This is a genomic window from Streptomyces sp. UF-297, assembly GCF_058245575.1.
In genome coordinates this window covers 1-115,343 of record NZ_JBSIBZ010000002.1, presented here as the reverse complement: position 1 = coordinate 115,343, position 115,343 = coordinate 1, and the positions used below count along the sequence as shown (strand labels likewise).

Below are 115,343 nucleotides of genomic sequence, written 5' to 3'. Positions count from 1 at the left end.
GCCCGGCTTCGCGTCCCCGCCGAGCTCCGGGCGGCCTGCGATCTGCTCAAGGAACTGGTGTGGTGCTACGTCATCGACCGGCCCGCGCTGGCCACCCAGCAGCACGGCAAGCGGCGCATCGTCAGCGAGCTGCTGCGCTGGAGCCACGACGCCCCCGAGCTGCTGCCGGCCGACCGGGCCGAGGAGCTCCAGCTGCACGGCGACCGGCTGCGGGCCGCCGCCGACCATGTCGCCTCGCTCACCGAGGACCAGGCCCTGGCCCTGCACCGCAAGCTCTCGGGCACCGGCCTCGGCTCGGTCAACGACAACGTCTGGCTGTGACCGGCGAACGTCCGGCTGTGACCGGCGAACGCCTGGCTGTGACCGGCGAACGTCTGGCTGTGACCGGCGCCGGAGAGCCGGTGCCCGGCCCGGTGCGGCCCGCGATGCCGGCGCCGTAGCAGCATCAGTCCAGGATGCCGACGTCGTAGAAGAACTCGTAGCGGGTGGGGTCGTCCGGCAGGAACCAGTGGAAGCCCTGCTCCAGGAACACCGCGACGATGTTCACCGCGATGACGACGGCGGCGAAGCCGATCGCGAAGCGGCCCACGGCGCGGTAGGCGGTGGTGGTGGGGATGCGGCGCGCGGCGGTGGAGTGGGCGAAGGCCAGCACGATGCCGACGGCGACCACGGAGGCCTGGAAGAGGATCCACGCCCACACGTACAGGTGCAGTCCCAGGACCACACTGCCGTAGCCCTCGTCGCCGGGCAGGATGTGCAGCATCGTCTGCCGCCAGGAGGCGAAGGACCCGGCGATGCAGCCGATGAGGGCCAGGCCCCAGCCCATCATGTAGTCGCGGCGCAGTACGGCGCCGTCCAGGCCCTTGCGGATGATGTGCAGCGGGCCGAGGAAGGCCAGCATCATGAACATCCGCTGGACGATGCACAGCGGGCAGGGGTACTCCCACAGCACGAACTGGAAGAAGAGCCCGCCGCAGACGATGCCGGTCCAGCCGATGACGAAGAGGCAGGCGAACCAGTACTGCCCACGGGCCAAGAACCCCGGCAGCGCGGTCTCCCGGTCGGCGATGACCTGTGCGTTCATGCCCCCGCCTCAGTAGGTCAGGCCGAGGGAGAGGCTGCTGGTGATGTGGTGCGCCAGCAGCAGGATCGTGGCGATGAGCGCGGCCCACCACGCGCCGTGCACCACGGCCCTGCGCTTCTGCCCGACGATCACCAGCAAGGTGACGAACAGCCCGGAGAAGATGATCGTGTCCATGGCCGGAAGGTAGCCGCCGGGCGGCGACATCCCGCGAAGGCCGCGGGATGTCGGTCCGCCCGTGCTTCGGATGGCCGCACCGGGACCGGCCGGTGCCGCCCGCTCAGTCCTGGCGCTTCTTCTCCGGGCGCAGCGCGATCCGGCCCAGCACCGCCGCGACGATCAGCGCGGCCACCGCGATCAGGACGAAGTCGGGTACGGCGTTGCCGATGCCGGTGGCCCACTCCTCCAGGGAGACCTCGGTGTCCGCGTCCAGGATGCCCGGCAGCGCGCTGGTGCCGTTGAACAGCAGGAAGAGCACCCCGATGGCGATGAAGAAGAGCCCGGAGACCACCGAGGTGGTGTGCAGCCTGAGCTTGCCCAGGCTGAACTCGCGGCCGCGCAGCCAGCCCCGGCTGCCCAGCTTGAAGCGGTCCCACAGCAGCGCCAGTACGAACAGCGGGAGCGCCATGCCCAGCGCGTACACGGCCAGCATCGAGGCGCCGTACACCGGTGAGCCGCTCATCGCGGTGACGGTCAGCACCGCGCCGAGGATGGGTCCGGCGCAGAAGCCGGCCAGCCCGTAGACACAGCCGAGCAGGAAGGTGGAGACGGCCGAGCGCGGGGTGATGCGGGCGGCCGCGGCCTGGGCCCGCTTGGAGGCGAAGCCCAGCCCCAGGATCTGGGCGAGGCCCAGCACGATGACCACCGAGCCGCCGATGGTGATCAGCAGGTCGCGGTGGCCGTTGAAGATCCGGCTGGCGGCGGTGCTGGCCGCGCCGAGCGGGACGAGCGTGGTGGCCAGGCCCAGGTAGAACACTCCGGTACGGGCCAGCAGCCGGCCGCGGGTGGACAGGGAGTAGGCGAAGAAGGCCGGGAGCAGCAGCGCGCTGCACGGGCTGAGCAGGGCGAGGGCGCCGCCGAGGAAGGCGGCGAGGTAGCCGATGTCCGTCACTTCGCGGCGCCCTTACCGGCCTTCTCGGCCTGCTCGGCGGCTTCCTCGACGACCTGCTCGAAGGTCTCGGTGGGCTGGGCGCCCGCGATGGGGCGGCCGTTGATCAGGAAGGACGGGGTGGACTGGACGCCGAGCTGGTAGCCCTGCTCCTGGTCCTTCTTCAGGGCGGCCGCGGCGTCGGGGCCGTTGAGGTCGGCCTTGAACTTCTCCAGGTCCTGCACGCCTGCCGCGCGGGCCATGCCGACGAGCTTGTCCTCGGCCAGCGCGCTGCCCTTGTGGGTCTTGGCGTACAGCTCGTCGTGGATCTGCCAGAACTTGCCCTGGCGGCCGGCGGCCCACGAGGCGCGGGCGGCGCGCTCGGAGTCGGCGCCGAAGACGGGGAAGTTGCGGAACTCGATGCGCAGGGTGCCGTTGTCGACGAACTTCTTCACCAGCGCGGGCTGGGTCTCGCGGGTGAAGCGGCCGCAGAAGGAGCACTGGTAGTCGGCGTACTCGACCAGGACGACCGGGGCGTCCTTCTTGCCGAGCGCGAGCGGGTCGCCCTCGGTGCGGCGCGCGGTGAGCTTGGCGTACTGGTCGTAGGCCTTCTGGCGGTCGTCGGTGTCCTTGGGCGTGACGGAGGCGGCGGCCTCGGGGGACGCGCCCTTCTCGCCGTCCTTGCTCTCGACGGCCTTGCCGACCGCGATGCCGATGGCGACGAGCGCGACGACCAGCGCGAGGACAGCGCCGATGGCGGCGAGACGGCGGGTGGGCGAGGCGGATGTGGACATACGGGGGTACTCCAGACGTACGGGGGCTGCGGGCGGCGGATGGCGGGCCCGTCACGTCCCGGGCGCGCGCCGGGCGCGGCGGCGGGGACGGTGCGGGCGGCGCACGGCCACAGTGCGCGGCGGGGCAGCGCGGGGCCGGTGCGCGGGCGCGCGGCGGGCGGTGCGTCGGGGCCCAAAACACGCGCCTGTGGGGGCGTGTCGGGGCAGCACTCGGCGGCGGCGCGCGGGCCGGGCTCTATATCCGCAGTACGGGCAGGAGTGCGATGTGGTCGGCGGCGGAACCGGTGCCGGTGGGCGGACGGGCCAGTGCCAGGCCCGTCGGGGCGCCGGGGCCGACGGCGACGCCGGTGGTGGCGGAGCCCTGCGGCTCGCCGCGGTGGGAGCCGGGGACCGGGACGGACTCGCCCTCGTTCGGGGCGGGCTGCGAGGAGCACTTCTTCGGCGCGTAGGCGACGGGGGCCGCCGACTGGGCGGCGGGGGCCGTGTGCGCCTGCGGTGCCGACGGTGCGCGCGAGGCCGGCTGCGCCTCGGGGGCCTGCCGGGCCTGGAGTGCCGCCTCCGCTTCCGCCTGAGCGAAGATCCCGGTCCGCGCCACGGCCGTACGGCCCGGGTCGGCGCCCATCTTGCACAGCAGGGGCGCGAAGAGGACCGCGAGCAGGAGCAGCAGGACGCCGGCGTGCCGGCGGCGCGCTCGGGGCATCGTCTCCTCCTCACTGTTTCGGAGCGGCACTGATTCGGGGCGGCGGTGAGCGTCCCATCTTACGGACCGCCGCGCGCTGCGCGGTGGTCGCTTCGGTCAACCACTACCCATCGACCATCGCCCGCATAACCATCGCGGGAATCGATTACCTAACCGGCATTTGCAAGGCCGGTGGCATAGCTCACCTTTGATCTCCCACCAATAGATCAGGGGATGGCAGAAATCGTCCGTAATTGCACCTTTGGCAAGGTCGGACCCGGCCTGTCATAGTCGAGGGCAACGACCCCCATTGACCCGGGCCAGGTCGTACCAGTCATTGCGGACACACCCCTTTCGTCCGGCGGTGACCGACACTGGGGCCTTCACCCGCCGATCCGCGGGAGGGCCCCAGTCTCATGTGCGGGGTGCGCCATCCGGACCAGTACGGCCCGATTCGTACCAGACCCGCCCGCTCGGTCCCGCCCCACTGTGCCGCCGCGCGGCGCGGCAGCAGGCCTGCGCGCTGCTCCGTACGCCCTGGACGCGCCTCAGCGGTCGGTGACCCGTGCCTCGAACCAGGTGGTCTTGCCGCGCGGCAGCAGGTCCACGCCCCAACGGTCGGAGAGCTTGTCGACCAGGAACAGGCCCCGGCCGCTGGTGTCCATCTCATGGACCGGCATCAGGCAGGGCAGGCCGCGGGAGGGGTCGCGCACCTCGATGCGGATCCAGCCGCGGCGGCGCAGCATCCGCAGGCCGAAGGTGCGGGCGCCGGTGTGGCGTACGGCGTTGCCGACGAGCTCCGAGACCAGCAGCACGGCGTGCTCGGTGAGCTGGGGCGAGATCGTCCACTGTCTGTGCAGCACGGACTGGGTCAGGCGGCGGGCCATGCCGGCCGATTCGGGGCGCGAGGGCAGACACACCTCGTCCAGGGTGGGGTCGCCGATGAGGTCGAGCGGTTTGGTCCCGCGGCCGCCCTGCGGGACCGGCACGCTGTCCCTGTCCGCACCCTGGAGTCCCCAGCGCGCTGCGGCCGTGCCGCCCCGCGGTCGCGGCTGCTCCATACCTTCGAGGCCCGCCATGCCCCCATCATGGCCGTTTCCCGGGCGGTACGGGGGTGGAACGGGCGGAATCCGCTGCCCGGAATCCATCGTTCCGACCCCCCTCCGCGTCATATGCCAACGGCAGCGTTACCCGCGACGCACCCCATCTGACCTGCGCTGACTTCTCGCACCCGAGTGATCACAGGGCGTCCTCAACCCGCCCTGGACACGGCATAATTGAGTTTCCCTTAATTACCCCGCACGTGGCATCGACAACCGGCCAAACATCAGCCGCATCGTCAACAACGCCCGCATCAGCGGAACTTGGCCTTGCCCGGACCGTCCTCGACGAAGGAGCGCATACCCCGCTCCCGGTCCTCGGTCGCGAACAGGCCCGCGAACCATGTGCGTTCGATGGTCAGGCCGTTGTCGATACCGGTCTCCAGGCCCGAATCGACGGCTTCCTTGGCGGCGCGCAGCGCGATGGCCGGTCCCGCCGCCAGGCGCGCGGCCCAGGCGTGCGCCTGCTCGTAGACCTCGGCGGCCGGCACCACGCGGTCCACCAGGCCGATGGCGAGCGCCTCTTCGGCCTTGACCTGGCGGCCGGTGAAGATGAGGTCCTTGGCCTTGGAGGGGCCCACCAGCCGGGCCAGGCGCTGGGTGCCGCCGGCCCCCGGGATCAGGCCGAGCAGGATCTCCGGCTGGCCGAGTCTGGCGTTGTCGGCGGCGATCCTGAAGTCGGCGCACAGCGCCAACTCGCAGCCGCCGCCCAGGGCGTAGCCCGTGACGGCGGCGACGACGGGCTTGGGGATACGGGCCACGGCCGTGAAGGCGTCCTGCAGCGCCTTGGACCGCGCGACCATCGCCGCGTGGTCCATGGCCTGCATCTCCTTGATGTCCGCGCCCGCCGCGAACACCTTCTCGCCGCCCCAGACCACCACGGCGCGCACGTCCTCGCGCGCGGTGACCTGCGCGGCCAGCTCGCCCAGCCGGTCCTGGGTGGCGCTGTCCAGGGCGTTCATCGGCGGGCGGTCCAGGCGGATGGTGCCGACACCCTCGGCGACCTCAAGAGTCACAGTCATGGAGGGAAGGTTAGAGCCTGTCCGGCGCACGGGCGCCGGGGCCGCCGCTTTCGCCGGCTACCGGCCCGCCGTCCACTGCTTCCAGGACATGTTCCAGACGTTGAGCCCGTTGTCCGCCGTGATCGTCTCGTCGTGCGAGTTCTTGACGATCACCACATCGCCTATCTGGGAGTTGCGGAAGAACCACGCGGCCGGGGTGGAGTCGTCCCCGCCGCCGCGCTGGTCGAACAGGCCGACACAGCCGTGGCTGGCGTTGCGCGAGCCGAAGGTGGCCTTGCCCGACCAGTAGTTGCCGTGGATGAAGGTGCCCGAGGTGCTCAGCCGCATGGCGTGCGGCACGTCCTTGATGTCGTACTCCCCGCCGAAGCCGACGGTCTCCCCGTTCATGCGCGTGACCAGGTGCTTCTCGCTGATCACCATCTGGCCGTTGTACGTCTCGGTGCCCGGCCCGCCCGCGGTGACGGGAATCGTCTTGATCCGCTTGCCGTCGCGGACCACGGTCATCTCCTTGGTCTTGGCATCGACCGTGCTGACCTGGCTGCGGCCGACGGTGAAGGAGACCTCCTTGGTCTGGGTGCCGTAGACACCCGGCCTGCCCTGGACCCCGTCGAGGTTGAGCTTGAGAGTGACCTTGGTGCCGGGCGCCCAGTACTTCTCGGGGCGGAAGTCGAGGCGGTCGTTGCCGAACCAGTGGCCCGCTACGGGGACCGACGGTTCGGCCTTGACCTCGATGGCCCGCTCCACGGCCGCGGGGTCGGTGATGCCACGGGTGAAGCGGATGGAGACCGGCATCCCGACGCCGACCTTCTGGCCGTTCTCCGGGGTGTACTGGCCGATGAAGGTGTTCTTGGGCACGAGCGTGGTGAAGGTGGCGTGCTCGGCGGACTCGCGGCCCTCGCTGTCCTGCGCCACGGCGTCGACGGTGTACTTGGTGGAGGCGCCGAGGTGGCCGCTGGGCTCCCAGGCGGCGCCCGAGGCGGATATCTTCCCGTCGACCGTGTTGCCCTTGGGGTCCTTGACGGTGACGGACTTCAGCTTGCCCTTGGCCACGGTCACCTTCAGGGCGCCGCTGGTGGCGACGGAGTCGGCGCCGTCCTTGGGCGCTATCGTCAGCGCCGCCTGCGAGGCGGCCTTGTCGCCGCCCGCCTCCCCTGCGCCCGCCTTGTCGTCGTCGCCGCCCCCGCAGGCGGACACCGCCAGCAGTGTCCCGCCCAGCAGCAGCGCGAGCAGGCCACGGCCCGCCCCCGCCCGCCTGCGGGGCCCCCGACCCGGCTTCCTGGACTGTACGTTCGCGACGTTCAAGATCCAGCCCCCTTCCCCTGTCGTTCCCCTCGCGCGGCCCGCACACCCCGCTCCCGCGCGCGGGGACCGACTCCCGCGCGCGCGTGCCGATAGATAACCACACCGCACTGACAGTGGAGTCCCCGGAGATGTCACCGTTTAGTCCCAAGTGGTACCCGTGGTGCGGGACCGCACGGAAGAGGGTCTCTTTCGCCCCGAACTCGGCCGGATTCAGCCCCCGTTGGGCTCCCCGCGCACCGCGGACCCGGCCTTCCACTGCTGCCAGGACAGGTTCCATCCGCCCAGCCCGTTGTCCGGAGCGACCGTGCGGTCCCGGGAGTTGATCACCTCTACGGTGTCCCCCACCATGGACGTCCCGTAGAACCAGCCCGCCGGGGTGTCGGGCCCGCCGCCCTGGATGTCGCGCAGCCCGATGCAGCCGTGGCTGGTGTTGGCGCCGCCGAACGTGGTCCGGTTCGCCCAGTAGTTGCCGTGCAGAAAGGTGCCCGAAGGGGTCAGCCGCATCGCGTGCGGCACGTCCGGGATGTCGTACTCCCCGCCGAAGCCGACGGTGTCCCCGTCCATGCGCGTGACCGGGTGCCGCTCCAGGACCACCATCTTCCCGTTGTAGGTGGGGCTGGCCGCCTCCCCCGCGGTGACCGGCAGCGTCGCCACCAGCTTGCCGTCGCGCCGTACCGCCATGGTGTGCGCGGCCGCGTCAACGGTGCTGGTCTGGTCCCGGCCGATCCGGAAGCGCACCCTCTTGTGCTGGATCCCGTACGAACCGGGCGCCGCCTGTACGTCGCGCAGCCGCAGATCGATGGTGACCTCCGTGCCGGGCCGCCAGCGCTCGCGGGGCCTGAAGTCCAGGCGCCGCGAGCCGAACCAGTGGGGGGCGATCTCGACGGGGGGCCGGGCGGTGACGGAGATGGCGCGCTCGACGGCGGCGCGGCGGACGATGGGGCGGTTGAAGTCGAGCGAGACGATCATGCCGGTGCCGACGGTGGCGTTGTGCTCGGGTGTGAAGAAGCCGATGAAGCGGTGCTCGGGGACGTAGGTGGTGAAGGTGGTGTGGCGGGCGCTGCGGCGGCCGTGGGCGTCCAGCGCCACGGCCTCCACGGCGTACTTGGCGGCCAGTGCGAGGCGGGTGGGGCGGTCGGGGCGCCAGCTGAGCCCGTCGCGCGCGATGCTGCCCGCCACGGGCGTGCGGCCGGTGTCCTCGATGCGGTGCACCTCGACGCGCTCCAGCCTGCCGTCGGGCACTCGTACCCCGATGGGCTGGGTGGCCCGTACCTCCTTGGCGCCGTCGGCGGGCCAGATCCTGATCGCCTCGCGCGGGGCGCGCGGCTTGCCTCCGGTGAGCACATCGGGAAGCCCGCAGCCCGCCAGCGCCACCGCGGCCAGCAGCGCGGCGGCCGCGGCGCGGGCCGGTCCCCGCCGGCGCGCCGCCCGGTGCGGGTGTGTCCCGGCTCGGTTTGTCACAGCTCGATATGTCACGGACAGATCAACGAGCACCCCCGCCGCGGGGAAACGTGAGGCGGCGGCCGGTTGCGGGAAGAACCATCGGGAGGGCGGAACCGAACGCGCGGCCGGGACGCCGTGCCGACGGCAGCCGCCCGATGGAGCCATGAGCCGCGGGAGGCTGGCAGGTGTCGAGCGCACCCGAGCAGGAGGCAGTACCGGAGGGCCGGGAAACACGGGGGCACAGCCCGGCGCGCACGGCACCGGCCGTCAACGGCCACCAGGTGCGCGGGCCCGCGCCGCACCGTGCCGAGAGGACGGAGGCGGCGGTGCCCGCCGTGCGGCCCGGCAGCCCCCAGCCGCTGGGCGCCCGCTACCGCAGGGGCCCCGACGGGGTGGCGGGCACCAACTTCGCGCTGTGGGCGGGCGGCGCCGAGGCGGTCGAGGTGTGCCTGTTCGACGACGCGGGGCGCGAGACGCGCTGCGCGCTGACCGAGTTGACGCACGAGATCTGGCACGGCTTCCTGCCCGGCGTACGCCCGGGGCAGCGCTACGGCTACCGCGTGCACGGCCCCTGGGACCCGTGGACCGGCGCCCGCTGGAACCCCGCCAAGCTCCTGCTGGACCCCTACGCCCGCGCCGTGGACGGCGAGTTCGCGGGCCACGGCCCCGGCGAGCGGCCCCCCGCGCTGTACGGGCACGTACGGGACTGGCCGCAGCAGACGGTCGCCGACACCGTGCGCGACGACCGCGACTCGGCACCGTACGTCCCCAAGGGCGTGGTGGTGGGCGAGGAGTGGGCCGAGGGCGCCGAGGACGAGTGGCGCGAGGACCGGCGCCCCAAGACGCCCTGGCCCGACTCGGTCATCTACGAACTGCACGTCCGCGGCTTCACCATGCGCCACCCCGGCATCCCCGAGCGCCTGCGCGGCACGTACGCGGGCCTGGCCCACCCGGCCGCCGTCGACCACCTCACCCGCCTGGGCGTCACGGCCGTCGAGCTGCTGCCGGTGCACCAATTCGCCCACGAGGACCACCTGTTACGGCGCGGGCTGGTCAACTACTGGGGCTACAACTCCATCGGCTACTTCGCCCCGCACGCCGCCTACGCCGCCTCCGGGACCCGCGGGCAGCAGGTCGGGGAGTTCAAGCGGATGGTGCGGGCGCTGCACGACGCGGGCATCGAGGTCATCCTCGACGTCGTCTACAACCACACCGCCGAGGCCGACGAGCGCGGCCCCACGCTCTCCTTCCGCGGCATCGACAACCGCGGCTACTACCGCCTGCCCCAGGACGCCCGCCGCTACGCCGACTACACCGGCTGCGGCAACACCCTGCACGTCGTCCACCCCAACGTGCTGCGCCTGATCACCGATTCGCTGCGCTACTGGGTCACGGAGATGGGGGTGGACGGCTTCCGCTTCGACCTGGCGGCGGCCCTCGCCCGCTCGATGCACGACGTCGACATGCTCTCCCCCTTCCTCGCGGTGATCGCCCAGGACCCGGTGCTGCGCCGGGTCAAGCTGATCGCCGAGCCCTGGGACGTGGGATCCGGCGGCTATCAGGTCGGCGCGTTCCCTCCGCTGTGGACGGAGTGGAACGACCGCTACCGCAACGCCATGCGCGACTTCTGGCGCGGTGCGCTGCCGGACGTGCGCGAGATGGGATACCGCCTGTCCGGCTCCAGCGACCTGTACGCCTGGGGCGGCAGGCGCCCGTACGCCTCCGTCAACTTCATCACCGCGCACGACGGGTTCACCCTGCGCGACCTGGTCTCCTACGAGCACAAGCACAACGCGGCCAACGGCGAGGGCAACCGCGACGGCACGGACGACAACCGCGCCTTCAACTGCGGCGCCGAGGGCGAGACCGAGGACGCGGGCATCCTGGCCCTGCGCCGCCGCCAGCTGCGCAACCTGCTGACCACGCTCCTGCTGTCCACCGGCGTGCCGATGCTGGTGGCCGGCGACGAACTGGGCCGCACCCAGGGCGGCAACAACAACGCCTACTGCCAGGACAACCCCACCAGCTGGCTGGACTGGTCGCTGCTGGACGACCCGCGCTGGTCCTCGCTCACCGACCTCGTCGCCCGCCTGATAGCGCTGCGCCGCGCCCATCCCGTACTGCGCCGCCGCGCCTTCTTCTCCGGCCGTCCGCAGGGCCCCGACGGCCTGCGCGACCTGGCCTGGTTCACCGCGCACGGCACGGAGATGACCGAGGCCGACTGGTACGCCCCCAGCTCCACCCTGGCCATGTACCTCTCCGGGCGCGACATCCCCCAGCGCGACGAGGAGGGCCGCCCCATCCTCGACGACTCCTTCCTCGCCGTCCTGCACGCCTCCCCCGGCCCGGCCCCCTTCACCCTCCCCGGCCCGCCCTGGGCCACCGCGTACGAGTGCGTCCTGGACACCTCCCGCGAGGACCAGGCCGCCCCGCCGGGCACCCGCCACGAAGCGGGCGCGGTGATCGATCTCCCGGGCCGGTCGGTACTGATGCTGCGGGCGCTGCCGCGCTAGCCGGTACTGCGCCAGCCGATACTGCGGGCGCCGCTGCGCTAAGGGGTTGCTAATCTTTCCCCGCTTACGGAACACGGGGGAAAGGAAAGGGACTTGTCGGGCAAGATATCCGTCAAGCCGGAACATTTGCGTGCCGCGGCCCAGGCCGAGGACGCGATCGCCGACGAAATGAAGGAACCGAACCGGAAGGCGGTCTCCGAGTCGAAGGCCGCGGCCGGCTCGTTCAGCGGGTGGACGTTCTCCCAGGCCCTGCAGCAGGTGGCCGACAGCTGGAAGCCGTCACTGGACGGAATGGAAAAGCGGGCGAAAACAGGCGCCTCGAATCTGCGCGCCTGCGCCGACGGCCATGAATGGAACGACAAGGCGAGCGACCAGGAATTCGAGAAGGTCGGCGCTCAGGCTCGGTCCGCGCCGGCCGTGCGGCCCCCGGCCGCGTCCGGCAGCACGCCTTTCGGCTGAGCGCCGCCCGCGCATTCCACAGGTTCCATGACGGCGGTGCTCCGGCACCTTTTCACGGGGAACGACGAACATGAGCTCCGACTACACACGCCTGCTGAAGCAGGATTTCTCCGACTGCGAGGCGGCGGCGTCCGCCTGGCGCACCCTGGCCTCCCGTATGGACGGCTTCAACGACCGGCACCGCCAGAAGGTGACCGGCCCGCTGCACGCCGAGTGGGAGGGCGACGACGGCCGCGCCGCGCTCTTCTACCTGGAGGAGCTGGAGACCCGCTTCGGGATCGTACGCACCGAGGCGACGACCATCGCGGAGGTCATCAACCTCACCAAGCTGCGGATGGCCGAGGCCCAGAAGTCGCTGCGGGAGGCCGTCAAGGGGGCGGAGGCCGAGGGCTTCACGGTCCAGGACGACGGCAAGGTCGTCTCCCCCAAGGACCAGGGGGACCCGCCGGCCGACGAGAGCACGCAGGAGCTGGCCGACCGGCTCAGCCGCTCCAACCTGGTCGACGTCTACCAGCGGGAGATCGACATCGCCCTGGACACCGCCAGGGAGGCGAGCGACAAGGGCGTCAAGGGCCTCGCCGACCTCCAGGGCGACATCCTGGAGGGCAGCATCAGCATCAACGGCGCCGCGGCCAAGGTCCGCGACGACGTCGAAGCGGCGGCCAAGGGCGCGGACCAGGACCTGTGGACTCCGCACCCTCCGCAGGACCCCAAGGAGGCCGCCAAGTGGTGGGCCGACCTGCCGCAGACCCAGAAGGACTCCTACGCGGCGATGCACCCGGAGATCATCGGCAGGACCGACGGGCTGCCCACGACCGTGCGCGACGACGCCAACCGCCTCGCCCTGGAACGGGACCTGGCGGGGCTGGAGTTCGGCCCGGACGCCCAGGAACAGGGCCTGTCCAACGACGAGTACAACAAGAAGCTCAACAATCTGCAGCTGCTGCGGGACGAACTGGACAAGCGCGACGGCGCCACGGGCAACCGACAGCTCTACGTACTCGGCTTCGACGGCGGCGGCGACGGCAAGGCCATCCTCGCGATGGGCAATCCGGACACGGCCGACAACGTCGGTGTGCAGGTGCCGGGCACCGCGACCACCATGGAGTCCACGGGCGGGCAGCTGGAGCGGATCAGCAAGCTGCAGCGCTCGGCCGAGGCGGCCGACTCCCGGTCCACGACCTCCATGGTCTACTGGCTCGGGTACGACGCCCCCGAGATCCCGGTCACGGAAGCCGCCAGCCTCGGCGTCGCCGGAAAGGGGCGTGCCGAGGACGCCGCCCCCGATCTGCGGCATTTCACCCATGGCCTGCGGGCTTCGCACGACAGCGACCGGCCGCACAACCTCACCGTCCTGGGGCACAGTTACGGCACCACGGTCGTGGGGATCGCGGCGTCCGGCGACGGGGGGCTGGACGCGGACAACATCCTGTCGGTCGGAAGTCCCGGCATGGGCGTGGACAACGCCAAGGACCTCAATGTGGCGCCCGGGCATTTCTACACCGGAATCGCCGAGGACGATCCGATCCGGAATGTCACCGACCTGACCTTGGGCACGACGCCGAACAAGTCGGACTTCGGCGGCACCCGGTTCAAGGTGGACACCGAAGGCCACAGCGGCTATTGGGACGACAACAGCGAGAGCCTGCGCAATCAGGGCAGGATCATCGCGGGGATGCCCCCCAGCCGGCGGGTGGACAAGCCCCTGGTGCCGGTGGTCCCGGTGGCCCCGGGCGGTCCCGCCTTCGTCCAGTGAGGATGCGAGCCGTGCCGACCCGACGCCTGCGGACCCCCGCCCTGATCGTTTCGATCGCCCTTCTCACCGGAGCCTGTATGTCCCACGACGCCGACGACGTCAACAAGCCACTGCCCCGCAAGAGCCGCGAGGAGTCGCTGGCATGGGCCAAGCAGTACACCTCGGCCATGGCCCACTACGCCGGGGTGAAGGCCGCCGACGACCCCGCTCCCCGCGAGGACTTCGAGAACTGCGTGGGCAAGGGCGACGAGGTGGCCGACGACGGCCGGTACACCCTCACGTACACCGTCTATGCCAAGCTCCCCCAGGAGCAGCACATCCCGGCCGTCCGCAAGCTGCGCGAGGCGCTGGAGGGCAGTGGGGTCCGCGTCACCAGCTTCGACGAGATGCCGGCGAAGGATCCGGAGAAGAACGCCGTCATCATGTACGCGCGCAACGACAAGGAGCGGACCTTCCTCGTCGCCGACACCGTCAAGCCGGCCGGCACGCTGCGCCTGGAGGTCAGCACCCCCTGCTTCCTGCCGCCCGGCGCCGAGCAGCAGCAGTTCTGAGGGGCGGTACGGGGCCCGGGCGGGCTGGGCCCCGTACCGGCAGGAACGCGTCAAGAGGTTGGTAATCTTCCCCCGATTCAGTGGCACGGGGGAAAGGATGGCGCTCGGTGTCCGAAAAACTATCGGTGGAACCGGCCGCGCTGCGCACTGCGGCGGATGTGCAGGACGGCATAGCCGACGACATCAAGAAGCCGGACGACAAGGCGGTCGCGGACACCAAGGACGCGGCCGGGGCGGCGGAGGGCTGGTCGGTGGGGCCCGCGCTCCAGGAGGTCGCCGACAGCTGGAAGAAGGCCCTGGACGGTCTGCACGAGCGGCTGACGACCGGCGCGTGGCGGCTGCGGGAGACCGCCAAGAACCACGAGTGGGTCGACGACTGGGTCCAGCAGGACTTCGAGCACTTCGACCCGGACGCCCCGGTGATGGCGTCCGCGCCCGCGTCGGGCGGTCCCCGCCCGGCCGCCGTGGCCGCCGGTCCCGCCCGCTCCGACTCTCCCTTTGGATGACGGCCATGGCTTCGGACTACTCCCGCCTGCTCAAGCAGGACTTCTCGGACATGAAGGCCGCCGCCGCGTCCTGGCAGAAGGTCGCCGCGCAGATGGACACCGCCTACGACCGGCACCGGACCAAGGCCAGTGGTCCGCTGCACTCCTCCTGGGACGGCGACGACGGCAAGGCCGCGCTGCGCTTCATGGAGGACATCGAGTCGCGGCTCAACGTCGTGCGCACCGAGGCCATGTCCATCTCCTCGGTGATCGAGACGACCCGGTTCTGGATGGAGCAGGCGCAGACCGACCTGCGCAGTGCCGTCAAGGCCGCCGAGGCCGAGCAGTTCACGGTCGACGGCTCCGGCAAGGTGGTGCGTACGAGCCCGTGCGAGACGGACGCCGACCTCGAACAGGCCAACGTCGACCGGCACGAGCACTTCCAGGAGCGGGTCGACCAGGCGCTCAAGGACGCCCGCAAGGCCAGCGACGACGGCAAGAAGGCGCTGTCGGAGCTCAACGGCGACATCATGGACCGCAGGAACGCGACGTCCATGAGCGCGGAGGCCGGGTCGGACGCCCGCGAGGCCATGAAGGCCATCGGGGTGACCCAGGGGCCGCAGGTGCCCGAGGACCCCAAGGAGGCCGCCAAGTGGTGGCAGGCGCTGGACGAGAAGGAGCGCCTGGAGTACGCCACGCTCTACCCGGAGCAGATCGGCAAGGCCGACGGGCTGCCCACCGATGTGCGCGACAACGCCAACCGCCTGCTGCTGGAGCAGGAGCTGAGCTTCGCGGCGGGCAGCGACCAGTCCATCGACCAGATGGCACAGGAGAAGAAGAACCTCCAGTCGCTCAAGGACACCCTGGACAAGCGGGACGGCGCCACCGGCAACAAGCAGCTCTACCTGCTGGACTTCGACGGGTTCGAGGACGGCAAGGCCGTCATCGCGATGGGCAACCCGGACAAGGCCGACAACGTCGGGGTGCAGGTGCCGGGCACCGCCACCGACATGACCTCCACCGAGGGCCAGTTGGGGCGGATCGACAAGCTCCAGCGCTCCGCCGAGCGCGCCGATCCCTCCGCCAGCACCTCGATGGTCTACTGGCTGGGGTACGACGCGCCGGAGGTGCCGTCCACCGACGCGGCCAACCTGGCCGTGGCCGGCACCGGTCGGGCCGATGACGCGGCGCCGCACCTGCGGGACTTCACCCACGGGCTGCGCGCCTCGCACGAGGGCGACAAGCCCGCCAACCTCACCGTGATGGGCCACAGTTACGGCTCCACCGTGGTCGGCGCCGCGGCGGCCGGGGACGGCGGCCTGGCCGCGGACAACATCGCCGTCGTGGGCAGCCCCGGCCTGACCGTGAGCAACGCCGACAAGCTCAACATCGACCCCGACCACGTCTACGTCGGCCGCGCCGACGACGACCCCATCCACTGGGCGGCGGGGGCGACGCTGGGCGCCGACCCCACCAAGCAGCCTTTCGGCGGGCAGCAGTTCAAGGTGGACACCCACGGGCACAGCGGCTACTGGGACGAGTCGGACCAGCACGTCCCCAGCGAGAGCCTCGCCAACCAGGGCCGGATCATCGCGGGCCAGCGGCCGACCGAGGCGCCGCCCAAGCCGCCCGCGGGCGACCCGGACCGGCCCGACATCCCGATGGGCCCGCACCCGTAACCCGGCGCGCGGCCCCCTGGCCGGGGGCCGCGCCCGCTCAGCCGTATTCGTCCCCACCGCCCACCGGAGCCCCCGTGTCCCCGCAAGACCACCCCCGCCCGGACGACGAGATCAACAAGCCGCTGCCGCGCAAGAGCCGCGCGCACGCCCTGGCCTGGGCCAAGGAGTACACCTCGGCGATGGCCCACTTCGCCGGGGTGCGGCTGACCGAGCAGTACGGCCCGTACGAGGACTTCGAGACCTGTGTGGGCGCGGGCGGCGAGGTGGCCGACGACGAGCGCTACACCCTCACCTACACGGTGTACGCCGCGCACCCCCGCGATCAGCACATCGCCGCAACCCGCAGGCTGCGGGCGGCGCTTGAGAACAACGGCGTGCGCATCACCACGCTCACCGAGCGCCCCGAGACCCCCGAAGTCATCATGTACGCCTCCCACCCCACCGAAGGCTTCTTCCTGATCGCCGACACCTCCAAGCCCCCCAACACGCTGCGCCTGTCGGTCACCACGCCCTGCTTCCTGCCGCCCGGGGCACCTCAGCAGGAGTTCTGAGGGCGGCGCTTCGCGGGTGCGGCCGGGGAGGGTGAGGGCCCGAAAAAGGGCGTGAGGGTTGTCAGTGGTGACCCGTACTCTCGCTCGTGATGGCCGATATCGCGAGTACGACAGCCCCGTCCCCGTCCGCCCCCAGACACTCCGCCGTGCGCTCGCTGCTGCGCCTGTGGCCGTACGTACGGCCGGTGCGCGCACGGCTGTTGACCGCCGCGCTGGTCGCGGTGGTCGCGTCCTGCCTGGGGCTGGTCATCCCGCTCGTACTGAAGTGGATGGTGGACGGCCCGGTGGCCGGACGCGATCCGGCCGGGGTGTGGCTGGGCGGCGGTGTCCTGCTGCTGCTCGGGGTGGCCGAGGCGGTGCTGTTCGGGCTGCGGCGGTGGCTGGTGGCGCGGCCGCTGGCCGGGGTCGAGGCGTCGATGCGCGCCGCGCTGTACCGCCATGTGCAGCGCCTGCCGGTCTCCTTCCACGACCGCTGGGCCTCGGGGCAGTTGCTCTCCCGCGCCACGACCGACCTGCACTTCATCCGCCTCTTCCTGGCCTTTCCGCTCACCTTCCTGCTGGTCAACGGCACCACGATCGTGGTCGGTTTCGTGATCCTGCTGGGACAGCGGTGGTCGCTGGGGCTGGTGCTGCTCGCGCCGCTCGTACCGCTGATGGTGCTGTGCTCCGTCTTCGAGGCGAAGTACGCGCTGGCCGCGCGCCGGGCCCAGGACCAGGTGGGCGACCTGACCACGGTGGTGGAGGAGTCGGTCCTGGGCATCCGCATCATCAAGGGCTTCGGCCGGCACCGCGCCCAGGCCCGCGCCTTCAAGGCGCTGACCCACCGGGTCCGCGGCACCGAACTGCACAAGGCGCGGCTGCTCGCCATGATCTGGTGCGTGATCACCGTCCTGCCGGAGGCGGCCATCGGCGCCGCGCTGGTGCTGGGGACGATCCAGGTGGCCGACGGCGGCCTGTCGGCCGGCACGCTGGTGGCGTTCTTGTCCACCGCGCTGGCGCTGCGCTGGCCGGTGGAGTCCATCGGCTTCCTGCTGGCGATGAGCAACGAGTCGGCGACGGCCACCGACCGCTTCTTCGAGGTGATGGACGAGCCGGCCGCGGACGCGCGGGACACACCGCCCGCCGCCGCCGGCGCGCGCGTACCGTCACCCGCCACCGGTGACGCGCCGCGCGCCGCCCGCCCCAAGGACGGACTCGCCTTCGAGGGCGTCCACTTCCGCTATCCCGACGCGCCCGCCGGCGCCCCGCCCGCCCTGCGCGGCATCGACCTGCACATCCGGCCCGGCGAGACCATGGCCCTGGTGGGCGCCACCGGCAGCGGCAAGACCACCCTGACCGCGCTGGTGCCGCGCCTGTACGACCCCACCGGCGGCCGGATCACCCTGGACGGCCAAGACATCACCGCCCTGCCCCGCGACGAGCTGCGCACCCTGGTGGCCGTCGCCTTCGAGGACCCGACCCTCTTCTCCGCGACCGCCGCCGAGAACGTCCTGATGGGCGGCGAGGGGCTCGGCGAGCGGGATCTCATACGGGCGCTGGAGGTCGCCCAGGCCGACGGCTTCGTCGGCGCCCTGCCCCAGGGGCCCGGCACCCAGGTCGGCGAGCAGGGGCTGAGCCTGTCCGGCGGCCAGCGCCAGCGCCTGGCCCTGGCCCGCGCCGTGGTCGGCCGCCCCCGCTTCCTGATCCTGGACGACCCGCTCTCCGCCCTGGACGTGCACACCGAAGCCCTGGTCGAGGCCGCCCTGCGCCAGGTGCTGGCCACCACCACCGCCCTGGTCGTGGCCCACCGCCCGTCCACCGTCCTGCTGGCCGACCGGGTGGCGCTGCTGTCCGGCGGCCGCATCACCGCCGTGGGCACCCACCACGAACTCCTGCGTGAGAGCGCCGAGTACGCCGCCCTGATGTCCGCAGACCCGGCACAGCGGCCGGCCCGCGAGAAGGAGGCCCGATGACCACCACCGCCACCGAGGCCACGGGCCCGGCAGAGAAGCACAAGAAGCAGCCGCCCCAACAGCCCTCCCCCGCCGACCCGTTCGACCAGGACCTGCTGCCCACCCCCAAGGGCGCCTCCCGCTCCCTGCTGGCCTCGCTGCTGCGCCCGCGCGGCCGCCGCGCGGGGGTGGCCGCGGTCCTGCTCCTCCTCCAGCAGGCCGCCGTGCAGGCGGGCCCGCTGCTGGTCGCCTACGCCATCGACAGCGCCGTACCCGCCCTGCGCGCCCACGACTTCGGCCCGCTGATCGCCGTGGCGGCCGGCTATCTGCTGTGCTCGCTGGCCTCCGGCGGCCTCCAGTACGCCTTCATCCGCCTGAGCGCCCGCGTCAGCCAGGACGTCCTGCTGGACCTGCGGGGCCGCATCTTCCGCCACGGCCAGGACCTGAGCGTCGACTTCCACGAGCGCTACACCTCGGGCCGGCTCATCTCCCGCACCACCACCGACGTCGAGTCGCTGCGCGAACTGCTGGACGAAGGGCTGCAGGAGCTGCTGACCGTCATCCTCTCCACGGTCTACATCACCGCGATGCTGCTGTATCTGGACTGGAGCCTGGGCGCGCTGGCCGTCGTCTCCGCGGCCCCCCTGGCGCTGCTCGTACGCTCCTTCCAGCGCCGCTCCATGCGCGCCTACCGCCTGAAGTCCACGGCCACCGCCGCCGTCATCGTGAAGTTCGCCGAGACCGTCAACGGCATCCGCCCGGTGCAGGCCTTCCGCCGCGAGCGGCCCAACGAGAAGGCGTTCGCCGAGCTCAACCACCGCCATGAGCGGCTCAACGGCGACGCGATCCTGGAGATGGCCCGCTATGTCGTCTCCTCGCGCCTGGTCGCCAATGTCGCGGTGGCCGGCATCGTGCTGTGGGGCGCCTACCGGGTCGCCACCGGCGGACTGGCGCTGGGCGTGCTGGCCGCGGCCGTGCTGTACCTGCGCCGCCTGTACGACCCCATCGACCGGCTGGGGATGTTCCTCAACTCCTATCAGGCGGCGGCCGCTTCACTGGAGAAGATCGCCGGGCTGCTGGCGCAGCGCCCCACCGTGCCCGAGCCCGCCTCCCCCGTGCCGCTGCCCGCGCCGCGCGGCGAGCGGCCCGGCCGGGAGGTCACCTTCAGCGGCGTGCGCTTCGCCTACCGCACCGGCGGCGAGATCCTGCCGCGCTTCGACCTGACGCTGCCCGCCGGGCAGACCGTCGCCGTCGTGGGCTCCACCGGCGCCGGCAAGTCCACCCTGGCCAAGCTGCTGGCCCGCTTCTACGACCCCACCGAGGGCCGGGTCCTGCTGGACGGCGTGGATCTGCGCGAGCTGTCCACCGCCGACCTGCGCCGGGGCGTGGTCATGGTCACCCAGGAGGCGTTCCTCTTCTCGGGCACGGTCGCCGACAACATCGCCATCGGCCGCCCCGAGGCGAGCCGCGCGGAGATAGAGCAGGCCGCGAAGGCCATCGGCGCCCACGACTTCATCACCGCCCTGCCCGACGGCTATGACACCGACGTCCGCAAGCGCGGCGGCCGGATCTCCGCGGGCCAGCGCCAACTGGTGGCCTTCGCCCGCGCCCTGCTGGCCGACCCGGCCGTACTGATCCTGGACGAGGCCACCTCCTCCCTGGACATCCCCGGCGAACGCGCCGTCCAGCACGCCATGACCACCGTCCTGCAGGGCCGCACGGCCGTGGTCATCGCCCACCGCCTGTCCACGGTGGAGATCGCCGACCGCGTCCTGGTCATGGCCGACGGCCGCGTCATCGAGGACGGCCCGCCGGGCGAACTGATCACCGCGGACGGCCACTACGCCGGCCTGCACCGCACGTGGCGGGAGAGCGTGCGGTGAGCGCGGGGTGCGCGAGGCGGCGGACCGCCCCGCGCACCGTTTCCTGAGGCGCGCAAGGGGTTACGGCACGATCCTCAGCAGCTTGTTCGGGGAGCCGGGGCCCGGGTTGGGGATGGCGCCGACGGTGGCCCCGTCGCTCAGGGCCTTGGAGACCTGTGCGGGCGTGGCGGCCGGGTGCCCGGCGAGGTAGACCGCGGCGGCGCCCGCCACGTGCGCGGTGGCCGCCGAGGTGCCGGAGAGGACGCCGGCCGCGTCGTCGGCGGTGTTCCAGGCGCCCGTGATACCGACGCCCGGCGCGAACAGGTCCACCCGCGGGCCGTAGTTGGAGGAGTCGGCCCGGGCGTCGGAGCTGTTCGTGGCGCCGACCGTGATCGCCTCCGGCACCCTGCCGGGCGAGTAGCGCCCCGCGTCCGACCCCGACTGTCCGGCGGCCACCGAGTACGTCAGCCCGGCCGCGATCGAGTTGCGTACCGCGGTGTCCAGCAGCGGGTCGGGGCCGCCGCCCAGGGACAGGTTGGCCACCGAGGGGCCCTGGTGGTTGCGGGTGGCCCAGTCGATGCCCGCGATCACCTGCGAGGTGGTGCCGGAGCCGTTGTCGTCCAGCACCCGCACCGCGACCACCTTCGCCCGCTTGGCGACGCCGAAGGCGCTGCCCGCGGCCGTCGACGCCACATGCGTGCCGTGCCCGTTGCCGTCCTGGGCGGTGTGGTCGCCGTCCACCGCGTCGTAGCCGTAGGTGGCGCGCCCGCCGAAGTCGCGGTGGCCGACCCGTACGCCGGTGTCGATCACGTAGACGGTGGTCCCGTACCCCGCCGAGTCCGGATAGGAGTACTTCGCGTCCAGCGGCAGCCGCGCCTGGTCGATCCGGTCCAGGCCCCAGGAGGGCGGGTTGTACTGGGTGCCCAGCGCCCGCACCCTGCGGTCCTGGAACACCTTGTCCACGGCCGGGTCGGCGGCGAGCCGCCGGGCCTGCGCCGGGGAGATCTGTACGGCGTAGCCGTTGAGGGCGTCGGTGTAGGTCCGCCGTACGGTCCCGCCGTACTCCGAGATCACCCTTCTGCCGTGCCGGGAGGCCGACTTGAGGCCGGAGTCCGATGCGAGTGTGACGATGTAGCTGCCGTCGATCGCGTCCTTGGCGCCGGAGTTGACGACGGCTTCTTCGGGGGGTGCCGCATGGGCGGGTAGTGCCGCTACGGCACCCAGCGCCGCGGCCACGGCGATCGCCGCCGCCATCTTCTTGGTACGCATCACTGCCATCGCGAGGGGTCCTCCTCGATCGGTGGTGCACGTGGTGGTGCGCAGGGAGCGGGCAGCGGTTCACGCCGACCGCCGGGCCACAGCCTCTCGGGACGGCCTGCCCCGATCAAGGCTTCCGGGAAGTTGTCACATGCGTGCCATGTACCGGCAACACCCCTCGCACGCACCACACTTGACGAACTTTCGCCAGCCGTCCCCCAAACCCAACCACCCCCCAAACGTCCGTAATACGAACCACATCGCCCACTCAACGGACGTTTTCCAGCCAACTTGTTGACGGTTGCCTGACAACAACCCACCGCCGGTGGCACTCTTCCCCGCAGCCAACGCACGGCCCCCACAGATCAACGCCGTACGACAGGCACCACAACGCACGTGCACGTCTCCCCCCACACCCCCCTGTCGCGCAGCGGCTGGCCCTGGGAGATCGACTTTCCCGAGGGCTGGCCGGGAGCGCAGGGGGAGGCTCCAACAGTTCTGCCTCGCTCTGCCCGATCGGCCAGTGGGCCGACCGGTCCCCCTCGGTCGCGCTGCACCGCGTCGCGGCCACCGCAGAAGGAGTCAGTGTGAGACGCACCCCCCATGGAAGCCGCCGCAGACGCGCCATAGCGACCGGTGCGGCGGTAGCCGCCGCCGCGATGCTCTCGGTCGGTGTCCAGGCCGGCGCCAGCACCGCGGCCGTCCCCAAGGGCGACACGATCCTCGCCAAACCGGACCCGGGCGCACTGCCCGTGAAGCTGTCCCCGTCCCAGCGTGCGGAGCTGATCCGGGACGCCAGTGCCACCACCGCCGAGACGGCCAAGAAGCTCAACCTCGGCTCCCAGGAGAAGCTGCTGGTCCGGGACGTCACCAAGGACGCCGACGGCACCCTGCACACCCGCTACGAGCGCACCTACGCCGGACTCCCGGTCCTCGGCGGCGACTTGATCGTCCACGAGGCCGGGAGCGGCAAGGTCGAGGGCGTCACCAAAGCGGTGAAGTCCCAGATCAAGGTGCCCAGTACGACGCCGAAGATCGCCCCCGCGACCGCCGAGACCAAGGCCGTGAAGTCGGCGCAGGCGCAGGGTTCCAAGAAGGCCGACGCCGCCAAGGACCCGCGGAAGGTCATCTGGGTCGCCGAGGGCAAGCCGCTGCTGGCGTTCGAGACCGTGGTCGGCGGTCTGCAGCACGACGGCACGCCCAACGAGCTGCACGTGATCACGGACGCCACGACCGGCGAGAAGCTGTACGAGTACCAGGCCGTCGAGAACGGCACCGGCAACACCCAGTACAGCGGCCAGGTCACCCTGGGCACCGCCCCGTCGTACACGCTGACGGACACCACCCGCGGCAACCACAAGACCAACAACCTCAACCGCGGTACGTCCGGCACCGGCACCCTCTTCCAGGGCCCGGACGACATCTGGGGTGACGGCACCCCGCAGAACGCCGAGACCGCGGGCGCCGACGCCCACTACGGCGCGGCCCTGACCTGGGACTACTACAAGAACGTGCACGGCCGCAGCGGCATCCGCGGCGACGGCGTCGGCGCGTACAGCCGGGTCCACTACGGCAACAACTACGTCAACGCGTTCTGGACGGACTCCTGCTTCTGCATGACCTACGGCGACGGGCAGGGCAACGCCAAGCCGCTGACCTCCATCGACGTGGCGGCGCACGAGATGACGCACGGCGTCACCTCCGCCACCGCCAAGCTGGTGTACGCCAACGAGTCGGGCGGCCTGAACGAGGGCACCTCCGACATCTTCGCCGCGGCCGTGGAGTTCAACGCCAACAACCCCAAGGACCCGGGCGACTACCTGGTCGGCGAGAAGATCGACATCAACGGCAACGGCACCCCGCTGCGCTACATGGACAAGCCCAGCAAGGACGGCCGCTCGCAGGACTACTGGAACTCCAACACCAAGAACCTGGACCCGCACTACTCCTCGGGCGTGGCCAACCACTTCTTCTACCTGCTGGCCGAGGGCAGCGGGCAGAAGGAGATCAACGGCGTCAAGTACGACAGCCCCACCTACGACAACCTGCCGGTGCCGGGCATCGGGCGGGCCAACGCCGAGAAGATCTGGTTCAAGGCCCTGGTGCAGTACCTGAGCGCCAACAGCACCTACGCCGACGCGCGCACCGCCACGCTGAACGCCGCCCGTGACCTCTTCGGCCAGGGCAGCGCGACGTACAACACGGTCGCCAACACCTGGGCGGCGGTCAACGTCGGCGCCCGCGTGCCGGACACCGGGGTCTCCGTCACCAGCCCCGGCAACCAGACCAGCACCGTCAACCAGCCGGCCAGCCTGCAGATCAAGGCGACCAGCACCAACCCGGGTGCGCTCAAGTACGCCGCGAGCGGGCTGCCCGCCGGTCTGGCGATCAACGCCGACACCGGGCTGATCTCCGGTACCCCGACGGCCGCCGGCACCAGCAGTGTGACGGTCACGGTCACCGACTCGGCGAACAAGACCGGCACCACCAGCTTCACCTGGACCGTCAACCCGGCCGGTGGCGGCAATGTCTTCGAGAACACCGACGACGTGCCGGTCCCGGACGCGGGTGCCGCGGTCACCTCGCCGATCAACGTCAACCGCGCGGGCAACGCCCCCAGCGGTCTGAAGGTCGACGTCGACATCGTGCACACCTACCGCGGTGACCTGGTCGTCGACCTGGTGGCCCCGGACGGCACGGCGTACCGGCTGAAGAACTCCAGCGCGTTCGACTCGGACGCCAATGTGAAGGAGTCCTACACCGTCAACGCCTCCAGCGAGGCCGCGAACGGCACCTGGAAGCTGCGGGTGCAGGACGTCTACTCGCAGGACACCGGCTACATCAACAGCTGGAAGCTCACCTTCTGATCCGGCTGAAAACCGTCCTGCGCACCAACTGAAGAGCTGAACCCCGGCGTTGGGCGTCGCTTCCCGAAGCGGCGCCCCCCCCCCCCCCCCCCCCCCCCCCCCCCCCCCCCCCCCCCCCCCCCCCCCGCGTTGTGCTACCACCGTTCGGCTCCGCTATCCGGACATTGATCTTCTCTGTACGGACGATTTCCGGCCAACCTGCGGACACCATCCTGACATGCACGCGTTCGAAATGGCAGGCTTCCCCCCGCACGTCACACCCGCATCGCTTTGCACCCCCACCACGTGGCTGATGCGCCACTTGGCAAAGTTGAAGGAGCACGCGTGACCTTCCGCATTTCCCGTACGTCCAGAATTGCCGGAATATCCGTTGCCGCCGCGGCACTCCTCGCCGCCGGCATCACCGCCGGAACGGCCGGCGCGGCCCCCGTACAGGCCGAAAAGGGCTCCTCGCCCGTCAAGCTGACCGCCTCGCACCGCGCCGAGCTGCTGCGCGACGCGGACACGACGAAGGCCAACACCGCGCGGGCCATCGGCCTCGGCGCGCAGGAGAAGCTCGTCGTCCGCGATGTCATCAAGGACGCCGACGGGACCACCCACACCCGTTACGAGCGCACCTACCAGGGCCTGCCCGTCCTCGGCGGCGACCTGATCGTCCACCAGGCCGAGGACGGCGCCGTCAAGAGCACCACCAAGGCGACCAAGGCCGACGTCAAGGTGGCCTCCACCGAGGCCAAGATCGCCCCCGGGGCCGCCGCGAAGTCCGCCAAGGGCACCGCGGTGAAGTCCCTGGGCGCCAAGCAGGCCGACTCCCAGATGCCCCGCAAGGTCGTCTGGGCCGCCTCCGGCAAGCCCGTCCTCGCGTACGACACGATCGTCAACAGCGTGAAGAAGGACGGCACGCCCAGCAAGCTGCACGTCATCACCGACGCCAACACCGGCAAGAAGCTGTTCAGTTACGACACCATCCACACCGGTAAGGGCGAGAGCCAGTACAGCGGCCCCGTCGACCTGGGCACCGCCAAGGACGGCAACGGCTTCACGCTGACCGACGGCGACCGCGGCGGCCACCGCACCACCAACCTGGCCAACGGCGAGTCCGGCGAGGGCAAGGCCTTCACCGACGAGGACGACAAGTGGGGCACCGGCAAGGCCGACGACCCGCAGACCGCGGCCGTCGACGCCCACTACGGCGCCGCGCTGACCTGGGACTACTACAAGAACGTGCACGGCCGCAGCGGCATCCGCGGCGACGGCAAGGGCGCGTACTCCCGGGTCCACTACGGCGACAACTACGTCAACGCCTTCTGGGACGACGACTGCTTCTGCATGACCTACGGCGACGGCCAGGGCAACAAGGCCCCGCTGACCTCGATCGACGTCGCGGCCCACGAGATGACCCACGGTGTCACCTCCGCCACCGCCAACCTCGTCTACAGCGGCGAGTCCGGCGGCCTGAACGAGGGCACCTCGGACATCTTCGCCACCGCCGTGGAGTTCAACGCCAAGAACCCCAAGGACCCGGGCGACTACCTCATCGGCGAGAAGATCGACATCAACGGTGACGGTACGCCGCTGCGCTACATGGACAAGCCCAGCAAGGACGGCCAGTCGCAGGACAACTGGGACGAGAAGACCAGTGGCCTGGACCCGCACTACTCCTCGGGCATCGCCAACCACTTCTTCTACCTGCTGTCCGAGGGCAGCGGGCAGAAGGAGATCGACGGCGTGAAGTACGACAGCCCGACCGCCGACGGCAAGAAGGTCGAGGGCATCGGCCGGGACAAGGCCGAGAAGATCTGGTTCAAGGCCCTGACGACCTACATGACCTCCAACACCGACTACAAGGGTGCGCGGGAGGCAACCGTCAAGGCCGCCACCGACCTCTTCGGCAAGGACGGCGCCGAGGTCAAGGGCGTCGAGGCGGCCTGGAGCGGCGTCAACGTCAAGTGATCCGAGGCCCACGCCCCGGGGTAGCGTGACCCCATGACCGGGCGGTATCCGGAGAGTGCCCCGAGCTCCCTCCGGATACCGCCTTTTCACATGGGCGGCCGGACCGGTCCGTCACCAGGACGAAGGGGGCCGCATGATCCGCGTGCTGCTGGCCGACGACGAGAAGATGGTCAGGGCGGGTGTGGCGGCCATCCTCGCCGCCGACCCCGGCATCGAGGTCGTCGCCCAGGCCGCCGACGGGCGCGAGGCCATCGACCTGGCCCTGGCACACCGCCCCGACGTCTGCCTCCTGGACATCCGGATGCCCCGCCTGGACGGCCTCCAGGCGGCGGCCGAACTGCGCACCCTGCTCCCGCAGAGCGCCACGGTCATGCTGACGACGTTCTCCGAGGACGAGTACATCGCGGGCGCCCTGGGCTCCGGCGCCGCGGGCTTTCTGCTCAAGTCAGGCGATCCGCGCGAACTGCTGGCGGGGATACGGGCGGTCGCCGAGGGCGGCGCGTACCTCTCCCCCGTCGTGGCCCGCCGCGTCCTGACCCAGCTGGGCACCGCGCGCCTGGGCAAGGGCGCCGCGGCCCGCGCCCGCCTGCGGGAGCTGACCGAGCGGGAGCGCGAGGTGCTGGCGCTGGTCGGCGCCGGGCTGACCAACGCCGAGATCGCCCGGCGGCTGAGCGTCGTCGAGGGCACGGTCAAGGCGTACGTCAGCGCGATCCTGGCCCGGCTCGGCCTGCGCAACCGCGTACAGGCGGCGATCCTGGCGTACGAGGCGGGCCTGGTCGAGGAGAACTGACGTGCCCCGCAAGGGGCGCGGGGCGGTGTTGATGTGCGGCTCCGCCGCGCGGGCGCGACCGGCCGCCACGGGTCTTACGGTTTGATGACCGGCCTGCCCGGCGAAGCGCCCGCGCGCGGCCGATCGGCGAAGCTGTCCGTATGCGCGAACGGTGCTACGACCTCGGACTCTGGCTGGTGCTGTGCGCCGCGCCCCTGGCCTACGCGGCCGCCTCCCTGGACGGGCGGGCCCTGTGGGTGGCGCTGGCCGCGCTGCCGCTGCTGGGCGCGGCGGCCCTGCTGAGCCGGCGGCTGCCGCTGGCGGCGCTCGCCGTCCCCGTCGTGCTGAGCCTGGCCACGACCGTGGAGATGGCCGCCCCGGCCTACCTGCCCGCGCTGGCGGTCCTGGCCTATCTCTGCGGCCGGCGCCTGGACCGCGCCCGCCCGGCGCTGTGGTTCTTCGCCGCCGTGACGGCGGCCGGACTGCCCCTGGCCCTCGCCCTCACCCACGACCTGTGGCCCTGGTTCTCCCAGCTGGCGACGCTGCTGTTCGCCGTGGTGCTGCCGTGGCTGCTGGGCCGCTACCGCCGCCAGTACGCCGAACTGGTCGCCGCGGGCTGGCGGCTCGCCGAGCGCATGGAGGACGAGCAGCAGGCCGTGGCCGACCGTACGCGGCTGCGCGAGCGGGCCCGTATCGCGGGCGATATGCACGACTCCCTCGGCCACGACCTCACGCTCATCGCGCTGCGGGCCGGGGCGCTGGAGGTCGATCCGCGCCTGGACGCGGCCCAGCAGGCGGCGATCGGCGAGCTGCGGCAGGCCGCGGGCGCGGCGACCGAGCGGCTGCGGGAGATCGTCGGGGTGCTGCGGGAGGACGGCGCACCGGCACCCCGTACCCCGTCGGGCGCGCAGGAGAGTGTGACGGCGCTGGTGGCGGGCGCGCGCGCCTCCGGGCTCGCGGTCTCCTTCGCCGACGCGGGGGCCGCCGAGGCGGACCTGGTGCGCGGGCTGCCGCCGATGGCCGCGGCCGCGGTGCACCGCCTCGTGCAGGAGGGGCTGACCAACGCCGCCAAGCACGCGCCGGGCGCCGCGGTCGAGGTGCGTCTGGCGCGGGAGGCCGAGGGCGAGCTGTCCGTCTGCGTGGTGAACGGCCCGCCGCCCGGCGAGGGACCGCTGCCCGGCCTGGCCTCCGGCGGCAGCGGCCTGGTCGGGCTGGAGGAGCGGGTACGGCTGGCGGGCGGCGAGCTGCGCACCGGGGCGATACCCGAGGGCGGCTTCGCGCTGACGGCTCGGCTGCCGACCGCCGCGGACGCCGCGCCGCGCACCGCCCCCTACCGCCAGCAGACCACCTCCGCGCGGGAGTTGGCCAGGGCGCAGCAGCAGGTGCGGCGGCGCCTGGTCCACACCGTCGCCGTGCCCCTCGCGCTCACCGCCGCGCTGCTCCTGCTGATGGGCGGCTTCGCGCTGGTCAGCAACGCCTGGCCGGTCCTGGAGCGGGAGACCTACGACCGGATGGCCGTCGGGCAGACCCGCGCGTCCGTCGAGGCGCTGCTGCCGTACTTCGACCTGGACGACCTCGGCGAGCTCCCCGACGCCGCCCCGCCCGCGCCGCACGGCCAGGACTGCCGCTACTACCGCACCGCCCCGTACGGCGACTCCGCCTACCGCCTCTGCTTCCACGGCGACCGCCTGGCCTCCAAGGAGGTCCTCGCCGAGCACGACGGCTGACGCGCGGGCCTCCCGCCCTCAACGCACCCCGGCCCACAGCGCCCGCAGCGCCGCATTCCCCCGCTGCGGCTGCTGGGTGTGCGGGGAGTAGCCGGGCACGACCCGGTGCTCGGCACCGATCGCCGCCCCGATGACGCGGGCGGCGGCCCGCAGAGCACCCGGCCGCCGCGCTCGGTCACCTCCGTCAGCAGCGTCCTAGGCCTTGCCCCCGCTCAGCCCCGCCAGTTGCTTGGCGCCCTCGTTGCTGGCCTGGCAGGCCTCGTCGACGGCCTGCTGGAAGCGGTTGTGGTAGTTCTGCATGGCCTGCCGGCGCTCCTGGCCGACGCGTTCGGCGTCGGGGTCGTCGGGCGAAAGGCGGTCGGAGGAAGGGTCGCGGAGGCTGCCGTCCTCGCCGACCTCGAAGTGGTCGGCCTCGGCGCCCTTGACCGCGTCGCGCAGCTTGCGCTGGGCCTGTTCCATGCGGCGGCGGGTGTCGGCCAGGGCGCGGGCGATGCGCTCGCAGTCCTGGCTCTCGGTGCTCATCCGCTTCTCGACATCCTTGAAGTACTCCTGGGCAAAGTCCGCGTCATCGCCCTGCCAGGAGGAGGCCAGCGGCCCGCTGACCTTGCTGCGGTGCTGGTTGTGCAGGCCGTCCAGCTGTCCGCCGAGCTTGTTCCAGGCCTGCTCGCCGGCCTCCAGCTCGGAGAAGTCCTGCCGCAGCAGCCGTGAGAAGTCCGAAGCCATGTCATGCCCCCGTGGTGTTCGTGTGCCGTGTCCGTGCCGCAGCCGCGCTGCCCGTGAAGGTGCTCATCGGGCGCTCACCCGAAGGGCGAGTCGGAGCCGGGCGCGCTCATCGGCTTCGCCTTCGCCATCTCCTCGGGCGTCCACTTCTTGTCCGGCTCGGGCATCCGGTGCGAGGTCCCGGCGTCGGGGTCGAGCAGCGGCATGGGCTTGGCGTTGCGCATGTCCTCCTCCGTCCACTTGGCGCCCGGGTCGGGACCGGGGTACGCGCCGGGGTCCGGGTTGGGCAGCGGCATCGGCTTGGCGTTGCGCATCCGCTCCTCGGTCCACTGGAAACCGGGGTCGCGCTGCGGCTGGGTGGTGTTGCCGCTCCCGCCGAAGACGGCCCGGTCGGTGGGCGAGGCGGGCGCGGGCCCGGTGGTCCAGTTGTCCCGGCCCATGAAGAGGTCGCGCTGCTTGTCCGCGCCGGGCATCGGGTAGCTGCCCTCGGACCCCACGGCACCGGGCGCGCCGATCGTGGGGTTCTGCGCGGCGCCGCCCGCGGCCATGGTCTGCGTCATCGGCTGGGCGCCCGACTGGGCCGCGCTGCCCTCGAAGTCCTTGGCGACGGCTTCGTCGTTCCACTCGTGGCCGTCCGCCGAGGAGCGCAGGTTGTCGGCGCCCGCCGCCACCCGGTCGTGCAGCCCTTGCAGTACGGACCGCTGCCCGCCCGCGAGCCCGCTCAGCGCGGCGCCGATCGACCAGCCGGACATCGAGGCCGCCGCCCCGTCCGTGGCCGTCAGCGCCTTGCCGGTCCCGCCCTTCATGTCACTGGCGACACTGTCCCCGGCGTGGGCCGAGGCGCGCAGTTCCGATGGATTGGCCTTCATCTCCCCCGACATCAGCAAGCTCCCCGTTTTCCCCGTTGATGTACCGACTGTCGACATCCATATGTCGACTACGCTCCGGATCCGACCGGACGTGATCGGATGGCCCTCGCGACGGCCACGATACCTTCCTTGACAGGGGCATGAGCGATCCACCCGATCCGCACCTCGCCACCTACCCAACGGGCTTGCAGAGGCGAGGAGTTGATGCCTCGACCGGCGCCGTGCACCGCGGAGCCGTTCACCGCACGGCCGTCACCGCATCAGCACCCCCGCGGCCTCGCTCGTCGCCTCCGACGGAACCGCGACCAGGCCCAGTTCGGCGCCCTGGGCCAACAGGCGGTGGGCGGGCAGGATGCGGACGGTGTAGCCGAAGGAGCCGGTACGGTCCAGGGCGAGCGGGCCCTCGTACAGCCAGCGGCCCTCCAGGTCCGGGCCGCCGGTGGGCTTGAGCGGCACGGTCGTGGCGTCCGTGATCCGGTCCGACTCGTCCACCCGGCCCGAGACGACCTGCACCTCGACGTCGTCGGGGGCCAGTTCGTCCAGGGCGACCCGGACCCTCAGGGCGAGGGTGGCGCCCAGTTCGGCGCTGCCGTTGACGGTTCCCGCGGGCACCGCGGGGGCCCCGGTCTCCACGTGGTCCACCGCGACCCGCGGCCAGGCGTGCCGCACCCTGGCCTTCCACTGCGCCAGTTCGCGGGCGGTGTCGGGAGCCAGGGCGCGCTGCGCGCGGGCGGCCGGTGCGTACAGCAGCTCCACGTAGTCGCGCACCATCCGCCCGGCCAGCACCTTGGGCCCCAGCGTCACCAGGGTCTGACGCACCATCTCCACCCAGCGCTGCGGGACCCCGGCGCCGTCGCGGTCATAGAAGCGCGGTGCCACGCGCTCCTCCAGGAGCTCGTACAGCGCGTGGGACTCCAGCTCGTCGCGCCGGTCCTCGTCGGTGGCAGCCCCGTCGGCGGTGGGGATGGCCCAGCCGAAGTCCGGCTCGTACCACTCGTCCCACCAGCCGTCCAGGACCGAGAGGTTCAGACAGCCGTTCAAGGCGGCCTTCATGCCGGAGGTGCCGCAGGCCTCCAGCGGGCGCAGCGGGTTGTTCAGCCACACGTCGCAGCCCGGGTAGAGCTTCTGGGCCATCGCCATGCCGTAGTCGGGCAGGAAGACGATGCGGTGGCGTACGCGGGGGTCGTCGGCGAAGCGGACCAGCTCCTGCACCAGACGTTTGCCGCCGTCGTCGGCGGGGTGCGCCTTGCCCGCGACCACGATCTGGATCGGGCGCTCGGGGTGCAGCAGCAGTTCCATGAGCCGGTCGCGGTCGCGCAGCATGAGGGTGAGCCGCTTGTAGGAGGGCACCCGCCGGGCGAAACCGATGGTGAGGATGTCGGGGTCCAGTACGCCCTCGATCCAGCCCAGTTCGGCGGTGCCGGCGCCGCGCTGGCGCCAGGAGGCGCGCAGCCGCTGCCGTACCTCCTCCACCAGCTGTTCGCGCAGGGAGCGGCGCAGGTCCCACACGGCGGTGTCGGGGATGTCGGCCACCGCCGACCAGCGCCGGGAGCCGCCCACCGTCAGCGCGTCCTCGGTGCGGCCCGCGCCGATCTGGCGGGCGCCGAGCCGGAAGACCTCCGGCGCCACCCAGGTGGGCGCGTGCACCCCGTTGGTGACGGAGGTGATCGGCACCTCCTCGGGGTCGAAGCCGGGCCACAGGCCCGCGAACATCTCCCGGCTGACCTGGCCGTGGAGGGTGGAGACGCCGTTGGCGCGCTGGGCGAGCCGAAGGCCCATCACCGCCATGTTGAAGACGTTGGGCTCGCCGCCGGGGTAGGTCTCCATGCCGAGCGCGAGGATCCGTTCGACCTCGATGCCGGGCAGTTCGGCCTCGTACCCGAAGTGCTGGGCGACCAGTTCGCGGTCGAAGCGGTCGATGCCGGCGGGGACGGGGGTGTGGGTGGTGAAGACCGTGCCGGCCCGCACGCTTTCCAGCGCGGATTCGAAGTCCAGCCCGCCGTGCCCATCGGCGGGCTCGGACAGCTCCCGGATCCGCTCCAGGCCGAGGAACCCGGCGTGCCCCTCGTTGGTGTGGAACACCTCGGGCGCGGCGTGGCCGGTGAGCCGGCAGTACGTGCGCACCGCCCGCACGCCGCCGATGCCCAGCAGCATCTCCTGCAGCAGCCGGTGCTCGCTGCCGCCGCCGTACAGCCGGTCGGTGACGTCCCGCTCGCCGGGCCCGTTCTCCTCCACGTCGGAGTCGAGCAGCAGCAGCGGTACGCGGCCGACCCTGGCCTGCCAGATGTAGGAGAGCAGCCGGCGGCCGCCGGGCAGCGCGAGGGCGACCTGGGCGGGCGAGCCGTCGGCCTCGCGCAGCATCTCCAGCGGCAGCTCGTTGGGGTCCAGGACGGGGTAGTGCTCCTGCTGCCAGCCCTCGCGGGAGAGCGACTGGCGGAAGTATCCGTGCCGGTAGAGCAGCCCGACGCCGATGAGGGGTACGCCCAGGTCGCTGGCGGCCTTGAGGTGGTCGCCGGCCAGGATGCCCAGGCCGCCGGAGTACTGCGGCAGGGCGGCGGTGATGCCGAATTCGGGCGAGAAGTAGGCGATGGCGGCGGGGAGTTCGGCGTGCTCGGGGGTGGTCTGGTACCAGCGCCGTCCCCCCAGGTAGTCGCTCAGGTCGTCGGCGGCCGCGGTCAGCCGTCGCAGGAATCTGCGGTCCTCGGCGAGTTCGCCCAGCCGCTGGGCGGAGACGGAGCCCAGCAGCCGTACGGGATCGGCGCCCGCGCGCTGCCAGCCGTCGGGGTCGACGGCGTGGAAGAGCTCGCGGGTCTCGGGATGCCAGGACCAGCGCAGATTCCGCGCCAGGTCGCTGAGCGGTCGTAGGGGTTCGGGAAGGACGGGGCGCACGGTGAATCGACGAATGGCCTTCACGCCTCGACGGTAGCGGTGTGACGCCGGTGCCAACCAGAACGCTGCCGCGCCACCTTCGCCAACCGCCCGAAAGAGCCGCGGGGCGGGCGCGCGGCCCGAACGTGCGACCGCATCCGCCCCACGGCACACGGGAGGTCGCACCCCTGTTGTTTCCCACAACGGCCAGAAAACGCCGCAACCTTCCCACGGATCCTTCACGGGCGATATGGCCGATTCCGCCCCCTCATGCGCTCTTGTCCGTACTCGCGGCAGACGAGAGGCTCAGGTGTGGCGTCCGCGGTGCACGGTGCGGGAGCCGACCGCCTCCGCAGCGCAACTCCGCCCGGCGCCCGTCGAGTTGAGGAGGGGAACTCCGTACATGGCACTGAAACGAATACGCCGCCGACGGCTGGCCGGTGCGGCCGTGGCCGCCACCACGGCCGCAGTACTTTCGGCCGTCACGATGCCCGCACAGGCCGCCCCGGCCGAGGGCACAATCCTGGGCGCCGGGACCGACGACGCGGTGCGCAGCAGCTACATCGTGACGCTGAGGACCGGGGCAGGGGGGATAGACGCGCCGTCGCAGGCGGGCAAGGACCTGGCCGCCAAGTACGGGGCGAAAATCAGCCACACCTACAGCACGGCCATCAACGGCTACGCGGTCAGCGTGGACGAGACCCGGGCGCGGCGGCTGGCCGCCGACCCGGCCGTGGCCTCGGTGGCGCAGAACCAGACCGTGGGCCTGGCCCACACCCAGAAGAACCCGCCGTCCTGGGGCCTGGACCGGATCGACCAGAGCGATCTGCCGCTGGACACGTCCTACACCTGGCCGGAGCCGGCGGGTAAGGGCGTACGGGTGTACGTGATCGACACCGGCGTACGCACCACCCACCGCGACTTCGGCGGACGGGCCGTCAGCGGCTGGGACTTCATCGACAACGACGCGGACGCCACCGACGGCAACGGGCACGGCACACATGTCGCCGCCACCGCCGCCGGCAGCAGATACGGCGTTGCCAAGAAGGCCGAGGTCGTCGCCGTACGCGTACTGGACAACGAGGGTTCGGGCACCACCGCGCAGGTGATCGCCGGCATCGACTGGGTGGCCAAGAACGCCAAGAAGCCCGCGGTCGCCAACATGAGCCTGGGCAGCAGCGTCCCGGTGCCGCAGCTGGACCAGGCGGTGCGCAACGCCATCGCCTCGGGCGTGACCTTCACCGTCGCGGCGGGCAACGACGGCCTCCCGGCCGACTTCGCCTCACCCGCGCGGGTGAACGAGGCGATCACGGTCGGTGCGAGCGACATCCAGGACAACCGGGCCGCCTTCTCCAACTGGGGCCCAAAACTTGACCTGTTCGCACCAGGTGTGGACATCACCTCGGCGTGGAACACGGGTGATGGAGCCAAGCAGACCATCTCCGGCACCTCGATGGCCGCTCCGCACGCCGCCGGCGCGGCCGCGCTCTACCTGGCCGGCCACAAGTGGGCCGCACCCAAGGACGTGCGCGACGCGCTGGTGCGGCAGTCGGCCGTCAACAAGATCAAGGGGGCGGGCCTCGGCTCGCCGAACGCACTGCTCCAGGTGGGCACTTCGTAGTGGCACCAGGTCACCACGGAACCGGTCCCGCCGCACGGCGGGGCCGGTTCTGCTCTGCGGGGCAGCGGCGGGCATCCCGTGGGCGCCGGCGGGGGCGCCCTGCGGGCTACGCGGCAGTAGTTCACCCGCGGCCGGATTGCCCGCCCACCGGCCGTGGAAGGCTCCTGCGGTACGCACCCCGCTGCGCCCGTGCCCGCCCGGGTGCGCAGCACGGCCCGCCCCTCCAACCGAGTGAAAGCGGACAGGAGCGTCCATGCCCGCACCCCGCCATGCCTCCGCGGAGCCGATACAAAGAACCACACCCCACCCCGTGCCGCCCACCCCTGCCTCAGGTGATCCCATGATCGGTCGCATCCCCGTCCTGGACATCCGCCCGCAGATCGACTGCGGGCGCCGACCGGCGAAGGCGGTGGTCCAGGAGTCGTTCCAGGTCAGCGCCACCGTCTTTCGCGAAGGGCACGACGCGGTCGCCGCCCGTGTCGTCCTGCGGGACCCGGCGGGGCGCAGCGCCGCCGCCGCCCCGATGCGCGAACTGGCCCCCGGCACCGACCGCTGGGGCGCGACGGTGACACCCACGGCCGAGGGCACCTGGACGTACACCGTCGAGGCCTGGTCGGATCCCGTCGGCACCTGGCGCCACCACGCCCAGATCAAGATCCCGGCGGGCATCGAGCCGGATCTGGTGCTGGCCGAGGGCGCCGAACTGCACCGCCGCGCGGCCGCCGGGGTGCCCAAGAGCGAGGGCCGCGAGAGCGTCCTGCGGGCCGCGGACACCCTGCGCGACGAGAGACTGCCCGCCGCCACCCGCCTGGCCGCGGCGCTCACCCCCGAGCTGACCGAGATCCTCACCCGCCACCCGCTGCGCGAACTGGTCACCGCCTCCCGCCCGATGCCTCTGCTGGTCGAGCGGCGCCGCGCGCTGTACGGGTCGTGGTACGAGCTGTTCGTGCGCTCGGAGGGCGCGGTGGTCCAGGAGGGCGCACCGCCGGTCAGCGGCACCCTGCGCACCGCCGCCGCCCGGCTGCCCGCCGTCGCCGCCATGGGCTTCGACGTCGTCTACCTGCCGCCCATCCACCCCATCGGCACCTCCTACCGCAAGGGCCCCAACAACTCCCTCTCCGCGGGCCCGCAGGACGTCGGCTGCCCCTGGGCGATCGGCTCGGCGGACGGCGGGCACGACGCGATCCACCCGGACCTGGGCACCTTCGAGGACTTCGACCACTTCGTACGCACCGCCCGCGAGCTGCGCATGGAGGTCGCGCTCGACTTCGCGCTGCAGTGCTCGCCGGACCACCCCTGGGTGGAGAAGCACCCCGAGTGGTTCCACCACCGCGCCGACGGCTCCATCGCCTACGCCGAGAACCCGCCGAAGAAGTACCAGGACATCTACCCCATCGCCTTCGACGCCGACTTCCCCGGGCTGGTGCAGGAGACCGAACGCGTCCTGCGGCTGTGGATGGACCACGGCGTGCGCATCTTCCGCGTCGACAACCCGCACACCAAGCCGGTGGTCTTCTGGGAGACGGTCATCGCGGACATCAACCGCACCGACCCCGACGTCGTCTTCCTCGCGGAGGCCTTCACCCGCCCCGCGATGATGCACACACTGGCCCGGATCGGCTTCCAGCAGTCCTACACGTACTTCACCTGGCGCAATTCCAAGGCGGAACTCACCGAATATCTCCAGGAGTTGAGCGGGGACGCGGCGTCGTACATGCGGCCCAATCTGTTCGTCAACACCCCCGACATCCTGCACGCCTACCTCCAGGAGGGCGGCCGCACCGCCTTCGAGGTACGCGCCGTACTGGCCGCCACCCTCTCCCCGACGTGGGGCGTGTACGCCGGATACGAGCTGTGCGAGGCCACACCCGTACGCAGTGGCAGCGAGGAGTACCTCGACTCGGAGAAGTACCAACTCAGGCCGCGCGACTGGCAGACAGCGGAGCGTCAGGGCCGTACCATCGCACCTCTCATCACCACGCTGAACCGTCTGCGCCGCCGCCATCCAGCACTGCAGCAGCTGCGCAGTCTGCACTTCCATCACGTCGACAATGACGCGGTACTGGCCTACTCCAAACGCGAGGGGGCCGACACGGTACTGACGGTCGTCAACATCGACCCGCACCACACCCACGAGGCGACGGTGTCGTTGGACATGCCGGAACTCGGCCTTGCATGGCACGAGTCCTTCCCGGTGCGCGACGAGCTCACCGGTGAGACCTACCACTGGGGCAGGGACAACTATGTGCGCCTGGAGCCGGGCCGAGCCATCGCGCCCGCGCATGTGCTGTCGCTGCGACCGTCCTCACCGATCGGAGGGTCACCCAATTGATCGTCAACGAACCTGTCCCCGACACCTTCGAGGACACACCGGCCAAGGACCGCGATCCGGACTGGTTCAAGCGGGCCGTCTTCTACGAAGTCCTGGTCCGGTCCTTCCAGGACAGCAACGGGGACGGCGTCGGCGACCTGAAGGGCATCACCGCCAAACTCGACTACCTGCAATGGCTGGGTGTCGACTGCCTCTGGCTGCCCCCTTTCTTCAAGTCCCCGCTCCGCGACGGCGGGTACGACGTATCCGACTACACCGCCGTCCTGCCCGAATTCGGTGACCTCGCCGACTTCGTGGAATTCGTGGACGCCGCCCACCAGCGCGGCATGCGCGTCATCATCGACTTCGTCATGAACCACACCAGCGACCAGCACCCGTGGTTCCAGGAGTCCCGCAGCGACCCGGACGGTCCCTACGGCGACTACTACGTCTGGGCGGACGACGACAAGCAGTACCAGGACGCCCGCATCATCTTCGTCGACACCGAGGCCTCGAACTGGACCTTCGACCCGGTGCGCAAACAGTACTTCTGGCATCGCTTCTTCTCCCACCAGCCGGATCTCAATTACGAGAACCCGGCCGTCCAGGAGGAGATGATCTCCGCGCTGCGCTTCTGGCTGGATCTGGGCATCGACGGATTCCGCCTGGACGCGGTGCCCTACCTCTACGCCGAGGAGGGCACCAACTGCGAGAACCTCCCGGCCTCGCACGCCTTTCTCAAGCGGGTACGCTCCGAGATCGACGCCCACTACCCCGACACGGTCCTGCTGGCCGAGGCCAACCAGTGGCCGGAGGACGTCGTCGACTACTTCGGCGACTACAGCGTCGGCGGCGACGAGTGCCACATGGCCTTCCACTTCCCGGTCATGCCGCGCATCTTCATGGCGGTACGCAGGGAATCGCGCTACCCGGTCTCCGAAATCCTCGCCAAGACCCCGGAGATCCCCGCCAATTGCCAGTGGGGAATCTTCCTCCGCAACCACGACGAGCTGACCCTCGAAATGGTCACGGACGAAGAACGCGACTACATGTACGCGGAATACGCCAAGGACCCGCGGATGCGCGCCAACATCGGCATCCGCCGCCGCCTGGCCCCCCTCCTGGACAACGACCGCAACCAGATCGAACTCTTCACGGCCCTGCTGCTGTCCCTCCCCGGCTCCCCCATCCTCTATTACGGGGACGAGATCGGCATGGGCGACAACATCTGGCTCGGCGACCGCGACGCGGTCCGCACCCCCATGCAGTGGACCCCGGACCGCAACGCCGGGTTCTCCTCCTGCGACCCGGGCCGGCTCTTCCTGCCCACGATCATGGACCCGGTCTACGGCTACCAGGTGACCAACGTCGAGGCCGCGATGTCCTCGCCCTCGTCCCTGCTGCACTGGACCCGCCGCATGATCGAGATCCGCAAGCAGAATCCTGCCTTCGGACTGGGCACCTACACCGAACTGCCCTCGTCCAACCCGGCGGTCCTGGCCTTCCTGCGCGAATACGGCGACGACCTCGTCCTGTGCGTCAACAACTTCTCCCGCTTCGCGCAACCCACGGAGCTGGACCTGAAGGCCTTCAACGGCCGCCACCCGGTCGAACTCATCGGCGGCGTCCGCTTCCCGGCCATCGGCGAGTGGCCGTACCTGCTGACACTGGCGGGACACGGCTTCTACTGGTTCCGGCTGCGCAAGGCCGGGAGCTAGGACGCACGCTCCCGGCCGTCGCACTCCCCCGCCGCCACCGTCCTCCCCGCCGTCCGGCCCCGCTGTCCCGGGGCTACTGGCCCGTATGGGGTGGGACGGTGGCGGCGGGCGTTTTCCGACCTTCGCCATGGGCAGTCTCCCTACTACCGCACGGGCCGGGTGAGCGTCGTCGAACCCCGGGGGACAGGGGTGACCGCCCCAAGAGCACCACTGCCGTACGGACGATCCTCGCCCGACACGTCCCGCTCCGCCGCACAGTCAAGGCCGCATTCCGGGACACTTTGCCCTATCTGTCGTGTGCCCGGGGAAAGGACGCGACACCATGCCGGATACCGCCTCGACCCGTGCCACCCACACCACAGCCGCCCCTGTTCATGAACGGCGCCCCACGACCGCACCGGCCCTGCTCGCCTCACTCGCACCACTGCTGTGCGAATGGGTGCCCCGGCAGCGGTGGTTCGCGGGCAAGGGCCGCCCGATCTCCGGTTTCCAGCTGGTGTCGGCGACCGAGCTGCTGCCGTGCGGCGCGGGCGGCGCCACCCCGGGGCTGCTGCACCTTCTCGTCCGCACCCAGCAGCCGGGACCGCTGCCGCACCCCTCCGACGCCGGACCGCCGCCGGCCGCGGCCGACTGCTACCAGCTGCTGCTGGGTGTGCACAGCGCCCTGCCGCCGCGCCTGGCGCCCGCCGTGATCGGCCGCCCCTCCGGAGGCCCGCTGCACGGGCGCACGGTCTACGACGCGCTGCTGGACACCCGGCTGTGCGCGCTGCTGCTGGAGCGGCTGCGGGTGCCGGGGCGGCTCGCCTCGCTGCGCTTCTGCCGCGAGCCGGGCACCGCCATCGCCTCCGGCATGCCGGCCCGCCCGGTCACCGCCGAACAGTCCAACTCCTCGGTGGTGTACGGGGATTCGTACATCCTGAAGGTCTTCCGGCGCACCTCGCCCGGGGTCAACCCCGACCTGGAGCTGCCGCTGGCACTGGCCCGCGCCCAGTGCGCGCGGGTACCGGCGCCCGCGGCGTGGTTCGAGTGCGATCCGTGCGAGGAGGGCGGCGAGCCGACAACGCTGGGAGTGCTCCAGCCCTTCTTGAACGGCTCGGCGGACGGGTGGCAGCTGGCCCTCAACGCCCTGGCCGTACGCGCCGACTTCACCGGACCCGCGCGGGCGCTGGGGCACGCGACGGCGGAGGTGCACACCGCGCTCGCCGAGGCGCTGCCCACCGTCGAACTGCGCAGGCCGCAGCTGGCCGCGATCGCCGCGGGGATGCACGAGCGGCTGACCGCGACGGCCCGCGCGGTGCCCGCGCTGCGCCCGTACTGCGCGGGGCTGCGCACCGCTTTCGACGCGGTCGCCGAGCTGGAGAGCCCCGCGGACGGCCGCCTGGGCTGGGCGGCCCAGCGCATCCACGGCGATCTGCACCTGGGGCAGACGCTGCGCTCGGCGGACGAGGGCCGCTGGTCGCTGATCGACTTCGAGGGGGAACCGGCCCGGCCGCTGGCGGAGCGGCGCCGGCCGCAGCCCGCGGTACGCGATGTGGCGGGCATGCTGCGCTCCTTCGACTACGCGGCGCGCAGCGGGCCCTCGCGCGGGGACGCCTGGTCGCTGGAGTGGGCGCGCCGCACCCGGGACGCGTACTGCCGCGGCTACGCGGAGGCGGGCGGGGTCGACCCGGACGCCGTGCCCGAGCTGATGCGCGCGTACGAGACCGACAAGGCGGTGTACGAGGTGCTGTACGAGGCCCGGCACCGGCCCGACTGGCTGTCCGTACCGATGGCGGCGATCCGGCGGCTGGCGGGGGCGGACCCGGGTGAGGGATGCGATCCGGGAGACGGGCCCGCATGAGCCGCGCGTACGCGGCTACCCGGGGCGGGGTGGGGGTACGGGCCACGGGAGCGACACGGCCCAGACGCCTTGAGCGCCCCGGGGAGTGCATAGGTTGCCGCGCTTCGCGTGCCTCGCGTGCCGACAGTCGCCGCACCTGCGGCGGCCTCACCAGACCCAGATAGCTCCGTTTCGTCAGACGCCCTGCCGAGGAGGCTCCTCTCGTGACCGCCCGTCCGCCGTCCCGCCGCCCCTCCCCCGATGCCGTACCGATCCGGGGGGCGGCCCACCGTCCGGGGACCGGGCCGTCCGGCGTCCCGGCGACGTTCCTTCCGGGCCCGGACCGGCCCGCGGCGCCCGCCGAACGCGCCGAACCGGCCAGGCCCGTCGCGCCCGCCGTGCCTGACGAGCCCGCGGCGGCCGCCGCGGCCGCCGAGTCCCCGTCGCCCAACAGCCCCGCCCCGCACAGTCCTTCCTCACATAGCCCTTCCTCTACCGCCTCTACCACTGGCCCCGCCTCGCCCGTCACTTCGCCCTCTCCCCGCCCGCCCGCTCCCCGCAGCGCAGAGGCCCCCAGGCCCCCGGCTGCCCGTCCGGCCTCAGGGACCCGCCCGGCCTCGGACAGCCGCCCGGCCCCGGAGGCCCGCCCGGCCTCGGACAGCCGCCCGGCCCCGGAGACCCGTTCCGCCTCGCAGGCCACCCGGGCACCTGCCGCCCCGCAACCAGACCCCGGGTCGCAGACGCCTCCTCCCGTCCCGCCGGTCCCCGCCGTCGCCCCGGCGCCCCAGCCCAAGGGCGGCAGCCGCGGTGTGCGCACGGCGGAGGCGCTCGAACCCGCGGACCGCGGACGGCTGTTGAGCGGTACGCACCACGATCCGCACGGGCTGCTCGGCGCCCACCCCGTACGCGGCGGAGTGCTCTTCCGTACGCTGCGCCCGTATGCGAAGTCGGTGACGGTGCTGGCCAAGGGGCTGCGGGCCGACCTCCACGACGAGGGCGAGGGGCTCTTCGGCGGGGTCATCCCGCTGAGCACCATCCCCGACTACGAGCTGCTGATCACCTACGGCGAGGACGGCACGGACGAGGTGCGCACGCACGACCCGTACCGCTTCCTGCCCTCGCTCGGCGAGCTGGACCTGTATCTGATCGGCGAGGGGCGCCACGAGGAGCTGTGGCAGGCGCTCGGCGCGTGGCCGATGACACACCAGGGCGTGGCGGGGACGCGCTTCACGGTGTGGGCGCCCAACGCCCGTGGTGTGCGCGTCGTCGGCAACTTCAACTACTGGGACGGCACCGGCTTCCCGATGCGCTCGCTGGGCTCTTCGGGGGTGTGGGAGCTGTTCCTGCCGGGGCTGGACGAGGGCGAGCTGTACAAGTTCGAGATCACCCGGCCGGACGGGACCCGCACGCTGCGCGCCGACCCGATGGCGCGGCGCACGGAGTGCCCGCCCGCCAGCGCCTCGGTCGTGCACGCCTCGCACCACAACTGGCAGGACGATGAGTGGATGCAGGGGCGGGCCGGGCGCCCGGTCCACGAGGCGCCCTTCTCCGTCTACGAGGTCCACCTCCCCTCCTGGCGCCCCGGCCTCACCTACCGCCAGCTGGCGACCCAACTCCCGGCGTATGTGAAGGACTTGGGCTTCAGCCATGTGGAGCTGATGCCGGTCGCCGAGCACCCCTACGGCGGGTCCTGGGGCTATCAGGTCACCGGCTTCTACGCGCCGACCGCCCGCATGGGCACGCCGGACGACTTCAAGTACCTCATCGACGCGCTGCACCGGGCCGGGATCGGCGTGCTGATGGACTGGGTGCCGGCGCACTTCCCGCGGGACGACTGGGCGCTGGCCGAGTTCGACGGCAGGCCGCTGTACGAGCACGAGGACCCGGCGCGGGCCGCGCACCCGGACTGGGGCACCCTCGAATTCGACTACGGCCGTCCCGAGGTGCGCAATTTCCTGGTCGCCAACGCGGTGTACTGGTGCCAGGAGTTCCATATCGACGGGCTGCGGGTGGATGCCGTGGCGTCCATGCTCTATCTCGACTACTCGCGCGAGGCCGGGGAGTGGACGCCCAATGTGCACGGCGGGCGGGAGAACCTGGACGCGGTCGCCTTCCTCCAGGAGATGAACGCCACCGTCTACCGGCGCTGCCCCGGGGTGGTCACCATCGCCGAGGAGTCCACGGCCTGGGACGGCGTGACCCGGGCCACCCACCACGTGGGCCCCGGCGGCTTCGGCGGACTGGGCTTCGGCCTGAAGTGGAACATGGGCTGGATGCACGACTCGCTCGGCTACGTCTCCAAGGAGCCGGTGCACCGCAAGTACCACCACAACGAGATGACCTTCTCGATGGTGTACGCGTACAGCGAGAACTACGTCCTGCCCATCTCCCACGACGAAGTCGTGCACGGCAAGCGGTCGTTGGTGACCAAGATGCCCGGCGACTGGTGGCAGCAGCGCGCCACCCACCGCGCCTATCTGGCCTTCATGTGGTCCCATCCGGGCAAGCAGCTGCTGTTCATGGGGCAGGAGTTCGCCCAGGGCGCGGAGTGGGCCGAGGGGCACGGCCCGGACTGGTGGCTGCTGGATCCCTCCTACTCCGCCGAGCCGGACCACCGGGGCGTACGCGACCTCGTACGCGACCTCAACCGCACCTACACCGCCACTCCCGCGCTGTGGGAGCGCGACACCGATCCGTCCGGCTTCGCCTGGATCGAGGGCGACGCGAGCGAGGACAACGTCTTCGCCTTCCTCCGCTTCGACGCCGCCGGCTCCCCGCTCATCGCCGTCTGCAACTTCTCCCCCGTGGTGCGCCGCGACTACCGCCTCGGGGTCCCCGACGGCGTACCGTCCTGGCGCGAGGTCCTCAACACCGACGAGGAGCGCTACGGCGGCAGCGGCGTCACCAACCCCGACCCGCTGAAATCGGAACCCGTCCCCCACCACGGCCGCCCCTCCTCCCTCTGCCCGACCCTGCCCCCGCTGGGCACGGTCTGGCTGTGCCCGGGGTGACACCGGCGCCCGGCCCGGCCCTTTCGGTCCGGGCCGGGCGGAGCATTTCCCTCATCGTGCCAAAGGCCACTGACAATCGGCCCGCGCGAGGTTCAACGCCCAGGTCACAGGGGTGACTTCAGCGGCGTACGGACTCCGTGGCGGCGGTGGCTGCGGAGGCGTCGCAGGACTCGGTGGCGGCCGGTCCCGCACCCGTCCGCGCCCCGGCCTTCGCCTTCGTACGGCGCGGCAGCAGCACCGCGACCAGCACCGTGCCCACGCCCAGCACGACCGCGCCGACCACGCTCGTGTGGGACACCGCCTCGGAGAAGGCGCCGCGTACCGCGTCGGCGACCGCCTCGGCCTGCTGGAGGCCCAGGGTGCGGGCCTGTTCGGCGCCGACCTTGGGGGTCGCGCCCGCGGCGACCTGCTTGCCGGCCTCCTGCGCCACGGCCAGTCCGGCGCCGACCGAGTCCTGGGCGGTGGACAGCGCCTCGGGCGGCAGCTCGGGACCGCCGTGCGCGGCGGAGGAGGCCGCGGCGTCCGAGAGCTTGGAGGAGTAGCTGCCCGCCAGTACGGAGCCGAGGATGGCGATGCCGAGCGAGCCGCCGAGCTCGATGGAGGTGTCGTTGACCGCGCCGCCGACGCCGAGCTGGTCCTCGGGGAAGGCGCCCATGATGGCGTCCGTGCAGGGGGACAGGGACAGGCCGATGGCGAGGCCGAGGATGATCAGCGGGGCGAGGAAGTCGCCGTAGGAGGAGCCGGAGTCGACGCGGGTCAGCAGGGCCAGCGCGAGGGTGCCGCCCAGCATGCCGGCGGTGACCGTGACCTTCATGCCCAGCCGCGGGGTGAGGAACCCGGTCAGCGCCGCGCCCACGAAGACCGCGCCGGCCAGCGGCAGCATCCGTACGCCGGTGTCCAGCGGCGAGTATCCGAGCACGAACTGCAGGTGCTGGGTGAGGTAGTAGAACGCGCCGAAGACGGCGAGGAAGAAGAGCGCCACGGCGAGGTTGGAGCCGGCGAAGGCGCGTCCGGTGAAGCGCCGTACGTCCAGGACCGGGCGCGGATGCCGCAGCTCCCACACTACGAAGCACACCAGTCCCACGCCTGCCACGACCGCGGCGGTGACGGCGGGAGCGCCCCAGCCGAAGTGCGGCCCCTGGATGATCATGTAGACGAGGGCGCCGGTCCAGATGACGGAGAGCAGGCCGCCGACGTAGTCCAGCCGCTCACGGTGCCCCGCCCGGGAGGGCGGCACGACCAGCAGCGAGCCGACGATGCCGAGCACCACGATCGGCACATTGATCAGGAACGAGGAGTGCCAGCTGAAGTGCTCCAGCAGCGCCCCGGCCACCAGCGGGCCCACCGCGATGGCCAGCCCCGCGGTCGCGGTCCAGATGGTGATGGCCAGCGCGCGCTCGCCGCGCGGGAAGGTGGCCGCCAGCAGCGACAGCGTGGCGGGCATGATCATGGCCGCGCCGACGCCCATGACGGCGCGGGCCGCGATGACCGCGGCGGAGCCGTCCGCCAGCGCACCCGCGACCGATCCGCCGCCGAAGACCAGCAGCCCCAGGATGAGCGCGCCGCGGCGGCTGTATTTGTCACCTATCGCGCCCAGGATCAGCATCAGGGCGGCGTACGGCACGGTGTAGCCGTCGATGACCCACTGCAGGTCCGCGCTGCTGAGCCCCAGGTCCGCGGTCATGTCGGGGGCGGCGACCGTCAGCGAGGTGTTCGCCATGACGATGATCAGCAGGCTCAGGCACAGCACGCCCAGCGCCCACCAGCGCCGTGGGTAGGGCCGCCCCGTCCGTTCGACCGGCCGTTTCACGATGAGAGGCACTGTGTCACCTTCTCCTTCCAACCTTCGCGTCCTCCTGCGGCGGCTGCGCCCTTCCGCGTGCCCCGCACCCGGAAAGATCTTGCACACCACTGTGCATTTACACACTGCTGTGCAATTTACGCCGCTGCACAGCCACGTGCAAAATGAAGGCGAAGCGCGCCCGTAGGAGAACGTGGCCGCCGGACCAGGAGCCGCCCCGCCATGACCGCACTCAGCAGCCGGGCCTACGCCAACCGTCGCCGGATCATGGACATCGCCCTGACCGAGCTGCTGCGCAACCCCGACGCCTCCATGGACCAGATCGCCCGCGCTGCGGGCGTGGTGCGCCGCACCGTCTACGGCCACTTCCCCAGCCGCGAGACACTGATCACGGCCCTGACGGACGCGGCGGTGGCGGATGTCACCGAGGCCTTCGCGGCCGGCTCCACCGACGAGGCCACCCCCGCCGCCGACGCCCTGGCCGACAGCGTCCTGGCGGTATGGGAGTACGCCGACCGCTACCGGCTGCTCGTCTCACTGGCCCAGCGCAGCGTCACCGACGCGGGCATCCGCGCCCGCCTGGAACCCGTACGCCGCAAGGCCGCGGCCGTCCTCCAACGCGGCCTGGACAACGGCGAGTTCCACACCCCCCTCACCGCCCGCGCCCTCGCACACGCCCACGAACACACCCTCTTCGGCCTCATGCAGGCCGTCAACGACGGCGACCTGCCCGCAACCACAGCGGGCCCGGCCGCGGCCCGGACCGTGCTGGCGATGTCGGGCGTCCCCACGCAGCAAGCCGCGGAAACGGTCCAGCGGGCCACGGCCCGTGCGGCGGCCGCTGCCTCTGAGGGCGAGCAGCCCTCCCGGTAGCAGGCGGGCCCCACCTCGTCGCCTGCCGACCAAAGTTTTTTGTTCGGGCTGGTGGGAGGGGGGTGCCGAACAATCCTGGGGGCGGTGGAGTGGAGGCACGTTCCCTTTTGGGGGCGGGCCCCGCATCCCGACGGGGGTGGGATGCGGGGCGCTGTCGCTCGTCGCGGTGGGTGAGGCCGTACGGCCGGAGCAGTTCGTGGCGCGCGGCGGCTCGCAGACCGTGGCACCGAGAGGAGTCGCCATGCCCCTGCTGCCGATCGGCCCGCGCACGGTGAAGGTCGTTGCCATCGTCGTGGCCGTGGTCGCCTTCGTTCTGCCGTTCGTGCCCGGTGTCCGTCCCGAGCCGGTGCAGGGGGTCCTCCCGCTGCCGCGCTGACCCTGTCCGGGGGCTCGCTCTGCCCCCGTGGGCCCCCGGACAGGCCCCGGGCCGTTCCCCGGCGGCCGGGGGACGGGAGCCGGGCGGCGCTCAGACGCCGGCCGGCTCCTTGGCCCCGCCGCCGTCGCGGCGTTCGGGCTCCTGCGCTGCGTCCGGGCCGCCGTGGCCGTCGTCGACCAGGGTCTGCTCGTCGAACGGCAGCTTTCCGGCGAGGACTTCGCCGACCCGGGCCTTGTCGATCTCCTTGGTCCAGGTGCCGATCAGGACCGTGGCCACCGCGTTGCCCGCGAAGTTGGTCAGGGCGCGCGCCTCGCTCATGAAGCGGTCGATGCCGACGATCAGGCCGACGCCGTCGACGAGTTCGGGGCGGTGCGACTGCAGGCCGCCGGCGAGGGTGGCCAGGCCCGCGCCGGTCACGCCCGCCGCGCCCTTCGACGCGATGATCATGAAGACGAGCAGGGAGATCTGCTGGCCGATGGAGAGCGGGTCGCCCATCGCCTCGGCGATGAACAAGGAGGCCATCGTCAGGTAGATGGCGGTGCCGTCGAGGTTGAAGCTGTAGCCGGTGGGGACGGTGATGCCGACCACCGGCTTGCTCACGCCCAGGTGTTCCATCTTCGCGATCAGCCGCGGCAGCGCGGACTCCGAGGAGGAGGTGGACAGGATCAGCAGGAACTCCCGCGCCAGGTACTTCAGCAGGGCGAAGATATTGACCCCGGCGATCAGCCGCAGCAGCGTGCCCAGGACGACGATGACGAAGAGAAGGCAGGTGACGTAGAAGCCGACCATGATGACGGCCAGGGACTTCAGCGCGTCCAGACCGGTCTCGCCGACCACCGCCGCGATCGCGCCGAACGCGCCCACCGGGGCCGCCCACATGATCATGGCCAGTACGCGGAAGACCAGCTTCTGGATGTGCCCGATGCCGCGCAGCACCGGCTCTCCCGAACGCCCCATCGCCTGCAGCGCGAAGCCCACCAGCAGCGCCACCAGGAGCGTCTGCAGCACCTCGCCCTCGGTGAAGGCCGAGACCAGCGTCTTGGGGATGATGCCGAGCAGGAACGCGGTGGTGGACTCGCCGCCGCCCTTGGTCTGCGCCTGGCCCGCGTCCCTGGCGGAGTCGGTCAGATGCAGCCCCGAGCCCGGCTCCAGGACGTTGCCGACCAGCAGCCCGATGCCGAGCGCGACCGTGGACATCACCATGAAGTAGCCCAGCGCCAGCCCCCCGACCGCGCCGACCTTGGCGGCCTTGCGGACCGAGCCGACGCCCAGCACGATCGTGCAGAAGATCACCGGCGAAATCATCATCTTGATGAGGTTCACGAAGCCGGTGCCCAGGGGCTTGAGCTCGACGGCGACACCGGGCGCGGCGAACCCGACACCGATGCCGATGAGCACCGCGGCGATGACGGCGATGTAGAGGTAGTGCGTCCGGTCCCGCTTCTTCTTCACCGGTTGTGTGCTCGGCCCCGACTGCGGGGTCTGTGCAGCCACGGCTGCCTCCTCGGTCCTGGCGTTCTCAAGGTTCTGCGCTGATCTGCGGCTCTTGCTCGTGACCCGCGCACAGGGGCCGCGCATGGGGCCCGTACGCATGATGGGTCCCGGCGACTATGCACGTCGCCGTGACCCCCGTCACCCTTGCGTGCATTTCGTTCATGCAAAAGTGACCCTTCAGAATGTTCGACATGCGCATCCCCCGCCCCTGGCGGCCCAGGCCTCCGCGCAGCCTGGCCGGCCAGCTCTTCGCCATGCAGGTCGTGCTGGTGGCGGCGGTCGTCGCCGGGTGCGCCGTCTTCGCCTACCTCGCGGCCCGCGACCGGGCCGAGGAGAGCGCGCGCCGGCAGGCGACGGCGGCCGCGACCGCCGTCGCCCAGTCGCCCGCCACCATCGCGGCGGCGCGCTCGGCGGACCCCACTGCCGTGCTGCAGCCCTATACCGAGCGGCTGGTGCGCACCGCGCGGGTGGAGTTCGTGGTGGTGATGGCGCCGGACGGTACACGCTGGACGCACCCCGAACCGTCCGCGATCGGCAAGCGGTACTTCGGGCACATCGGGCCGGCGCTGCGCGGGGAGACCTTCCACGAGACGCACATGGGCGTGCTCGGCCCGTCCGTGCGGGCCGTCGCGCCGGTCCGCGACGCCGCGCACGGCGGGCGCATCACCGCGCTGGTCAGCGCGGGCATCACGGTCGAGACGATCAGCGCCGAACTGCGCCGCCAGGTCCTCGCGCTGCTCGGCGTCGCGGCGGCGGCGCTCGTCCTGGGCGGCGTGGGGACGTATGTCGTCAACGCCCGGCTGCGGCGCCACACCCACGGCATGAACGCCGCCGAACTGGGCCGTATGCACGACTACCACCAGGCCGCGCTGCACGCCGTACGCGAGGGGCTGCTGATGCTCGACGGGCAGCGGCGGGTCGCGCTGATCAACGATGGTGCGCGCGAGCTGCTGGGGCTCACGGACGAGGCGGTGGGCCGGCAGGTCACGGCGCTCGGCCTGCCGGCGCCGCTCACCGAGGCGCTGCTCTCGGCGCGGGTGCACGTCGACGAACTCCACCTGACCGCGGACCGGGTGATCGTGGTGAACACCTCGCCGGTCTCCGGCGGTGAACACCGCGGCACCGTCGTCACCCTGCGCGATCACACCGAACTCCAGGCGCTGTCCGGGGAGTTGGATTCCGTACGCGGCTTCGCCGAGGCGCTGCGCTCACAGGCGCACGAGGCGGCGAACCGGCTGCACACCGTGGTCTCCCTGATCGAACTGGGCCGCCCCGAGGAGGCCGTCGACTTCGCCACCGCCGAACTCGAACTCGCCCAGGCCCTCACCGACCAGGTCGTGGGCTCCGTGCACGAACCCGTCCTGGCCGCCCTGCTGTTGGGCAAGGCCGCCCAGGCCAACGAGCACGGCGTCGAACTCACCCTCACCCCGGACAGCCGTATCGACGACGGCGTGCTGCCCGAGGGTCTGCCGGCCCGGGACCTGGTGACGGTGCTGGGCAATCTGGTCGACAACGGAATGGACGCGGCCTCCGGGGAGGCGGGGTGGGACGGGGCCGGGGGCGGGGAGTGTCCGGTGGGCGCGTCCGGCGGCCGGTGCGGTGGGGGCTCGGCCTCGCCGCGGGTGACCGTGACCGCGCGTGCCGAGGGCGGGGAGCTGTTGCTGCGGGTCGCCGACAACGGGCCCGGAATCGAGCCCTGGGACGCCGAGGAGATCTTCCGGCGGGGGTGGAGCACGAAGGGCGGCCGGGGCCGTGGGCTGGGGCTGGCGCTGGTGCGCCAGGCCGTGCGGCGGCACGGCGGTACGGTCGCGCTCGGCCAGGCTCCCGAAGGCGGTGCGCAGTTCACCGTACGGCTGCCGCTGCGGACGGGCGCGGATACGGGCGCGGACGCAGACGTGGGTGCGGGTTCGGGCACGGGCTCGGGCGCGGGCGTCCGTGCGGAGGTGGGGCGGTGAGCGGGGGCGCGGATCCGATCAGAGTGCTCGTGGTCGAGGACGACCCGGTGGCCGCGGACGCGCACGCGCTGTACGTGGGGCGGGTGGCCGGGTTCACCGTGTCCGCGACCGTGCACTCCGGTGCCGACGCCCGGCGCCACCTGGACCAGCACCCCGTGGACCTGCTGCTGCTCGACCTCTTCCTGCCGGACGGCCACGGGCTGCAGCTCGTGCGCACGCTGCGCGCGGCAGGGCACACCGCCGATGTCATCGCCGTCACCTCGGCCCGCGATCTGACCGTCGTACGCGAGGGTGTCTCGCTCGGCGTCGTGCAGTACGTCCTCAAGCCCTTCACCTTCTCCACCCTGCGCGACCGCCTCACCCGCTATGCCGACTTCCGCGCCACCACGGGCGAGGCCAGCGGCCAGGACGAGGTGGACCGGGCGATCGCCGCGCTGCGCGCGCCCCGGTCGGCCGCGCTGCCCAAGGGGCTGACCACCGCGACGCTGCGCGTGGTCACCGACGCCCTGCGCGCTTCCGAAGGCGGGATGTCGGCGGCCACGGCTGCCGCGGCCGTCGGCATCTCCCGTATCACCGCCCGCCGTTACCTCGAGCACCTCGTCGACACGGGACGGGCCGCCCGCGCCCCGCAGTACGGACAGGTGGGCCGCCCGGAATTGCGCTACCGCTGGTCGGGGCATTGACCTGGCATCGGCGGTGACTCTACGGTCACCGGGCAGCCCGCCGTGGCTAGTTGGAGGTCGTGCCGTGCGCCCCACCGCCCCGCTGATTCTTCTCACCGCCGCAGTCGTCGCCACCGCAACGCTCACCGCGTGCGGCAGCGACTCGGGAAGCGACAAGAACACCGTCAAGGTCGCCTTCCCCAAGGACACCAACAACAAGGTCACGGTCCGGGACGACTATCTCGCGCTGGTGGCGAAGCAGTTCGAGAAGGACAACCCCGGCAAGAAGGTCAGACTGCTGCCGATCCAGGCGTCGGAGAACGACTACTACGCCAAGCTCCAGCAGATGATGCGCTCCCCCAAGACCGCCCCCGACCTGGTCTACGAGGACACCTTCCTCATCAACTCCGACATCAAGGCCGGGCTGCTGCGCCCCCTGGACCCCTATATCGCCAAGTGGGACGACTGGCGGCAGTTCGAGGACAGCGCCAAGAGCGCCGCCAAGGCCCAGGACGGGAAGACGTACGGCATCCCGGACGGCACGGACACCCGCGGGCTGTGGTTCAACAAGAAGATCTTCAAGAAGGCCGGGCTGCCCGCGGACTGGCAGCCCAAGACCTGGGACGAGGTGCTCTCCGCGGCCCGTACGGTCAAGAAGAAGGTGCCGGGCGTCATCCCGCTGAACGTCTTCACGGGCAAGGGCGCGGGCGAGGCCGCGGTGATGCAGGGCTTCGAGATGCTGCTGTACGGCACGGGCAAGGACCCGCTCTACGACCCGGCCGCCAAGAAGTGGGTGTCCGGCAGCAAGGGCTTCCGCGACAGCCTGGAGTTCATCGACACGGTCTACAAGGAGAAGCTCGGGCCGGATGTCTCCGACGCGCTGAGCGCCAACATCCAGACCAATGTGGCCACCGAGATGATGCCCGAGGAGAAACTCGCCATCAATCTGGACGGCTCCTGGCTGGGGCAGCAGTGGCAGAAGACGGGCGGCGGACGGCCGTGGCCCGAGTGGTCCACGACGCTGGGGCAGGCCCCCTTCCCCACCCAGGACGGCGCCGCGCCCGGCAAGGTGAGCCTGGCCGGCGGCTGGACCTGGTCCATTCCGCAGCGGTCCCAGAAGCCGGACCTGGCCTGGAAGTTGATCGAGAAGCTCCAGACGCAGCCCAACGCCGTCGAATGGTGTCTGCGCGGCGCCCAGATCGCGGTCCGCAAAGACGTGGCCGCCGACACCAAGTACCTCACGTCCATGCCCGGCATCGACTTCTTCACCGGACTAGTGGAGGTCAGCCAGTACCGCCCCGCGCTGCCGGTCTACCCCAAGGTCTCGGCGGCGATCGGTGAGGCGATGGAGTCGGTCACCGCGGGCGACGCCTCGCCGCAGCAGGCCGCGAAGCAGTACGACGAGCAGCTGCGGTCCATCACGGACGGCGCCGTCGTCACCAAGCCCTGACCGGCGCGCCGATGACCACCGTCGACAGAGCCACGCCCGCACTGCGCCCCGGCCGCGGATCCGGGCCGCGTACCCGCCTGCTGCGCTGGTCCCCCCTGGCACCGGCCACCACCCTCCTGTTGCTCTTCCTGGCCGGACCCATCGGTTACTGCGTCTATATCGCCTTCACCGATATGCAGCTCACCGGCCAGGAGTCCACGTCCTTCATCGGCCTGGACAACTTCCGCACCGCCTTCACCGACCACAACTTCCTCAACGCCGTCGTCCTGACGCTGGTGTTCACCCTCATCTCCTCCGTGCTGGGCCAGAACACCCTGGGCCTGGCACTGGCGGGCCTGATGCAGCGCGCCTCCCGCGCGGTACGCACCCTCACCGGCGCGGTCGTGATCACCGCCTGGGTCGTCCCGGAGATCGTGGCGGGCTTTCTCCTCTACACCTTCTTCGAGCGCCGCGGCACCCTCAACGCCGTCCTGGACTGGCTCCATCTCCCCGGCCAGAACTGGCTGTTCACCCTCCCGATCCTGGCGGTGTCCTTCGCCAACGTCTGGCGCGGCACCGCCTTCTCGATGCTGATCTACTCCGCCGCGCTCTCCGAGATCCCCAAGGAGGTCACCGAGTCGGCGCAGGTGGACGGCGCGGGCGGCTGGCGAAGGCTGTGGCACATCACCCTGCCGATGATCCGCCGCTCCATCGGCACCAATCTGATGCTCAACACCCTCCAGACGCTCTCCGTCTTCGGTCTGATCTGGGCCATGACCCGCGGCGGCCCCGGCAACCGCAGCCAGACCCTCCCGGTGTTCATGTACGACCAGGCCTTCCTCAAATCGCTGATCGGCTACGGCACCGCGGTCGCATTGCTGCTGCTCCTGGTCGGCGCGCTCTTCTCGCTGGTCTATCTGCGGCTGATGCGCGAGGAGGTGTGATGCGCCCGGTCCTGGCCCGTCGCACCCGCCACCGGCTGGCCGCCGATGCCGCCCTGCTGGCCGTGGCCGTGGCCTTCGCCGTCCCCCTCGCCTGGCTGGTGCTCTCCTCGATCGACGCCGAGGCGAACCTGCGCGTACGGCTGCCCTCCTCGCCGACCCTGGACAACTTCTCGGCGGTGCTGACCGACGAGATCACCTTCACACCGATGCTCAACAGCCTTCTGCTGTGCGGCGGCGCGACCCTGATCACGGTGGTGTGCGCGGCGCTGGCCGCCTATCCGCTCTCGCGCTACCGCTCCCGCTTCAGCCGCCCCTACCTGCTGACCATCCTCTTCTCCACCTGCCTCCCCATCACCGCGATCATGGTCCCGGTCTACGGCCTGTTCGTGCAGGTCAATCTGATCGACACCATGTACGGCACCTCGCTGTTCCTGGCAGCCGCCCAACTCCCTTTCGCCATCTGGCTGATGAAGAACTTCATGGACGGCGTGCCCAAGGTGCTGGAGGAGGCGGCCTGGACCGATGGCGCGTCCTGGTCCCAGACGCTGCTGCGGGTGATCCTCCCGCTGATGGGACCGGGCCTGACCGTCGTCACGATCTACACCTTCATCATGATGTGGGGCAACTTCTTCGTCCCCTTCATGCTGCTTCTGAGCCCCGAGCAACTCCCGGCCTCCGTCAGCATCTTCACCTTCTTCGGCAACTACGGCGCCATCGCCTTCGGTCAGCTCGCCGCCTTCTCGGTGCTGTACTCCACGCCCGTGATCCTGCTGTACGTCCTCATCTCGCGCCGTCTGGGCGGCGGCTTCGCGCTCGGCGGCGCGGTCAAGGGGTGAGGGGCCCGTCCTCCGGCAGGATGCCCGGGCGGAACGGCTCGACGCCGACCATATGGCGGCACTGGGTGGGTTCGATCAGCAGCATGACCCTGCGCTCGCCCGGTATCCGCCACTCGAACCGCTCGGTGCCGACGTACTTGCGGGCCAGCCGGTCCATCGCCCGCTCCGCCTCCTCGCCCTCGACGAAGCGGACCACCCGGCCGCGGATCTCCATGCGGTCGTAAGGGTTCTCCGGGTCGAAGTACGACAGGGACACCCGCGGATCGCGGCGCAGATTCTCCTCCTTGACCCGGCCGATGGCGGTGTTGACCATCACGTACTCGCCCTCGACATCGACCCACATGGGCGTCACCTGCGGCGCCCCGTCCAGTCCCACCGTCGCCAAGTGCCAGAAGTTCGGCTCCGCAAGCCGCTGCCGGATCCGCTCGTTCACCTTGTCCATACCGCCCTCGCTCCGTTCACACTTGCCGCTTGCCTGTCCGCGGACTAGCTTCTGCGTCCCGCTCGTACTCCTGTCCCGGCTGTGGAGGACTTATGAGTGCCAGACGCCCAACACCTCATTTACACCGCTCGCTGCATCCGGGTTCCCAAACACCCGCACGCCTTCGCGCAACCGCGCTCCTGCTCGCACTCCTGGCCCCGCTCGCCATGACCACGACCGGCACGGCCACCGCGACCGGCACGGCCCCCGCCGCCGACACGGCCACCGCCACCACCACGGCCCCCGCTGCCGAATCAGCCACCACCACAACCACCCTCACCGCCGTCACCACCACAACCACCGCTCCCGCCCCGTCCCGCCAGACGGCAGTACGCGGCGGCGACACCATCTACGGCAGCGGCGGCACCCGCTGCACCGTAGGCTTCAACGCCCGCCGCGGCGAGGCGTACCACGCGGTGGTCGAGGGCCGGTGCGCCGGGAGTGCCGGCACCACCTGGTACGCGGACCCGGCGCTGACCAAGCCGCTGGGCACCACCGCGGCGGTGAGCTTCCCCGGCACCGACTACGCCGCGATCCGCTACACCAGCACCGCCTTCTCCTACCCCGGCGAGATCAGCACCGGCGGCGGCCGGACCGTCGACATCACCGGCACCGTCCTGCCGCCCGCCGGTTCGCGGATCTGCCACGTCGGCCGCACCACGGGCCTGCAGTGCGGCACCGTCACGGCGCACAACGTCAGCATCACCTACCCCGAGGGCACGGTCCGCGGCCTGATCCGCTCCAACGCCTGCACCGAACCGGGCGACTGGGGAGGCCCCGCCTTCTCCGGCACCCTGGCGGTCGGCTTCATCGTCGGCGGCAGCGGCAACTGCTCCACCGGCGGTGTCACGTACTACCAGCCGATCCAGCCCGCGCTCACCGCGTACGGCCTGTCGGTCTACTGACCGCCGACGCGCCCCGTGCAGACCCACGCTCCGGGAGCTCCCATGCCACGCCAACTCCCCCACCCACCACTGCTGTTACGCACCCTGGCCACACCGAGGAGAGCCCTGCTGCTCCTTCTGGCCGTCGCCGCCACCCTCCTCACCACAACACCACCCGCCACAGCGGCCCCGGCCCCCGCCCCACCTCCCATCCGCGGCGGCGACACCCTCCACAGCGACCGGGGCGGCACCTGCGCCGTCGGCTTCAACGCCCGCAAAGGCAGCGCGCCGTACGCCATCGTGGAGGGCCGGTGCGCGTACGGCACCACCGACTGGTACGCCGACCGCGCCAGGACCGTCCACATCGCCGGCACGGTGGAATCCCGCTTCCCCGGCGAGGACTTCGCCGTCCTCCGCTACACCAGCCCCGACCGCTCCTACCCCAGCGAGATCGAACTCGGCGGCGGACAGGTCCTCGCCATCACCGGTGCCCAGTGGCCCACCGCAGGCCAGGCACTGTGCCGGGCCGGTCCGGCCACCGGCACCCACTGCGGCACCGTCCGCACCACCGACGTCTCGGTCGACTACCCCGAAGGCACGGTGCACGGCCTCTTCCAGGCGGACCTGTGCGCCGACCCCGGCGAGCCGGCCGGCGGCCCGGCCTTCTTTGGAGCCGGCGCGATCGGCCTCCTGGCCGCGGGAGGCGACTGCTCAGCGGGCGGCGACGGCTTCTACCAGCCGGTGCTCCCCGCCCTGGAGGCCTTCGGCCTCACCATCCCCTGAGCCCGCCCCGCACCCGTAAGGCCCCAGCCCGCAAGGCCCGCCCCCGTAAGCCCCCTCCCCCACAAAGCACTACCCCCACAAGCCCCCTCAACCACAAGCCCCCTCACCCACAAGGCGCCATAGCCGGCAGATCCCGCACCAGCCGCCCCCAGTCACCGCTGCGGTTCAGCGTGCACAAGCGGTCCGCGATCCGGTTGGCGTCGGTGTCCCACAGACGGGCCGACCCGTCCCCGCTGCCGGTCGCCAGCCCGCTGCCGTCCGGGCTGAAGGAGACCGAAGTCACCGCGTCCGTATGGCCGCTGAGGACGGCCTTGGGGCGGCGCTCCGGCAGGTCCCACAGGCGGACGGTGCGGTCGTACCCCCCGGTGGCGAGGGTGTGCCCGTCCGGGCTGAAGGCGACCGCGACGACGGTGCGGGAGTGGCCGCCGAGCGTGGTGACCACCCGGCGGGAGGCCAGGTCCCACAGGCGCACGGCCCCGCCCTTGCCGACGGTGGCCACGGTGCGGCCGTCCGGGGAGAAGGCGAGCGCGTGTGCGGCGTGCCCGGTGAGCGTGGTGCGTACCCGGTGTGTGACGGCGTCCCACACCCGTACCGCGCGGTCGGCGCCCGCCGTGGCCAGGGTGCGGCCGTCGGGCGCGTACGCCACCGCCGTCACCCGTCCCCGGTGGGCGGCGAGGCTGCGCAGCGCCCGCCCGGCCGCCGGGCTCCACAGCCGGGTGGTGCCGTCCGCGCTCCCGGTGGCGAGCGTGCGGCCGTCGGGCGCGAAGGCCGCCGTGGTCACCGCGCCCTGGTGCCCGCGCAGGACGGCGGTGGTGCGGCGGCTGACCAGGTCCCACAGCCGTACGGTGCGGTCCTCGCCGCCCGTGGCCAGCGTGCGGCCGTCCGGGGAGAAGACGGCCGTGCCGACGGCGGCGGTGTGCCCGGTGAGCGTGGCCCGCAGCCGGTTCCTGACCGCGTCCCACACTCGTACCGCGCGGTCGGCGCCCGCCGTGGCCACGGTGCGGCCGTCGGGCGCGTACGCCACCGCCGTCACCCGTCCCCGGTGGCCGGTCAGCCGGTTGGCGCGGCACTGGGCGAAGGCGCTGAGCAGGCTCCCCCGGGCCTCGACGGTACGCGCCTGCCGGTAGCCGTCCAGCGCGACCAGCGCCGCCGCCTGGGGCCGCTGCTGGAGCAGTTCGGCGGACTGGGCGGCCCGCTGCCGGGACACCGCCAGGCGGTGCTGCTCGGTGGCGTCCAGGCGCTGCTGCCAGGCGGTGACCAGGGAGGCGGCGGCGAACACCAGGAGGCATGCCAGCGCCTTCGGTATCAGGTAGGCGTGCCACCTGCGGCGGTGGGCGGCGCGGATGCCCGCACTCAGGAAGTCGGCCTCCAGGCGGTTCAGGCCGTACCGCTGGCCGTGGTCGCGCGCCAGCCTGCGCGCGAGGACCAGCTGGGTGCCGCGGTACAGCGCGTCGGCGTCGCGGCCCAGTTCGTGCCAGGCGCGGGCGGCGCCGGTGAGCCTGCGGTGGGTGCGCAGCGCCTCGCGGTCCTCGTTGAGCCAGCGCGCCAGCCGGGGCCAGGAGCGGATGATCGCCTCGTGGGCGACCTCGACCGCGCCGTCGCAGAGCACCAGCAGCCGGGCGGCGGCCAGTTGCCGCAGCACGCCCTGGACGGTCTGCGGCGCGGCGATCCCGTCCAGTTCGGCCGGCTCCAGGCGGCGCCGGGTGTCCTCGGTGCCGTCGCCGAGCGCCGTCAGCCGCAGGAACACCGCGCGTATGACGTCCTGTTGGACCCGCGGGGCCCGGTGGTACATCCGCTCGGCCCGCTGCGCCACGGCGCCGGAGATGCCGCCCGACGCCTGGTGGTCGGCCAGCCGCAGCGCGTCGCCCGCGCGCCGCTCCCAGGCCTCCCGCATCGCGTGCGCGACCAGCGCCAGCGCGCCGGGCTGGCCGTCCGCCTCGCCGAGCACGACCTGCAGCAGGTCCGCCTCCACCCGCACTCCGGCGCGGGCGGCGGGCTCGGTGATGATCTCCCGCAACTCCTGCCGGGTGGGCGGCCCCACGGGCAGCTGCACTCCCGCGCGCAGGGCGGCCGCCAGTCCGGGGTGCGCGAAGCAGCGCGCGGAGAAATCGGCGCGCATCCCGAGGACGAGGCGCACCCGCGCCCCTGCCGCCCGGGTGAAGTCGCCCACCGCCTCCAGGAAGGCGGCCCGCTCCGCCGTGTCGGCGCAGCGCGTGAAGACCTCCTCGAACTGGTCGATGACGATCAGGACATGGACGTCCTCCGCCTGCCCGGCCAGCCAGGTGCGCACCGCGATGTCCAGGGCGCCGGGCTCCGCGGCGAGCCCCTTGCGCAGGCGGTCCGCTCCGGAGCCGGCACGGCTGTACGTCCCCAGGGCCGCGGGGGCGTACGGGCCGTACTCGGCACCGTCGCACGCATCGGAACCGACGAGCCCGCTCACCGCCGCCGCCAGCTCCGACAGCGGCCGCGCCCCCGGTGTCAGCAGCGCCACCCGCCACCGGTCGCCCAGGTCCGGCAGCAGTCCGGCCCGCAGCAAGGAGGTCTTTCCACTGCCCGAGGCGCCCAGCAGCACGGTCAGCGGCTGCCGTTCAACGCTGCTGGACAACTCCTTGACCAGCTCCGAACGCCCGAAGAAGACCTCGGCGTCCGCGGTCTCGAAGGCGGCAGGACCGGGGTAGGGACACCTTCCGCTCCCGTCCGCCGCGCCGTGCGCACCGTCCGCCGACTGCCCTGCCGAGGCGGCCCGCCAGCGCACTTCCCACTCCTCGGTGTCCCCACCACATGCCCGTACGTAGGCGAGGAGCACCTCCAGCGACGGAAGTCGGTCACCTTTGGCCGCTTCGGCCAACGTACTTGCGGAGTAGTGGGCCTTCTTGGCCAGCGCCCGATAGCTCGGCGCGCCCGCTCCCTCCCGCAGTCTGCGCAGGTCCCACGCCAGGCGTTCGACCGGTCCCGCGTCGGGGTCGACCGGGTTCTCCGGCCGCCCCGTACGAGGCCTGCGCCGGCCCGTCCCCCTGCTTCCCACCTTGTTGTTCGTACTGTCCCCCGTCACGGACTCCCCTTCTCCGTTCCGCTTCGCCCCACGCGGCCCGCGTGGCGCAACAGCTCCATTGTCCGCCTTGTTTGTCACCTCCCGGCTGTGATTTCGGACAACCGTCCGACGGGCCAACGTCGTTGGGGCCGGAGCCACCAGGGCGCCGGAGCACGGCGGGACCCCGGGCACGACCCGGCCCGGACCCGCACTCGTACTGACCCAAGGACGGAACACATGAAGCGCAAGCTCGCACTCACCGTTGGCGTCGCGGTCCTCGGCGGCGCCGTTCTGACCGGCTTCGCCCCGGCGGCCGGCGCGGCCCCGGTCGACGCGCAGGCCATCCGCGGCAAGGTCACCCTCTACCAGGCCGCCAACTACAAGGAGGGCCACAAGAGTTACAAGAAGGACGACAAGCACCTCGGCAACGACAAGTTCCACAACGGCGTCACCGTGGGCGACAAGGTCAGCTCGGTGAAGAACAAGTCCAACCGCTCGGTGCGCCTGTACAAGCACGCCAACTTCATGGGCCCCTCCACGAAGATCAAGCCGGGTAAGAAGATCGCTCACCTGCGGGGCTACGCCGTCGGCAACGACGCCGCGAGCAGCATCGACTTCCTGTAAGGAGTCACCCCCTCCAGGCCCTTGCGGCCGGTGACCGGCACGCGGCTTCCCGTCGCTGCGGTCACCGGCCGCGCACCGCACCGACCCAAGGACGGAAGACATGAAGCGCAAGCTCGCCCTCACCATGGGCGTCGCCCTTCTCGGCGGCGCCGCCCTCACCGGCTTCGCCCCGGCGGCCGGAGCCGCGCCCGCCACCACCTCCGACGCTCAGGCACGGGGCGCCGTATGGCTGTACCAGCTTCCGAACTACCGAGGTGGCAAAGCCAAGTTCACCAGGAGCGACGAGAACCTCGCGAACAACAAGTACGACAACCGCGTGACCGTCAACAACCGCGTGCGCTCGGTGAAGAACAAGTCCAACCGCACCCTGCGCCTGTACGACAAGCCCCATTTCACCGGCCCCGTCTACACGATCAAGGCGGGAAAGCAGAGCCCCCGCCTGCCCGCCATCGGTGACGGTGTGAGCGCCATCCACTTCTGAGGAGCCACCGTGCCCAAGCCCCCGCGCCCGCTGGCCGGCGCGCTGCTTCTCGCCCTGCTGGCCACCGGCTGCGCAGGGGCCACGGCCGGACCTGCGAACCCGCCGGACCGGCCCGCCGCGCCACCCGCCAGTACGGAGTCCAAGAAGCTGACCCTCCCCTTCGACGCCTACGAACTCTCCGCAGCCGACGCCCGCACCGTCGAGTCCGCCGAGGACGAACTCCTGCGCTCCTGCATGCGCGAGCGCGGCCTGGCCTGGAAGGTGCTGCCGCGCGCCAGGGCCGCGGATCTCGATCCGCCGCACCGCAGGCGTTACGGCGTCATCGAGGCCGAGGTCGCCCGGCGCTACGGTTTCCGCCCGCCGCCCGCCCCGTCCGGGGAGTCCCGCCACAAGGCGGACCTCGAAGCGCGCCAGAAGGCCCTCGCCCCCAAGGAGGCGCGCGCCGCCTACGGGACCGACGGCACCGGCGGCTGCTGGAAGAGGGCGCACAGCAGGCTCCAGCAGGGCGTCCCCGAGACCGACGACTCCGCCTTCGACAACCTGGTGACGCGGGGCTTCGAGGCCTCGCGCCGCGACCGGGAGGTCCTGCGGGCCCTCGACGCCTGGCGCGGGTGCATGCGGCAGGCCGGTTTCCGCTACGACGACCCGCTGCGGGCCGCCGCCGACCCCCGGTGGGAAGAGCCCGAGGGCCGCGCCTCCGCCGAAGAGATCAAGGCCGCCACCGCCGACGTCCGCTGCAAGCAGGAGACCCGCCTGGTCGCGGCCTGGTCCGCCGCCGAGAGCCGGCTCCAGGAGGCCGCGATCCGGCAGCACCCCGCTCTCTTCCGTACGTTGCGCAGCGCCAACCAGCGCCTGCTGGGCGCGGCCCGCGAGGTCCTGGGAGAGAAGACCGCCGCGCCGTAACCGACCCGCCCGTAGGTTCCTACGACGTACGGGCTTGGGCGTCCGCACCATGGCCCCCGCGCCCGTCTGCTCCTACGGTGTGCCCGTGCACACGCAACCCGAGGGCCCCCGCCGGCCGCCCTTCGACGCCCGGGCCGCACGGCGGTTGCGCGAGGGGCTGGGGATGACGCCCGCGCACGTCTCCTACGGGATCTGGGCGGCGTACGGACTGCAGGTGCCGCCCGCCACCGTCGCGGCCTGGGAGCAGGGTCATCAGGCGCCCACCGAGGCCGAGTTGAGCGCGCTGGCCGGTGCGCTGTGGTGTGCGCCGGGCGATCTGATCGGGGTGCCGGACACGCTGCGCGCGTACCGCATGGCGCGCGGGCTGGCGGCCGCGGAGGTGGCCTCGCGCATCGGGATGGCGGCGTCCGCGTACGAGCGGGCCGAGGCCACGGGGCAGTGGCGCGGCAACGACCGCCAGGCGGGCGCGCTGGCGGCGGCGCTCGGCCTGCCGCCGCCCGCGCTGATCCGGCTGACCGGCCGCGACGGGGAGCTGACCGAGCTGCTGCGCGGCGCGGTCACCACCCGGTGGCAGGCGTATGTGCGGCCGGTGGGCAAGATGGTGTCCCTGCCCAGGCAGCGCGTCCAGGAAGTGCTGCGGGAGCTGCACGGGGAGTACCAGGCGCGGATGGCCGCCACCCTCAACTGGGGCGGTGGCCAGGCCTCCCAGGAGTCGGGCGAGGCCGGCCGGGCCTTCCTCGACGGCGTCCTGGGAGAGTTCTGGGAGCGGGCCGGCGAAGGGTGGGGAGCACGGTGAGCGACGGCAGCGGCGCCGACGGCCCGGTGGAGGCCGACTTCTGGTTCGATCCGGTGTGCCCGTACACCTGGATCGCGTCCCGGTGGCTGCTGGAGGTGACGGCCGTACGGCAGGTGCGGGTGCGCTGGCGGCTGATGAGCCTGCAGGTCCTCAACGAGGGCCGGGAGGTCGACCCGGAGGACCCCGAGGGCGAGTGGGGCGAGTATCTGTGGGCGCCGGTGCGGGTGTGCGCGGCGGTGGAGCAGCGCTACGGGCAGGAGGCGCTCGGGCGGTTCTACACCGCGCTCGGTGAGCGGCTCCAGCGCGGCGAGTGGGACGGCATCCCGGCCGCGCTCGCCGCCCTCGGGCTGTCCCAGGAACTGGCCGGCGCGGGCGGCACTCAGGAGTACGACCCGGTGGTGCGCGCCTCGCACGCCGAGGCCCTCGCGCTGGTCGGAGAGGATGTGGGCACACCCGTGATCGCCGTACGGGAGCAGCGAGGCGCGGGGAATCCGCGGTCCCCTAGGGGGCACCGGCCGGGTGTCCGCGCCGCGTTCTTCGGCCCCGTCGTCTCCCCGGTGCCGCGCGGCGAGCAGGCCGGCCGCCTGTGGGACGGGCTGCTGCTGATGGCGGGTGTGGAGGGCTTCTTCGAGCTGCGCCGCCCGGCCTCGCCGACCCCGGTGGTGGACGCCGGGCCCGCCCTGTAGGCGGCCGCGCGCCCCGCCGGCCGCCACCCCGTAGTGGAGCCCGTCAGCCTAAAGTCTGACTCCGGTCCGTCCCCGGTATGACAGCCCTTGGCGCCATTGCACTTTCGGCCGGTCGCTCTTTCGGCACTTCCGGCTGAGGTTTCGGCTGACCTGCGCATTCGAGAATTGGGGGGCCAGAAACCTTTAGTCACCCCCTCCCCAGGAGCCCACCGTGTCCCACGCGGCCGCCTTCCCCGCCCCCGCCCGAGCCGCAACGGCAGTCGCCGCCCGTGCCACGGACCTCAGCAAGGTCTACGGACAGGGCGAGACCCGCGTCGTCGCCCTGGACTCGGTGTCCGTGGAGTTCGGCCGCGCCCGCTTCACCGCGATCATGGGCCCCTCGGGCTCGGGCAAGTCGACGCTGATGCACTGCATGGCGGGCCTGGACTCCATATCCTCGGGCTCGGCCCGCATCGGCGAGACGGAGCTGTCCTCGCTGGGCGACAAGCAGCTGACCCGGCTGCGCCGCGACAAGATCGGCTTCATCTTCCAGGCGTTCAACCTGCTCCCGACGCTGACCGCGGCGGAGAACATCACGCTGCCCATGGACATCGCCGGCCGCAAGCCCGACCAGCAGTGGCTCAGCCGGGTCATCGAGACGGTCGGCCTCTCGGGCCGCCTGACGCACCGCCCCGCGCAGCTCTCCGGCGGCCAGCAGCAGCGCGTCGCGGTGGCCCGCGCGCTGGCCTCCCAGCCCGAGATCATCTTCGCCGACGAGCCCACCGGCAACCTCGACTCCCGCTCCGGCGCCGAGGTCCTGGGTTTCCTGCGCGAGTCCGTACGCGCCATGGAGCAGACCGTGGTGATGGTCACCCACGACCCGGTCGCCGCCTCCTACGCGGACCGCGTGATCTTCCTGGCCGACGGCCGGATCGTCGACGAGTTGCACGAGCCGACCGCGGACGCCGTCCTGGACCGGATGCGCCTGTTCGACTCCAAGGGCCGTACGAGCTGACCCCGGCCGCGCCCGCCGACGTACTCATCCACCCGGCTCCCCGCCCGGCACCCCAGGACTGACACCACCACCATGCTTCGTACTGCCTTGCGCAACCTCCTTGCGCACAAAGCCCGTCTGATCATGACCGCGCTCGCGGTCGTGCTCGGCACCGCGTTCGTCTCCGGCACCCTGATCTTCAGCGACACGGTCGGCAGCGCCTACCGGAGCGCCATGGCCAACAGCCTCAAGGACGTGGCCGTCTCCGTACGCCCCGAGTTCCCGCCGCCCGCCGGCGGCGGGGAGGAGGAGCCCGCCAACGGCAAGCCCCAGTCCGCGCTGACCGACAAGGTCGCCGACACGCTGCGCGCGCTGCCCGGCGTGGCCTCGGTGCGCCCCTCCGTGACCGGCGACGCCGTCCTGGTGGGCAAGGACAATCAGCGGCTGGGCAACGAGTGGGGCAACAGGGGCACCAACTACGTCCCCGGCCGGGACGGCAAGGACAGCACCTACCCGCTGAAGGAGGGCCGCGGCCCGGCCTCCTCCGGCGAGATCGTGCTGGACGCCAAGACCGCCGCGGCAGGCGGCTACCGGATCGGCGACACGGTCCGCTTCGCCACCGACGGACCGGCGCTGACCAAGAAGCTGGTCGGCACCGTCGAGAGCGACAACCCGCAGGTCAAGGCGGGTGCCACCCTCGCCCTGTTCGACACCGCCACCGCGCAGAAGCTCTTTGGCCACCCCGGTCAGTACGACGAGATGGTGCTGTCCGCCACCCCCGGCACCGACGACCAGGCGCTGACCGCGAAGGTGCGCCAGGTCCTGCCCAAGGACCGCGCCTCGGCCACCAGCGGCACCGAACTGGCCGACCAGGAAGCCAAGATGATCGCCGAGCAGAGCGGCTCGCTGACCAAGACGCTGCTGGCCTTCGCCGCTATCGCGCTGTTCGTCGGCATCTTCATCATCACCAACACCTTCACCATGCTCATCGCCCAGCGCAGCCGTGAGATCGCGCTGATGCGCGCGGTCGGCGCCTCCCGTCGCCAGGTGGTGCGCTCGGTGCTGGTCGAGGCGGGCCTGCTGGGTCTTTTCTCCTCCGCCATCGGCTTCGTCCTGGGCACCGGCATCGCGATGGGCCTGCGCCCGCTGCTGAACGCCACGGGCGCCGGCTTCCCCGACGGCCCGCTGGTCATCGGCCTCGCACCGGTCCTCTCGGCGCTGGCCGTCGGCGTGCTGGTGACCGTGCTGGCCGCCTGGCTGCCGTCCCGCAAGGCCGCGAAGATCGCCCCGATCGAGGCGCTGAGCACCGTCGAGGCGGCGCCCGCGCCGCGCAGCCTGGTGGTGCGCAACTCCATCGGCGCGGCCGTCACCGCCCTCGGTGTGGCGATCATGCTGTACGTGTCCACCATCAAGGACAGCAGCGGTCTGACGCCCGCCATGGCCGGCTCGGCGCTGACCATGGTCGGCATGATCATCCTGGCGCCGCTGCTGTCCCGGCCGCTGGTCGCGCTGGCCGGCAAGGTCACCACCAAGCTGTTCGGTGTCACCGGCAAGCTGGCCAAGCAGAACGCGCTGCGCAACCCGCGCCGTACCGCCGCCACCGCCTCGGCCCTCATGATCGGCCTGGCGCTGATCACCGGCATGACGGTGGGCGGCAACTCCCTCCAGCGGGCCATGGACGAGATGGTCGCCAAGGACCTCAAGGCCGACTACGCGGTCACCACCTCCAACTTCGAGGGCCTGGACCCGAAGCTGTCGCAGAAGGTCGCCCAGCTCCCGGGCGTCGAGGCCGCCACCGCCATCCGTTCCGTCGGCTTCCAGACCTCGGGCGGGTTCGGCACCCTCACCGGCGCCGGCTCCGGTCAGCTGGACAAGGTCACCGATGTCCGCTTCGTGAGCGGTTCCCTGGACGCGGTGCGCGGCAACGGCATCGCCGTCTCCGAGACCAAGGCCAAGGAGCTGGGCTGGAAGCTCGGTGACACCCCCGAGGTGGAGTTCTACCGCGGCAAGGACAAGAAGCAGCAGCTGAAGGTCACCGGCATCTACGTGGACAACCACATCGCCCACGACATCCTCGCCGACACCTCCCTGATCGACCCGCGCCTCAAGCCCGTCAAGGACGACAAGCTCCTGGTGAAGGCCGCGAGCGGCAAGGAATCGGGCCTGGACAAGGAGATCCGCGAGGCGCTGGGCAACAGCCCGCTGCTCAAGGTCCAGGACAAGAACGACATGCGCAAGGAGGGCGCGGGCACCATCAACACCATCCTGAACATGATGTACGGGCTGCTCGGCATGGCCGTGATCATCGCGGTGCTCGGCGTCATCAACACCCTGGCGATGTCGGTCTTCGAGCGCACCCGCGAGATCGGGATGCTGCGCGCGATCGGTCTGGCCCGCAGCGGCATCAAGCAGATGGTCCGGCTGGAGTCCATCGTGATCTCGCTGTTCGGCGCGGTCCTGGGCATCGGCGTCGGGATCTTCCTGGCCTGGGCCGCCGGCGGCATGACCGCCTCCTCCATGCCGGCGTACGAACTGGCGCTGCCCTGGGGCCGCCTCGGCCTGTTCTTCCTGATCGCGCTGGTGGTCGGCGTACTGGCCGCGGTCTGGCCGGCCCGCCGCGCCGCCCGCCTGAACATGCTGGAGTCCATCAACGCGCAGTAGCCGCGGCGCACGACACCGGGCAGGCCCCCGCTTCGAACTCCGGGCGGGGGCCTGCCCGTTGGCGTACCCGCAGGGGCGTACGGCCCACGGCACAGGTGCCCGGCGCGGCCGGGCCGCTCCCGCCCCGCCGCACCCACCTTTTGGTAACCACCCACTTCAAAGTGCGTACTTGTCGCAGGTCAGGGCCTGCACGAGGCTGATGGAGGCGCGCCCGGCCAACCCTCTCCCACACTCTCAGGAGCACCCGTATGTCCAGCACCACCTCCGTCACCGTCCTCGGCCTCGGCGCCATGGGCCAGGCCATCGCCCAGGCCTTCCTGGACGCGGGCCACCCCACCACCGTGTGGAACCGCAGCCCCGCCAAGGCCGAGGGGCCGGCCGCCCAGGGGGCCGTCGCCGCCCCCACCGCCGCCGAGGCGGTCGCCGCGAGCGAGCTGACCTTCGTCTGCCTGCTGGACTACGACTCCGTCCACGACGTCCTGGACCCCGTCGCCTCCCGGCTCGCCGGCCGCACCCTGGTCAACCTCACCAACAGCACCCCCGAGCAGGCCCGCGCCTTCGCCATCTGGGCCCAGGAACTGGGCGTCACCTATCTCGACGGCGGCATGATGGCCACCCCGCCGATGATCGCCAAGCCCGGTGCGCTCTTCTTCTACAGCGGCGAGCGGTCCGCCTTCGAGGCCCACCGGCCCGTCCTGGAGCGGCTGAGCGACGCCCACTTCGTCGGCACCGACCCCGGCCTCGCCGCCCTCTGGGACCTCTCCCTGCTCAGCGGGATGTACGGCCTGATCTCCGGCATCCTGCACTCCTACGCCCTGATCGGCTCGGAGAAGATCCCGGCGGGCGACTTCGCGCCCTTCCTCAAGGCGTGGCTGACCGCCATGGCCGAGGCCACCGACTCCTACGCACACCAGCTGGACACCGGCGACCACACCGCGGGCGTGGTCTCCAACCTGGCCATGCAGACCGTCGGCTTCGACAACATCCTCCAGGTGGCCGAGGACCAGGGCGTGAGCACCGAACTCCTGGCCCCCCTCAAGCCGTTGATGCAGCGCCGGGTGGCCGACGGCTTCGGCGACGGCGACCTGTCCTCCCTCGTCGGACTCCTGCGGAAGGGCAGGTGAACCCCATGAGCGCCGCACCGGTGACCGTCCTCGGCCTGGGCTCCATGGGCCACGCCCTGGCCGCCGCCTTCCTGGCGGCGGGCCACCCCACGACCGTGTGGAACCGTACCGCCGCCAAGGCCGACGCTCTCGTCGAGCGGGGCGCCGCCCGCGCCGCGACCGTCCGGGAGGCAACTGCCGCGAGCCCACTGGTCGTCGCCTGCCTCCTGGACCACGACTCCGTGCACCAGGCCCTGGACCCGGTGGTGGACACCCTCCGCGGCCGGACCCTGGTCAACCTCACCAACAACACCCCGGAGCAGGCCCGCGAGCTGGCCCGGTGGGCGGACCGGCACGGCATCGGCTTCGTCGACGGCGGCATCATGGCCGTCCCGGCGACCATCGCGACGCCGGAGGCCTTCGTCCTCTACAGCGGACCGGAAGCGGTCCTCGCCCCGCACCGCGCGACCCTGAAGGCTCTGGGCGAGGTCACCTACCTCGGCGAAGACGTGTCGACGGCCTCACTCGTGGACCTGTCGCTGCTGGCCGGGATGTCGCTGATGTTCGCGGGCTTCTTCCAGTCGGTGGCCATGGCGACCTCCCAAGAGGGCGTACGCGCCGCCGAGTTCACCGAGCTGCTGGTGCCCTGGCTGACCTCGATGGCCGCCGTCATGCCGGCCTTCGCCGCCGAGGTGGACGCCGCCGACGGCCCGCCCGGACCGGGCACGAGCATGGAGGGCGCCATCGCCGGCACCCTCAACGTCCTGCGGGCAAGCCAGGAGCAGGGGGTGCGGACCGCCCTGCTCGACCCGTACATGGACGCACTGCGCGAGCAGGCCGCGGCGGGCCTGACCACCTTCAGCCCGGCCGCCGTCGTCGCCCTTCTCACGACGCGCCCGTAACAGCCCCGCACAGCACGAAGGCGGGGGGGCCCCCCCCCCCCCCCCCCCCCCCTCGCTGGTGTCCTGCGCAGGACCGCAAACCCTCCGGTCAGAAGACCGACTCTGCCTCGTCCATGCGGTTCACCGGCACCCGCTTCAGTTCGGTGACCGCCTCCGCCAGCGGCACCATCGCGATGTCCGTGCCGCGCAGCGCGGTCATCATGCCGAACTCGCTGCGGTGCGCGGCCTCGACGGCGTGCCAGCCGAAGCGGGTGGCCAGCACCCGGTCGTAGGCGGTGGGGGTGCCGCCGCGCTGGACGTGGCCGAGGATGACCGGGCGGGCCTCCTTGCCCAGGCGGTTCTCCAACTCGACGGCGAGCTTGGTGCCGATGCCCTGGAAGCGCTCGTGGCCGAACTGGTCGATGGCGCCCTTGCCGTAATCCATGGAGCCCTCGACGGGGTGCGCGCCCTCGGCGACGCAGATGACGGCGAACTTCTTGCCGCGCGAGAAGCGCTCCTCGACCATCTTGACCAGGTCGTCGACCTCGAAGGGCCGCTCGGGCAGGCAGATGCCGTGCGCGCCGCCGGCCATGCCGGACTCCAGCGCGATCCAGCCCGCGTGCCGGCCCATGACCTCCACGACCATGACGCGCTGGTGCGACTCGGCGGTGGTCTTGAGGCGGTCGATGGCCTCCGTCGCGACGCCCACGGCCGTGTCGAAGCCGAAGGTGCGGTCGGTGGAGGAGATGTCGTTGTCGATGGTCTTGGGGACGCCGACGATGGGCAGCCCGGCGTCCGAGAGCATCTTGGAGGCGGTGAGCGTGCCCTCGCCGCCGATGGGAATCAGCACATCGATGCCGTACTCACGAGCCAGGTCCTTGCCCGCGTCGCAGGCCTCGCGCAGCCGGTTCCGCTCCAGGCGGGCGGAGCCCAGAATCGTTCCGCCACGGGCGAGGATGCCGCTGACCGAGTCCAGGTCCAGCTTGCGGAAGCGACCGTCCAGGAGACCCTTGAAGCCGTCCTCGAAACCGATGACCTCGTCGTCGTGACCCGTCAGGGCGCGGTGCACCACGGACCGGATCACAGCATTGAGGCCGGGGCAGTCTCCGCCCGCGGTGAGGACTCCGATACGCATCGTGCTGTGTCTCCTGTGCTCGCTGTTGGTTCTTGTGAGCCAGTCCGATTGTTTCACGGGCCGGCGAGCCCTGCCCTCACACGCCCGGGCCATCCCTCCGGTCTCCCCTGTAAAACTGGGGGAGCGACCTATCCACAGACGCGGGTATTGTCAAGAGGGGCAAGCCCACCATAACGGGTATTTTGACCTTGCGAGCAACGGAATGGATCGGAGAGCACGCGTGACGCGCAGCGTGTACGTGACCGGGATCGACCGCGGCGATGGCCGCCAGGTCATCGAGCTGGGAGTCATGGAGCTCCTGACCCGCCATGTCGACCGGGTGGGCGTCTTCCGCCCGCTGGTCCATGACGGACCGGACCGCCTGTTCGATCTGCTGCGGGCCCGCTACCGGCTCACGCAGCCCGCCGACACCGTATACGGCATGAGCTACGAGGACGCCGGCGCCCTCCAGGCCGAGCAGGGCACCGACGAGCTGGTCTCCCAGCTCGTGGACCGCTTCCACCAGGTGGCCAGGGACTACGAGTACGTGCTGGTGCTGGGCACGGACTACGCCTCCACCAGCCTGCCCGCCGAGCTGAACCTGAACGCCCGCCTGGCCAACGAGTTCGGCGCCTCCCTCGTCCCCGTCGTCGGCGGCCAGGGCCAGGAGGCGGAGTCCGTACGGGCCGAGGCGCGCAACGCCTACCGCGCCTTCCACTCGCTGGGCTGCGACGTGGTCGCCATGGTCGTGAACCGGGTGGACCCCGCCGAGCGCGAGGCGATCGCCGAGCGCCTGTCCGCCCGCCTCCCCGTCCCCTGCTACGCCCTGCCCGAGGACGGCGCCCTCTCCGCGCCCACCGTCGGCCAGATCGTGCACACGCTCGGCGCCGAGGTCCTGCTGGGCGACGACTCCGGGCTCGCCCGCGACGCCCGCGACTTCGTCTTCGGCGGCGCCATGCTGCCGACCTTCCTCAAGGCGCTGACCCCCGGCTGCCTGGTGGTCACCCCCGGCGACCGCGCCGACCTGGTCATCGGCTCGCTGGCCGCGCACAGCGCCGGCGCCCCGGCGATAGCCGGCGTCCTGCTGACCCTGGACGAGCGGCCCGGCCCCGACATCATGGCGCTGGCCAACCGCCTGGCCCCCGGCACCCCGGTCCTCGCCGTATCCGGCGGCTCCTTCCCCACCGCCGCCGAGCTGTTCGCCGTCGAGGGCAAGCTGAACGCCGCCTCCCCGCGCAAGGCGGAGACCGCGCTCGGCCTGTTCGAGCGGCACGTGGACACCGCGGAGCTGACGAACCGTATCTCCGTCGCCCGCTCCAGCCGCGTCACGCCGATGATGTTCGAGCACGAGCTGATCGAGCGCTCCCGCTCGGGCCGCCGCCGCGTGGTGCTGCCCGAGGGCACCGAGGAGCGCGTGCTGCGCGCCGCCGACGTCCTGCTGCGCCGCGACGTGTGCGACCTGACGCTGCTGGGCGAGTACGACGCGGTCCGCAAGCGCGCCGCCGAGCTGGGCATCGACCTGGGCGAGGCGGAGGTCGTCGACCCGCAGACCTCCCCGCTGCGCGAGCGCTTCGCCGAGCTGTACGCCAAGCTGCGCGCCCACAAGGGCGTCACCTACGAGCTGGCCTACGACGTGGTCGCCGATGTCTCCTACTTCGGCACGCTGATGGTCCAGGAGGGCCTGGCCGACGGCATGGTCTCCGGCGCGGTGCACTCCACCGCCGCCACCATCCGCCCCGCCTTCGAGATCATCAAGACCAGGCCGGGCGCCAAGATCGTCTCCTCGGTCTTCTTCATGTGCCTGGCCGACCGGGTGCTGGTCTACGGCGACTGCGCGGTCAACCCCGACCCCAACGCCGAGCAGCTGGCCGACATCGCCATCCAGTCGGCCACCACCGCCGCCCAGTTCGGCGTCGAGCCGCGCATCGCGATGCTCTCGTACTCCACCGGCACCTCCGGCTCCGGCGCGGACGTGGACAAGGTCCGCAAGGCCACCGAGATCGTCCGCGAGCTCCGTCCCGACCTGCTGGTCGAGGGCCCGATTCAGTACGACGCCGCCGTGGACGCCAAGGTCGCCGCCACCAAGCTGCCCGACTCCCAGGTCGCGGGCCGGGCCACCGTGCTGATCTTCCCGGACCTGAACACCGGCAACAACACCTACAAGGCCGTGCAGCGCTCGGCCGGCGCGGTCGCCGTCGGACCCGTCCTGCAGGGTCTGCGCAAGCCGGTCAACGACCTCTCGCGCGGCGCCCTGGTCCAGGACATCGTCAACACCGTCGCCATCACGGCCATCCAGGCGCAGGGGGCACAGCCGGCCGCAGCGCAGGCCGACGCCACGCCGCCGGCCGCCGGCTGACCCCGCAGAACAACCGCAGCTCCCCCCACGACCAACCGGAAAGCTCCTCCATGACTGCCAACGCCACCCGAGTCCTCGTCCTCAACTCCGGCTCCTCGTCGGTGAAGTACCAGCTCCTCGACATGACCGACGGCACCCGCCTGGCCGTCGGCCTGGTCGAGAAGATCGGCGAGCAGACCTCGCGCCTGGTCCACACCCCGCTGGCCACCGGCGGCGCCAAGCGTGAGCACGAGGCCCCGATGGCCGACCACGAGGCCGCGCTGAAGGCCGTCGCGCAGGAGCTGTCCTCCGACGGGCTGGGCCTGGACTCCCCGGAGCTGGCCGCCATCGGCCACCGCGTCGTGCACGGCGGGCGCAAGTTCACCGAGCCGACCGTGGTCACCGAGGAGGTGCTGGCGGAGATCGAGCGGCTGATCCCGGTCGCCCCGCTGCACAACCCGGCCAACATCACCGGCATCAAGACCGCCCAGGGCCTGCGCCCCGACCTGCCCCAGGTCGCGGTCTTCGACACCGCCTTCCACACCACGATGCCGGAGTACGCGGCGCGCTACGCCATCGACACCGAGACCGCGGACGCGCACATGATCCGCCGCTACGGTTTCCACGGCACCTCGCACGCCTACGTCTCCCGCGAGACCGCCAAGCTGCTCGACAAGGACCCCGCTGAGGTCAATGTCATCGTGCTGCACCTGGGCAACGGCGCCTCGGCCTCCGCGGTGTCCGGCGGCCGCTGCGTGGACACCTCCATGGGCCTGACCCCGCTGGAGGGCCTGGTCATGGGCACCCGCTCCGGCGACCTGGACCCGGCGGTCATCTTCCACCTCCAGCGCAACGCGGGCATGTCCGCCGACGAGGTCGACACCCTGCTCAACAAGAAGAGCGGCCTGATCGGCCTGTGCGGCGACAACGACATGCGCGAGATCCGCCGCCGCATCGACGAGGGCGACCAGCAGGCCGAGCTGGCCTTCGACATCTACATCCACCGACTGAAGAAGTACATCGGCGCCTACAGCGCGGTGCTCGGCCGGGTGGACGCGGTGGCCTTCACCGCGGGCGTCGGCGAGAACGCCGCCCCGGTGCGCGAGGCCGCGATCGCGGGCCTGGAGGAGCTGGGCCTGGCGGTGGACGCCGACCTGAACGCCGTGCGCGGCGACGAGCCCCGTCTGATCTCCCCCAACTACGCCCGGGTCGCCGTCGCCGTCGTCCCCACCGACGAGGAGCTGGAGATCGCCACCCAGGCATACGCCCTGGTCAACGGCTAGCCCTGGCGTTTCCCCCAACGTAAATATTCCGCTCCGAAACAAAGCGATAGGATCCAGCCATGCGCCGTTCCAAAATCGTCTGCACCCTGGGCCCCGCCGTCGACTCCGAAGAGCAGCTCGTCTCGCTGATCGAGGCCGGCATGAACGTGGCCCGCTTCAACTTCAGCCACGGCACGCACGCCGAGCACCAGGGGCGCTACGACCGCGTCCGCGCTGCCGCTGAGAAGACCGGCAAGGCGGTCGGCGTCCTCGCCGACCTGCAGGGGCCGAAGATCCGCCTGGAGACCTTCGCCGAGGGCCCGGTCGAGCTGGTGCGCGGCGACGAGTTCACCATCACGACGGAGGACGTGCCCGGCGACAAGTCGATCTGCGGCACGACCTACAAGGGCCTGCCCGGCGACGTCCAGAAGGGCGACCCGGTCCTCATCAACGACGGCAACGTCGAGCTGAAGGTGACCGGCGTCGACGGGCCGCGCGTACAGACGATCGTCATCGAGGGCGGTGTCATCTCCGACCACAAGGGCATCAACCTGCCCGGCGCGGCGGTGAACGTCCCGGCCCTGTCCGAGAAGGACATCGAGGACCTGAAGTTCGCCCTCGGCATGGGCTGCGACCTGGTCGCGCTCTCCTTCGTCCGCGACGCCAACGACGTCAAGGACGTCCACAAGGTCATGGACGAGGTCGGCCGCCGCGTCCCGGTCATCGCCAAGGTGGAGAAGCCGCAGGCCGTCGAGAACATGGCGGACGTCGTCGCCGCGTTCGACGGCGTGATGGTGGCCCGCGGTGACCTGGCCGTCGAGTACCCGCTCGAGAAGGTCCCGATGGTGCAAAAGCGCCTCGTGGAGATGTGCCGCCGCAACGCCAAGCCGGTGATCGTCGCGACCCAGATGATGGAGTCGATGATCACCAACTCGCGGCCGACCCGCGCCGAGGCCTCCGACGTCGCCAACGCCATCCTGGACGGCGCCGACGCGGTCATGCTCTCCGCGGAGTCCTCGGTCGGCGCCTACCCGATCGAGACGGTCAAGACCATGTCGAAGATCGTCAAGGCGGCGGAGGAGGAGCTCCTCTCCAAGGGCCTGCAGCCCCTGGTCCCCGGCAAGAAGCCGCGTACGCAGGGCGGTTCGGTCGCCCGCGCGGCCTGCGAGATCGCCGACTTCCTCCAGGGCAAGGCGCTGGTCGCCTTCACCAAGTCCGGCGACACGGCCCGCCGCCTGTCCCGCTACCGCGCCGCCCAGCCCATCCTGGCCTTCACCACCGACCAGGAGACCCGCAACCAGCTCGCCCTGAGCTGGGGCGTGGAGTCCTTCGTCGTCCCGCACGTGGACAACACCGACGCCATGGTCGAGCTGGTCGACGCCGAGCTCATCAAGCTCAACCGCTTCAACAACGGCGACACCGCCGTCATCACCGCCGGCTCGCCCCCCGGCGTCCCCGGCACCACCAACATGGTCCGCGTCCACCACCTGGGCAACGGCTGCCGCGACTGAGACCTCACCACCCCACACCGGTGACCTGAGTCCCACACACCACTGAGGGCGCCCCCTTTTTCGAGGGGGCGCCCTCAGTGGTGACGTCACGACGGGACGAGACAGCAGCCACGGCGAAGCAGCGCGAGCCGCACTTCACGCATTACGGCGGGAACTTCGGGCTCAGCGAGCGGACCGCGGCTGCACCATCGACCGGGTCCCGGTGCGCTCAGCCGGTGATGTAGTTGTGCAGGCCGGGGACGGTGAGGGTGCCGCCGAACTGGCCGGCCTGTCTGACCTTGACGTCGGTGACGTAGATGAGGGGGATGTTCAGGGGCGGCGGGTGTTCGGGGTCGAAGGTGACCGGGATGAGGCCGAAGAGCTTGCCGGACAGGCTCTCGGTGTACATGGTCGTGGCGCCGCCGCGGATGGTGGAGGTGGTGCCCTTGCCCGCCTGGACGTGGTACTTCTTGCCGGCCGGGCCGTCGACGATCTGGTGCAGATCACCGATGTCGGTGCCGTCCTTGACGATGTACTTCAGAACCTGCTTGGTCCTGCCGTTGGGCATCGTCAGATTGACCACGCCCTTGTAGTCCGCGCCCTTGAGGGTCAGCGAGCTGGCCTCCAGGAACCACGGCTGGTTGGGGATACGGGCCGGGGGCTGCTCGTTCGTACCGTCGACCTTCTTCTCGACCACGCAGGGGAAGGGCTTCCTGCCGTCCGCGTCCGGGGCGTTGGGATCCTCGCCCGCAGAGGCGGAGGGGGACGGCGACGGGGTGGCGGAGGAGGAAGGGGAGGGCGAGGCTTTGGCGGTTTCTTCGGTCTTGTCCTTGGCCTTGTCCGCCGAGTCCTTGGGGTCCGTGGAGTCCTTGGGGTCCTTGGCCGCTTCGGCGGGCTTGCTGCCCGGGCCCGTTCCCTTGTCCTTCGCGCCGTCCGACGGAGCGCCCTTCGAGGGGGACGGGGAGGGCGAGGGCGACGTGCCCGGCGAGGAGGACTTCTTGTCGCCGGGAGTGAAGACGTCGTGGAGCTTCTTGCCCAGGCCCAGCGGGTCGTACCAGGGGTTCTCCTCCTGAGGGGTGGCGGAGGGCGAGGGGCTGGTGGACTGCGACGGCTCGGTGGTCTTCTTCCCGTCGGACGGGGCGGGGGCGGAGCCGGAGCCGCCACTCTTGCCGGTACCCGGTGTGGAGGAAGGCGCGGGAGAGGGTGAGGTGGAGGGCGAGGTGGAGGAACTGGCGGAGCCGGAAGGGGAGTTGCCCTTGTCCGTCTTGTCGCCGCGCTTCTCGTCCTTGTCCCTGCTCTTGTCCTTGTCCTTGTCGTTCTTGTCCGCGTCCTTCTTCGCGTCCCCGTCCGTCTGGTCCGGCGCGGTCACGCACGGGCCGTCCTTGAAGGGGCTGGTGGGCGGCTGCGGCTTGGCCATGGCCAGTTGGGGGGTGAGGCCCATGCCCATCAGTACGGCGGTCGGCATCGCGGCGATGGCTATCGCCTTGCCCGCGGGTACGTGCAGCCGGGACAGCAGCGGCTTCTTCGGGGCCGCGTGCCGCGGCCCCGTTCTCGCCCCGGCGGCCGCGCTCTCCTCGTGCAGCTCGTCACCCGGCACGGTGCCTCCCGTTCGTCCCGGCAGCCGGGCTCGATCCTGTCTGGTCCTCGGGGGCAGTCACCGGCCCCGAGCCGCCTCCGGCCGCCGCGGGCTCAAGCCCCGACGCCGGACCGGCGGGGGGAATGGCCGACTCGCCGGAGCCGTCTCCTTTGGCCGCCTCCGGCCGCCTCCCCGGCGCCCAGGACACGGCGAGTGCGCCGCCGAGCAAGGCGAGCAGGAACCCGACCACGAAGCCGCCGAAGTTGGAGACGACCAGCGAGACCAGCGCCAGCAGGATGGCCGCCACACCGGCGAACACCCGTGAGACGGGCTGGAACCACATGGTCAGGCCGAGGACGATCAGCAGAACGCCGATGATCAGCGAACCCGCGCCGGCAGTCGTGGCCATCCGGATGGTCAGGTCGCCCAGCGTGAGGTTCGCGTAGGGGAAATACATGATGGGGATGCCGCCGAGTATGGCCAACAACCCGCCCCAGAAGGGGCGTTGACCGCGCCACCCCCGGAACGAGCGGCGGGCCCGCTGAAATCCACCCAGCGGCCGTTCGTGCAATTCGGCGCTCATGTTGTACAGCTCCTCGGGACTGGCACATCTGTGGAACACCGGCGCGCACCCCTGTGCATGCGCGCCAGGGCGGGGAGACGGTACGGGCACGGGGCATAGTGCCGGCCCGCGCCCGCCCGCTCAGTGCATCAGTAGCACTCCATCTTCTTGCCCTTGCTGACCTGCATGTGCAGTCCACTGAGCTTGAACGTGCCGGCCGTGGTCGCCCACGCCCGCTGCTTGACGTTCTCGAACTCCACTCGCTCCGCCTGCTGGGCGAACGAATCCTTCAGGTACTCGTCCCCCGGCTTCGGGCCGGGCCCCTTGCCGCCGGGCTGGCCCACCTTGGTGTTGTCGACCGATACGCCGATGTCCACGTTGTGGAACGTCGCGTTGGTCTGCAGGTCGTCGGCGTCGATGTAGAGCGTCTTCGCCTCGACCTTCGGGCCGCCCTCACCACCCGCCTCCAGGCGCATCGTCACATCGCCGAAGACCGGCACCGGGACGACGACCGACTGGCAAAGGTTGGTGATCTTCGCGCGGTCCAGACCGACCACGGCCACCGGGTGCGCACCCGACTTGCCCTTGTCCAGGGCGCCGTACTGAACGAAATTCCAGCCCTCAAGGTGCTTGGCAGTCACCTTGAACTGCTGCCCCGAAACACTGAACGACGCCGCCAACGCGCCCTGCGACAGGGCGACTCCGATCGCGGCGGTTGCCGCGACGCTGGGCACCATGACGACGGCGAACCGCTTCCATCTGGTCCCGCCACGAGCCTGGGACTCCATGACTTTCCTCCTTCTCGGACGTACATCTCCGGGACGGACGGGGCCGGTTGAGCGACCACGGCCGTGCCTGGGATGGGAGAAGTGCTACGTCCTCGGGAAGGAGAGCGCCCATGACGGGGGCGCGCCGCGAACTGCCACCGCGTCCCGGATCACCGGCGATCACCCCCGAGCGACAACCACTGGCCACGCTCTCGCGCAACCTCTCTGGACAGGCCCTGCCTTGTGGGCAGAGACCCCCCTGTCCAAGGCCGGCTCACTGTCGCCGGCCACTCGGTGGGGACCCAGGAACCCCGCGGCACCGACCGGTTGCCGGGCTGCGGGAATGGACCGAGCGTGGCCGATCGTGGTGCATTCACGGCTGTGGCACAAGGGGTTCATTACTTGCGAGTAACGGGCGCATAACCGATCCACGACCGCCTGATATCGGGCAGGCACTGAGGGTCGTCGCCAACAGCCGGGAAACTCAGGGGAATCAGGGAGGAAATGCCGCAAAACCCGGCTCCGGACTTACTCCAAGTAACAGCGGCCACGTTTGCCAAGTTTTGGCAAAGCGTGGCCGCTGTTTCGTATGAGTCACAAGGGTTTTGACATAAGCGCCATGACGGGGGTCATGACAGAACGGGGGCGAGCCCCGCGTCGTAGGTTCAGAAGAGCACCCGCGCCAGCGCGCCGCGCGCCGCGGTCACCCGCGGGTCCTCGGCGCCGATGACCTCGAAGAGCTCCAGCAGCCGCAGCCGCGCGGCCTCGCGGTCCTCGCCCGCCGTCCGCTTGACCGTCTCCACCAGGCGTCCGAAGGCGTCCTCGACATGCCCGCCGACCAGGTCCAGGTCGGCGGCGCGGATCTGCGCCTGTACGTCGGCGGGGTCGGCGGCAGCGGCCGTACGGACCGCCTGCGGGTCCATGCCCTGCACCCGGCTGAGCAGTTCGGCCTGCGCCAGGCCCAGCTTGGCCTCCGGGTGCGCCGGGTCCTCGGCGAGCACGTTCTTGTACGCCTGGACGGCACCGCCCAGGTCACCGGCGTCCAGCGCCTGGGTCGCGGCGTCCAGCAGGGCGTCGTACGGACCGGCGGGGCGCTCCGGCTCGGTCTCTTCCGCACCGGCCTGCGCGGCCGCATCGACGGGCGCGCCGACGATCCCGAACTGCTGCTCGGCGGCCTGCACCAGCTGGTCCAGCACCTGGCGGATCTGCGCCTCGGGAGCGGCACCCTGGAACAGCGGGATCGGCTGGCCGGCCACGACCGCGAAAACGGCCGGAATCCCCTGCACACCGAACTGCTGGAACAGCATCTGGTTGGCGTCGACGTCGACCTTCGCCAGGACGAACTTGCCGGCGTACTCGGCCGCCAGCCGCTCCAGCAGCGGGCCCAGCTGCTTGCACGGCTCGCACCACTCGGCCCAGAAGTCGATGACGACCGGGACCTCGGTGGACCGCTGCAGGACGTCCTGCTGGAAGCCCGCCTCGTCGACGTCGTACACAAGACGACCGCCGCCCGCGGGGGCGCTGCCGGTGCGCGCGGCCTCCGCGCGGGCCTGCTCGGCCTTCTGCTTGGCTTCCCCGGCCGCCTTGACTGCGGCGAGGTCGACGACTCCACTCATGGGCATATTGCGTGGCTGCATGGGTACATCCTCCCCCCTCCGCGGGCCGTTCCGAAAAGCGATGCGCAAAAGCGATGCGCAAAAACCGGAGCCCGTGGGCCCCGCACCCCCGGCATCCGCCTCGGGTCCTGCCTGCCGCCGGTGTGCGGCGCGGGACCGGGCACGGGATGCCGCTCCGCCTGGCCCCGGGTCCCCACCCGCGGCCTGTGGTTGTCACTCTTTCGATACGACCCGTAGCGTAACTGCCCACCGCCCCGGCCCCGCAACCCCGCCTCCGGCCGACTTGAGTGATCTGTCTCACGGGGGCCGCCTCCCGGCCGCGTACTGGCCGGTATGGTCACCGGCATGCACTGCTCCCCCACCAGCCCCCGCAGGCGTACGGGCCGGCCGCGCAGCGCCGAGGCCGACCGCGCGATCCTGGACGCCACCCGCGCCGCGCTGGTCGAACTGGGCTGGGGGAAGCTGACGATGGGCGATGTGGCGGCCCGCGCCGGGGTCGCCAAGACGACCCTGTACCGCCGCTGGGCGGGCAAGAACGAACTGGTCGTGGACGCGGTCGCGGTCCTCTTCGACGAGCTCGAACTCCCCGACCGCGGCTGCCTGCAGCACGACATCGAGGGCGTGGTGCTCCAGTTCGCCGCGCTGCTGGCCCGCCCCGAGACCAAGACGGCGCTGATGGCGGTGGTCGCGGAGTCCACGACCGACCACGCGCTGCGCGAGCGGATCCGGTACGCGATCGTGGAGCGGCAGAAGCGGCTCGTCCTGCTCGGCCGCTCGCGCGCCCAGGACCGCGGCGAGCTGCCGCCGGACGCGGTGGGCGCGGAGGGCGAGGCCGCCGCGGCCCGCACGGTCGGCCTCATCTTCGACGTGATCGCCGGGGCGGTGGTGCACCGGGCGCTGGTGAGCGCGGAGCCGGTGGACGCCGCCTGGGCCCGCCACTTCACGTCCCTACTGCTGACCGGGCTGGCCGGGCTGGAGGTGCGCGGGTAGCGGCCCGCGCGCTCGCCCGCAGCGCCTTGGTGACAGTGCGGGCCGGTGGGAGGGCTGGCCGGTCGCGCCCGCGCGGCACAGCCCCGCGCCCCTCAGTGCGCTGTCGCCTCCACGATCGTCATCGGTGAGGGGGTCGGCCAGAAGCGGGCGGCAGTCAGGGAGGCGGCGGTGAGCAGGCGGCGGAAGTCCTGCTCGTCGCGTTCGCGGCCGTTCAGGGAGGTCATCATCAGCGCGTCCAGGGTCTTGCCGGGGTGCGGTTCGTTGCCCGGCGGGACGACCGCGTCGATGGCCAGGACGCGGCCGCCGTCGGCCATCGCGGCGCGGCAGGCCCGCAGGATGCGCAGGCACTCGGGGTCGGTCCAGTCGTGCAGGACGCGCTTGACGAGGTAGACGTCGGCGGTGGGCACGGAGGTGAAGAAGTCGCCCGCCTCGGTGCGCCAGCGGCCCTTGAGCTCCGGCTCGTCCAGGACGTGGTGGCGCAGCACCTCCTCCTGGTCGTACAGGACGCCGTGCAGGTCCGGGTTGCGCCGCAGCACCCGGCGCAGCAGTCCGCCCCGCCCGCCGCCGACGTCGACGACGGTGCCGGTGGCGGGGAAGGGGTAGGCGGCGGCGACGGCGTCGTTCTCGGACTCCGAGTAGGCGGCCATGCCCACGTCGAAGGCCTGGCCCGCGCCCGGTGTCCGCGCCAGGTGGTCGAAGAAGGGGGCGCCGAAGATCTCGTCGAAGACGGTGTGCCCGGCGCGTACGGTCTCCTCCAGCCGCCCGGCGGGCAGCCAGAACGTCTCGTCGGAGAGCATCAGGACGGCCTGGCGCATCGAGGACGGCGCGTCGGTGCGCAGCAGGTCGGCGGTCGGCGTCAGGTGGAAGGCGCCCGCCTCGTCCTCGCGGAAGATGCCGCGGGTGGCCAGCAGGCGCAGGGTGCGGTGCAGCAGCGGGGCGCTGGTGCCGGTGGGCCCGGCGAGCTGCTCGGCGGTGCGCGGGCCGTCGGCCAGGTGGTCGGCCACGCCGATACGGGCCGCGGCGCGCAGGGCGGCGGAGTACAGGTAGCCCAGGACCTGCTCGGTCAGGTCGACGGCGGCGGACGCCGTGCCGTTCTGCGAGGCACCGTCCGTGGCGTGCGGGAGCGGGGTTTGGGGCATGGGGCGGCCTCCGGGGGTGGGGTCGGGTCGTCGGCCCACGATGGCCGGGGCGCCCGGCGGCCACCAGGGCGCTTCTCGGCCACGGCCCGGCGGCGGTACGGGCTCCCGCGTCCCGGGCCCGTACCGCCGCCGCCCCGCCTCAGACCTGGTAGCGGTCCGCGGCGAACAGGTGGACGTTGTCCGCCACCCACTCCGAGGTCCGCTTCAGGCCCTCCTCCAGGGACACCTGCGGGGTCCACGAAGCCCACTCGCGCGCTCGGGAGTTGTCCGAGAGCAGCCGCTCGACCTCGCTGCCGGAGGGGCGCAGCCGGGACGGGTCGACGACGACCCGCGCGTCCCGCCCGGAGGCGGCGATCAGCGCCTCGGCCAGGTCGCCGATGGCGATCTCGCGGCCGGTTCCGAGGTTGACGACCTCGCCCAGCGCCCGGTCGCACTCGGCCATCGCCAGGAAGCCCGCGGCGGTGTCGGTGACGTAGGTGAAGTCCCGGGTCGGGGTGAGCGAGCCGAGCTTGATCTCCTTTGCGCCGGAGTGGAGTTGGGCCAGGATCGTGGGGATCACGGCGCGCGCCGACTGCCGCGGCCCGTAGGTGTTGAAGGGGCGCACGACCGTCACCGGCAGCTCGAAGGCGTGCCAGTGGGACAGCGCCATCATGTCCGCGCCGATCTTCGAGGCGGAGTAGGGGGACTGCGGCTGGAGGGGGTGGTCCTCGCTGATGGGCGCCGTCAGCGCGGTCCCGTACACCTCGCTGGTGGAGGTGTGCACCAGGCGGCGTACGGAGTGCCGGCGGCAGGCCTCGGCCACGTTCTCGGTGCCGACCACGTTGGTCTGCACGTACGCGCCGGGCGAGTCGTAGCTGTACGGGATGCCGATGAGCGCCGCGAGGTGGAAGACGGTGTCGCAGCCGGCCACCGCGTCCATGACCCGGCCCGCGTCGCGCACATCGCCGGCGATCATCTCGACCGGGCTGTGCGGGCCCAAGTAGCGGGCGAGGTGGCCCTTTTCGGCGTACGGCTTGTAGTGGACGAAGGCGCGGACCTTGGCGCCGCGCTCGACGAGCATGTCGACGAGGGTGGCGCCGATGAAGCCCTCGGCCCCGGTCACCAGGACGGTACGGCCCTGCCAGGTGGTGCGCTGCTCGGTCATGCGGACTCCTTCAACTCGTAAGGGGTGGGGGTGTCGTGGCCTGCGAGGTGCAGGACCCTGGCGGCCAGCAGGTCGGCGGCCCGGGCATGGGTGCCGGGGTCGGCGGCGCGGCTCATCCGCGCCAGCCGGGCCGGGTCGGCCAGTAGCGGGGAGATGACGCTGTCCAGGCGCTCGGCGCTGGTCTCCGCGTCGGGCAGCAGCAGCGCGGCTCCCGCGTCCGAGAGCACCCGCGCGTTGTGGGTCTGGTGGTCGCCGGGGGCGTGCGGGTACGGGACCAGGACGGCCGGCATGCCGATGGTGGCCAGCTCCGCGACGGTGGCCGAGCCGGCCCGGCACACCACGAGGTCGGCGGCGGCATAGGCCAGATCCATCCGGTCCAGGTACGGGACCGCCTCGGCGACGGCCGCGCCGCCCTGGGCGGTGAGCCGGGCGCGGGTCTCCTCCAGGGCCGCCGGGCCGGTCTTGATCAGCATCCGCAGGTCGGTGCGGTGCCGATGGCGCTCGGCCAGGCCGATGGCGGCCTCGGTGAGCCGGGCGGCGCCCAGGCTGCCGCCGTTGAACAGCAGCAGCCGCGCGCCGTCCGGGACGCCCAGTTCGCGCCGGGCCTGCGCCCGCAGGGCCTTGCGGTCCAGGGTGGCCAGCGGCCCGACCAGCGGCATGCCGACGGTCTCGGCGCGCTCGCCGCCCGCCAGGTGCTCGCGGCTGCGGTCGAAGGCGAGCGCGATGTGGGGGGTGAGCCGGGCGGCGAACTTGTTGGCCCGGCCCGGCACCGCGTTGGACTCGTGCACCAGGCTGGGCAGGCCCGCCATCCGGGCGCCCACGATGACGGGGGCGCTGGGGTAGCCGCCCATGCCGACGGCGACCTGGGCGCCCTGCTCGCGCAGGATGGACCGGCACTGGGCGCCGGATTTCAGGAGGGCGGCGGGCAGCAGATAGCGCTTGGCGCCCAGTGCCTTGTCGAAGGGGATCATGTCCACGGTGTGCAGGCGGTATCCGGCTTCCGGTATGAGCCGCGTCTCCAGTCCGCGCTCGGTGCCCACGAAGGAGATCACCGCGTCGGGGACGGCGCGGCGCACCGCGTCGGCGAGGGCGAGGCCGGGGTAGATGTGGCCACCGGTGCCGCCCGCACCGATGACGACGGAGAGTGGTGTGCGCATGGCCGCCACGCTCGCGGCGCGCTTTAAGAAGGTTCTAAGAGGCGGGTTTGGCAGCCTGGGGCCATGCAGAATTCCTCGCCGCACGCCGTACCGCCCGGCACGAAGATCCTGGTCGTCGACGACGAACCGGAGGTACGCGCCGCCGTCCAGGACGGCCTGTCCGTGGAGGGGTACGCGGTACGCGGCGCCGCCGACGGCCTGGCGGCCCTGAGCGAGATCGCCTCCTGGCAGCCTGACGCGATCGTGCTGGACGTGATGATGCCGGTGCTGGACGGGCTGGCGGTGTGCCGGCGGCTGCGCGCGCTGGACGACCGTACGCCCATCCTCGTGCTGACCGCGCTGGACTCGGTCAGCGAGCGGGTGGACGGGCTGGACGCGGGAGCCGACGACTACCTCGTCAAGCCCTTCGCGCTGGACGAGCTGGTGGCCCGCGTACGGGCCCTGCTGCGCCGGGCGTCGGCGAGCGCCGTGGAGGACACCTCGCTCAGCTACGGCGACCTGGTCGTGGACCCGGTGACCCGCACCGGCCACCGCGCGGGCCGCCCGCTGGAGTTCAGCCGTACGGAGTGGGCGCTGCTGGAGCTGCTGCTGCTCCACCCCGGCCAGGTCATGCCGCGCGAGCTGATCCTCGAACGCGTCTGGGGCCGCGACTTCGGGCCCGACTCCAACTCCCTGGCGGTCTACGTCGGTTACCTGCGCCGCAAGCTGGAGGCGGGCGGCGAGCCCCGGCTGGTGCACACCGTGCACGGCGTCGGGTACCGGCTGGACAAGGCGGACGGCGCGTGAGCGTGCACGGGCAGAACAAGGGAGCACGGGGATGAGCGGCCGCCGGGGCCTGGGGGCGCGCTGGCGCCGCCGCCGTCCGCTGCGCACCCGGCTGGCGGTAGCGGCGTCCGCCGCGGTGGCGCTGGTCGCGGTGGGCGTGTGCACCGCCGCGTTCGTCGTCCTCGACTACCAGATGACCCGTCAGCTGGAGCTGAACCTGGCCCAGACGGCCACCCAGGCCCAGCAGCGCCACTGGGGCCCCATGGTCGCGGACACCTCCTGCCGCTACCAGGCCGTGGCCTGCGTACAGATCGTCCCGGCGGACCCCGCCAAGGACCCCGGAAAGTTCACGCTGCCGGTGACCGAGGCCACCCGCGAGGTCGCGGCCGGGCGGCACGCGCCGTACTACAGCAAGCTGACGGTCGCCGGGCACCCGGTGCGGATGTACACCTCCCGCTTGACGGGAAAGCGCGAGGCGCTGCAGGTGGCGCTGCGCTCGGACACCGTGGAACGGGGCGTGCGGCAGGCCGCCGGCGCGCTGGCCGCGGTCGGCGGCGCCGGCGTCCTGCTCGCCGCGGCCCTGGGCTACTGGGTCTCCCGTACGGGCCTGGCCCCCGTCGCCCGCCTCACCGCCACCGCCGAGCGCATCGCCGCCACCCGCGACGCCCGGCACCGCATCGAGCTGCCGGCCGGCACCCACCAGGACGAGGTCACCCGCCTGGCCGCCACCTTCAACACCATGCTCGGCGAGCTGGAGAAGTCGGTGACCGCCCAGCGCCGCCTGGTCGCCGACGCCTCCCACGAGCTGCGCACCCCGCTGACGGCGCTGCGCACCAACGCCGAACTCCTGGCCCGCGCCGACCGGTTGACCGACTCCCAGCGCGAGCGCGCCGCGGGCGCGCTGGGCCGCCAGCTGCGCGAGGTCACCACGCTGGTCAACGACCTCATCGAGCTGGCCCGCGACGAGGAGCCCCAGCCGCTGGTGGAGCAGGTCCGCCCGGCGGCGCTGCTGGAGCACGCGGTGGGCGCGGCCCGCGAGCACTGGCCGCAGATCGCCTTCACCGCCCGCATCGACGCCGCCGCCTCGGCCACGGCCGTCCCCGGCGTCCCCGCGCGCCTGACCCGCCTGCTGTCCAACCTGCTGGACAACGCCGCCAAGTTCTCCCCGCCCGGCGGCCCGGTGGAGAGCGAACTGACGCTGTCCGACGCGGCGTTGGAGCTGACCGTACGCGACCACGGCCCCGGCATCGCCACCGAGGACCTGCCGCACGTCTTCGACCGCTTCTACCGCGCCGAGGCGGCCCGCGCGCTGCCCGGCTCGGGCCTGGGCCTGGCGATGGCCCGCCAGATCGCCCGCGCCCACCACGCCGAGCTGACCGCCGAACAGGCCCCGGGCGGCGGCGCCCTGTTCCGGCTGCGCTTCCCAATCGCGCCGGGGGCCTGAGCGGCCGGGGCCCGTTGGGGTGATGCGGCGCCCCGGCCCGCACGTCGGCGCCGTACGGGCCGCGCCGCGCGCCGACACTCGTGCCGAGCGCGGCCGACGGCGGCCGCCCGATCGGAGGTCCCACCGATATGCCCGTGACACCCGGCGCTCCCGCCCGCCGCCGCCCGGCCGGCCTGCTCGCCGCCGCCGCGGCGCTGCCCGCCCTGCTGCTGGGCAGCGCCCAGCCCACGGCGGCGGCCACCGCCGCGCCCGCCGCCCTCGCGGACACCTGCCGCACCCTGACCCACCGCTTCGACATCCAGGAGGGCGTGGTCCCGATCACCGTCGGCTATATCGACACGGCCGTGAACCTGTGTGTGAACCCCGACCGCAACATCACCGCCGTCAACCCCTCCCAGAGCGTGCAGGGCACCGTCGCGGGCACGGCGGCCGGCTTCACCTTCACCAGCCGCCCCAATGTCGTGGTCCGGATGGACGCCAACGGCGCCACCGTGCACTTCCCCCTCACCGTCCGCACCTGCGCCCCCGGCCGTCCGCTGTGCTCGCAGGCGTACGAGTCGCGGGTGGTGGCGGACATCCGCAGGTTCGTCGGACCGGTGGTCAACCCCTTCGACGGCTTCACGGCCGACTGGCGCGGCGAGTGCGAGTCGGCCAACTGCGTGACCCGCTTCCTCAAGCCCTGAGACGGGCGCGGCCCTTCCCCAACGGCAAGGGGGAAGGGCCGCGGTCCCGGACGCTGCGGGGGCGCTCAGAACCCGGCGGGCTCCGTGTAGACGCCCCACTCCTCGCGCAGCACACCGCAGATCTCGCCGAGCGTCGCCTCGGCCCGGACCGCCTGAAGCATCGGCTCGATCATGTTCGAGCCGTCCCGCGCGGCGGCGAGCATCGCGTCCAGCCCGGCCCGCACCCCGGCGTCGTCCCGCCCGGCCTTGCGCTCGGCCAGGATGCGCACCTGCTCGCGCTCGACCTCGTGGCTGACCCGCAGGATCTCCAGGTCGCCGGTGACCGAGCCGTCGTGGCAGTTGACGCCGACGACCCGCTTCTCGCCCTTCTCCAGGGCCTGTTGGTAGCGGAAGGCGGACTCGGCGATCTCGCCGGTGAACCAGCCGTCCTCGATGCCGCGCAGGATGCCGGAGGTCATCGGACCGATCGGGTGCTCGCCGGAGCGCACCGCCCGCGCGCCGCGCTCCTTGATCTGATCGAAGATCTTCTCGGCGTCGGCCTCGATGCGGTCCGTGAGCTGCTCGATGAACCACGAACCGCCCAGCGGGTCGGCCACGTTGGCGACGCCGGTCTCCTCCATCAGCACCTGCTGGGTGCGCAGCGCGATCTCCGCCGCCTGCTCGCTGGGCAGCGCGAGGGTCTCGTCCAGGGCGTTGGTGTGCAGGGAGTTGGTGCCGCCGAGCACCGCGGCCAGCGCCTCGACCGCCGTGCGCACCACGTTGTTGTACGGCTGCTGGGCGGTCAGCGAGACGCCCGCGGTCTGGGTGTGGAACCGCAGCCACTGCGCCTTCTCGCTCGTGGCGCCGTACACGTCGCGCATCCAGCGCGCCCAGATCCTGCGCGCCGCGCGGAACTTGGCGATCTCCTCGAAGAAGTCCACGTGCGCGTCGAAGAAGAAGGACAGGCCGGGGGCGAAGGTGTTGACGTCCAGCCCGCGGCTCAGGCCCAGCTCGACGTAGCCGAAGCCGTCGGCGAGGGTGTACGCCAGCTCCTGCGCGGCCGTCGCCCCGGCCTCGCGGATGTGGTAGCCGGAGACCGAGAGCGGCTTGTAGGCGGGGATGCCCGCCGCGCAGTGCTCCATCAGGTCGCCGATGAGGCGCAGATGAGGCTCGGGGGTGAAGAGCCACTCCTTCTGCGCAATGTACTCCTTGAAGATGTCCGTCTGCAGGGTGCCGTTGAGCACGGCGGGGTCCACGCCCTGGCGCTCGGCGGCGACCAGGTACATGCAGAAGACGGGGACGGCGGGGCCGCTGATCGTCATCGAGGTCGTGACATCGCCCAGCGGGATGTCCTTGAACAGGACCTCCATGTCGGCGGCGGAGTCGATGGCGACGCCGCAGTGGCCCACCTCGCCCAGCGAGCGCGCGTCGTCGGAGTCCCGCCCCATCAGGGTCGGCATGTCGAAGGCCACGGACAGCCCGCCGCCGCCGTTGGCCAGGATCTTCTTGTACCGCTCGTTGGTCTGCTCGGCGTTGCCGAACCCGGCGAACTGACGGATGGTCCAGGTCCGGCCGCGGTAGCCGGTGGGGTACAGGCCACGCGTGAAGGGGAACTCGCCGGGCCAGCCGATGCGGTCGAACCCCTCGTAGGCGTCGCCGGGCCTGGGCCCGTAGACCGGCTCGACGGGATCGCCCGACAGCGTCGTGAAGTCCGCTTCCCGCTTGCGGGCGGAGTCGTACCGGGCCTGCCAGCGACGGCGGCCCTCTTCGATCGCGTCAGCGTCCATGAGGCAAATTTACTAGGACGTCCTAGTAATTGTCGATGGCTGTCGGACGGACTCCGTCACGCCCCCCCTCCTGGCGGGTGCGACGGAGCCGTCCGAAGACGTGCCGAGCGCAGAGCGGCCGAGCGTGTGGCTAGGCCTTGACCGGCTGGGCCTGTGCCCCCTCGATCAGCGGCGCCACGTCCCGTACGACCTTGCGCTCCACGAAGAACGCCGCCGTCGGGATCGTCCCGGAGACCAGGACCCACAAGAGCTTGCCGAACGGCCACCTCGCCTTGGACCCCAGGTCGAAGGCGAAGACCAGGTAGATGATGAAGAGCACGCCGTGGACCTGCGAGATCAGCAGCGTGAGATCCGCGCCCTTGTCGAACCCGTACTTGAAGATCATGCTGACGCACAGCACCAGCAGCATGACGGCAGTGACATAGGCCATCACCCGATAACGGGTCAGCACGCTTCGCTTCATGGCATCGAGCGTAACCGCCCGTTCCGGGGCGATCTTCGCCGCCCCCGGCCCGCCGTCACTTCTCCTGGAAATCCCCCGCCGCCACCCGCAGCGGCCGCAGCATCGCGAAGATCTCCCCGCACTCCTCGGCGTCGTACGCGCCCAGGCCGAAGTCCATCTCCATCAGCTCGCGGGTGGCCGCGTCGCACACCTCGCGGCCCTTGTCCGTGATGGACGCCAGCGTCCCGCGCCCGTCGTTGGGGTTGGGCCGCTTGGCCACCAGACCGGACTTCACCAGCCGGTCCACGGTGTTGGTCACCGAGGTCGGGTGGACCATCAGCCGCTCCCCGATCTTGGACATCGGCAGCTCGCCCGCCTTGGAGAAGGTCAGCAGCACCAGCGCCTCATAGCGCGCGAAGGTCAGGCCGTAGGGCTTGACCACCGCGTCCACCTCGGCCAGCAGGATCTGCTGGGCCCGCATGATCGAGGTGATCGCGGCCATGGACGGTACGGCTCCCCACCGCTGCTGCCACAGTTCGTCGGCGCGCGCGATGGGATCGAAGGGAAGGCTGAGCGGCTTCGGCACGTCCACGACCCTACCCGCCGGTCATATCCCGGTCAGCCCTGTCTCAGTACTCGGTACCGCCACAGGCCGCGGTGCCGTGCGCCGCACTTGGAGGATCACCAGCCCGACGAGCAGCGCGCCCAGGACCCCGCCGGCCGGCATGACCACGTGCAGGGGGACGAACTCGGCGGCCAGGCCCGCCAGCGCCATGCCCAGCCCCTGCACCGTCATCAGGCCCGCCGTCATCAGCGTCATCGCGCGCCCCCGCAGCTCCTCGGGAACCGCCGCCACGAACCACTGGTCCAGGCCCAGGGTGTACGAGATGCCGGTGCCGGTCAGGACGAGCAGGACCAGCGCCCAGCCGAGCGAGGGGCGGGCGGCGAAACCGAGGGCGGGCAGCACCGCGAACAGGCCCATGGGCAGGACGATCCTGGCCCGGCCCCGCGGGCTCAGGAAGGAGCCCACCAGTGTCTCGGCGGCGACGGCACCGACCGGCATGGCGCACATCAGGAGGCCGAGCCCGGCAGTACCCAGCCCCAGCACGTCGGCGTACGGCGTCAGCAGCGCCTCGGGGACCACCACGAACATCGGCGGCAGCCAGGACAGCAGCAGCAGCGCGCGGATGCGGCGGTCGGCCAGCAGACGGCGCGTACCGGCCAGGGAAGCGCCCAGGACCGGGCCCGCGCCACCGGCCCGCGCGGGGCGCCGCCGGGTGCCCAGACGCAGCAGCAGCGCGGAGGCGAGGAAGGTGCCGACGGTGACCAGGAGCACGGTGCGCGGCGAGACGGCGGCCAGCAGCAGCCCGCCGACGGCGAACCCGGCCAGCTGCGCGCTCTGCGAGACGATCCGCAGCGCCGAGCGCCCCAGCACGAACCGCTCGCCCGCGCCCAGGATCTCGCCGAGCGTCGCGGCGCGCGTACCGCCGAAGACGGGTGCGACGGCCGCGGTGACACAGCGCAGCACGAGCAGCACGGCCACCGGCGCGCCCGGCGCCGCCATCCCCGCGGCGCACACCGCGCACACCAGGTCGCAGATCACCAGGACGCGGCGGGCCGGGAAGCGGTCGGCGACCGCGGACAGCAGCGTGCCGCCGATCAGGTACGGCAGCAGGCCCAGCGCGAAGGTCAGCGCGCTCAGCAGCGGGGAGCCGGTGAGCCGGTAGACCAGCACGGACAGCGCGATCTCGCAGACCACGACGCCGAGCGAGGACAGCAGGTGCGCCGCGAAGACGGCACGGAACTCGCGCACCGCGAACACGGCCCGGTACCCGGCGCGGCGCCGCTGATCCGAGGGACGGTCCGGCCTTCCGTCGGGGAGTTCCTGCGCGAGGCTGTGGGAGGTGTTCGCCATGCGGGCAGCCTTCCGGGACGGCCCGGCGGCCCCTAGTGTTTCGGCCCGAGCCGAATCCACGGGGAGGGGGGACCTGCCGGGTGCCCATGGACCTGCGCTTCGGGGCGGACGACCTGCTCCGTATCCGCTTCGCCCTCTCGCCGCTGTGCGAGACCCACGAAGCGCTGCGTACGGTGCGCAGGACGGACCGGCACGGCTATCACCTGCCGTGGCTGCGGCGGATGCGGCAGGCGGTCCAGGGCCTCGATCTGCGGCCGCTGTGGCTGCTGATGCCGGCGGTGCCGCCCGGCTACACCCCGGACTTCCTCGGGCCGCCGCCGGACACCGCGCTCACCTCCTTCGAGGAGCAGCTGGCCCGGATGCGGGCGACCGATCCGGCGGTGGCCCGCGCCGAGATGGCCAAGTCGCTGGCGTGCACGCCCGGTGCGGCCGGCTCGGAGCGGGGGCGCGCGCTGCTGGCCGACCCCGCGCGGGCCGTACAGGAGCTGGCGGATCTGACCGAGCGGGCCTGGCGGGCGCTGCTGGCCCCGGACTGGCCGCGGCTGCGCGCCCTGCTGGAGGCCGAGATCGCCTACCGGTCACGGCAGTTGGCGAGCGGCGGGCTGGCCGGGCTCTTCGCCGATCTGCACCCCCGCATCAGCTGGGCCGACGGCACTCTGCGCGTCGGTACGCGCACGGACTTCCTGCTGGTGCAGGAGCTGTCGGGGCGGGGCGTGCTGCTGATGCCCAGCGTCTTCGTCTGGCCCGATGTGGTCAGCGGCTTCGAGCCGCCCTGGCAGCCCACCGTCATCTACCCGGCCCGCGGCATCGGCGGGCTGTGGAGCGAGCCGGCGGCCGCCGAGGCGCTGTCCCGCCTCCTGGGCGCCAACCGCGCCGCGGTCCTGGCGGCCCTGGACGGCCCGTCCTCCACCACGGCCCTGGCCCAGCGGCTGGGCCTGGCCCCCTCGTCGGTCTCGGCGCACCTGTCCGTGCTGCGCGCGGCCGGTCTGCTGGTCGCGCGCCGCCGGGGCCACGAGGTGCTGTACGAGCGCACACCGCTGGGCATCGCGCTGGTGGCCGGGGACGGCTGACGGCTGGCGGCTGGCGGCCGGCGGCCGGCGGCTGGCGGCTGGCGGCTGGCGGCTGGCGGCTGGCGGCTGGCGGCTGGCGGCTGGCGGCTGGCGGCTGGCGGCTGAGCACAGCACCCGGTCGGCCCGGCGCCGGTCGCCGGGCGGCGCACCCGCCCGTAGCGTCACTTCCGGTTACGCGTCACTGCACACCGTTATCGAACGACCGGAAGGCGGCGGCCGTGCGCAAGAGTCTCCTCGCCCTGGGGCTGGCGGTCACCGTCCTGATCGGCACCGGCCCGGCGGCCGCAGCGGCGGCGCCCCCCGCCCCGCGAGCCGCCGCCCCGGCGGGCGACCCGGACAAGGACGACCCCTGGCCGGCCCCGCCGGGCGCCAACAACTGGAGCTGCAGGCCGAGCGCGCAGCACCCCAACCCGGTCGTGCTGGTGCACGGCATCGTCGTGAACCGCTTCATCAACTGGCTGGCGATCGCGCCCCAGCTCGCCATGAAGGGCTACTGCGTCTACGCCGTCACCCTGGGCCGCAACAAGCTGCTGCCGCCGCCCGCGAACCTGGCGGCCGGCATCACCTCGGTCAAGCCCGCCGCCAGGGACCTGGACGTCTTCGTCGACAAGGTGCTGGCCTCGACCGGGGCGAAGAAGGTGGATCTGCTCAGCCACTCCTGGGGCACGATGGTCAGCGGCTACTACACCAAGTTCACCGGCCCCACGAAGGTCGGCACCTACATCGGGCTGACGCCGTTCTGGCAGGGCCTGCCGCTGTTCGGCGTCTCCGATCTGCACAAGTTCGGCCGGATCTTCGGCGCGGACCTGTTCCTCGGGCTGACCTTGGACCAGGCCTGCGGCTTCTGCCGGGAGTTCCTGAAGGACTCCGCCTTCCAGGAGGAGCTGCACCGGGGCGGGGCCGCCGTGCCGTGGGTGAAGTACACCAACATCATGACCAAGCTCGACGAGCTGGCCGTGCCGTACACCATCGGCAGGCTCGACGGCCCCAACGTCACCAACGTCGTGCTCCAGGACCAGTGTCCCGCCAGCCCCACCGAGCACTTCGCGGTCGCGGTGGACCCGCAGGTGATGCGGAACATCGAGAACGCCCTGGAGGGGCGCAGCAACGCGAAGACCCCGTGCTGGACCTCGGGTCAGCCCCGCTGATCCTGCGAGAGGTAGCGCTCCACGGTCTCGACCTTCCGGGTCAGACCGTCGCTGACGCCGGGCCGGATGTCGGCCTTCAGGACGAGCGAGACCCGTCCGGCCCGCGCCTCGACCGCCGCCACCGCGCGCTTGACGACGTCCATGACCTCGTCCCACTCACCTTCGATGGACGTGAACATCGCGTCCGTACGGTTGGGCAGCCCCGACTCCCGTACGACCCGGACCGCGTCGGCGACGTACTCGCCGACGTCCTCGCCCACGCCCAGCGGGCTCACGGAGAAGGCGACGATCATGAGGTGGCGCCCTCCTTGTCGGCCTCCTTGCGGGCGCGGGCGGCGATCACGCCGGCCGCCTCCTCGCGCTTGAGGACCTTGTCGCCGTACAGGCCGCCGAAGGGCAGGATCGCCAGCACGAAGAAGAACGCGACGCGCTTGAGGGGCCACTTGGTGCGGTTCCACACGTCCAGCAGCAGCACCACGTAGATCACGAAGAGCACGCCGTGGATCATGCCGAGCGGCATCACCAGGGTGTCGAAGTCGAAGGCGATACGGAACCCCGTGCCGAAGATCAGCAGCGCGGGGAAGGAGAGCGCCTCCGGGATGGAGGCCAGGCGCAGCCGGTGCAGGGCGGCGGCGGTCTTGATGTCCACGGGAACCTCGTTCGGGTGGGCTGAGGAAAATCGGGGGGCTCTACAGCTTGTGCATGACTTCACAAGGGCCTCCCCATTGTTACAGGCGCCCAAAGGATCACTGTTCAGGGGTCCCGAAGCCCGTTACCTTCGGGGAGTGGCTCACTTTCGGCTCCAGGGGAGCAAGGTGCTCGCCGTCGACATGACCGGCGACGCCGTCAAGGCGAAGAACGGTGCGATGGTCGCGTACGACGGCCGGATGACGTTCAAGAAGATGACCGGTGGCGGGGAGGGCCTGCGCGGCATGGTGACCCGGCGCCTGACCGGCGAGCAGATGGCCGTGATGGAGGTGAAGGGCCACGGCACCTGCTACTTCGCCGACCGCGCCAGCGAGATCAACCTCGTCCAGCTCACCGGCGAGAAGCTGTACGTGGAGGCCTCCAACCTGCTGTGCACGCAAGCGACGCTGCGCACCGGCACCACCTTCACCGGGCTGCGCGGCTCCTCGCAGGGCAACGGCCTGTTCACCACCACCGTCGAGGGCAGCGGCCAGGCCGCGCTCGTCTCCGACGGCCCCGCCGTGGTGCTGCGGGTCACCAAACAGACCCCGCTGCAGGTCGACCCGGGCGCGTACGTCGCGCACACCGGCGACCTCAAGCAGCACTTCCAGTCCGGCGTGAACTTCCGCACACTGATCGGGGAGGGCTCCGGTGAGGCCTTCCAGATCCGTTTCGAGGGCGAGGGCCTGGTGTACGTGCAGCCCAGCGAGCGCAACACCATCGGGGGCGACATCTGATGCCCTTCACTCTTGTGAACTCCCGCATGGTGCAGGCCCAAGTGGTCCCGGGACAGCGGATGTTCAGCCAGCGCGGGGCGATGCTCGCCTACCGCGGCGAGGTCGGCTTCACCCCCAACATCCAGGGCGGGCAGGGCGGCATCACCTCGATGATCGGCCGCCGCATCGCCAATGAGGCCGCTCCCCTGATGACGGTCGAGGGCAGCGGCACGGTCATGTTCGGGCACGGCGGCCACCACATCCACGTCGTGGACCTGACCGGCGAGACGCTCTACGTCGAGGCCGACCGGCTGCTCGCCTTCGACGGCTCCCTCCAGCAGGGCACGATGTTCATGGGCTCGCAGGGCGGCGTGATGGGCATGGTCCGCGGCCAGGTCACCGGGCAGGGCCTGTTCACCACCACGCTCAAGGGCCATGGCTCGGTCGCGGTGATGGCCCACGGCGGCGTGATCGAGCTGCCGATCACCCAGGACCGCCCCGTCCATGTCGACCCGCAGGCCTACGTCGCCCACCGCGGCGAGGTGCGCAACAAGCTGTCCACCGCCCTGGGCTGGCGGGACATGGTCGGCCGCGGCTCCGGCGAGGCGTTCCAACTGGAGCTGTCCGGCCAGGGCACCGTCTACGTACAGGCGTCGGAGGAAAAGCTGTGACCGGTCCCGTAGTGCACGACGTCCACTCCCTGCCCGCCGACGACAACGTCAATCCGTACGCCTTCAGCGTGGACCTCAACGGCCAGTGGTTCCTGCAGAAGGGAAAGATGGTCGCCTACTACGGGCAGATCGACTTCCACGGCATCGGACACGGCCGGCTGGAGCGGCTGATCGCCGGAAGTTTTCATTCGCCACTGCACGCCGCGGACTGGGTGGTGGCCGAGGGCCAGGGGAAGATGGTCCTTGCAGACCGGGCCTTCGACGTCAACTCCTTCGACCTCGAAGACGGCAACCTGACCATTCGCTCGGGCAACTTGCTCGCCTTTCAGCCATCTCTTTCGCTGAAGCAGTCGATCATTCCGGGCTTTCTCACGCTGATCGGTACGGGCAAGTTCGTGGCGGCCTCCAACGGGCCGGTGGTCTTCATGGAACCGCCGATCCGGGTCGACCCCCAGGCGCTGGTGGGCTGGGCCGACTGCCCCTCCCCCTGCCACCACTACGACCACCAGTACCTGCGCGGCTTCCTCGGCGGCCTGCGCGCGCACACGGGCATCGGAGGCGCCTCGGGCGAGGAGCACCAATTCGAGTTCGTGGGGGCGGGCACGGTCCTGCTCCAGTCGACCGAGCAGCTGATGGCAGAGCAGACCACGGGGGACATTCCGAACGAAGCGGGCGTACCGGGAGGCGGGCAGACGGCGTCGCAAGGTGGCTCACAACTGCCTCAACTGCCCGGACAGCTCGGGGGGCTCCAGCGCCGCTTCGGGCTGTGAGCGGTAGTCTGCGGACGGTGACTTCGAACGCCTGACCAACGTCGTCACAGCCGCCGCCCTGGCGCGACTAATTCACCATTCAACTTTCACGGGTAGAATTCTTCCATGACGACCGAGAGCGACACCCCCTGGCTGACCGACCAGGAGCAGCGCGCCTGGCGCACGCATCTGGATGTCAGCAGGCTGCTGATGCACCAGCTCGAACGCGATCTGCAGCCGTTCGGCCTGACCAACAACGACTACGAGATCCTGGTCAACCTCTCCGAGGCCGAGGACCGGCGGATGCGGATGAGCGACCTGGCCGCCGCGACCCTCCAGTCCAAGAGCCGGCTGTCCCACCAGATCACCCGCATGGAGAACGCGGGCCTGGTCCGCCGCGAGAGCTGCGAGTCCGACCGCCGGGGCCTGTTCGCGGTCCTGACCGACCAGGGCTGGGACACCATGCGCCGAGTCGCCCCGCACCACGTCGAATCCGTACGCAAGCACTTCATCGACCTCTTCTCCGCCGAGGACCTCGAAGCGCTGCGCACCTCCCTGACCCCGGTCGCCGAACACCTGCGAGGCCGCCGCGGCAGGCCCTGAGCGCTGTGATGGACGTCCGGTGCGGTTCGCCCGTGCCCCCAAGGGGCGCGGGGCCGTGCCGGTATGCGGCTCCGCCGCGTGGGCGCGACCGGCCCTCGGCGGCCCGCGGGGTCCCGGCCGCGCTGCCGGCGCAGCGCTCAGACGGACGGCAGCCGCAGCTCGAAGACCGCGCCGTCGCACGCGCGCAGCGTGCCGCCGTGCCGCTCGGCGACATCCCGCGCGATGGCCAGGCCCAGGCCCGCCCCGCCGTCGTCCCTGGCCCGGGCGTCGTCCAGCCGTACGAAACGCTCGAAGATCCGCTCCCGCTCGCCCTCGGGCACCCCGGCCCCGTCGTCCGCCACCCGCAGCACGGCCCACTCGCCCTCGCGCGCCACCTCCACCCGCACCGCGCTGCGGGCGTGCCGCTGCGCGTTGTCCAGCAGATTGCCCACGACCCGCGCCAACTGGCCGCGGGACCCGGCCACTTCACCGCCCTGCGCCCCGTCGACCTCGACCGGCACCCGGTCCCCCACCCGCTGCGAGACCTCCTCGCGCACCAGCGCCGCCAGGTCCACCCGCGCCGGTGAGGGCCGCTCCCCCGCGTCCAGCCGCGCCAGCAGCAGCAGATCCGCCGCCAGGTGCTGCAGCCGCACCACGTCCTGCACCGCGCCCGGCACATCCAGCAACTCCGGGTGGGCCACGCCCACTTCGAGCTGGGTGCGCAGACTGGCGATCGGGCTGCGCAGCTCGTGCGAGGCGTCCGCGACGAACCGCCGCTGGCGCTCCACCGACGTCTGCAGCGCCGCCAGCGTCTCGTTGGTGGTACGGGCCAGCCGCGCGATCTCGTCCCGCGACCCCGGCTCGGGCACCCGCCGCGACAGATCCGTACTGGCCGTGATCGCCGCCATCTCGCCGCGGATGCCCTCCACCGGGCGCAGCGCCCGCCGCGTCACCAGCCAGGTCACCCCCGCCACCACCAGCAGCAGCGGCACCAGCCCCGCGAGCATCGCGCCGCGCACCGACGCCACCGCGGCGCGCTCGGACGCCAGCGGCGCGCCCGCCCGGACCACGGCCTTCTCCCCCTTGGTGTCCTTGGCCTTGAGGGTGGCGAAGCGGTAGTCGCCCGCGCGCCCGTCGACGAGCGCCGTGCCGTCGGCGAGATGGGCCTTGTCCTCCACCTCGCCGGGCTCGACCCCGTCCTCGGCGTCCCGGTCGTCGCTGTCCTCGTCGTCGCCGTGCCCACCGCGGCCCGGCCCCGAGGAGCCGAGCACCACCGGCTTCCCGTCCACCGCCTGGACGTCCTCGCCGGCCGCCAGCACCTTCCCGTCGTCGTCCAGGACCACCACGGGCCGGTCCCCGTCGGGCAGTTCGAGCTTGTGGTACGGCGCGCCCGTGGCGATCTGGGAGGCGACCTCGCGCGCGGCGACCTCCGCCTGGAGCCCCGCCTGGCCGTGCAGGTTGTCGCGCAGCACGGCCAGTACGGCCAGCCCGGCCACCACCAGCGCCAGCGCCACCACGGCCGTCGCGCCCAGCGCGGCCCTGGCCCGTACGGAACCGAAGACCCTACGCACCGGGCACCAGCCGGTACCCGGCGCCGCGCACGGTGGCGATCGCCCCTGGCCCCAACTTCCGCCGCAGCGCGCTCACATACACCTCGACGATGTTGGGATCGCCGTCGTAGGCGAAGTCCCACACGTGCTCCAGGATCTCCGCCTTGGACACCACCTCGCCCGCCCGCAGCGCCAGTTGCTCCAGCACCGCGAACTCCTTTGCGGTCAGCGTGACTTCGGCGCCCGCCCGCTCGACGCGCCGCGCCCCCTGGTCGATGCTCAGCTCGCCGACCCGCAGCACCGGCAGGGCGCTGCGCCCGCGCCGCCGCAGCAGCGCCTTGACCCGCGCCACCAGCACCACGTACGAGAACGGCTTGGTCAGATAGTCATCGGCGCCCGTGTCGAGACCCTCGGCCTCGTCGTACTCGCCGTCCTTGGCCGTCAGCATCAGGATCGGCACCTCGTTGCCCGCCGCGCGCAGCGCCGCGCACACCCGGTAGCCGTTCATCCCCGGCAGCATGATGTCGAGCACGACCAGGTCGTAGTCGCCCTCACCCGCCCGGTGCAGCCCGCTCACCCCGTCGTGCACCACATCGACCGCGTACCCCTCGGCCGTCAGCCCCTTGGCCAGTGACAGGGCCAGCCGCTTCTCGTCCTCCACGATCAACAGACGCATGGGGCCAGCCTGCCACCCCCACCCTGAAGGACTCTTCAGGCGCCTTCAGGCTGCCTTCAGCTTCGCCGCGCGACGGTGGACACCGACAGACCGCAACCCTTCGATCGGGGAGAACCATGAAGCGCAACATCGTCATCGCCGGGGTCGCCGCGGCCGCACTCATCGCCGGTGGCACCGCGACCGCCGTGGCGCTCACGGGAGATTCCGGCACCGCCGCGTCCCCCTCCGCCTCCTCCGCGCAGCCGGGTACGTCCTCCGTACGCGTCCAGGACGACGACGCCCATGAGGACCTCGTCGAGGCGCGGGCCGCCAAGGTCCTCGCGCCCGACGCCGCGGCCGCCGCGCTGAAGTCCGTCCCCGGCACCGTCACCGGCATCGACCTCGACGAGGACGACCCCGGCCTGGTCTGGGACGTGGACGTGCTCGGCAAGGACGGCAAGTGGCACGAGATCACCGTCGACGCGGGCAACGCGAAGGTGCTGGGCACCCGCACCGGGCACGACGACCACGGGCAGGACCGCGCCCGCGCCGAGCTGAAGGGCACCCAGGTCGACGCCGCGCGGGCGGCCCGTACCGCCGCCACGTCCTACGGCACGGTGACCTCCGTCGACCTGGACGACGACCACCGTTCCACGGCCGTGTGGGAGGTCGAGTCGGTCACCAAGGACGGCAAGGAGCACAAGCTGAACGTCGACCTGAACTCGGCGAAGGTGAGCGCCGTACCGGCGTCGGACCGCGACGACAACGACAACGACGGGTACGACGACTGACGGGCCGGCCGCGTGCCCCCGGCGGGACGGCCGGGGGCTGTCGCCGGGCTCGTCCTCGAACGCCGGAGGGGCCGGATCGTGCCGGGCCCGCCTCCACGACGCGGACACGCACGGGAGGTTCAGGACTCCGTCAGGCCCGCGACCAGTTCGTCAGCGGCGGCGTACGGGTCGAGTTCGCCGCCGACGATGCGGTCGGCCAGGACGTCCAGGCGGCGGTCGCCGTGCAGGTCGCCGATGCGCTCGCGCAGCGCGGTGACCGCGATCGTCTCGACCTCGCGCGCGGCGCGCGAGCGGCGCCGCTCGGCCAGGACGCCCCGCTCCTCCATCCAGGCGCGGTGCTTCTCCAGCGCCTGGACGACCTCGTCCACGCCCTCGGCCCGCGCCGCGACCGTCTTGACGATGGGCGGGCGCCAGTCGCCCGCGGAGCGCGCCTCGCCCAGCCCCAGCATGTGGTTGAGCTCCCGCGCGGTGGCGTCCGCGCCGTCCCGGTCGGCCTTGTTGACGACGTAGACGTCCCCGATCTCCAGGATGCCCGCCTTCGCGGCCTGGATCCCGTCGCCCATCCCGGGCGCCAGCAGCACCACCGAGGTGTCGGCCTGCGAGGCGATCTCCACCTCGGACTGCCCCACCCCCACCGTCTCCACCAGCACCACGTCGCAGCCCGCCGCGTCCAGCACCCGGATCGCCTGGGGCGCGGCCCAGGCCAGCCCGCCCAGATGGCCGCGGGTGGCCATGGAGCGGATGTAGACGCCGGGGTCCGAGGCGTGCTCCGACATCCGCACCCGGTCACCGAGCAGCGCGCCGCCGGAGAAGGGCGAGGAGGGGTCCACGGCCAGCACGCCCACCCGCTTGCCGATCCTGCGGTACGCGGTCACCAGCGCCGAGGTGGTGGTCGACTTGCCCACCCCGGGGGAGCCGGTCAGCCCGACCACGTACGCCGAGCCGGTCAGCGGGGCGAGTGCCGCCATCACCTCGCGCAACTGCGGCGACGCCCCCTCCACCAGTGAGATCAGCCGGGCCACCGCGCGCGGCTTTCCCTCGCGCGCCTGCTCGACCAGTGTGGGGACGTCCACCATCGCTGCCCAGCTCCCTTACGTCGCTTCGTACGTCCATCGTCCGCGCGGGCCGACCCGGTCCTGGCCGGCCCGCGCGGTCGGCTCCCGGCCCTACTTGCCCGGTACCCGGATGATCAGCGCATCGCCCTGTCCGCCGCCGCCGCACAGCGCCGCCGCGCCCACACCGCCGCCGCGCCGCTTCAGCTCCAGCGCGAGGTGCAGCACGATGCGCGCGCCGGACATGCCGATCGGATGCCCCAGCGCGATCGCGCCACCGTTGACGTTCACCTTTTCCGGGGACACCCCCAGGTCCCGCATTGACTGCACCGCGACGGCCGCGAACGCCTCGTTGATCTCGAAGAGGTCGAGGTCCTCGACGTCCAGGCCCTCCTTGCCCAGCGCGTGCTTGATGGCGTTGCCCGGCTGCGGCAGCAGCGAGTTGTCGGGCCCGGCGACATTGCCGTGCGCGCCGATCTCCGCGATCCACTCCAGGCCCAGCTCCTGCGCCTTGGCCTTGCTCATGACCACGACGGCGGCCGCGCCGTCGGAGATCTGCGAGGCGGTGCCCGCGGTGATCGTGCCGTCCTTGGCGAAGGCGGGCCGCAGCCGGCCCAGCGACTCCACCGTCGTCTCGGGGCGGATGCCCTCGTCCTTGCTGAAGAGGACCGGCTCGCCCTTGCGCTGCGGGATCTCCACGGGGGTGATCTCGGCCTCGAACAGGCCGTTCTTCTGCGCGGCGGCGGCCCGCTGGTGGGAGAGCGCGGCGAACTCGTCCTGCGGCGCCCGGTCGATGCCGTACCGGGTGTTGTGCTTCTCGGTGGACTCCCCCATCGCGATGCCCTCGAAGGGGTCGGTCAGGCCGTCGTGCGCCATGGCGTCCAGCATCTGGACCGCGCCGTACTTGTAGCCCTCGCGGGACTTGGGCAGCAGGTGGGGCGCGTTGGTCATGGACTCCTGGCCGCCGGCCACGACCACGTCGAACTCGCCGGCCCGGATGAGCTGGTCGGCCAGCGCGATCGCGTCGAGCCCGGACAGGCACACCTTGTTGACGGTGAGCGCGGGGACGTTCATCGGGATGCCGGCCTTGACCGCCGCCTGCCGGGCGGGAATCTGCCCGGCACCCGCCTGGAGGACCTGCCCCATGATCACGTACTGCACCTGGTCGCCGCCGATACCCGCCCGGTCCAGTGCGGCCTTGATGGCCACCGCGCCCAGATCGGCTCCGGAAAAGGTCCGCAAGGACCCCAGCAGACGGCCCATGGGAGTGCGCGCTCCCGCGACGATCACAGAGGTGCTGCCGTTCGTGCCACTCATGGTGCGGCCCTTCCTGTGCAGGGAAGTTGTCGAGGGGTCCACGCCGGTGACGTCGCGAATGTCACGTGCGCCACTGACGTCAAACGAGGGGTCCCGTCAACGAAGTTAACGAGGGTTCCCGTCAATGTACTGAGCGGTACGCGCCGGGTCACCGGGCAGTGGGTGTGATCGCGCGCACGTTGCGTAACCGCGCATACGAGCGGTGCACTGGACACATGCTGACGCGAATCGACCACATCGGGATCGCCTGTTTCGACCTCGACGCGACCGTCGAGTTCTACCGCAGGACCTACGGCTTCACGGTCTTCCACACCGAGGTCAACGAGGAGCAGGGCGTCCGCGAGGCCATGCTCAAGATCAACGAGACCTCGGACGGCGGCGCCTCCTACCTCCAGCTGCTGGAGCCCACCCGCGAGGACTCCGCGGTGGGCAAGTGGCTGGCCAAGAACGGCGAGGGCGTCCACCACATCGCCTTCGGCACGGCGGATGTGGACGGCGACTCCGAGGACATCCGCGAAAAGGGAGTGCGCGTTCTGTACGAAGAGCCCCGCACGGGGTCGATGGGTTCCCGGATCACCTTCCTTCACCCCAAGGACTGCCACGGCGTGCTCACCGAACTGGTCACGGCCGCGACGGAGCACTGACCTTTACCTTCCCCGGCCGGTAGAGTGCAGCCTCGGCCGGGGTACGGGTTGGGGCTCGGTCCCTACTCTGCCGATGATCTGACACCATTTCTTCGGAAGGGTCAGCTCCAGTACGGCTCCAGCGCGACCAACGCGGGAGCCGTATGAGTCAGGAACGGAGTCGGCCGCCACCATGACCAGGGGACGGATGGGACCGCGCAGTGCGGGGCAACGAGCGCCACGAACGTGAGTGGGCTGAGGCCGACCACCTCTCGCAGTTCGAAGCCGAGATGGAGCGGCTGAAGAAAGAGCGGGAAAAGGCCGTCCAGCACGCCGACGACCTCGGCTATCAGGTCGAGGTGCTGCGCGCCAAGCTCCACGAGGCGCGCCGCAACCTCGCGGCCCGCCCTGCGTACGACAACGTCAGCCACCAGGCCGAGCAGCTGCTGCGCAACGCCCAGATCCAGGCCGACCAGCTGCGTGCGGACGCCGAGCGCGAGCTGCGCGAGGCACGGGCGCAGACCCAGCGCCTGCTCCAGGAGCAGGCCGAGCGGCAGTCCCGTCTGGAGTCCGAGCTGCACGCCGAGGCGGTGGCCCGCCGCCAGCGCCTGGACGAGGAGCTCAACGAGCGCCGCCAGACCGTCGAGTCGCACGTCAACGAGAACGTCGCCTGGGCCGAGCAGCTGCGGGCGCGCACCGAGGCCCAGGCCCGCCGCCTGATGGAGGAGTCCAGGGCGGAGGCCGAGCAGGCCCTGGCCGGGGCCCGCGCCGAGGCGCAGCGGCTGGCCGAGCAGGCCCGCGAGCGCCTGGGCAGCGAGGCGCAGAGCGCCCGGGCCGAGGCCGAGGCGATCCTGCGCCGGGCCCGCACCGACGCCGAACGGCTGCTGAACGCCGCCTCCGCGCAGGCCCAGGAGGCCACCGACCAGGCCGAGCAGCTGCGTACGTCGGCGGCCACCGAGTCCGAGACGGCCCGCCGCCAGGCGACCGAGCTGACCCGCACCGCCGAGCAGCGGATGCAGGAGGCCGACACCGCGCTGCGCGAGGCGCGCGCCCAGGCCGACAAGCTGGTGGAGGAAGCACAGCTCAGCGCCACCAAGCGGCTGTCGGCCACCGAGTCGGAGAACGAGCAGCGCACCCGTACGGCCAAGGCGGAGATCGCCCGGCTGGTGGCCGAGGCCACCAAGGAGGCCGACGCGCTCAGGGCCGAGGCCGAGCAGCTGCGCGCGGACGCCCGTACCGAAGCGGAGCGGCTGGTCGCCGAGGCGCAGGAGTCGGCGCGCTCGCAGGCCGCCGAGGACTCCGCGGCCCAGCTGGCCAAGGCGGCGCGTAGCGCCGAGGAGATGCTGACCAAGGCCTCCGAGGACGCCAAGGCCACCACCAAGGCCGCCGCCGAGGAGGCCGAGCGGGTCCGCAAGGAGGCCGAGGCCGAGGCGGACCGGCTGCTGGGCGCCGCGCACGACACCGCCGAGCAGCTCAAGGGCGCGGCCAAGGACGACACCAAGGAGTACCGCGCCAAGACGGTCGAGCTGCAGGAGGAGGCGCGCAGGCTGCGCGGCGAGGCCGAGCAGCTGCGGGCCGAGGCGGTCGCCGAGGGCGAGCGGATCCGCTCCGAGGCGCGGCGCGAGGCCGTGCAGCAGATCGAGGAGGCGGCCGGGACCGCCGAGGAGCTGCTGACCAAGGCCAAGTCCGATGCGGAGGAGACCCGTTCGGGCGCCGCGGCGGACAGCGAGCGGGTGCGCTCGGAGGCGGCCGAGCGGGCCGCGGCGCTGCGCGAGCAGGCCGAGGAGGCGCTGGAGCAGGCCAGGGCGCAGGCCGAGGAGCTGCGGGCCGAGGCCGAGCAGGCCGCTGCGGGCGTCGCCTCCGAGGCGGAACAGGCCGCGCAGCGGCTGCGCGAGGAGGCCGAGCAGGCGGCCGGCGAGCGCCGCGCCGAGGCCGAGGCGGAGCTGGCCCGGCTGCGCGCGGACGCCGAGGACAAGGTCGGCGCGGCCGAGGAGGCGCTGCGCGAGGCGCGCGCGGAGGCCGAGCGGCTGCGCAAGGAGACCCAGGAGGAGACCGCCCGCCTCAAGGCCGAGTCGGCCGAGCGGCTGCGGACCCTGACCCAGCAGGCCGAGGAGGAGGCCGAGCGGCTGCGCGAGGAGGCCGCCACCGACGCCGCCGGCGCCCGCGCCGAGGGCGAGTCGGTGGCCGTACGGCTGCGCAGCGAGGCCGCCGCCGAGGCCGAGCGGATCAAGTCCGAGGCCCAGGAGACCGCCGACCGGGTGCGCGCCGAGGCCGCGGCCGCCGCCGAGCGGACCGGCACCGAGGCCGCCGAGGCGCTGGCCGCCGCCCAGGAGGAGGCCGCCAGGCGCCGCCGCGAGGCCGATCAGCTGGTCGGCGAGGCGCGCGAGGAGGCCCACCAGGAGCGCACCCAGGCCCACGAGCAGAGCGAGGAGCTGCTGGCCTCGGCCCGTACGCGGGTGAGCGAGGCGCAGGCCGAGGCGGAGCGGCTGGTGGAGGAGGCCGACCGGCGCGCCGCCGAGCTGGTCGCCGCGGCCGAGCAGACCGCCCAGCAGGTGCGCGAGGCGGTGGCCGGGCTGCACGAGCAGGCCGAGGAGGAGATCGCCGGGCTGCGCTCCGCGGCCGAGCACTCCGCCGAGCGTACGAAGACCGAGGCGCAGGAAGAGGCGGACCGGGTCAGGGCCGACGCGTACGCCGAGCGCGAGCGCGCCTCCCAGGACGCCACCCGGATCCGGCGCGAGGCGCAGGAGGAGTCCGAGGCCGCCAAGGCGCTGGCCGAGCGCACGGTCACCGATGCCCTCGAAGAGGCCGAGCGGCTGCGCACCGAGGCCCAGGTCACCCTGGACGAGGCGCGCGAGGCCGCGGGCAAGGCCCGTACGGACGCCGCCGAGCAGGCCGACGAGCTCATCGCGGAGGCCACCGCGCAGGCCGAGAAGCTCGTCGCGGACGCCACCGCCAAGGCGCAGCAGCTGCGGACGGACGCCTCCGACGCGCTGGCCTCGGCCGAGCAGGACGCCACCCGCTCCCGCGCCGAGGCGCGCGAGGACGCCAACCGCATCCGTACGGACGCCGCCGAGCAGGCCGACCGCCTGGTGGCCGAGGCGCGTACGGAGGCCGAGCGGATCGTCGAGGAGGCCACCGAGCTGACCTCGTCGGCCCAGTCGGACGCCGAGCGCACCGTCCAGGAGGCGCAGGAGGCCGCCGAGCGGCTGCGGGCCGACGGCGAGCGGCAGGCCGAGGAGCTGCTCGCCGAGGCGAACACGGCGGCCGAGCTGCTGCGCGCCGAGGCGCAGGGGGTCCTGGAGACGGCGCGGCTGGACGCCGACCGCACCAGCGACCAGGCGCGCAAGGACGCCAACAAGACGCGCTCGGACGCCGCCGAGCAGGCCGACACGCTGATCTCGGAGGCCGCCACCGAGGCCGAGCGGCTGCGCACCGAGGCGGCCGAGGCCAGCGCGCAGGCCGAGCGCGACGCGGACCGCACCCGGGCCGACGCCCGTGAGCAGGCCGACCGCATGATCGCCACGGCCACCGCCGAGGCGGACCGGATGCGCGGCGAGGCCGCGGACACCATCACCTCCGCGCAGGAACACGCCACCCGCACCCGTACGGAATCGGCCAAGGTCAAGGAGGCCGCCGAGAAGGAGGCCGAGCGGCTGCGCACCGAGGCGCAGGAGGAGTGCGAGCGCACGCTGGACGAGGCGCGCAAGGACGCGGCCAAGCGCCGCGCGGACGCCGCCGAGCAGGCCGACCAGCTCGTCGCCAAGGCGCAGGAGGAAGCGCTCAAGGCGGCGACGGCGGCCGAGGAGCAGGCCGACACGATGGTCGGCGCGGCCCGCAAGGAGGCCGAGCGGATCGTGGCCGAGGCCACGTCCGAGGGCAACTCCATGGTGGAGAAGGCCCGTACGGACGCGGACACCATGCTGAGCGAGGCGCGCGGGGACGCCACCGCCATAAGGGACCGCGCCGAGGAGCTGCGGGTCCGTATCGAGTCCGAGGTCGAGGAGCTGCACGAGCGGGCGCGCCGGGAGTCCTCCGAGGCGATGAAGTCGGCGGGCGAGCGGGTGGACAAGCTCATCGCGCAGGCCACCGCGCAGCAGGTGGAGGCCGAGGGCAAGGCCAAGCAGCTGCTCTCGGACGCCAACAGCGAGGCGAGCAAGGTGCGTATCGCCGCGGTGAAGAAGGCGGAGGGACTGCTCAAGGAGGCGGAGCAGAAGAAGGCCGAGGCGGTACGGGAGTCCGAGCGCCTGCGCACCGAGGCTCGGCAGGAAGCGGACCGCATCGTCGAGGAGGGAAAGCGCGAGCTGGAGGTGCTCGTACGCCGCCGGGAGGACATCAATGCGGAGATTTCCCGTGTCCAGGACGTGCTGGAGGCGTTGGAATCTTTCGAAGCGCCGACATCGGGATCAGTGCCGGGCGCCAAGGACGGCGGGGTCAAGGCCGCCGCAGGCGCGGGTGCAACTCGTTCGAGTGGCAAGCAGTCTGATGGCTAGCCACTCAAACGAGGGGTCATTCTCCAGATCTAACGGGCAATGACTCGATGACACGCCGCTTCGGCCCCTAGGATTCCACTTATCACCTCACCGGTCTCTTTCGACAGGAACCCCATGAGCGACACTTCCTCCCCCTTCGGCTTCGAGCTCGTGCGGCGTGGGTACGACCGCGGTCAGGTGGACGACCGCATTACGAAGCTCGTCGCCGACCGTGACAGCGCACTGGCCCGTATCACCTCGCTGGAAAAGCGGATCGAGGAGCTGCACCTCGAGACGCAGAACGCCCAGGCACAGGTCAACGATGCCGAACCGTCGTATGCGGGTCTGGGTGCCCGTGTGGAGAAGATCCTCCGTCTCGCCGAGGAGGAGGCCAAGGACCTGCGCGAGGAGGCCCGCCGGGCCGCCGAGCAGCACCGCGAGCTGGCCGAGTCGGCCGCCCAGCAGGTCCGTAACGACGCCGAGCAGTTCGCCGCCGAGCGCAAGGCGAAGGCGGAGGACGAGGGCGCCCGGATCGTCGACAAGGCCAAGGGCGACGCCTCCCAGCTGCGCGCCGAGGCGCAGAAGGACGCGCAGTCCAAGCGCGAGGAGGCGGACTCCCTCTTCGAGGAGACCCGCGCCAAGGCCGCCCAGGCCGCGGCCGACTTCGAGACCAACCTCGCCAAGCGCCGCGAGCAGTCCGAGCGCGACCTGGCCTCGCGCCAGGCCAAGGCGGAGAAGCGTCTCGCCGAGATCGAGCACCGCGCCGAGCAGCTGCGCCTGGAGGCGGAGAAGCTGCGCACGGACGCCGAGCGCCGGGCCCGCCAGACGGTGGAGACCGCGCAGCGCCAGGCGGAGGACATCGTGGCGGACGCCAACGCCAAGGCGGACCGTATCCGCAGCGAATCCGAGCGCGAGCTGGCGGCGCTGACCAACCGCCGCGACAGCATCAACGCCCAGCTCACCAACGTGCGCGAGATGCTGGCGACGCTCACCGGTGCCGCGGTGGCGGCGGCCGGTGTCCCCGGTGACGAGGAGCCCATCTCCCGTGGAGTGCCCGCCCAGCAGGGCCGCTGACGCGGCCGCTGCGGCCGTCGGGCCGCGGAGATTTTCCCGCCCGCCCCCTTACGAGGGAGGCGGGCGGGTGCGTATGAGGGGAGGGCCCCGCTCCGGTGGCGGGAGGCCGCATGCGCGCTTAGCGTGCAAGACATGATCGAGCTCGAGGGGCTGACCAAGCGGTACGGCGAGAAGACGGCCGTGGACCACCTCACGTTCACCGTGCGCCCCGGCATCGTCACCGGGTTCCTCGGCCCCAACGGCGCCGGCAAGTCCACGACCATGCGGATGATGCTCGATCTGGACAACCCGACGGCGGGTACGGTCCGGATCGACGGCAAGCACTACCGGCAGCTGCGCGACCCGCTCACCTATATCGGCGCGCTGCTGGACGCCAAGGCCATGCACGGCGGACGCAGCGCCTTCAACCACCTGCTGTGTCTGGCGCAGAGCAATGGCATTCCACGCGCCCGGGTCCACGAGGTGCTGGACACCGTCGGCCTCGGCGCGGTCGCCAGGAAGCGCGCCAAGGGCTTCTCGCTGGGCATGGGGCAGCGCCTGGGCATCGCCGGCGCGCTGCTGGGCGACCCCGAGATCCTGATGTTCGACGAGCCGGTCAACGGGCTGGACCCCGAGGGCATCCACTGGATCCGCAATCTGATGAAGGGGCTGGCGGCCCAGGGACGTACGGTGTTCGTCTCCTCGCACCTGATGAGCGAAATGGCGCTCACCGCCGAGCACTTGATCGTCATCGGACAGGGGAAGCTGCTCGCGGACACTTCGATGGCCGACTTCATCCGGCAGAACTCGCGCTCCTACGTACGGATGCGCTCGCCCGAGCAGGAGCGGCTGCTGGATGTGCTGCACGGCGCCGGGGTCACGGCGGTGGCGGCCGGCAACGGCACGCTGGAGATCGACGGGGTGCCGGCCGACCGGCTCGGCGAGCTGGCCGCCCAGCACCGGCTCGTGCTGCACGAGCTCAGCCCCCAACAGGCCTCCCTGGAGGAGGCGTTCATGCAGCTGACCGCCGAGTCGGTGGAGTACCACGCGCACTCGGACACCCCCCACCACCCGGACCCGTCACGGCCCCAGGGCGCGGCGCCGCCCAACTCGCCCTCCCAGGCGGGCACATGGGGCGCGGACTGGCAGAACAAGAAGAAGGGCGCCTGAGCATGGCGGTCGTCTCCCAGGTCGTACGGTCGGAGTGGACCAAGATCAAGTCGGTGCGGTCCACGGTGTGGACGCTGGGCATCGCGGTGGTGATCACCGTCGCCATGGGCGCGCTGATCAGCCTGCTGGCCAAGAACGACTTCGACAAGATGTCGGACCGCGACCGGCTCGCCTTCGACCCCACCGCGATCAGCTTCGCCGGCATGGGGCTGGGGCAGCTCGCCATCATCGTCTTCGGCGTGCTGGTGGTGTCCAACGAGTACAGCACCGGCATGATCCGCACCTCGCTGGCGGCCGTGCCCCAGCGCGGCACGTTCCTGTTCAGCAAGATCGCGGTGGCCACCGTGCTGGCCTTCGCCGTCTCACTGGCCACCAGCTTCCTGACGTTCTTCGTCGGGCAGGCGATGATGGGCGAGCACAAGGCGTCGCTGGGCGACCCGGGCGTCCTGCGGGCGGTCTTCGGCGGCGGGCTCTACATGACGCTGATCGCGGTCTTCTCGATGGGCGTGGCCGCGATGCTGCGCAGCCCGATGCTCTCGCTGGGCATCCTGATGCCGTTCTTCTTCCTCATCTCCAACATCCTGGGCAACGTCTCGGCGACGAAGAAGATCGGCCGCTTCCTGCCGGACCAGGCGGGCCAGAAGATCATGCAGGTGGTGCGCCCGGTCGACGACGACGTCCCCTACGGGCCCTGGGGCGGACTGGCGATCATGGTGGCCTGGACGGCCGTCGTACTGGTCTGCGGCTTCGCGCTGCTGAAGAAGCGCGACGCCTGACCGCGGACCCGACTGTCCGTACGGCCCCATCCTTTGCTCCGTTTTGACGGGAACCGTCAACCTCTGGATAACCTCCTACCTCTTACGGGGGCACGAGGGGTCCTCTGCCCCGACCATCTCGCGAGGGGCGGAGAATGATCGAGGCAGTCGGCCTGACGAAGCGCTACGGCGCCAAGACGGCCGTATACAACCTGTCGTTCCATGTGCGGCCGGGGACCGTCACCGGCTTCCTGGGGCCCAACGGCTCCGGCAAGTCGACGACCATGCGCATGATCCTGGGGCTGGACGCCCCGACCTCGGGCCGGGTGACGATCGGTGGCCACCCCTTCCGCCGTCTTCCCAACGCCCCGCGCCAGGTGGGCGCGCTGCTGGACGCCAAGGCCGTGCACGGCGGCCGCAGCGCGCGCCAGCACCTGCTCTCCCTCGCCCAGCTCTCCGGCATCCCCGCCCGCCGGGTGGACGAGGTGCTCGGGGTGGTCGGCCTCCAGGAAGTCGCCAAGCGCCGCTCCAAGGGCTTCTCGCTCGGCATGGGCCAGCGCCTGGGCATCGCCGCCGCGCTGCTCGGCGACCCGCAGGTGCTGCTGTTCGACGAGCCGGTCAACGGCCTGGACCCCGAGGGCATCCTGTGGGTCCGCAACCTCATGAAGCAACTGGCCTCCGAGGGCCGCACCGTCTTCGTCTCCTCGCACCTGATGAGCGAAATGGCGCTCACCGCCGAGCACTTGATCGTCATCGGCCGTGGCCAGCTGCTCGCCGACATGTCGGTCAAGGACTTCATCGCGGCCAACTCCGCCGGTTTCGCGCGGGTCCGTACCCCCGACACCGAGCCCGAGCTGTGCGAGAAGCTGACCTCGGTGCTCGGCGAGGCCGGCGGCCAGGTCGTGCCGGAGGAGGACGGAGCGCTGCGCGTGGTGGGGCTGCCGCTGCCCCGCATCAGCGACCTGGCGCACGATTCCGGCATCCGGCTGTGGGAGCTCTCCCCGCACCAGGCCTCCCTGGAGGAGGCGTACATGCAGCTGACGCAGAACGCCGTGGACTACCGCTCCACGGCCGACCTGCGCGCGGGCCTCCAGCAGCAGGTCCCCGCCGGGTACGCGCAGCAGGGCCGGGCCCCGCACCAGCAGCTGCCGCAGGGGCAGGTCCCCCAGGGGTACGCGCAGGGTCAGCCCAATCCGTACGCGCAGCAGGCTCCCGGCCAGGGCTACCCGCCGGCCGCGCCGCACGGCGCCCCCGTACCGCAGGCCCAGCCCAACCCGTACGGGCAGCCGCAGCCGCCCGTGGCAGCGCCCGCCGCACCCGCCCCCGCCCCCGCCGACACGACCCAGCCCCACAGCGAGGACGCCCGATGACCAGCCCTCAGCAGCCGCAGGCGCCGCAGCCCGAGCCGAACGACGCCGTGCCCGCCCAGCTGCCGGTTCCCGCCGAGGCACCCCAGGCGCAGCAGCCGCCGCAGGCTCCCGCGCAGCCCGCCGCCCCCGTCGACCCGCGCCAGGAGCCGGGCACGATGATGCTCCAGGCGCAAGGACAGCCCCGGCCGCAGGGCGAACCCGTGGCCGCCCCGGCCCCGGCGCGCGAGGCGGGCACGATGATGCTCCAGGCCCAGCAGCAGCCGGCCGCGCCGCCGCAGCGCCAGGACGCGGGCACGATGATGCTCCAGGCGCAGGGCGCACCGGACCGGGCCCAGCAGGCACCGGTGCCGCCGCAGGCCGACCCCCGTCTGCAGGGCTACCCCCAGCAGGCGCCCCAGCAGCCGCAGGGCCAGGCCCAGCCCCCGGCCAACTGGCAGGCGGCGAGCGACAGTTACGTCTCCCCCATCCCGATCCGCCGCACCCACCTCGGCCACGCCCTGGCCTCGGAGTGGACCAAGATCCGCTCGGTGCGCTCGACGATGTGGACGCTGGGGTCGATGATCCTTCTTGTCCTCGGCATCGGCCTGCTGGCTGCGGCGACCGTGTCGGGCAGCGTCACCGAGCTCCGCGCCTCGCCGCTCAGCTTCGGCACCTTCGGAATGATGCTGGGCCTGATCTGCGTCCTGACGCTGGGCGTGCTGGTCATCTCCTCGGAGTACGGCACGGGGATGATCCGTACGACCCTGACCGCCTGCCCCAGCCGCGCCCGCGTGCTGACCGCCAAGGCGATCGTCTTCTTCGGCGTGACCTTCGTCGTCTCACTCGTCACAACCGCTCTGGTCGCGGTACTGGACAACGCCATGCTCGGTGGCATCGAGGGCACGCCGACGCCCACCGGCGGTGAATGGATCAAGGCGACGGTCGGCGTCAGCCTCTTCGTGGCGGCGCTCGGCCTGGTGGCGCTCGCCCTCGGCGCCATGCTGCGCCACTCCGCGGGTGCCATCACGGCCATGATCGGCCTGTACCTGCTCCCGCTGGTGCTGGCGATCTTCATGCAGGGCGAGAGCCTCGCGGACATCCAGCAGTTCCTGCTGGAGTACTCCATCCCGAGCCAGCTCGGCACGATGTACAGCAACGCCGTGACCGACAGCGGCCCGTCGGGCTGGCAGCCCCTGTGGATCGTCGGCGGCCTCGCCGCCGCCGGGCTCGGCGGCGCCTACGCCGCCCTCCTCAAGCGCGACGTGTAGCACACACGCGCCGTTTCACGCGCTCAGTAACGGGGCGCGTTCCGGGACCGCTGGAGCCGTGCGCTCCGGCGGTCCCGTGCGTTCCAGCAGGCCTTGTGCCAGTGGCGGCGGTCGTCCACGTCGCCGTGCTGGGGCCAGGTGACCACGTGCGGCACCCCGGGCGGGATCTCCTGGTCGCAGCCGGGGCAGCGGTAGTGCTTGGCCGCCGCACCGCCCCCAATATGGCGGACCATCCAGTCCTCACCGCGCCACAGTTCCGTACGCTCCAGTCCGTAGCGCTCCCCGCTCGCGCGGTCGGTGGGCTTCTCACCGCCGCGCGGGCGGTTTCGACGCGGAGACACAGGGCACCTCGGGAAATCGGCGGGTCACAGTCCGCTGTCAGCCTACGCGGCCCGACCTCGGGTAGACGCTGCCTACCGCAATGCTGCGATCATCGGGAAAGTTCGCCGCAGGCCGTGCCTTTGGCACGTGTCAGACGTTATTGCCGTTAGGGGGATGTCGCGTCGGCTGCGAGGAGGCAGAAGAGCGATGCGCGTTGGGGCATTCATCCTGGCCGCTCAGTTCCCGGGCCAGGGACAGGGGGAAGCACTGCACAGGGCGGTGCGCTCCGCGGAAGTCGCGGAGGAGGCCGGGCTCGACTCGGTCTGGCTGGCGGAACACCACTTCGTCCCGTACGGCGTGTGCCCGTCGGCGACGACCCTGGCGGCGCTGCTGCTGGGGCGCACCCAGCGGATCGGCGTCGGCACCGCGGTCAGCGTGCTGCCGACGGCGCATCCCGTGGCACTGGGCGAACAGGCCGCGCTGCTGCACCTCACCTCCGGCGGGCGCTTCACGCTCGGCGTCGGCCGCGGCGGGCCGTGGGTGGACCTGGAGGTCTTCGGCGCCGGCCTGGCCGCGTACGAACACGGCTTCCCGGAGTCGCTGGATCTGCTGCTGCGCTGGCTGCGCGAGCCCCGCGTGGGCGCGGACGGCGAGCGCTTCCGCTTCCGCGAGGTCGCGGTGGTCCCGCGCCCCGAGGAGTCGCTGGCCGGGCCCGGCGGGCCGCCGGTGATCGTGGCCTGTACGTCCCCCTCGTCCGTGCGGCTGGCCGCCGAGCGCGGGCTGCCGATGCTGCTGGGCATGCACTGCGGGGACGACGACAAGGCGGAGATGGTCGCGCTGTGGCGCAGGTGCGCGCTGGAGGCGGGGCACGACCCGCACGACATCGCCTCGGCCGAGCACGTCTCCGCGGGCGTGGTGCAGATCGCCGATGCGCGCCGGGACGCGGCGGAGACGCTGGCGAAGGCGATGCCCGGCTGGCTGCGGCGCGGCCTGGACGCGCATGTCACGGTCGACGGCCGCCATCGTGCCATGCGCGACCCGCTGGCCTATACGGAGCTGCTGTGCGGGCTGCATCCGGTGGGGACCCCGCGGCTGTGCGCGGACCGGCTCGCCGCCTGTGCCGAGCGCACGGGCATCACCCGCTTCGCGCTGCTGGCGGAGGGCTCCGGCGATCTGACGGCCACCGAGGAGAACGTACGGCGGCTGGGCCAGGACGTCCTGCCGCTGCTCACGTAAGGCCGCGGGCCACCGCTGCCCGGATACCGACCCGCTCGGTCCCGGCGGGGTGCTGCCGCTGACACACTGGCACCGGTGGCGCCACAACCCGCGTGTGCAGCGGCAGCAACTCCTTTCAGCAGTCCCGCAGTTCAGGCGACTGGTTCAACAGCTGACCCCTGATGGAGGTGAATTTCGCCAGCCGGTCGTCCACCGACGGGTCGAGCGGGAAGACCGCGACCCGATGGCAGTTCTGGAAAGCGAGGCGCACGCCGAAGTGACGCTCCAGCGAACCGCGGATCGCGTCACTCGCCAGCGCACGCAGCAACTGGCCTCGCGCCTGCTCGTCCGGCGGCGGCGTCTGGTTGTCGGCGAACTGACCGCCGTCCACCTTCAGCTGGGCCACCAGCGAGCTGATCATCCCCCATGCGTACGGCAAGGAGGTCCGGACGCAGTCGACAAAAGCTGCTTCGTCGACCTCGCCTCGCTCGGCCTGTTCGAGGAGGGCCGGTGAGACGTCGAGCGACATGAGGTTCTCCTCTCGCGGCCCCACCTGGGCAGGGCCTAAGGAATGGGACAAGGGGGCCGTTGACGGAGCGTGTCCGTACCACGACCCCCTGCTTCAACGGTATGCCGCGCACCGGGGCCGCACCAGGAGATTGCGTATACAACCGGCCATGGGCGGACGCCGGGGGTGCGCCGGTTTCCCCCTTAAAGGCACCGCGATCCGGGGGCGAATCGCGCCGAGTGCCCTCGGTCGAGTAGCGTGGCGCACCATGCGTCTCGTCATCGCCCGCTGCTCCGTGGACTACGCGGGCCGGCTCACCGCCCACCTCCCATCCGCCCCACGCCTCATCCTGGTGAAGGCGGACGGTTCTGTCTCCATCCACGCGGACGACCGGGCCTACAAACCTCTCAACTGGATGTCCCCGCCCTGCTCCCTCAAGGAGGGGGACGGCGATGTGTGGACGGTGGAGAACAAGGGCGGCGAGAAGCTGATCATCACGCTCGAGGAGATCATGCACGACTCCTCGCACGAGCTGGGGGTGGATCCCGGCCTCATCAAGGACGGCGTGGAGGCCCACCTCCAGGAGCTGCTGGCCGACCGGATCGAGACGCTCGGCGAGGGCTACTCGCTTATTCGGCGTGAATACCCCACTGCCATTGGCCCCGTGGACATTCTGTGCCGCAACGCGGACGGCGCGACGGTGGCCGTCGAGATCAAGCGGCGCGGCGAGATCGACGGCGTCGAGCAGCTCACCCGCTACCTCGAACTCCTCAACCGCGACCCGCACTTGGCGCCCGTGAAGGGCATCTTCGCGGCCCAGGAGATCAAGCCCCAGGCCCGCGTTCTGGCCACCGACCGCGGCATCGACTGCGTCGTCCTGGACTACGACGCGCTGCGCGGCATCGAGGACGACAAGCTGCGCCTGTTCTGACCCCGCAGCACCCAGCAGCACCGACAGCGGCCCGCCGCCGTGGCTCATCACCGCGGCGGCGGGC

At 71.9% G+C, this 115,343-nt stretch carries 97 protein-coding genes (1 of these 97 running past the window's edge); 60 read left to right on the top strand and 37 right to left on the bottom strand.

The window, feature by feature from the left end:
- Positions 1–321: the end of a deoxyguanosinetriphosphate triphosphohydrolase family protein gene (locus AC4IJH_RS02620; RefSeq protein ID WP_490849809.1), read on the top strand. It extends 1,005 nt beyond the left edge of the window; only the last 321 of its 1,326 coding nucleotides appear in the window; its start codon lies beyond the left edge, outside the window; its stop codon occupies positions 319–321.
- Positions 322–445: 124 nt separating this feature from the next.
- Here the strand turns inward: AC4IJH_RS02620 and AC4IJH_RS02615 are convergent, their stop codons facing one another.
- The 9 genes from AC4IJH_RS02615 to AC4IJH_RS02575 all read right to left on the bottom strand — a co-directional run bounded on the left by AC4IJH_RS02615 (position 446) and on the right by AC4IJH_RS02575 (position 8,526).
- The gene (locus AC4IJH_RS02615) at positions 446–1,084 is read right to left on the bottom strand and encodes a disulfide bond formation protein B (protein WP_490849808.1); all 639 of its coding nucleotides are present in this window, start codon (positions 1,082–1,084) and stop codon (positions 446–448) included.
- A gap of 9 nt (positions 1,085–1,093) precedes the next feature.
- A complete protein-coding gene (locus AC4IJH_RS02610; protein ID WP_490849807.1) occupies positions 1,094–1,258 on the bottom strand; it encodes a DUF5993 family protein in 165 nt (54 codons plus the stop codon).
- Positions 1,259–1,361: 103 nt separating this feature from the next.
- Positions 1,362–2,192 carry a cytochrome c biogenesis CcdA family protein gene (locus AC4IJH_RS02605; RefSeq protein ID WP_490849806.1) on the bottom strand — a complete coding sequence of 277 codons (831 nt, stop codon included), beginning with the start codon at positions 2,190–2,192 and terminating at the stop codon, positions 1,362–1,364.
- Positions 2,189–2,962: a DsbA family protein gene (locus AC4IJH_RS02600; protein ID WP_490849805.1), complete on the bottom strand. Its 774-nt coding sequence runs from the start codon at positions 2,960–2,962 to the stop codon at positions 2,189–2,191. Before AC4IJH_RS02600 ends, AC4IJH_RS02605 begins: the two co-directional genes overlap by 4 nt.
- Positions 2,963–3,197: 235 nt before the next feature.
- Positions 3,198–3,662 carry a hypothetical protein gene (locus tag AC4IJH_RS02595; protein WP_490849804.1) on the bottom strand — a complete coding sequence of 155 codons (465 nt, stop codon included), beginning with the start codon at positions 3,660–3,662 and terminating at the stop codon, positions 3,198–3,200.
- A 527-nt stretch (positions 3,663–4,189) separates the two neighbouring features.
- Positions 4,190–4,720 carry an ATP-binding protein gene (locus AC4IJH_RS02590; protein WP_490849803.1) on the bottom strand — a complete coding sequence of 177 codons (531 nt, stop codon included), beginning with the start codon at positions 4,718–4,720 and terminating at the stop codon, positions 4,190–4,192.
- A gap of 275 nt (positions 4,721–4,995) precedes the next feature.
- Complete coding sequence (locus AC4IJH_RS02585; protein ID WP_490849802.1) at positions 4,996–5,763, bottom strand: enoyl-CoA hydratase/isomerase family protein; 768 nt, start codon at positions 5,761–5,763, stop codon at positions 4,996–4,998.
- Between the two features lie 57 nt (positions 5,764–5,820).
- Complete coding sequence (locus AC4IJH_RS02580; RefSeq protein WP_490849875.1) at positions 5,821–6,993, bottom strand: L,D-transpeptidase; 1,173 nt, start codon at positions 6,991–6,993, stop codon at positions 5,821–5,823.
- A gap of 282 nt (positions 6,994–7,275) precedes the next feature.
- Positions 7,276–8,526, bottom strand: a complete 1,251-nt coding sequence (locus AC4IJH_RS02575) for a L,D-transpeptidase (protein WP_490849801.1) — start codon at positions 8,524–8,526, stop codon at positions 7,276–7,278.
- A gap of 167 nt (positions 8,527–8,693) precedes the next feature.
- Between AC4IJH_RS02575 and glgX the strand changes: the two genes are divergently transcribed.
- The 9 genes from glgX (at position 8,694) to AC4IJH_RS02530 (ending at position 20,316) form a co-directional block, all read left to right on the top strand.
- Positions 8,694–11,021 carry a glycogen debranching protein GlgX gene (gene glgX / locus AC4IJH_RS02570; protein WP_490849800.1) on the top strand — a complete coding sequence of 776 codons (2,328 nt, stop codon included), beginning with the start codon at positions 8,694–8,696 and terminating at the stop codon, positions 11,019–11,021.
- Positions 11,022–11,114: 93 nt separating this feature from the next.
- Positions 11,115–11,480, top strand: coding sequence for a type VII secretion target (locus AC4IJH_RS02565; RefSeq protein WP_490849799.1), 366 nt, complete (start codon positions 11,115–11,117; stop codon positions 11,478–11,480).
- Positions 11,481–11,550: 70 nt separating this feature from the next.
- A complete protein-coding gene (locus AC4IJH_RS02560) occupies positions 11,551–13,236 on the top strand; it encodes an alpha/beta hydrolase (protein WP_490849798.1) in 1,686 nt (561 codons plus the stop codon).
- 11 nt (positions 13,237–13,247) lie between these two features.
- Positions 13,248–13,787: a hypothetical protein gene (locus AC4IJH_RS02555; protein ID WP_490849797.1), complete on the top strand. Its 540-nt coding sequence runs from the start codon at positions 13,248–13,250 to the stop codon at positions 13,785–13,787.
- A 107-nt stretch (positions 13,788–13,894) separates the two neighbouring features.
- A complete protein-coding gene (locus tag AC4IJH_RS02550; protein ID WP_490849796.1) occupies positions 13,895–14,293 on the top strand; it encodes a type VII secretion target in 399 nt (132 codons plus the stop codon).
- A gap of 5 nt (positions 14,294–14,298) precedes the next feature.
- Positions 14,299–15,951 carry an alpha/beta hydrolase gene (locus AC4IJH_RS02545; RefSeq protein WP_490849795.1) on the top strand — a complete coding sequence of 551 codons (1,653 nt, stop codon included), beginning with the start codon at positions 14,299–14,301 and terminating at the stop codon, positions 15,949–15,951.
- Positions 15,952–16,025: 74 nt separating this feature from the next.
- On the top strand, positions 16,026–16,502 hold the full coding sequence (locus AC4IJH_RS02540) for a hypothetical protein (protein WP_490849794.1): 477 nt from the start codon (positions 16,026–16,028) through the stop codon (positions 16,500–16,502).
- A gap of 89 nt (positions 16,503–16,591) precedes the next feature.
- A complete protein-coding gene (locus AC4IJH_RS02535; RefSeq protein WP_490849793.1) occupies positions 16,592–18,454 on the top strand; it encodes an ABC transporter ATP-binding protein in 1,863 nt (620 codons plus the stop codon).
- Complete coding sequence (locus AC4IJH_RS02530) at positions 18,451–20,316, top strand: ABC transporter ATP-binding protein (protein WP_490849792.1); 1,866 nt, start codon at positions 18,451–18,453, stop codon at positions 20,314–20,316. The genes AC4IJH_RS02535 and AC4IJH_RS02530 overlap by 4 nt, the downstream gene beginning before the upstream one ends.
- Positions 20,317–20,376: 60 nt before the next feature.
- On the opposite strand, the gene AC4IJH_RS02525 is transcribed toward AC4IJH_RS02530, so the two are convergent.
- A complete protein-coding gene (locus AC4IJH_RS02525) occupies positions 20,377–21,573 on the bottom strand; it encodes a S8 family peptidase (RefSeq protein ID WP_490849791.1) in 1,197 nt (398 codons plus the stop codon).
- Positions 21,574–22,139: 566 nt separating this feature from the next.
- Here AC4IJH_RS02525 and AC4IJH_RS02520 point away from each other — a divergent pair.
- From AC4IJH_RS02520 to AC4IJH_RS02505, 4 genes are all read left to right on the top strand, one after another.
- Positions 22,140–24,419 (top strand): M4 family metallopeptidase, encoded by a 2,280-nt coding sequence (locus AC4IJH_RS02520; protein ID WP_490849790.1) that lies wholly within the window; start codon positions 22,140–22,142, stop codon positions 24,417–24,419.
- A 324-nt stretch (positions 24,420–24,743) separates the two neighbouring features.
- Positions 24,744–26,372 (top strand): M4 family metallopeptidase, encoded by a 1,629-nt coding sequence (locus tag AC4IJH_RS02515; protein WP_490849789.1) that lies wholly within the window; start codon positions 24,744–24,746, stop codon positions 26,370–26,372.
- Between the two features lie 133 nt (positions 26,373–26,505).
- On the top strand, positions 26,506–27,162 hold the full coding sequence (locus AC4IJH_RS02510) for a response regulator (RefSeq protein WP_490849788.1): 657 nt from the start codon (positions 26,506–26,508) through the stop codon (positions 27,160–27,162).
- Between the two features lie 140 nt (positions 27,163–27,302).
- Positions 27,303–28,868: a sensor histidine kinase gene (locus AC4IJH_RS02505; RefSeq protein WP_490849787.1), complete on the top strand. Its 1,566-nt coding sequence runs from the start codon at positions 27,303–27,305 to the stop codon at positions 28,866–28,868.
- A 195-nt stretch (positions 28,869–29,063) separates the two neighbouring features.
- Here the strand turns inward: AC4IJH_RS02505 and AC4IJH_RS02500 are convergent, their stop codons facing one another.
- The 3 genes from AC4IJH_RS02500 to glgP all read right to left on the bottom strand — a co-directional run bounded on the left by AC4IJH_RS02500 (position 29,064) and on the right by glgP (position 33,370).
- Positions 29,064–29,591, bottom strand: coding sequence for a WXG100 family type VII secretion target (locus tag AC4IJH_RS02500; RefSeq protein ID WP_490849786.1), 528 nt, complete (start codon positions 29,589–29,591; stop codon positions 29,064–29,066).
- Positions 29,592–29,665: 74 nt separating this feature from the next.
- The gene (locus AC4IJH_RS02495; RefSeq protein WP_490849785.1) at positions 29,666–30,469 is read right to left on the bottom strand and encodes a WXG100 family type VII secretion target; all 804 of its coding nucleotides are present in this window, start codon (positions 30,467–30,469) and stop codon (positions 29,666–29,668) included.
- Between the two features lie 240 nt (positions 30,470–30,709).
- A complete protein-coding gene (gene glgP / locus AC4IJH_RS02490) occupies positions 30,710–33,370 on the bottom strand; it encodes an alpha-glucan family phosphorylase (protein WP_490849784.1) in 2,661 nt (886 codons plus the stop codon).
- A gap of 358 nt (positions 33,371–33,728) precedes the next feature.
- Between glgP and AC4IJH_RS02485 the strand changes: the two genes are divergently transcribed.
- From AC4IJH_RS02485 to glgB, 5 genes are all read left to right on the top strand, one after another.
- Positions 33,729–34,946, top strand: a complete 1,218-nt coding sequence (locus AC4IJH_RS02485) for a S8 family peptidase (RefSeq protein ID WP_490849783.1) — start codon at positions 33,729–33,731, stop codon at positions 34,944–34,946.
- Positions 34,947–35,286: 340 nt separating this feature from the next.
- Positions 35,287–37,278 (top strand): alpha-1,4-glucan--maltose-1-phosphate maltosyltransferase, encoded by a 1,992-nt coding sequence (locus tag AC4IJH_RS02480; protein ID WP_490849782.1) that lies wholly within the window; start codon positions 35,287–35,289, stop codon positions 37,276–37,278.
- Positions 37,275–38,975: a maltose alpha-D-glucosyltransferase gene (gene treS / locus AC4IJH_RS02475; protein ID WP_490849781.1), complete on the top strand. Its 1,701-nt coding sequence runs from the start codon at positions 37,275–37,277 to the stop codon at positions 38,973–38,975. The genes AC4IJH_RS02480 and treS overlap by 4 nt, the downstream gene beginning before the upstream one ends.
- A gap of 322 nt (positions 38,976–39,297) precedes the next feature.
- Positions 39,298–40,815 (top strand): maltokinase N-terminal cap-like domain-containing protein, encoded by a 1,518-nt coding sequence (locus AC4IJH_RS02470; protein ID WP_490849780.1) that lies wholly within the window; start codon positions 39,298–39,300, stop codon positions 40,813–40,815.
- Between the two features lie 788 nt (positions 40,816–41,603).
- Positions 41,604–43,805 carry a 1,4-alpha-glucan branching enzyme gene (gene glgB / locus AC4IJH_RS02465; protein WP_490849779.1) on the top strand — a complete coding sequence of 734 codons (2,202 nt, stop codon included), beginning with the start codon at positions 41,604–41,606 and terminating at the stop codon, positions 43,803–43,805.
- A 118-nt stretch (positions 43,806–43,923) separates the two neighbouring features.
- Here glgB and AC4IJH_RS02460 read toward each other — a convergent pair whose 3' ends face one another.
- Positions 43,924–45,627 (bottom strand): MFS transporter, encoded by a 1,704-nt coding sequence (locus tag AC4IJH_RS02460; protein WP_490849778.1) that lies wholly within the window; start codon positions 45,625–45,627, stop codon positions 43,924–43,926.
- 201 nt (positions 45,628–45,828) lie between these two features.
- Here AC4IJH_RS02460 and AC4IJH_RS02455 point away from each other — a divergent pair, with 201 nt between their 5' ends.
- On the top strand, positions 45,829–46,479 hold the full coding sequence (locus AC4IJH_RS02455) for a TetR/AcrR family transcriptional regulator (RefSeq protein ID WP_490849777.1): 651 nt from the start codon (positions 45,829–45,831) through the stop codon (positions 46,477–46,479).
- A 136-nt stretch (positions 46,480–46,615) separates the two neighbouring features.
- On the top strand, positions 46,616–46,855 hold the full coding sequence (locus AC4IJH_RS02450) for a hypothetical protein (protein WP_490849776.1): 240 nt from the start codon (positions 46,616–46,618) through the stop codon (positions 46,853–46,855).
- 90 nt (positions 46,856–46,945) lie between these two features.
- Here AC4IJH_RS02450 and AC4IJH_RS02445 read toward each other — a convergent pair whose 3' ends face one another.
- Complete coding sequence (locus AC4IJH_RS02445; RefSeq protein ID WP_490849775.1) at positions 46,946–48,349, bottom strand: cation:dicarboxylate symporter family transporter; 1,404 nt, start codon at positions 48,347–48,349, stop codon at positions 46,946–46,948.
- 191 nt (positions 48,350–48,540) lie between these two features.
- Between AC4IJH_RS02445 and AC4IJH_RS02440 the strand changes: the two genes are divergently transcribed.
- The 5 genes from AC4IJH_RS02440 to AC4IJH_RS02420 all read left to right on the top strand — a co-directional run bounded on the left by AC4IJH_RS02440 (position 48,541) and on the right by AC4IJH_RS02420 (position 54,175).
- A complete protein-coding gene (locus AC4IJH_RS02440; protein ID WP_490849774.1) occupies positions 48,541–50,304 on the top strand; it encodes a sensor histidine kinase in 1,764 nt (587 codons plus the stop codon).
- Complete coding sequence (locus AC4IJH_RS02435) at positions 50,301–50,987, top strand: response regulator (RefSeq protein WP_490849773.1); 687 nt, start codon at positions 50,301–50,303, stop codon at positions 50,985–50,987. Before AC4IJH_RS02440 ends, AC4IJH_RS02435 begins: the two co-directional genes overlap by 4 nt.
- Positions 50,988–51,051: 64 nt before the next feature.
- Positions 51,052–52,416 (top strand): extracellular solute-binding protein, encoded by a 1,365-nt coding sequence (locus AC4IJH_RS02430; RefSeq protein WP_490849772.1) that lies wholly within the window; start codon positions 51,052–51,054, stop codon positions 52,414–52,416.
- An 11-nt stretch (positions 52,417–52,427) separates the two neighbouring features.
- A complete protein-coding gene (locus tag AC4IJH_RS02425; protein WP_490849771.1) occupies positions 52,428–53,339 on the top strand; it encodes a carbohydrate ABC transporter permease in 912 nt (303 codons plus the stop codon).
- Entirely contained in the window at positions 53,339–54,175 is an 837-nt protein-coding gene (locus tag AC4IJH_RS02420) for a carbohydrate ABC transporter permease (protein WP_490849770.1), read from the top strand. Before AC4IJH_RS02425 ends, AC4IJH_RS02420 begins: the two co-directional genes overlap by 1 nt.
- On the opposite strand, the gene AC4IJH_RS02415 is transcribed toward AC4IJH_RS02420, so the two are convergent.
- Positions 54,165–54,617 carry a PPOX class F420-dependent oxidoreductase gene (locus AC4IJH_RS02415; protein ID WP_490849769.1) on the bottom strand — a complete coding sequence of 151 codons (453 nt, stop codon included), beginning with the start codon at positions 54,615–54,617 and terminating at the stop codon, positions 54,165–54,167. The genes AC4IJH_RS02420 and AC4IJH_RS02415 overlap by 11 nt on opposite strands.
- Positions 54,618–54,823: 206 nt before the next feature.
- Here AC4IJH_RS02415 and AC4IJH_RS02410 point away from each other — a divergent pair, with 206 nt between their 5' ends.
- Both AC4IJH_RS02410 and AC4IJH_RS02405 read left to right on the top strand, forming a co-directional pair.
- Positions 54,824–55,561, top strand: coding sequence for a S1 family peptidase (locus tag AC4IJH_RS02410; RefSeq protein ID WP_490849768.1), 738 nt, complete (start codon positions 54,824–54,826; stop codon positions 55,559–55,561).
- A gap of 42 nt (positions 55,562–55,603) precedes the next feature.
- Positions 55,604–56,323 (top strand): S1 family peptidase, encoded by a 720-nt coding sequence (locus AC4IJH_RS02405; protein WP_490849767.1) that lies wholly within the window; start codon positions 55,604–55,606, stop codon positions 56,321–56,323.
- A 103-nt stretch (positions 56,324–56,426) separates the two neighbouring features.
- Here the strand turns inward: AC4IJH_RS02405 and AC4IJH_RS02400 are convergent, their stop codons facing one another.
- Positions 56,427–59,375, bottom strand: a complete 2,949-nt coding sequence (locus AC4IJH_RS02400) for an nSTAND1 domain-containing NTPase (RefSeq protein WP_490849766.1) — start codon at positions 59,373–59,375, stop codon at positions 56,427–56,429.
- A gap of 216 nt (positions 59,376–59,591) precedes the next feature.
- Here AC4IJH_RS02400 and AC4IJH_RS02395 point away from each other — a divergent pair, with 216 nt between their 5' ends.
- The 9 genes from AC4IJH_RS02395 (at position 59,592) to AC4IJH_RS02355 (ending at position 68,483) form a co-directional block, all read left to right on the top strand.
- Positions 59,592–59,978 (top strand): peptidase inhibitor family I36 protein, encoded by a 387-nt coding sequence (locus AC4IJH_RS02395; RefSeq protein WP_490849765.1) that lies wholly within the window; start codon positions 59,592–59,594, stop codon positions 59,976–59,978.
- Positions 59,979–60,078: 100 nt separating this feature from the next.
- The gene (locus AC4IJH_RS02390) at positions 60,079–60,459 is read left to right on the top strand and encodes a peptidase inhibitor family I36 protein (protein ID WP_490849764.1); all 381 of its coding nucleotides are present in this window, start codon (positions 60,079–60,081) and stop codon (positions 60,457–60,459) included.
- 9 nt (positions 60,460–60,468) lie between these two features.
- Entirely contained in the window at positions 60,469–61,362 is an 894-nt protein-coding gene (locus AC4IJH_RS02385) for a hypothetical protein (protein ID WP_490849763.1), read from the top strand.
- A gap of 79 nt (positions 61,363–61,441) precedes the next feature.
- Positions 61,442–62,158 carry a helix-turn-helix domain-containing protein gene (locus tag AC4IJH_RS02380; protein ID WP_490849874.1) on the top strand — a complete coding sequence of 239 codons (717 nt, stop codon included), beginning with the start codon at positions 61,442–61,444 and terminating at the stop codon, positions 62,156–62,158.
- Entirely contained in the window at positions 62,155–62,844 is a 690-nt protein-coding gene (locus AC4IJH_RS02375) for a mycothiol-dependent nitroreductase Rv2466c family protein (protein WP_490849762.1), read from the top strand. The genes AC4IJH_RS02380 and AC4IJH_RS02375 overlap by 4 nt, the downstream gene beginning before the upstream one ends.
- A gap of 211 nt (positions 62,845–63,055) precedes the next feature.
- Positions 63,056–63,838, top strand: a complete 783-nt coding sequence (locus tag AC4IJH_RS02370; RefSeq protein ID WP_490849761.1) for an ABC transporter ATP-binding protein — start codon at positions 63,056–63,058, stop codon at positions 63,836–63,838.
- A gap of 72 nt (positions 63,839–63,910) precedes the next feature.
- Positions 63,911–66,478, top strand: a complete 2,568-nt coding sequence (locus AC4IJH_RS02365; RefSeq protein ID WP_490849760.1) for an ABC transporter permease — start codon at positions 63,911–63,913, stop codon at positions 66,476–66,478.
- A 248-nt stretch (positions 66,479–66,726) separates the two neighbouring features.
- On the top strand, positions 66,727–67,602 hold the full coding sequence (locus AC4IJH_RS02360; protein WP_490849759.1) for an NAD(P)-dependent oxidoreductase: 876 nt from the start codon (positions 66,727–66,729) through the stop codon (positions 67,600–67,602).
- Positions 67,603–67,607: 5 nt separating this feature from the next.
- Entirely contained in the window at positions 67,608–68,483 is an 876-nt protein-coding gene (locus AC4IJH_RS02355; RefSeq protein ID WP_490849758.1) for an NAD(P)-dependent oxidoreductase, read from the top strand.
- An 88-nt stretch (positions 68,484–68,571) separates the two neighbouring features.
- Here the strand turns inward: AC4IJH_RS02355 and AC4IJH_RS02350 are convergent, their stop codons facing one another.
- On the bottom strand, positions 68,572–69,597 hold the full coding sequence (locus AC4IJH_RS02350; protein WP_490849757.1) for an ATP-dependent 6-phosphofructokinase: 1,026 nt from the start codon (positions 69,595–69,597) through the stop codon (positions 68,572–68,574).
- A 220-nt stretch (positions 69,598–69,817) separates the two neighbouring features.
- Here AC4IJH_RS02350 and pta point away from each other — a divergent pair, with 220 nt between their 5' ends.
- From pta to pyk, 3 genes are read left to right on the top strand one after another with little or no spacing between them, the layout of a single operon-like run.
- The gene (gene pta / locus AC4IJH_RS02345) at positions 69,818–71,932 is read left to right on the top strand and encodes a phosphate acetyltransferase (protein ID WP_490849756.1); all 2,115 of its coding nucleotides are present in this window, start codon (positions 69,818–69,820) and stop codon (positions 71,930–71,932) included.
- Positions 71,933–71,982: 50 nt separating this feature from the next.
- Positions 71,983–73,194, top strand: coding sequence for an acetate kinase (locus AC4IJH_RS02340; RefSeq protein WP_490849755.1), 1,212 nt, complete (start codon positions 71,983–71,985; stop codon positions 73,192–73,194).
- 59 nt (positions 73,195–73,253) lie between these two features.
- Positions 73,254–74,684: a pyruvate kinase gene (pyk, locus tag AC4IJH_RS02335; RefSeq protein ID WP_490849754.1), complete on the top strand. Its 1,431-nt coding sequence runs from the start codon at positions 73,254–73,256 to the stop codon at positions 74,682–74,684.
- Between the two features lie 208 nt (positions 74,685–74,892).
- Here the strand turns inward: pyk and AC4IJH_RS02330 are convergent, their stop codons facing one another.
- The 4 genes from AC4IJH_RS02330 to AC4IJH_RS02315 all read right to left on the bottom strand — a co-directional run bounded on the left by AC4IJH_RS02330 (position 74,893) and on the right by AC4IJH_RS02315 (position 79,205).
- Entirely contained in the window at positions 74,893–76,260 is a 1,368-nt protein-coding gene (locus tag AC4IJH_RS02330) for a hypothetical protein (RefSeq protein WP_490849753.1), read from the bottom strand.
- The gene (locus AC4IJH_RS02325) at positions 76,250–76,822 is read right to left on the bottom strand and encodes a DUF6114 domain-containing protein (protein WP_490849752.1); all 573 of its coding nucleotides are present in this window, start codon (positions 76,820–76,822) and stop codon (positions 76,250–76,252) included. Before AC4IJH_RS02325 ends, AC4IJH_RS02330 begins: the two co-directional genes overlap by 11 nt.
- 128 nt (positions 76,823–76,950) lie before the next feature.
- Positions 76,951–77,589: a DUF6230 family protein gene (locus tag AC4IJH_RS02320; protein WP_490849751.1), complete on the bottom strand. Its 639-nt coding sequence runs from the start codon at positions 77,587–77,589 to the stop codon at positions 76,951–76,953.
- A 644-nt stretch (positions 77,590–78,233) separates the two neighbouring features.
- Complete coding sequence (locus AC4IJH_RS02315) at positions 78,234–79,205, bottom strand: tetratricopeptide repeat protein (RefSeq protein WP_490849750.1); 972 nt, start codon at positions 79,203–79,205, stop codon at positions 78,234–78,236.
- Between the two features lie 324 nt (positions 79,206–79,529).
- Between AC4IJH_RS02315 and AC4IJH_RS02310 the strand changes: the two genes are divergently transcribed.
- Positions 79,530–80,174: a TetR/AcrR family transcriptional regulator gene (locus AC4IJH_RS02310; protein ID WP_490849749.1), complete on the top strand. Its 645-nt coding sequence runs from the start codon at positions 79,530–79,532 to the stop codon at positions 80,172–80,174.
- 92 nt (positions 80,175–80,266) lie between these two features.
- Here AC4IJH_RS02310 and AC4IJH_RS02305 read toward each other — a convergent pair whose 3' ends face one another.
- The 3 genes from AC4IJH_RS02305 to AC4IJH_RS02295 all read right to left on the bottom strand — a co-directional run bounded on the left by AC4IJH_RS02305 (position 80,267) and on the right by AC4IJH_RS02295 (position 83,614).
- Positions 80,267–81,313, bottom strand: a complete 1,047-nt coding sequence (locus AC4IJH_RS02305; RefSeq protein ID WP_490849748.1) for a methyltransferase — start codon at positions 81,311–81,313, stop codon at positions 80,267–80,269.
- A gap of 139 nt (positions 81,314–81,452) precedes the next feature.
- On the bottom strand, positions 81,453–82,457 hold the full coding sequence (locus AC4IJH_RS02300) for a GDP-mannose 4,6-dehydratase (RefSeq protein ID WP_490849747.1): 1,005 nt from the start codon (positions 82,455–82,457) through the stop codon (positions 81,453–81,455).
- On the bottom strand, positions 82,454–83,614 hold the full coding sequence (locus AC4IJH_RS02295) for a UDP-N-acetylglucosamine--N-acetylmuramyl-(pentapeptide) pyrophosphoryl-undecaprenol N-acetylglucosamine transferase (protein ID WP_490849746.1): 1,161 nt from the start codon (positions 83,612–83,614) through the stop codon (positions 82,454–82,456). The genes AC4IJH_RS02300 and AC4IJH_RS02295 overlap by 4 nt, the downstream gene beginning before the upstream one ends.
- Before the next feature lie 63 nt (positions 83,615–83,677).
- Here AC4IJH_RS02295 and AC4IJH_RS02290 point away from each other — a divergent pair, with 63 nt between their 5' ends.
- The 3 genes from AC4IJH_RS02290 to AC4IJH_RS02280 all read left to right on the top strand — a co-directional run bounded on the left by AC4IJH_RS02290 (position 83,678) and on the right by AC4IJH_RS02280 (position 86,506).
- Positions 83,678–84,400: a response regulator transcription factor gene (locus AC4IJH_RS02290; protein ID WP_490849745.1), complete on the top strand. Its 723-nt coding sequence runs from the start codon at positions 83,678–83,680 to the stop codon at positions 84,398–84,400.
- A gap of 31 nt (positions 84,401–84,431) precedes the next feature.
- Positions 84,432–85,823 (top strand): sensor histidine kinase, encoded by a 1,392-nt coding sequence (locus AC4IJH_RS02285; RefSeq protein WP_490849744.1) that lies wholly within the window; start codon positions 84,432–84,434, stop codon positions 85,821–85,823.
- Between the two features lie 128 nt (positions 85,824–85,951).
- The gene (locus AC4IJH_RS02280) at positions 85,952–86,506 is read left to right on the top strand and encodes a hypothetical protein (protein ID WP_490849743.1); all 555 of its coding nucleotides are present in this window, start codon (positions 85,952–85,954) and stop codon (positions 86,504–86,506) included.
- Between the two features lie 65 nt (positions 86,507–86,571).
- Here the strand turns inward: AC4IJH_RS02280 and icmA are convergent, their stop codons facing one another.
- The 4 genes from icmA to AC4IJH_RS02260 all read right to left on the bottom strand — a co-directional run bounded on the left by icmA (position 86,572) and on the right by AC4IJH_RS02260 (position 90,629).
- On the bottom strand, positions 86,572–88,272 hold the full coding sequence (gene icmA, locus AC4IJH_RS02275; protein WP_490849742.1) for a coenzyme B12-dependent isobutyryl-CoA mutase large subunit: 1,701 nt from the start codon (positions 88,270–88,272) through the stop codon (positions 86,572–86,574).
- Positions 88,273–88,402: 130 nt separating this feature from the next.
- The gene (locus AC4IJH_RS02270; protein WP_490849741.1) at positions 88,403–88,735 is read right to left on the bottom strand and encodes a DUF3817 domain-containing protein; all 333 of its coding nucleotides are present in this window, start codon (positions 88,733–88,735) and stop codon (positions 88,403–88,405) included.
- 55 nt (positions 88,736–88,790) lie between these two features.
- Positions 88,791–89,300 (bottom strand): MarR family winged helix-turn-helix transcriptional regulator, encoded by a 510-nt coding sequence (locus AC4IJH_RS02265; protein ID WP_490849740.1) that lies wholly within the window; start codon positions 89,298–89,300, stop codon positions 88,791–88,793.
- Between the two features lie 21 nt (positions 89,301–89,321).
- A complete protein-coding gene (locus AC4IJH_RS02260) occupies positions 89,322–90,629 on the bottom strand; it encodes an MFS transporter (RefSeq protein ID WP_490849739.1) in 1,308 nt (435 codons plus the stop codon).
- A gap of 80 nt (positions 90,630–90,709) precedes the next feature.
- Between AC4IJH_RS02260 and AC4IJH_RS02255 the strand changes: the two genes are divergently transcribed.
- Together AC4IJH_RS02255 and AC4IJH_RS02250 are read left to right on the top strand one after the other, a co-directional pair.
- Positions 90,710–91,699 (top strand): ArsR/SmtB family transcription factor, encoded by a 990-nt coding sequence (locus tag AC4IJH_RS02255; RefSeq protein WP_490849738.1) that lies wholly within the window; start codon positions 90,710–90,712, stop codon positions 91,697–91,699.
- 218 nt (positions 91,700–91,917) lie between these two features.
- Complete coding sequence (locus tag AC4IJH_RS02250; protein WP_490849737.1) at positions 91,918–92,847, top strand: esterase/lipase family protein; 930 nt, start codon at positions 91,918–91,920, stop codon at positions 92,845–92,847.
- Here AC4IJH_RS02250 and AC4IJH_RS02245 read toward each other — a convergent pair.
- Positions 92,835–93,140: an MTH1187 family thiamine-binding protein gene (locus tag AC4IJH_RS02245; protein ID WP_490849736.1), complete on the bottom strand. Its 306-nt coding sequence runs from the start codon at positions 93,138–93,140 to the stop codon at positions 92,835–92,837. The two genes, AC4IJH_RS02250 and AC4IJH_RS02245, sit on opposite strands and share 13 nt — an antisense overlap.
- Positions 93,137–93,496: a DUF3817 domain-containing protein gene (locus tag AC4IJH_RS02240; RefSeq protein ID WP_490849735.1), complete on the bottom strand. Its 360-nt coding sequence runs from the start codon at positions 93,494–93,496 to the stop codon at positions 93,137–93,139. The genes AC4IJH_RS02245 and AC4IJH_RS02240 overlap by 4 nt, the downstream gene beginning before the upstream one ends.
- A 136-nt stretch (positions 93,497–93,632) precedes the next feature.
- Between AC4IJH_RS02240 and AC4IJH_RS02235 the strand changes: the two genes are divergently transcribed.
- The 4 genes from AC4IJH_RS02235 (at position 93,633) to AC4IJH_RS02220 (ending at position 96,273) form a co-directional block, all read left to right on the top strand.
- The gene (locus AC4IJH_RS02235; protein WP_490849734.1) at positions 93,633–94,271 is read left to right on the top strand and encodes an AIM24 family protein; all 639 of its coding nucleotides are present in this window, start codon (positions 93,633–93,635) and stop codon (positions 94,269–94,271) included.
- Positions 94,271–94,921: an AIM24 family protein gene (locus tag AC4IJH_RS02230; protein ID WP_490849733.1), complete on the top strand. Its 651-nt coding sequence runs from the start codon at positions 94,271–94,273 to the stop codon at positions 94,919–94,921. Before AC4IJH_RS02235 ends, AC4IJH_RS02230 begins: the two co-directional genes overlap by 1 nt.
- The gene (locus AC4IJH_RS02225) at positions 94,918–95,691 is read left to right on the top strand and encodes an AIM24 family protein (protein ID WP_490849732.1); all 774 of its coding nucleotides are present in this window, start codon (positions 94,918–94,920) and stop codon (positions 95,689–95,691) included. Before AC4IJH_RS02230 ends, AC4IJH_RS02225 begins: the two co-directional genes overlap by 4 nt.
- A gap of 105 nt (positions 95,692–95,796) precedes the next feature.
- Complete coding sequence (locus tag AC4IJH_RS02220) at positions 95,797–96,273, top strand: MarR family winged helix-turn-helix transcriptional regulator (RefSeq protein ID WP_490849731.1); 477 nt, start codon at positions 95,797–95,799, stop codon at positions 96,271–96,273.
- A 137-nt stretch (positions 96,274–96,410) separates the two neighbouring features.
- Here the strand turns inward: AC4IJH_RS02220 and AC4IJH_RS02215 are convergent, their stop codons facing one another.
- A complete protein-coding gene (locus AC4IJH_RS02215) occupies positions 96,411–97,823 on the bottom strand; it encodes a sensor histidine kinase (RefSeq protein ID WP_490849730.1) in 1,413 nt (470 codons plus the stop codon).
- Entirely contained in the window at positions 97,816–98,478 is a 663-nt protein-coding gene (locus AC4IJH_RS02210; protein ID WP_490849729.1) for a response regulator transcription factor, read from the bottom strand. The genes AC4IJH_RS02215 and AC4IJH_RS02210 overlap by 8 nt, the downstream gene beginning before the upstream one ends.
- 116 nt (positions 98,479–98,594) lie before the next feature.
- Between AC4IJH_RS02210 and AC4IJH_RS02205 the strand changes: the two genes are divergently transcribed.
- Positions 98,595–99,248 carry a PepSY domain-containing protein gene (locus AC4IJH_RS02205; protein WP_490849728.1) on the top strand — a complete coding sequence of 218 codons (654 nt, stop codon included), beginning with the start codon at positions 98,595–98,597 and terminating at the stop codon, positions 99,246–99,248.
- Positions 99,249–99,367: 119 nt separating this feature from the next.
- Here the strand turns inward: AC4IJH_RS02205 and meaB are convergent, their stop codons facing one another.
- Both meaB and AC4IJH_RS02195 read right to left on the bottom strand, forming a co-directional pair.
- Positions 99,368–100,324 carry a methylmalonyl Co-A mutase-associated GTPase MeaB gene (meaB, locus tag AC4IJH_RS02200; protein ID WP_490849727.1) on the bottom strand — a complete coding sequence of 319 codons (957 nt, stop codon included), beginning with the start codon at positions 100,322–100,324 and terminating at the stop codon, positions 99,368–99,370.
- Positions 100,325–100,414: 90 nt separating this feature from the next.
- Positions 100,415–101,617, bottom strand: a complete 1,203-nt coding sequence (locus AC4IJH_RS02195; protein WP_490849726.1) for an acetyl-CoA C-acetyltransferase — start codon at positions 101,615–101,617, stop codon at positions 100,415–100,417.
- Between the two features lie 215 nt (positions 101,618–101,832).
- Here AC4IJH_RS02195 and mce point away from each other — a divergent pair, with 215 nt between their 5' ends.
- From mce to AC4IJH_RS02160, 7 genes are all read left to right on the top strand, one after another.
- A complete protein-coding gene (mce, locus tag AC4IJH_RS02190) occupies positions 101,833–102,261 on the top strand; it encodes a methylmalonyl-CoA epimerase (protein WP_490849725.1) in 429 nt (142 codons plus the stop codon).
- A 200-nt stretch (positions 102,262–102,461) separates the two neighbouring features.
- Positions 102,462–106,730 (top strand): polarized growth protein Scy, encoded by a 4,269-nt coding sequence (scy, locus tag AC4IJH_RS02185; RefSeq protein WP_490849724.1) that lies wholly within the window; start codon positions 102,462–102,464, stop codon positions 106,728–106,730.
- 114 nt (positions 106,731–106,844) lie between these two features.
- The gene (locus AC4IJH_RS02180; RefSeq protein ID WP_490849723.1) at positions 106,845–107,783 is read left to right on the top strand and encodes a cellulose-binding protein; all 939 of its coding nucleotides are present in this window, start codon (positions 106,845–106,847) and stop codon (positions 107,781–107,783) included.
- 132 nt (positions 107,784–107,915) lie between these two features.
- Positions 107,916–108,932 carry an ATP-binding cassette domain-containing protein gene (locus AC4IJH_RS02175; RefSeq protein ID WP_490849722.1) on the top strand — a complete coding sequence of 339 codons (1,017 nt, stop codon included), beginning with the start codon at positions 107,916–107,918 and terminating at the stop codon, positions 108,930–108,932.
- A gap of 2 nt (positions 108,933–108,934) precedes the next feature.
- A complete protein-coding gene (locus AC4IJH_RS02170) occupies positions 108,935–109,708 on the top strand; it encodes an ABC transporter permease (protein ID WP_490849721.1) in 774 nt (257 codons plus the stop codon).
- A 134-nt stretch (positions 109,709–109,842) separates the two neighbouring features.
- Positions 109,843–111,057, top strand: a complete 1,215-nt coding sequence (locus AC4IJH_RS02165; protein WP_490849720.1) for an ABC transporter ATP-binding protein — start codon at positions 109,843–109,845, stop codon at positions 111,055–111,057.
- A gap of 299 nt (positions 111,058–111,356) precedes the next feature.
- Positions 111,357–112,304 carry an ABC transporter permease gene (locus tag AC4IJH_RS02160; RefSeq protein WP_490849873.1) on the top strand — a complete coding sequence of 316 codons (948 nt, stop codon included), beginning with the start codon at positions 111,357–111,359 and terminating at the stop codon, positions 112,302–112,304.
- A 23-nt stretch (positions 112,305–112,327) separates the two neighbouring features.
- Here AC4IJH_RS02160 and AC4IJH_RS02155 read toward each other — a convergent pair whose 3' ends face one another.
- Complete coding sequence (locus tag AC4IJH_RS02155; RefSeq protein WP_490849719.1) at positions 112,328–112,645, bottom strand: Rv1322 family protein; 318 nt, start codon at positions 112,643–112,645, stop codon at positions 112,328–112,330.
- A gap of 187 nt (positions 112,646–112,832) precedes the next feature.
- Here AC4IJH_RS02155 and AC4IJH_RS02150 point away from each other — a divergent pair, with 187 nt between their 5' ends.
- Entirely contained in the window at positions 112,833–113,861 is a 1,029-nt protein-coding gene (locus tag AC4IJH_RS02150) for an LLM class flavin-dependent oxidoreductase (protein WP_490849718.1), read from the top strand.
- 115 nt (positions 113,862–113,976) lie between these two features.
- Here AC4IJH_RS02150 and AC4IJH_RS02145 read toward each other — a convergent pair whose 3' ends face one another.
- Positions 113,977–114,369 (bottom strand): SCO5389 family protein, encoded by a 393-nt coding sequence (locus AC4IJH_RS02145; RefSeq protein WP_490849717.1) that lies wholly within the window; start codon positions 114,367–114,369, stop codon positions 113,977–113,979.
- Between the two features lie 247 nt (positions 114,370–114,616).
- On the opposite strand from AC4IJH_RS02145, the gene nucS reads away from it, so the two are divergent.
- Positions 114,617–115,279, top strand: a complete 663-nt coding sequence (nucS, locus tag AC4IJH_RS02140) for an endonuclease NucS (protein WP_490849716.1) — start codon at positions 114,617–114,619, stop codon at positions 115,277–115,279.
- Positions 115,280–115,343: the final 64 nt, after the last annotated feature.

Bases quoted from the DNA above. Each gene is read 5' to 3' on its own strand.
- AC4IJH_RS02505 (WP_490849787.1), top strand. From the start codon at position 27,303: ATGCGCGAACGGTGCTACGACCTCGGACTCTGGCTGGTGCTGTGCGCC.
- AC4IJH_RS02270 (WP_490849741.1), bottom strand. From the start codon at position 88,735: ATGAAGCGAAGCGTGCTGACCCGTTATCGGGTGATGGCCTATGTCACT.
- nucS (WP_490849716.1), top strand. From the start codon at position 114,617: ATGCGTCTCGTCATCGCCCGCTGCTCCGTGGACTACGCGGGCCGGCTC.
- AC4IJH_RS02205 (WP_490849728.1), top strand. From the start codon at position 98,595: ATGAAGCGCAACATCGTCATCGCCGGGGTCGCCGCGGCCGCACTCATC.
- AC4IJH_RS02455 (WP_490849777.1), top strand. From the start codon at position 45,829: ATGACCGCACTCAGCAGCCGGGCCTACGCCAACCGTCGCCGGATCATG.
- AC4IJH_RS02365 (WP_490849760.1), top strand. From the start codon at position 63,911: ATGCTTCGTACTGCCTTGCGCAACCTCCTTGCGCACAAAGCCCGTCTG.
- AC4IJH_RS02440 (WP_490849774.1), top strand. From the start codon at position 48,541: ATGCGCATCCCCCGCCCCTGGCGGCCCAGGCCTCCGCGCAGCCTGGCC.
- AC4IJH_RS02340 (WP_490849755.1), top strand. From the start codon at position 71,983: ATGACTGCCAACGCCACCCGAGTCCTCGTCCTCAACTCCGGCTCCTCG.
- AC4IJH_RS02285 (WP_490849744.1), top strand. From the start codon at position 84,432: ATGAGCGGCCGCCGGGGCCTGGGGGCGCGCTGGCGCCGCCGCCGTCCG.
- AC4IJH_RS02405 (WP_490849767.1), top strand. From the start codon at position 55,604: ATGCCACGCCAACTCCCCCACCCACCACTGCTGTTACGCACCCTGGCC.
- AC4IJH_RS02530 (WP_490849792.1), top strand. From the start codon at position 18,451: ATGACCACCACCGCCACCGAGGCCACGGGCCCGGCAGAGAAGCACAAG.
- AC4IJH_RS02600 (WP_490849805.1), bottom strand. From the start codon at position 2,962: ATGTCCACATCCGCCTCGCCCACCCGCCGTCTCGCCGCCATCGGCGCT.
- AC4IJH_RS02170 (WP_490849721.1), top strand. From the start codon at position 108,935: ATGGCGGTCGTCTCCCAGGTCGTACGGTCGGAGTGGACCAAGATCAAG.
- AC4IJH_RS02320 (WP_490849751.1), bottom strand. From the start codon at position 77,589: ATGGAGTCCCAGGCTCGTGGCGGGACCAGATGGAAGCGGTTCGCCGTC.
- AC4IJH_RS02260 (WP_490849739.1), bottom strand. From the start codon at position 90,629: ATGGCGAACACCTCCCACAGCCTCGCGCAGGAACTCCCCGACGGAAGG.
- AC4IJH_RS02210 (WP_490849729.1), bottom strand. From the start codon at position 98,478: ATGCGTCTGTTGATCGTGGAGGACGAGAAGCGGCTGGCCCTGTCACTG.
- AC4IJH_RS02585 (WP_490849802.1), bottom strand. From the start codon at position 5,763: ATGACTGTGACTCTTGAGGTCGCCGAGGGTGTCGGCACCATCCGCCTG.
- AC4IJH_RS02410 (WP_490849768.1), top strand. From the start codon at position 54,824: ATGACCACGACCGGCACGGCCACCGCGACCGGCACGGCCCCCGCCGCC.
- AC4IJH_RS02485 (WP_490849783.1), top strand. From the start codon at position 33,729: ATGGCACTGAAACGAATACGCCGCCGACGGCTGGCCGGTGCGGCCGTG.
- AC4IJH_RS02195 (WP_490849726.1), bottom strand. From the start codon at position 101,617: ATGAGTGGCACGAACGGCAGCACCTCTGTGATCGTCGCGGGAGCGCGC.
- AC4IJH_RS02560 (WP_490849798.1), top strand. From the start codon at position 11,551: ATGAGCTCCGACTACACACGCCTGCTGAAGCAGGATTTCTCCGACTGC.
- AC4IJH_RS02175 (WP_490849722.1), top strand. From the start codon at position 107,916: ATGATCGAGCTCGAGGGGCTGACCAAGCGGTACGGCGAGAAGACGGCC.
- AC4IJH_RS02395 (WP_490849765.1), top strand. From the start codon at position 59,592: ATGAAGCGCAAGCTCGCACTCACCGTTGGCGTCGCGGTCCTCGGCGGC.
- AC4IJH_RS02420 (WP_490849770.1), top strand. From the start codon at position 53,339: ATGCGCCCGGTCCTGGCCCGTCGCACCCGCCACCGGCTGGCCGCCGAT.
- AC4IJH_RS02390 (WP_490849764.1), top strand. From the start codon at position 60,079: ATGAAGCGCAAGCTCGCCCTCACCATGGGCGTCGCCCTTCTCGGCGGC.
- AC4IJH_RS02590 (WP_490849803.1), bottom strand. From the start codon at position 4,720: ATGGCGGGCCTCGAAGGTATGGAGCAGCCGCGACCGCGGGGCGGCACG.
- AC4IJH_RS02180 (WP_490849723.1), top strand. From the start codon at position 106,845: ATGAGCGACACTTCCTCCCCCTTCGGCTTCGAGCTCGTGCGGCGTGGG.
- AC4IJH_RS02470 (WP_490849780.1), top strand. From the start codon at position 39,298: ATGCCGGATACCGCCTCGACCCGTGCCACCCACACCACAGCCGCCCCT.
- AC4IJH_RS02425 (WP_490849771.1), top strand. From the start codon at position 52,428: ATGACCACCGTCGACAGAGCCACGCCCGCACTGCGCCCCGGCCGCGGA.
- AC4IJH_RS02165 (WP_490849720.1), top strand. From the start codon at position 109,843: ATGATCGAGGCAGTCGGCCTGACGAAGCGCTACGGCGCCAAGACGGCC.
- AC4IJH_RS02595 (WP_490849804.1), bottom strand. From the start codon at position 3,662: ATGCCCCGAGCGCGCCGCCGGCACGCCGGCGTCCTGCTGCTCCTGCTC.
- AC4IJH_RS02295 (WP_490849746.1), bottom strand. From the start codon at position 83,614: ATGCGCACACCACTCTCCGTCGTCATCGGTGCGGGCGGCACCGGTGGC.
- AC4IJH_RS02510 (WP_490849788.1), top strand. From the start codon at position 26,506: ATGATCCGCGTGCTGCTGGCCGACGACGAGAAGATGGTCAGGGCGGGT.
- AC4IJH_RS02610 (WP_490849807.1), bottom strand. From the start codon at position 1,258: ATGGACACGATCATCTTCTCCGGGCTGTTCGTCACCTTGCTGGTGATC.
- AC4IJH_RS02315 (WP_490849750.1), bottom strand. From the start codon at position 79,205: ATGCAGCCACGCAATATGCCCATGAGTGGAGTCGTCGACCTCGCCGCA.
- AC4IJH_RS02500 (WP_490849786.1), bottom strand. From the start codon at position 29,591: ATGGCTTCGGACTTCTCACGGCTGCTGCGGCAGGACTTCTCCGAGCTG.
- pyk (WP_490849754.1), top strand. From the start codon at position 73,254: ATGCGCCGTTCCAAAATCGTCTGCACCCTGGGCCCCGCCGTCGACTCC.
- AC4IJH_RS02220 (WP_490849731.1), top strand. From the start codon at position 95,797: ATGACGACCGAGAGCGACACCCCCTGGCTGACCGACCAGGAGCAGCGC.
- AC4IJH_RS02480 (WP_490849782.1), top strand. From the start codon at position 35,287: ATGATCGGTCGCATCCCCGTCCTGGACATCCGCCCGCAGATCGACTGC.
- AC4IJH_RS02535 (WP_490849793.1), top strand. From the start codon at position 16,592: ATGGCCGATATCGCGAGTACGACAGCCCCGTCCCCGTCCGCCCCCAGA.
- AC4IJH_RS02325 (WP_490849752.1), bottom strand. From the start codon at position 76,822: ATGAGCGCCGAATTGCACGAACGGCCGCTGGGTGGATTTCAGCGGGCC.
- AC4IJH_RS02310 (WP_490849749.1), top strand. From the start codon at position 79,530: ATGCACTGCTCCCCCACCAGCCCCCGCAGGCGTACGGGCCGGCCGCGC.
- AC4IJH_RS02355 (WP_490849758.1), top strand. From the start codon at position 67,608: ATGAGCGCCGCACCGGTGACCGTCCTCGGCCTGGGCTCCATGGGCCAC.
- AC4IJH_RS02615 (WP_490849808.1), bottom strand. From the start codon at position 1,084: ATGAACGCACAGGTCATCGCCGACCGGGAGACCGCGCTGCCGGGGTTC.
- AC4IJH_RS02415 (WP_490849769.1), bottom strand. From the start codon at position 54,617: ATGGACAAGGTGAACGAGCGGATCCGGCAGCGGCTTGCGGAGCCGAAC.
- AC4IJH_RS02150 (WP_490849718.1), top strand. From the start codon at position 112,833: ATGCGCGTTGGGGCATTCATCCTGGCCGCTCAGTTCCCGGGCCAGGGA.
- AC4IJH_RS02525 (WP_490849791.1), bottom strand. From the start codon at position 21,573: ATGGCAGTGATGCGTACCAAGAAGATGGCGGCGGCGATCGCCGTGGCC.
- AC4IJH_RS02230 (WP_490849733.1), top strand. From the start codon at position 94,271: ATGCCCTTCACTCTTGTGAACTCCCGCATGGTGCAGGCCCAAGTGGTC.
- AC4IJH_RS02245 (WP_490849736.1), bottom strand. From the start codon at position 93,140: ATGATCGTCGCCTTCTCCGTGAGCCCGCTGGGCGTGGGCGAGGACGTC.
- AC4IJH_RS02280 (WP_490849743.1), top strand. From the start codon at position 85,952: ATGCCCGTGACACCCGGCGCTCCCGCCCGCCGCCGCCCGGCCGGCCTG.
- AC4IJH_RS02545 (WP_490849795.1), top strand. From the start codon at position 14,299: ATGGCTTCGGACTACTCCCGCCTGCTCAAGCAGGACTTCTCGGACATG.
- AC4IJH_RS02305 (WP_490849748.1), bottom strand. From the start codon at position 81,313: ATGCCCCAAACCCCGCTCCCGCACGCCACGGACGGTGCCTCGCAGAAC.
- AC4IJH_RS02290 (WP_490849745.1), top strand. From the start codon at position 83,678: ATGCAGAATTCCTCGCCGCACGCCGTACCGCCCGGCACGAAGATCCTG.
- mce (WP_490849725.1), top strand. From the start codon at position 101,833: ATGCTGACGCGAATCGACCACATCGGGATCGCCTGTTTCGACCTCGAC.
- AC4IJH_RS02300 (WP_490849747.1), bottom strand. From the start codon at position 82,457: ATGACCGAGCAGCGCACCACCTGGCAGGGCCGTACCGTCCTGGTGACC.
- meaB (WP_490849727.1), bottom strand. From the start codon at position 100,324: ATGGTGGACGTCCCCACACTGGTCGAGCAGGCGCGCGAGGGAAAGCCG.
- AC4IJH_RS02160 (WP_490849873.1), top strand. From the start codon at position 111,357: ATGCTCCAGGCGCAGGGCGCACCGGACCGGGCCCAGCAGGCACCGGTG.
- icmA (WP_490849742.1), bottom strand. From the start codon at position 88,272: ATGGACGCTGACGCGATCGAAGAGGGCCGCCGTCGCTGGCAGGCCCGG.
- AC4IJH_RS02495 (WP_490849785.1), bottom strand. From the start codon at position 30,469: ATGTCGGGGGAGATGAAGGCCAATCCATCGGAACTGCGCGCCTCGGCC.
- AC4IJH_RS02360 (WP_490849759.1), top strand. From the start codon at position 66,727: ATGTCCAGCACCACCTCCGTCACCGTCCTCGGCCTCGGCGCCATGGGC.
- AC4IJH_RS02145 (WP_490849717.1), bottom strand. From the start codon at position 114,369: ATGTCGCTCGACGTCTCACCGGCCCTCCTCGAACAGGCCGAGCGAGGC.
- AC4IJH_RS02350 (WP_490849757.1), bottom strand. From the start codon at position 69,597: ATGCGTATCGGAGTCCTCACCGCGGGCGGAGACTGCCCCGGCCTCAAT.